Source organism: Methanolobus vulcani (assembly GCF_006546655.1).
GTDB classification, from domain to species: Archaea; Halobacteriota; Methanosarcinia; order Methanosarcinales; family Methanosarcinaceae; genus Methanolobus; species Methanolobus vulcani_A.
The window spans coordinates 173,015-288,357 of the sequence record NZ_VIAQ01000019.1 but is presented as its reverse complement, the minus strand read 5'-3'; the positions used below and the strand labels follow the sequence as shown (position 1 = coordinate 288,357).

Sequence of the window (115,343 nt, the reverse complement as noted above, 5' to 3'; positions counted from 1 at the left end):
ATCTCCAGTTTCTCTTCAAGATGATGTTCATTTTGAAGCTGAGCATAATGAATCCGAGGAGATATGTATTTATGAACCTGAAGTATGTGTGGAGCTCACTCCAAAGGACTATGTTCCTATTCTTAGCCATGATGAACTAGAGGAAGCGCTTGGGAACGAGTCAAGAGTTACTAAATCAGAACCAAGCAAATTGTTCGATGATCTGAAAGAGGACAAGACCGTTGGTAAGATCCTCAATGATTTCGCCCGCAATTCCCAGAAGAAGAGACTTGCAGCAGGCAGGCTGAAATCAGGAAGGCGAGCGGAAGTTCTCACAAAGAGCAAGCGCGGACGTTATGTAAGATACAGGATGCCAGGTGAGAAGATTACTGATATTGCCATTGCTCCGACTGTAAGGGCGGCTGCTCATCATGCCAAGGATGGCAAGATTGAGATTAAGAAAGGTGACATAAGGGAAAAGGTAAGAAGAAGACGTATTTCCAGCTTGATCAATATTGTTTTTGACACATCCGGTTCAATGGATGAGAGCGACAAGGTTCAGATCACCACAAGTGTCGTTCTCGCTTTGCTGAAGGATGCTTACCAGCGCAGGGACAGAGTATCACTTGTGACATACAGTGGTCGTTCAGGTGAGCTGGTACTGCCATTCACTTCGTCTGTTGAAGCTGCAAAAAGGTATCTTGAAAAGGTTCCGTTCGGAGGAACAACTCCAATGGCTTCCGGGATATTAAGAGGTCTTGATACTCTTGTCAGGGAAGTGAAAAAAGAACCGTCTGCTGTCCCGATTATGATCCTTGTAACAGATGGTACTGCAAACTCTCCATTGCATCTTGGTGGCAATATCAAGAGGGAGATCATGCAGGTCTGCAAGCAGATAGCTGACCACCGTGTCAATATTCTTGTTGTTGATATCAGTGCAACCGGTTCAATGCTTGCAAAGGAGGTTGCAATGAAAAGCAATGGAAGTTACTATCATCCAATGTCACTGAGCAAGGAAGCCCTTTATTCTGCTATCAAGCAGGAGCGGGATCAGATAACGGCTTTTGCTTGAAGGGGATATTTGGTTTATCCCCTACATTTTGTTTTTTCGGTAAAATCCTGATTACATGTGAATGAGCTTGGTATTTGATGTGTGATACTAGTATCGGATAATTCGTAATAAATCTAATACCGATACTTCTATATTTTCTCAAAGCATATCGGATAATTAGAAATATGTCCGATACCGATATAGATACATCATTTATTGACAGAACATTTCTTGAACGTATTGATGATAAACTTGAAAGGCTTGAATCCATGCGTCCTCTGCCGCCGGCAGTTCTAAGGCGGCTAAATGAGGAAATGAAGCTGATGCATACTTATCATTCAAATGCCATTGAAGGTAATACTCTGACTCTTCAGGAGACAAAGGTTATACTGGAGGATGGGATAACCATTGGTGGTAAATCCCTCAGGGAACACATTGAAGCTGGCAACACAGCAAAGGCTTTTGATCTTGTTGAGGAACTGGCAAAAGGCAAGGTTCCTATAAACCATGTCAATATTCAACGACTTCATGAAGTGGTTATGGCTGGTTTGGTTGAGGATTCCGGGCAATACCGTACCAGAAATGTCAGGATCACAGGAGCCGTAAAAAGTCCACCTGACTGGTCAAAGATCATTCTCATGATAGACGAAATGCTTGATAAACTAATTTCCGATAAAACTCATCCGATAGAAACAGCTTCATTCCTTCATCATAGATTTGTTGAGATTCATCCATTTACTGACGGTAATGGCAGAGTGGCTCGTTTACTTACAAACCTTTACCTCATGTCCCGGAGATATCCGCCTGTAGCTCTGAGAAAAGAAGACCGTAAAAAATACTACTCTGCACTTCGGTCTGCAGATAAGGGCAACCTGAAACCATTTGGACAGTTCATAGCAAGAGCAGTTGATGACAGCCTTACACTTTATTTATCCGCTTCCGGTGGAGCTGATGAACTAATCCCGCTAAAAGAACTGGCAGAAGATACGCCATATTCTCAGGAATATCTCAGCCTGCGGGCAAGACAGGGTATTCTGGATGCAGTAAAAATAGGCAGGATATGGTACTCTTCACGGAACGCAGTTGAAAGTTATCTCTCTGAACATGGGATTAAGGAAAGTGAACAGGAGGATTAATCCTGTCTTGATTTGTTTTGTTTCTTGACAAATCTCCGATTATGATTGGAGGTTTGCATCTTGCATAGGTATTCTCTTTATATAATGTCAGATATTAAGCCATAACTATGCTAAAGATACTACGTGAATCCCTGCTGAATGCGCCAATCGTTCACAGGGGAGATTATCATTATTTTATTCATCCGATATCAGATGGGGTCCCAAGACTTGAGCCGGAACTCCTTGAAGAGGTCACTGATCATATTCTTAGGATGGTCAGCAGGGATTTTGACAAGATTATTGCAATAGAGGCTATGGGAATCCCTCTTGCAACTGCCATTTCAATGAAGACCGGAGTTCCTTTTTGTATTATAAGAAAGAGAGCATATGGTCTTGAAGGCGAGATCAAGCTGTCACAGGAAACAGGTTATTCTAAAGGCGAACTTTACATTAATGATATATCAGAAGGTGACAGGGTTCTTATTGTGGATGATGTCATCAGCACCGGAGGAACTCTTGTAGCACTGACGGAAGCTCTTAAAGGAGTTGGTGCCACCGTGGCTGATATTATTGTAGTTATTGAACGTGGTGATGGTGTTTCCAGATTGAAGAAAATGGGTATCGATGTGAAAACACTTGTTTGCATTGATGTGACAGAGAAAGGCGTTTCCATCGAGGATATACATGAGTGATGGCGAAGCTTTTGATTTCAGGATTGATTACATAATTTCTGTAATTGAAGATACTGATGCAAAAGTAGTGGGATTGCAGTTTCCCGAGGGTTTTAAGAGACGTTCTCCGGGGATAGCTTCACGTATTGAGGATGAAACAGGTGTAACTGTATTTATTTCCGGGAACCCATGTTTTGGAGCATGCGACCTTGACGTTGCTTTGCTCAATGACGTTGATATTCTCTTCCACTTCGGGCATGCTCATCTGGATGATAACAAAATTTCACAGAAAGTTTATTTCATAGAAACAAGGTCTGCTGTTGATGTAAATGATGTTGTTGAACTGGCAGCGTCTAAACTTGAAGGCAGGCGCATTGGTCTTATCACAACGGTACAGCATGTGCACAAACTTGATGATGCTGTAAAGGTTCTGGAGCAGCATGGCAAGCAATGTGTGATATGTCCGGGTGATAGCAAAATAGCATATCCCGGTCAGGTTCTTGGTTGTAATTTCTCTGCTGCCCGTAACGCGGATTGTGATGAGTATCTTTTCATTGGAAGCGGACAATTCCATCCACTTGGTGTTTCACTTGCCATGAAGAAACGTGTCCTTATAGCTGATCCTTTTGTCAATGAGCTCAGGGAAGCAGATTACTCTAAAGTTCTGAGGCAGAGAAGTGCTGTCATTGCAAAGTCACTCGATGCAGAGGTTTTTGGTATTGTAGTATCATCTAAACCGGGGCAGGAGCGCATGGAACTTGCCATGGAACTTAAAAGGATGGCAAAAGCTCATGGCAAGGATGCACATATTCTCACAATGGATCTTGTAACTCCGGATCAGTTATTGCAGTTCAAGGTGGATGCATTTGTTAACACTGCATGTCCTCGTCTTGCTATCGATGAGGTTGGAAGGTTCCATGCTCCAATGCTTACTCCGCTGGAATTTGAGATCGTGCTTGGAGAAAGGGAATGGGAAGACCTCTATTTTGATGAGATCACAGGTGAATAAGATTGAAGCAGCGTAAGCTTGAGATGTTGCTGGAGCAGGTTGAGGGTTTTGATTCTCCTAATGTGAACCTGGAACAATATGCCACTCCTGCATTACTTGCGGCTGAAATGCTTCATTTTGCATATATGCAGGGCGATCTGGAAGGAACTGTTTTTGATCTTGGATGCGGGACTGGAATGCTTGCCATTGGTGCGAAACTCCTTGGAGCAGAAAAGGTTGTTGGGTTCGATATAGATAACAAGGCTCTGGAAGTAGCCCGCAGGAATGCTGAGAAACTTGGTGTGGATGTTGAGTTTGTCCATGCCGATATTTTTGAGGTTGAAGGGCATGCTGATACCGTTGTCATGAACCCTCCGTTCGGTGCTCAGGCCAAGGGTAATGACCGACCGTTTCTTTTAAGTGCGTTGAAAACCAGTGATGTGATATATTCCATTCATAATTGCGGGAGCCATGATTTTATAAGTAAGTTCATAGGTGATGCCAGAATAACAGACTGGTACTCAACGGCATTTCCAATGAAACGAACATTTAAATTCCATAAAAAAGAAGTAGAAATGGTAAAAGTAGAGATTTATCGTATAGTACGATAATATTTTAAGAAATGCGGTTCTTACTTGAAGGGATTCATGGATTTGTGCATTTTTATATAATTTCAGATTATAAGAAGGGATTCTAATTAGGATAAGAAATAGACGTAAGACTTCACGCAGGAAGATCAAATCATCTGATTCTGAAGACCAGCAGGTAAGTGAAGAAGAGGTTCTTTCATCAGAAACAGAAGTAATCGAGGAGGCAGCAGAAGCTGTTAAAGGGAAAGAACAGGGCCGTAAAAGAAGGTCAGCAAAGAAGGACAATAAGCCCGATGAAGGCGCAACAGAAGATGATGATATGGATGATGAAGAGGAACTTAGTACAGAAGAATCTGTATTTGTAATGCCTGGTGATTTTGTAGGAACTACGGAAGAGTTCAGGGCAGGCGCAGGAACTTATGTCAACGTTGCAGATATCCACTCACTTAACACTGGATATGTAAAAGTTGACCGAAAATCTAGAACAATCTCGATAGTACCTCAGACAAGCATTCCGCCTGAGATCAAGGAAGGCGACATTATTATCGGAAGCGTTGTCAATATGCGTGACTCAGTGGCTCTTGTTGAGATCGGTGCAATCAAAGGAAAGGGAGAGCGTGAGTTCCAGACAAATGGCGCAGCAGCAATTCATGTATCCAACGTGAAAGATTCTTATGTCAAGAATCTTGGCTACGAGTTTTCACTTTCTGATGTTGTCAAGGCAAAGGTCATCAACACTCAGAACATGCGTCTGAGTACCGACGAAAAGTCCCTTGGAGTTATGAAGGCATATTGTTCAAGGTGTCACAGTTCACTTATAATGGACAACAAGAAACTGAAATGTCCTGAATGTGGTCGCACAGAGACAAGGAAAATATCTGCAGACTACGGAACCGGAATCGTTTAATCGATTATCGTTTAAAATTTTAGTTTAAACTTATAGTTTAATAATTACACATTACTTATGGTGAGATAAAGATGGAATTGAAGATCATTGACAAAACAGAAGACGAGATGCATCTTGAGATCATTGGTGAGAACCACACTCTTCTCAATATGCTCAAGTCCGCTCTGCTCGATGACAAGAGAGTTCAGATAGCAACATACGATATGAAACACGTATCAATTAGTGATCCTATACTTTTTGTTAAGACAGATGGTGCAGATCCTATTGAAGTTGTCAAGGACGCTGCTAACAATATCGTAAATGATTGTGATGAGTTCCTTGGCGTTTTCAAAACAGCTATTGATATTTAATTTGGTTTAAAGTTGCACTTCGGTGCTCCTTTTTTTATTATACTTTTCTTCTGAGCTGGAGCTTTCCGGCTTCTGAGCAGTAAGGTATGAAGTATTTTACAATGAACATTTTTAACTAGTATTGGAAAGTTCAATATCAGTATAATTCACAGATTTACGGGGTAATATTATGGAACTTGATGATTCAATTCTTAATAAATTCGGATTTATCGCACGTGGTCCGAAAGATGCGATAAATATTGATCCGCTTCAGACAGGCGGTAAACTTACGGAAGATGCCCGCAGGGCACTTGTTGAATGGGGAGACGGATACTCGGTCTGTGATTTCTGTGGTGGTATTCTTGATCTAATCAAAAAGCCTCCAATAGAGGAGTTTGTTCACAATGCATTGCCTGCATTTCTGGATACAGATGCTGTAAGGATCACCCACGGTGCAAGAGAATCCAAGTTTGCAGTTATGCATTCCATGGGTCAGGAGGGGGACTATGTGGTGCTTGACGAGCTTGCTCACTATTCATCATTCGTTGCTGCACAGCGTGCAAGGCTGAATGTAAAGACTGTACCACACAGCGGAAGTCCTGAATACAAAACTGACGTTGAAGCTTATGCTACAGCTATTGAAGAGGTTATCAGTGAGACTGGAAAAGCTCCTGCTCTGGCACAGGTAACTTATCCTGATGGAAGTTACGGTAACCTTGCAGATGTGAAGAGAATTTCTGATATTTGCCACAGCTATGATGTTCCTCTAATGCTGAATGGTGCTTATTCAGTGGGCAGGATGCCTATCCATGCTAAGAAGATGGGTGTTGATTTTGTTGTTGGAAGTGGTCACAAGTCAATGGCTTCATCGGGTCCGATCGGTGTACTTGGTGTGAAGGAAGACTATGCAGACATAGTTTTCAGAAAGTCTCCAACTCATAAGGTAAAAGAAATCGAGCTTCTCGGATGTACTGCAAGAGGTGCAACCGTTATGACAATGATTGCATCATTCCCGGAGGTTGTACGCAGGACACAGAACTGGGATAATGAGGTTGCAGATGCACGCTGGTTCTCAGCCAAGCTGGAAGACATGGGTCTCATTCAGATGGGTGACAAACCACACAACCACGACCTGATGTTCTTCGAGGCTCCTGTGTTCTATGAGATATCGCAGACTGCAAAGAAAGGCAGATATTTCCTGTACAAGGAGCTGAAGCAGCGTAATATCCACGGTATCAAATCAGGGCTTACCAAGTACTTCAAGCTCAGTACGTTCCAGGTTGGCAGGGAGAATCTTTCCTATGTAGCTGATTCTTTCCAGGAAATTATCGATAAGTACCAGAAATAAACGAATTGGTACTTTATTTTCTCTTTTTATTTCTAGATATAATTCCTTTTTCCTGCTTTTTTCCTAGTAAACTATATTGATATGATTGTCTATATGGAGCTAGTTAGATAATTATTTTGAAAAATCTATGATCGGAGCAAGCTATACATGGCTAAAAAGACACCACGAAGTGGACTGATTTATGTGAAATCAAAACTGGTTCACAAATCATTGAACACGTTTTTTATGTTCTTTGTGTTTCTCACAGCCGTTGCTCTGGGAATAATTGCTGTGGATGAACATCAGATATTTGATATTCCTGATGTGGTGACAGGAACTTTGAAGGTATTGATAGGTATTTTTGTATCCTATGCAGTTGCAACCCTTTTTACAAAACTTACCGTGAATCGTTTTCTTAATTACTTTGAAGAATTAGGAGAGATCGAAGAGAGAATACTCATGGGCAAGATGTACCTGTGGTTTGTATATCTCATTGCAACACTGGTAGCTTTTTCACTTCTTGGTGGTACGGTAAGCAATATCGCTCTCTTTCTTGGTTTGATTACCACGGGTTTTGCTTTTGCGATCAGGGATGTAATTCTCTCCTATTTCATCTGGTTCATACTGCTAACCAAAAAGCCATTCAAGATAGGCGATTATATCAGGGTGGGTGAGGATGATTACCTTGAAGGCCAGGTGAAGCACATAGGGCTTTTCTATGTGGTTGTAACTCCTATGCCGGAAATGTCTGAAGATTATTTCAAAATACCAAACAAGACTTTCCTTGAAAAACCTATTATGAATTATGGCAGGGGTAAGTTCAGGAACGAATTTGATATGTATTTTGGTATGGATGAAATTCCGGAAAACCTGCCTGCAAAGATAGAGGCTCTAAAAGAAAAAGTCTGGAACAATCTTGATGTGAGTGCAAGCTTTTTCCTTGGCGCAGACCGTGACGGTGTGAAGATAACTGTCTACTATAAATCCACTTATGACCGCAAGGAGCAGATCAGGCACCAGATTACGGGCATGATGCTTAATGAGCTGATACCTGCCGGGAATTGATTTCATAAGCTGCTAAGATGCTCTGCTAACCATTTTCTGTAATAGTTGAGTTGGTCCGGTGTGTGAAAATAATGTTCACCGTTTTCCATTATTTCCAGATCACAATTAAATTTCTTTGAAAAGGAGCTTACAATATCATATTCGCAAATGTTATCCTCTTTTCCATAAAGGATGGCTGTAGGACTATCCCAGCGAAGAATCGGATTTTCTTTTACATAGCAGTAGTAATCCCAGTACAATGTTTGCCCTGCCGGTGTGGGGATTTCTTGCTCAGCCTTTAATTGTTCCTTGCTTATGTTGAACCATGTCATCATATTGTCAATGATACGTTCCATGTTAACAACCGGAGAAAGGAAGAGGCACTGTTGTAGGGGAATTTCCTTATAGGCAAGAAGACTGAAATATGCTCCCATGCTGCAGGCAAATAGTGAAATATCGGTAGCATTTGTTTGTGCATAGTTTATGATCTTACTGAGGTCGCTGACACAGTTCTGAACTTTACAAAGCGTAGATTCATCTTTTCTGTCCCCATGCTGCGGGAGATCAAAACTAAGCACCTGATAGCCCAAAGGAACTGCTTCTTCAGCAAGAATTGAAATAGGGCTATCTTTTTTGTGTGACATGTTTCCATGAACTGCAACAAACAGCTTAGAGCTGTCTTTCCCCCATAGAATCGCCGGGATGTTATCGATGAGTAAGTCCTGTTTTTCCATTGTTTTCTCCAACTATTATGATAGATCTCTCTGTAAATAACCCTTGTATTTATCAAATTCTATAATTTTATTCTACAGTTTCATATAGGCTGTAAGCATTACCATTAATTCCCCGGCAAAGCCTGAGAACACAGGAATCGCAAGGTTATCATCTATTTTCTCAAATCCAGTTTCCACAGCAGTGGCAACAAGTGCCATAATAAATGCGATTTCCGGGTTTGAGAGCAATGCGTAGCCAATAACAAGGTCAACAGTGAATTCTGCAACACATCCTTCAAAGGATTTTCCATTTCTGAATATTCTTCTTTTTCCAAAGCTTTTGCCAATTAGTGCTGCACTCATATCTCCGAAGGTTGCCATGAGCAGGGCTGCATAGGCAATATTTTCACTATATACGGAGACGGCAACGATAGCTCCAAGAGTGAAATAAATGTGCCCTGCAAGTGATGTTTCTTCTTCCTTTCGCAACAAGTAATGTATAACAGGTAACCTGTAACCTCTGTCAAGTCTCAGGTGTTCGATGATAAGAACAAGGACGAGATAGGATGTCATGAAGTAGAGTACTATTGTTTTTCCAAAAAAGAAGTAGACCAGAACTATGGCAACTGATGCCAGGTGAAGACCTTTACGCAGCATCTCATCCATGAAGGTTTTGGGTGCCATATTTATTATTTTATTTTTTCAACTATAAATAAGGTTCAATTTCATGAATATTTACGGATTGTGTTCAATATCCTAAGATTGTCATTCCATTGTACAAGTATATTATCTTGTAAATTCTAGTGTCTGTTAGATATATGTCAGTGTATTTCTAAGATGGATTAATCAATTAAAGTGTCTAGGCTGATGCAGAGGGCAAATCTCTAAAAGGAGTTAAAATGAAGTAACTAGAAATATCGGAGTCACCAATTTCTGACAGTAATACTAACAGGGCACTTAAGGACGCACCGGATGCAGCCGATCAGTAAAAGGATTTTATTAAACTCAGTAATCATAATATCAAACAAGTATTTTTTTAAGTTAATATTTGCATCTGTAAAACTAACGCAATCATCATGTAAATAATAAAACAAAGCTTATGTAGTTATAATGTAATTTATGTATGGGGAATATAATAAAAATTATTTTTTTGTAAAAGTTCTTCAAGAAAAATGTATTATTCTTTAATGGTTGAATAGGACAATGTTTCATGAAACTTGATATAATATCAGAAGAATGTATTTTGGCATATGATAATCATTTATGGGATATTATTAAAGAAATTGATATTTCCAAGTATTTGAATCCGATAAATTCGGAAGAAGAAAAGAAAAAGTTTCTTAAAGAATATGAGTCCGGAAATTGTTATAATCCTCAATTCAAGTATGAAGTATTTGATGAAAATCTTGAATTATTGTACAATGAACTATTACTGATTAGAGATCAATTTCATGAATGCAAAAATTCTTTATTTGCACCTTATTACATAAAAATAATTGATGATTTAGTATTAAGGATAAATCTTTTTAAGGACAGGAACCAGCCAAATTTTGGAGGGAATGTAACAAATTTGTATGGTAGTCCAAGTAATCTATTAGTAAAACAAGCAGAATCAAATTTGTTAAAATATCAAAATATCAAAGAAAAACAACTAGAAAGTTTAACTCCTGAAGCGGTTCTTAAAATTTTTAAAACAGAAATGGAAAAGTTCGGATTAAATTGGGATTTCGAGATACTCACAAGAGCTAGTGCTAAACTATCTGTAAATGCTTCTCAGAATACAATAAAAATCAATGCTTCTGAAAAATTTTCAGAAAATAATATGAAAAGATATATTTTTCATGAAATTAGGACTCATGTATTTAGAGCTGAAAACGGTAAATTGCAGCGATTTTTAATATTTAGGAATGGATTTCCCAATTATATAAATACTGAAGAGGGTTTAGCACTATATGTTGAAGATAAAAATGGATTAATAACCCCTGCAGATATTAAAAGATATAGTGCAAGGGTGATTGCTGCAAACGACAGTATTAATTCGTCTTTTTTTGATGTTTTTAGTAAATTAGTGAATTATTTCTCCCCATCGGAAGCTTATTCGATAGTCCAACGAGTAAAAAGAAGTTTCATGGATACTAGTATGGCAGGAGGATACACTAAAGATTTTGTATATATGGATGGTTTTCAAAAAGTGAGTTCATTTTTGAATGCAGGTAATTCTATTGAAGACCTTTTCGTTGGAAAAATTGGTCTAAATGATGTTGATATTATTCAAGAATTAATCAATCAAGGTGTTGTAGTTAAGCCGAAATATCTACCATTTAACAAAACCTAACAAAATATTATTGATGACATTAAATAAAGGCTGATATCATGGTAAGTAGCATAAGCGATTCACTTCTAAATTCTATACTTGACCTTAATAGTTTAGTAACTGGAATTACCATAGCTATCATTGGATTTGTATTAAAATATTACTCAATCGATAAAAAAAATGAAAAGAAAAGTGAAAAGGAGTTCCTAGCTAAAACCAAATCTTCTTTAATAAACGCAGACAGTTTGGTAAAAAAAGATATGCTTTTGGAAGCATTATCAGAGTATAAAGCCATATCAAAGAAGGTTTCAGCTGAGAAATATCCAAAAGAATATGCTCATGCAAAAAATGGAGAGGGGATTTGTAGTCTTAATCTCAGTAAGATTGACAATAGAGAAAGGAATGTTGCTATAGCAATCCGTGCTTTTGAAGAAGCTTTAGGAGTTAGAACAGTTGATAAATATCCAGTTGATTTTGCTGAATCGCAGAAATATCTTGGAGATTCTTATAGACAACTTGCTAGGGTGAGGGATAAAGAAGAGAATCTCAATCTTTCAATTCAAAGTTTAAATGAGTCATTGAAAATTAGAACGTGCGATAAATTTCCACTTGATTATGCGATTACTATGAGTAGTTTAGGATTAACTTATAGACTTTTATCAGATGTTCGAAATAAAGAACAAAATCTAGATACATCTATACGTGCTTGCAAAGAAACTTTAAATTATCTGTCAATTAATGAGAAGGCTTTTTATTATGCTGAAGCACAAAATTGTCTTGGAGCTGCGTACAGGAATTTGTCTGATGTTCGAAATAAAGAACAAAATCTAGATAAATCTATTCATGCATATACCGAAGCATTAAAAGTTAGAACTGTTGAAAAATACCCTATTGACTATGCAAACACTCAAAATAATCTTGGGATTGCATATGGAAAACTTGCAGATATAAAGGATAAGGAAGAAAATCTTGTAAAAGCAATATGTGCTTATGAGGCAACATTAAGTATTAGAACTGTTGATGCTTATCCATTAAGCTATGCATTAACTCAGAGCAATCTTTCAATTGCATATAGAAAATTAGCTAATCTTCGTGACAAAGAAAAAAATCTTAATAAAGCAATTCATGCGATAGAAGAATCACTGAAAATCAGAACTATTGATAGATATCCAATTGCGTATTCAGCAACCCAATCTGAAGTGGGAATTATCTATACAAAGTTAGCAGATGTTCAAGACAAAGAAAAAAATCTTAATAAAGCAATTCATGCGATAGAAGAAGGACTGAAAATCAGAACTATGGATAAATATCCAATTAACTATGCAAAAAGTAAAAATGATTTAGGAGTAGCTTTTATCAAACTTGCTGAAGTTAGGGACAAAGAAAAGAATCTATCTATGGCGATACGACTTTTTGAAGAATCACTGAAAATCAGAACAGCTGAAAAATTTCCAATTGATTATGCTGAAACCCAGAATAATCTTGGAGATGCCTATAGAAATCTAGCTGCTGTTCGCGATAAAGAAGACAATCTCAATTTAGCGATTTTTGCATTTGAGCAGGCTCAAAAACATTATGGGTTAAATGAATGTTCATCTCTTCAAAATGAAATTATATTAAAAATCGAAAATGTTAAAAAAATGATGGATGACGATTGAATTTATTTTCATCCTAAATGCTCTAACTTAACATTCGATAGCAATTATCAACGGCGTTTAATTATCGTCACTTTCGGTGGTATAAAAAGAAGATTTTTACAGATTCATGGTGTCATAAATAATTAATATGCATAAATTCAATAGCTAATTGTATATTTTTAACGTGCGGCTGTGGTCTAGCGGTCATGACCGGAGCTTCCCAAGCTCTGAACCCGAGTTCGAATCCCGGCAGCCGCATCTTATTGAAGAGATATATACAACGGGAATAAATGTACTTTAGAAAATCTCACAATCCCCTATTAAAAATCGGTGTAGAAACAGTATCTTTATCATATGTTCTCTCTTTATACAGCAGTTAAAGGTGAGTGAAAACAGTGAAAGTTGCCTGCATCCAGATGAATGTCTCTGTCTGTTCAAAACATGATAATCTTCAGCATGCTCTTCAGATGGCAGAAGAAGCAGTTTCCAGAGAAGCTGAATTGCTTGTTTTACCTGAAGTTTTCTCCACCGGTTTTTGCTATGATCGGATAGAAGAGATTGCAGAAGATGTTCCCGGACCAACAATTGAAGCTCTCTGTGACTTTTCACAGGAACATGGCTGCATTCTGGCAGGTTCAATGATAGAACGAAGAGAGAAGGATGCATCAGATAAAGAAGATCAGGCTCCATCTCAATATAATCTTGGTTTTTGTATCGAATCAGGAAAACTGGCAGGTTCACACCGCAAGGTTCAGCTATATGGTCCTGAAAAAGAATACTTTGCATCTGGAACCAGCATAGCTCCTATAAAACTGAAAAAGCACGACATTTCAGTCGGACTTATCGTATGTAATGAACTTCGCTACCCGGAAGTTGCACGAAAACTGGCTGTTGAAGGAGCAGATATATTTGTATCATCTGCCGAGATCCCGGATTTTTACGCTCATCCCTGGCGCATCATGTCAATTTCAAGGGCAATTGAAAACCAACTTCTTCATGTAGCCTGCAACCGGGTTGGAAAAGGAAAGCGTACAATTTATCCCGGCGGTTCTTTGATTACTGATGGTTGGGGTCGTATTCTTGAAGAAGCCGGAAACGAGGAAACCGTTCTCATCGGGGAAATTGATCTTGACAAAGCAAAAGAGATCAAACAAAAAGGGTCTATTCTGCAGGATCTCAGGACTGATCTTTATTGAGTTGATTGATTGTTTATTATTTGTTTCTATTTTAATGCTAAATAATCACATTCCGTAGTGAATTAACTTCTGTTTTTATGCAATCAACATGCATTTAAAAGGATTAGTTCTTTTTGGTTCCTCTGCTACTAATAACACAAAAGTAATTATTATGTTTGTTCTATGTTATCATAATTAAACACATTTGGTTTGTAATTTATGATTTTTGAAATCATGTCTTATTGGTGGTACTGCTAATATCATAAGTTTCAAACAATCGGTTCTTAACTATAAATTTATACGAAGGCATTGGGAATATTTTAGAAAGCTATAACTAATATCACGTACAAAATATTTTCATGCGATGCAAGATCACCATTCGAAAAACATCGTCCAATCCCATTCATTATGATTACCAGTACGGTTTAGCTTCTATGCTATATCACCGTCTTGCCAATGCCAATATTACTCTTGCAAATGAGCTGCACAGCCATCAGGGATTCAAGTTCTATACGTTTTCCAACCTTGTTATCGAGGACTGGATTCCGAACAAATACGGCCTGAATTTTACGAAAGCACATTTTTTCATCTCTTCACCGGACCCGGAGTTTATTCGCAGTTTCACCGAAGGTTTGCTTATGGAGCCGGAATTTTTCCTCGGAAAAGGACAAAAAGCAAATCTCATTATTGAAAGTGCAGAGATCCTGCCCCAGCCGGAGTTCTCGGATACCTGCAAGTTCACAACCCTCTCTCCTCTGTATGTGAAGACCATGAGGAAAAAAGGTGAAAAGCTTGCTGAGTTCGACCTCTACCCAAAGGATGCCAAGTTCTATGAGAATCTCCACACAAATCTCTGCTCCAGATACGAGGAATACTACGGCCACAAAGTAGAACAGGATTTTTTCGATATCCTTGATGTGATGGATGTCAAAGCAAAACGCGTGTCCATAGATAACAGTTTCAGACGATGCAGCATGCTAAAGATGAAACTCGAAGCCAGCCCCGAACTTGTGAAGTTCGCCTACGATGCGGGGCTTGGGGAGAAAAATGCGATGGGATTTGGGTGTCTGGGGGTGGTGGGATGAATAGTTTCACCACGCTTAATAAATGTTTATGTAGTAATAACCATTATTCTTTAATTGTTAAATTTATTTCAGCATGTACGGGGAGAAAAAATGTATAATTTTATTGTGAATCTGTTTTCTGAAGATGACTACGATGCTTTGCTGAATGACGAAACATCAGATCAAAAAATCGGTAAAACAAAAGCATTGATCGTCCCTCCAAATATATCTGATGAACCATTTGTAATTGATCCTGCTAACCTTGAAGACGAATTTGATCAAAGACCTTGGCTAAAGGTTTATGGTTCTAAGTACTTTAAATCCGAGAACTTCATTCGTCCAACCCATAATTCAAGTAATAACATTGGTGGGAATAATGCATTATTGAGTCATTCATTAACTCATTACAAAATAACAGATGCTTTTATTGATAAAGATGAGAATAATAAAGCTGTAAAATATTCAAATGATAATATTGTCATAACAATCCCACATGAAAAAATTAATAATTATAAAAAATCGTCTGCTGAAATTAAATTATATGCTCCATTTTTATATATATGCGATAATGTGTTCAATTTTTTCATTAATTTCAATAATATAAACCCTGATAATAATTTTGATTTAGCGCAAAATGATTATGTCATTTTTTTGAGTAATGAAGAAGATGTGAATTCATATCTTGATGCTGTGTCATCTTATACTGTGGATAAGCTTTTGAAATACAAAACATTTGAAGATGAATGTGATTGCTGTGGCTTACATGATCAACTTTATATGTTATCTCAAGGAAATTTATTTGACCTTCAAAAAGATAGAAAGTATTTGCTAAGACACCCTACCAGATATAAAACGAATTTGAAATCAAAAAACCCTGAAAATTTTAATGTATGTGGCAAATGTGCCAAACAAACATACAATTTTTTTGAATATATCAAAGCCTACAAGTTTTATAGGTATGTTTTCCCCACTTCTATAGGTGTTACAAGCAATGACTACAAAGATTATTCATCAAAGCCACTTAGTATTTTGAAAATGCTAAATCATTTATATAATTCAAATCGTTTCCAAGCGTTTGACTATGTGATGATGCTTACCGACCCTAAAATAGAGAATATCGAGTTTATCTATGTAAGCAATTTTGATTATGAGCTCCATAATGAATATTCTTATAATGTAGAGGATTTACTTATATATTCTGCACTAAAAGAACTGCCTTCAAAAGATAAAGATGGAGAAATCACACGTATTGGGAATCTGAGAAACAAGTCCATCTTTTTAAGAGAACTTAATTTGCTGTTTAATAACACTCTTGTTGGTTCACTTTTTGAAACGGATCCGTCAAAATTGATTAAGAGTCTTCATCCATTTTTGAAATTAAAGCTAATTGAATATAACTCAGTTATTTGCAATTATATTTATTATCAAAATAATTCTTTGTTTGAAGACAAAATTTTCACCAAACTGTTTAGAGAGATTCTATCAGAAACAATAAGAAATTCCAAATTCCGTGATGAACTAAAGATCAGTTCTAACAAAATTCGCTTTTTCCTTATAATTTATTATAAATACTTATCAATGGAACAAAATGGAGGAGATATTATTACAGAATATATGTCATTGAAAGAAAAAATGGATGAAAATGATTCTTTTAAGATAGAAAATGATTTTGAAGCAAGTTACTGCATGGGACAAATATTCTATTATTTGCTTCAAGTTTCAAAAGGACAAAATACATTGGAACTTTTTACAAAATATACTATGAATGTACATGATATGGAAATGCTTAAAAGTAAATTGATTACAGTTCTTGAAAAGTATTCCCATAATGAATATCTTGATGGGAATCGCAAGTTCCACAATATGATGAGTGGTGTCCTTGCATTTGAATTCAGTAAATCCTATGATAACAACAAAATTCCCCTATATACAGGCTACTTTGATAATAATTATTTGTACTATTCAAAAAAGGAAGGAAATGAAACTGAATTACAGGAGGAATCTGAATGAATTATAATGGGTTAGTAGTTGTAAACGCAAAAAATGCAAGTTTTAACGCAGGTTTTGATGGTTTGCCAAGAAGACTACCAAATGGTAGAATATTTGCTACGGATAAAGCATTAAAATATTGCATCAGAGAATATCTATCTGATAATGAAGCTGTTTTTGTTCAGAGAACACAGAAGGCACATGAAACAAAAGACGGAGTTGTCCAAAGATATCTTACTCTTAAAGAAAACTACCTACTAAAATGCAATAAGACTTCCATCCCAAAAAGCGAAATAGAGATTATAGAAGACTTAAAATCATTTATTGATGTTCGTCTTTTTGGTGTTGTTTTTGCAGTTGATAGCAATATTTCTATCACAGGACCATGTCAAATAAACTACGGTGTAAACCGTTTCGAAAATTCAAGTATCTACTCATCTGATATTCTTTCTCCATATAGAAATCCAAATGAAAAAAGCAAAGATAGTCAGCAGACAACCATAGGTTCAGAATCCAGGGCAGATGATGTCTATTATGTGTATGATGTTTGCCTTAATATGAACTCTGCACAAAAACAAGGAATTGATATCTCTGATACAGACATTGAAAAATTAAAAAATGCTCTGAAATATTCAGTGGGAAAAGTAACTTCAACAACTATGTTTGGTTGTGAAACGGTAAGTATGGTTTGGTTTGAAAACAAAGATAATCATATCTTTAATAATCTGAATTCGCAGGTCAACGTGTATGAATCTGATGGAAATATTATTGTGGATTATTCCAAAGTTAATGATATAATTAAAGATAGAATCAACAAAGACTCACTTGAGCAATACAGCAATAAAGTTGAGAACATTGGCATTTCCAATGCGCAATAAATATAAAAGGTATTCAGGTGATACTATTGAATACAACACTTGAATCTTTTTCATCAACAAATGGTAAAGCTTCTGGGCAGCCAAATAAAGTACTTATATTCAGACTGCATGGGATATTTGCCCATTTTAATCAGCCAATTAGTAATCGTTTTAGAAATACGTATTCGATAATTCCAAAACCTCAATTATTAGGAATTATTGGTTCACTCATAGGTCTTAGCGGTTATAAAAATTCAGATACATGCCCAGAATTCTATTCAAAATTGCATGATTTAAAAGTATTCATCAAACCTAATGGATCAGCTAATAAGAAATTTGTAGTCACATACAACAGTCTCAATAGCTTTCTAAATAATAGAGTAGACACAGGCTCTCCTAATGTGATGATAAATGAACAAATCCTTCAAGACCCAGATTATGAAATTGGATTGCTTTTAAATGACAATGATTCGCTTCACTCTCTGATTATTGAAAACATCACTCAGAATAAAAGCGTATTTCCAATATATCTGGGCAAAAATGAGTTCTTTGCCAGTATAGAGTATATTTCATTAAATGACTATGAAGTGAACTCTGAGAAAGAAGTAAGTTGCTCCAGTATATTTCCTTTTGATGAATTATCAAAGGAAACAACTCGCAATTTAAAACTGGAGTTGCTTCCTATAGATTTTGATGATATGTTTAAGTATGTGTATTGTTTGATGGCAATTCCACAAAATGAAACTAAGATTGAACTAAAAAACCCAGACAATTGTATTGTGTCAGAAGGTAGTGCATATTATGTGTTCTAACACCTTCAAAGCACTTTTTGACACAATTGACAAAAGTCTATTTCCATTCAATACTTATCATTCTGCACATCGAAAAGACAATGATTTTGAATTATTAGAAGAACATTCCCAGTTATGCGGGGAATATTTTCTACATTTAGTTGATAAATTAGGACTTGAACCAATTTTTGATGATTTTATAGATGGACTGTTTGGTGAAAAAAACAAGATAAGTGTTAAACAAATTTTGCTCTATATGGTCTATTATCATGACATCGGAAAGTTAAATCCTAATTTCCAACAGGTTAAAGTGCATAATAAGAAAAAGTCAGCTAACAGCAAACATAGTTTTTTTTCAGATAGAGTACTAAGCTCGTATCTCTTAGACAAATATCCAGATTTAGAAGGACCAGTTTACTTAGCTGTTAATATTGTCTCAAAGCATCATACAAGACTTGGTGATTTTTCTACAAAGAACTATGCTGAAAGCTTAGATGAAAGAGAGATTATAGAAGAAATTATTCAAGAAGTGGGAATAAACGAAATTACAATCTCTAAACAATCAAAAGATGATTTTTTCTGGGAAGAATATAATTGGCAGAAAATGTTTCTTTTTGTAAAGCTATCCTACTCCCTTCTGGTGCTTAGCGATTCCTATTCTACTTTGCATTACTCTCAATCATTGGATTCCATGTACGAATTAAATGTCATAAGCAAAGATATTCATGAAAAAATGGCAAAGTCGTATTCGATGATCTCATATAATAGAAATATCGATGCCATATCTCCTGTTAATATTGAGTCTTGTAATGACATCAATGAAATACGAAAAGAAATTCTTGTTGAATGCAGTGTGAATATAGAACGTTTGTTGCAAGAAGAACATAAAATCTTCATGATGACAGTTCCTACAGGTGGCGGAAAAACAAATATTTCAATGAATCTGGCTTTAAAGATACTCAAATATGATGAAACTATAAGGCGAATTTTCTATGTCTTTCCATTTATCAATATAATTGAGCAAAATTATAAAGTAATTGAGCGATCATTATTTGATGAATCATTTTTTTCAGAGAGAGTAGGTATAATCTCTGATATTTATTCCAGATCATATGTTGATAAATTTAATGAAAATGAAGATACCAATATATCTTATTTTAAGAAAATGAAAGTAATTCAGGATGACAATTTCTTAAATAATTGTGTGAATGTGATTACCAATGTTAATTTCTTCAATTGTTTTATAAAAACACATGGGAACAATCGCTATAAGATTGCAAGTTTATGTAATAGTATTGTAATTATTGATGAAATTCAGACCTTAAGTGATAGGAATATACGCACTTTTTATAATTTCATAAAAGAAACAAGTGAATCTTTGAATATATATTACATTATAATGAGTGCAACTCTTCCTGATATTAATTATTTTATAGATAATTCTAACGCTGTACAACTTATAGATGATGCGCAGAAATACTATAATCATCCTGTATTCAAAAGAAATGAAGTTATTTTTAGAAAAGATATCAATGACATTGATGGTATTAAAAACCTCTTAATTGAAGAAATCGAAAAAAATTATGTCACTGGACCTGTAAAAATACTAATTACACTCAATTTGGTTGCAACTTCAGCAAGAATATATGAAGAACTGAAATATGATGAATATTTTGATGATTTTTCATTTTATCTTCTAAACAGCACTACTTCAAATCTCCGACGAAGAAAGATGATTGAAGAAATTAAAGATAAAAATAATGATGAGCGAATTATAATTGTGTCAACTCAATCAATTGAGGCTGGCGTGGACATTGATTGTGATTTTGGAATTCGGGATTATTCTATATTGGATAGTATAGAACAAGTCTCAGGCAGGATTAATAGGGAATGCAATAATAACAAGTCTAAAATATCAAAACTTTTTATTATCAAATATAAAGAGAATCGAATTGCTGATTCAAAAAGAATATATGGCAATCAAAAACGCTACACTATTTTGCAAGATAACTCATCAATAAATGAAGAAGAAATAATAGCATTGAAGAGGTTTGACACTTACTATTCCACTCTTTCAAACGAAGTAAAAAAAATAGCCAATGATAGTTTATCTTCAGTAAATAGAGAGATAGCTAACCTTCATTACCAGTCTTTAAGTAGTGAATTAGATGTCATTGACACTAAAGTTGAAAAAATAGATATATTTATTTTTGATCTGATTTCACTCGATGACTTGTCTGAATCTGACATTGGTAATATCAAGTCTTTAATATCTGATTCTGATATCCAAAAATTTACAGCAAATCGAAGCATCATTTCTGATGGGATGATAATTACAGAAAATGTATACTGGGCATGGAAAGATATAGTCACAACTACTAATAAGTTTGAAAATATTTATGTTATACGAAAAATCACAAGTTTGTTAAATCAATTCATAATTTCAATAAACAATATTAAAAGTGACTATGGAAGCTTGCGCGATTATCTGGAAACTGAGGGGTTTATTGAAGTCGATGATAAATTTGATATCATTGTATCCACTCCCAAATTTTCAGAATTCTACTCTTTTGATAATGGATTGAATGTACTTGAAATTAAAGAAGCAATGAAAAAATCATCATGTGGTGTAATAATCTAACTGATTATTTAAATCATTGACTAAGGCAATTAAGAAATAGTTCAAGTGGTAAAATGGCAGATTCAAAAGGTCATCAAAATTTAGAATCAAATTCTGACAACCGCCCTCTCACTCCCCACATGAAAATAACCGGTGTGAAAATCAACTACTACCACATCTGTCACACCAAGCTATGGCTTTTCTCTCACAACATCGCCCTTGAGCATGAACATGAGAACGTCAATATTGGCAAACAACTACACGAAGAGCGGTACACCAGAAACAAAAAGGAAGTCACAATAGACAACACCATCAGTATCGACTTTGTGAAGCAGCACAATGGTGTCATGGAGCTTCATGAGATAAAGAAGACAAAAAAGATGGAAGATGCTCACCTGCGCCAGATGTTGTACTATCTCTACTACCTCCGAAAAAGAGGAATTGAAGCCAGAGGTGTTATGAATTATCCACTGCTGAACCAGACAAAAGATGTAGAACTGACACCGGAAGAAGAAAAGAACATCGAGGATGACATCAGGGGAATTGAACAGATCGTCACCGGCAGGATGCCGCATCCCAAACGCATACGCATCTGTCCTAAGTGTGCGTATTTTGAGTTCTGCTTCTGCGGAGAAGGGAGTGAGGATTGATTTTGTTTAATTTCAATCACTGATGAGGAGAAGGAACAAGATGAGAACAGATTATTATATCCTTCAGGATGGAATCTTAAAGCGAAAAGAAAACACAGTCTATTTTGAAAACAAGGAAGAAAAGCGCGCTTTACCTGTAAACAAAATATATTCTATCTACGCATACGGAAGATTATCATTCTCATCAGGTGTCGTGTCATACCTTTCAAAAAACGGAATTCCAATACACTTCTTCAATTACTATGGTTTCTACGAAGGCAGCATGTATCCACGGGAGACCTTAATAAGCGGCGACCTTGTGATACAGCAGGCTTCTTATTATCTTGATAATGAAAAGCGCATGGAACTTGCGGGCAAATTCATAGAAGGCGCCTGCGGTAATATCCTCAAGAACCTGGGGTACTATTCAAGGAACAAAGAGGACATTCAGGAAAAACTGAATGAACATATATCTTCGATAGAATCAGAGATACTCCGCCTTCCTGAATCCGTATCCATACCTCAGATGATGAATGTGGAAGGGCGAATGCGTAATATCTACTACAGTGCCCTTGATGAAATATTTCCCGAAGAATACCGGATAGTTACACGAACACGCCGCCCCCCGGGAAACAAAATGAACACGCTTATCAGCTTTGGGAATTCCCTCATGTACACAACTGTGCTTTCTGAGATCTATAACACTCAGCTAAACCCTACAATATCCTACCTGCACGAACCTTTTGAGCGCCGTTTTTCTCTTGCTCTGGATGTCAGCGAGATCTTCAAGCCCATAATTATTGACAGGATCATACTCAAACTCGTTAACAAGAATATGCTTGATGACAACTGCTTCAGGGGCGAGATCGGGGATATGCTGCTGAGCGAGAAAGGCAAGAAGATATTTTTGCAGGAATACAATGATAAACTGGGTACCACTATCAAACACAAAGGTTTGAAGCGCAATGTATCATATAAACGGCTTATCAGGCTGGAACTTTACAAATTGTCAAAGCATGTGCTTGATGATGAGGAATACAAACCTCTGATTATGTGGTGGTAATATGTACGTGATCATTGTCTACGACGCGGGAACGGAAAGGCTAAACAAGATACGCATCTTCCTGAAACAATATCTTAACTGGGTTCAGAACAGTGTTTTTGAAGGGGAGCTCACTAAAGCTGAATACATGAAGGTACTTTCAAGATTGAAGGAACTGATTGATGATGATCTTGATTGCATATTTATTTATCATGTAAGGGACAAAAAATACCTTGGCATTGAAGAATTGGGCACCAGAAAAGCTGAAATTGATTCAATAATCTGATTTTTCGTGGATCTTTATATACCTTCCACCTAATCAACGTTCCACGAAATCCTTTATTTTTATTTCCGTTAAAGAGTCGATTTAAAATAGTATTAATATCTTCTTTTTAATCGATAAATCAGCGCCAAGCTAAGTTCTCATCGGTTTTGCCGCTTTAATTGTTGCAAGCTAAAAGACGCTAAAATAAGCCAAAATTCGCTTGGTTAAAATCAGACCTTAGAGGGATTGAGTATGAGAACTCTCCTTGCTTCACCGGTTGAAAGGTGTTAAAAGGTTAAAATCAGACCTTAGAGGGATTGAGTTGATTTATACACAGGTCTGTATAACATGTCTGTTGTCGTTAAAATCAGACCTTAGAGGGATTGAGTTAAAATCAGACCTTAGAGGGATTGAAACCTACGACTACAATCAGATAGGTCAAGAGGTTCTGGAGTTAAAATCAGACCTTAGAGGGATTGAAACGAATATATCATAGGGAAATATGGCAAGAAATATTCGTTAAAATCAGACCTTAGAGGGATTGAAACGAAAGATCCTAAGTTTTGTCTGGGTCAGCGTTACAGAGTTAAAATCAGACCTTAGAGGGATTGAAACGCCGTCAGGTTGGGTTGTCATGCTGCTCTTAATGAGTTAAAATCAGACCTTAGAGGGATTGAAACGCCGTCAGGTTGGGTTGTCATGCTGCTCTTAATGATCGTTAAAATCAGACCTTAGAGGGATTGAAACGTTAGTACAAATCTTTCGCTTACCATTTTCTTAACCGTTAAAATCAGACCTTAGAGGGATTGAAACGAGGATGCTGTTAAGCTCATAGATAAGAGAAATGCACGTTAAAATCAGACCTTAGAGGGATTGAAACGTTGCATTATTATGAAGCTCAACAAGTGCATTTCTCTTGTTAAAATCAGACCTTAGAGGGATTGAAACGAGTTTTTGAAGCTATACTCTGAAAAGCTCGCTGAAGTTAAAATCAGACCTTAGAGGGATTGAAACACAAAAATAGTTACTCCGGAATATATCATAGGGAAATAGTTAAAATCAGACCTTAGAGGGATTGAAACTTTAATCATCGCTCCTTATCTTATTATAATAATACAGTTAAAATCAGACCTTAGAGGGATTGAAACTCATGGTAGTAACCCAAGTAGTTATCGCAGTCATGATGTTAAAATCAGACCTTAGAGGGATTGAAACTACAAAGATCGATCATTTTCTTAAAGGACATGTACGGTTAAAATCAGACCTTAGAGGGATTGAAACTTGCAAGCAAGCAACATCATGCTTATCATAACGGGATGTTAAAATCAGACCTTAGAGGGATTGAAACCAAATATGCAATTATCGCAAGCAATACCATAATACCGTTAAAATCAGACCTTAGAGGGATTGAAACGATAATCAAGTGTATCGTTAATACCCTCTTCAATGTGTTAAAATCAGACCTTAGAGGGATTGAAACAGAGGACCGTTAGAGCGAAGATTAACGACACATTGGTTAAAATCAGACCTTAGAGGGATTGAAACAGTGTTAGTGCTCGCTACTTCTGACAACAATATCAAGGTTAAAATCAGACCTTAGAGGGATTGAAACTTAATCAGCAACGTTTCTCCGAGCAAATACACGCCTGTTAAAATCAGACCTTAGAGGGATTGAAACTAGGTAAAATCTCAAGCATTGTTTTCATTTATACGCGTTAAAATCAGACCTTAGAGGGATTGAAACTGCAGTATTTGGGGATCACTCTTTGGGGTCTCTTTCAGGTTAAAATCAGACCTTAGAGGGATTGAAACGCTGCTGTGTATGGTTCCCTTTATGGCGTCCTGTTTATGTTAAAATCAGACCTTAGAGGGATTGAAACCAAGCATAACAACAACATATTCGGAGTCATTAACAGGGTTAAAATCAGACCTTAGAGGGATTGAAACTTATAGGGCTCGAAATACTCAATAGGAATAATAGAGTTAAAATCAGACCTTAGAGGGATTGAAACCCAACTGCGGGCATCTTTAATACGAAAACAAGAAAAGGGTTAAAATCAGACCTTAGAGGGATTGAAACATTGAATATTCGGGAGATTCAAGGACATTTTCAGTGTTAAAATCAGACCTTAGAGGGATTGAAACTTAAACCAGTCTCCGCGACTGTAGTAATCGATTACATGTTAAAATCAGACCTTAGAGGGATTGAAACTATGATAAAGCAACATCATGATACTCTTGCAATTCGTTAAAATCAGACCTTAGAGGGATTGAAACGTTGGAATATCAACTGGATTGGGAGAAGAACCTGGGTTAAAATCAGACCTTAGAGGGATTGAAACTATGATAAAGCAACATCATGATACTCTTGCAATTCGTGTTAAAATCAGACCTTAGAGGGATTGAAACAAGTTTCTGTTTCCACGATGGTAAACTTTGGTATTTGTTAAAATCAGACCTTAGAGGGATTGAAACGAGGAAGATGTCTCCAGGCTGTGGCCTGTTGATTTCGTTAAAATCAGACCTTAGAGGGATTGAAACCCGGAATAGTTCAAATACAATGCAGTTATGAAACCACCGTTAAAATCAGACCTTAGAGGGATTGAAACCAAACCCAACCACAATACTGAACGAGTCGCAAACATTGTTAAAATCAGACCTTAGAGGGATTGAAACAGCATTGAGTCATTAGGATCATCCAGGAGCTTAAGGGTTAAAATCAGACCTTAGAGGGATTGAAACATTATAAATGAACAAGTGTGGGAAGGAACTTGCAGAGTTAAAATCAGACCTTAGAGGGATTGAAACGAACTTATCCTATGACCATTAGTAGACGTAACACCAGTTAAAATCAGACCTTAGAGGGATTGAAACGTTTGCAGACCTCTACTCTGAAAACTCTGAGGACGAGGTTAAAATCAGACCTTAGAGGGATTGAAACAAAGAGAAACCTGTATCAGAAAACGAACCAGCACCAGTTAAAATCAGACCTTAGAGGGATTGAAACTCTTTTAAGTTTGTCATTTAGAAGCCCCCTAAAAAGTTAAAATCAGACCTTAGAGGGATTGAAACCATAAAACCGGATACCTTCACTATCATGTATTATTCTATTAAAATCAGACCTTAAAGGGATTGAGTTATAATATCTTATAACCTAATTATCTTAGGAGGAGAATTAACATGCCAAGATATTGTAAGATATGTGGAGCAAAAAGTGGAAGATGTAATCACCTGATAGTTGATTTTGGAGAAAGGGAAGAGGAAAACAGCAAGAATGAGGAAGATTCTCAAAGCTCTGATACCAAAAAATGATTTTTGAAATCATTTATGAAAATCTCTTTTGTAAAACGTGATTTATATGATCCTTAAATTCAAATCTTTGAGTCCTGAAATATCAGATTCTGCTTTCGTGGCTGATAATGCAATTGTGATTGGTGATGTCGTTCTGGGCGAAGAGTCCAGTGTGTGGTTTGGCGCTGTTATTCGTGGTGACGAAAATCCAATTTGCATAGGCAAACGGACAAACATCCAGGACAACGTAGTGATACACATTTCTGACACGTCTCGTGTAGACATAGGTGACGATGTGACAATTGGTCACTGTGCTGTGGTTCATGGTTGTAAGATTGCCAATAATGTTCTCATAGGAATGAACTCAACAGTACTGGATGGTGTGGAGATTGGCGAGAACTGCATCATAGGGGCAAATGCACTTGTCCCTCCGGGGAAGAAGATTCCTGCCGGAAGCATGGTCATGGGAGTTCCTGCAAAAGTTGTCAGGGGGCTTACAGAAGATGAAATTGCCGGCATAAAAGAGAATGCAGCTGTTTACGTAAAACTGCTGCATGAATACAAGGAAACCGATTGAGTAAAACGAAAAAAAGTATTTGGTGCAATGTCACTTTAGAAACCAAAGCGTACCATTGCCACAAACATAATAATTCCAAATATACAAAGTGCTCCGAAAATAAGAACCATTTTCTTTCTGAGCTCTCTTTCCTTTGGTGTAAGGGGTCTTAACTCATTTTCGTGTTTCTGCTCATTGCGTGATCCCAGAAAGGTTCCAATTATAAGACCTACTATATATCCGTAGAATATATTGTGTATAATTAACGCGATTGGGATGCCTATTGCAATACCTATTGCAAGCCCCTGGCCCATATAATGGCCTCTGGGATATTTTCCTGTACGGTTGTATTCTTCTTTCTTGAGCTTGAAAGCAAAATACGACATTACAAGTCCTGCAAGGAGTATTACAAGGATTATGACCATCATAATTGTATAATTCATAACCCTGCTTTGTTTCCTTTCACTTAATAGTTAACGGATAGCAGTGATTTTTCTCTCATACATATGGTGTTGTAGTTGGTGTTGTAGTCTTTAGTTTCAAATACTTGTGAATCATATTATATAATGGAGTGAATGGCTGTCTGTGCACAGGGGATGTCACAGTTCAGCATAAAATATGTTTGCTTTCAGGGAGTGAATAAATGAAAGTAGGAGATATAATGACCACAGATCCGGTCTGTGTGAAAGAAAGCGATCTTATGACACATGCCAGGCATGTATTGCGTGAAAATCATCTTCATGGACTTCCAGTACTGGATAATAAAGGCTATGTGTTGGGAATGCTTGATGATCAGGATATTCTGAGAATGCGCTCGAACAAATCAGAAGTAACGGTTGGAGGCTACATACGTGAAACACCTCTGATCACACCTGATACTGATGTTCGTGAAGCTGCAAAACTTCTTCTTCAGGCAAGACAACACCGTTGTGCAGTTGTAAAGTCATCAACTGACAGAACGATTGTGGGTATTCTAAGTGATAAGAATATACTCAGGAATGCCCATGTATCAAAAATGGAACCTAAGGCAGTGTCTAATGTAATGAATTCCCGGATTCAGACCGCTTATCCGGATGATAGCATTGCAAAGATCTGGGGAAACATGCTTGAATGGGATTTCTCTGGAATACCGGTAATCTCTCATGAGAATGAAGCAATGGGAATGATAACCCGCAGTGATATCATAAAATCAGGTTTTGCCAGGATAAGGGATCACTCCGGTGATATGCACAACAACGGTTCGGGAGATTCTCCAAAAGTAGAGCGTGTAATGTCCACTCCGCTTTATTCTATCAGTTCTGATACTACTATCTCAAAAGCCATTGAATCATTGAATCGCCACAATGTGAGCCGTATCTGTGTAACGAACGATAATAAAATCATAGGTATGGTCGATCGCTTTACAATGCTAAAGGAATGTGTGGATGGCCTTGGTTATTTGTAATCTCAACAAATATGGTTAGAGTTTAGACATGCCACCAGCAAGGAAAGTGAATACAGGATGTTTTTGTATCACTTTTCTTTTATCCTGCAATCGCCTTTGCACATATTTCTTACATACTGTTCCACTGAATCGTAATTTTGCGGTGTGCAGAAGATAATGCTCTTTTCTGCAAATCCTGCTTTAAGTGCAATTGTCTTAAATTTAGGGTAAAATGTGGCTTTATTTACATTCTTCCATTTAATATTCTGGTTCTGGTGGGAAGCCGCCAGGAGTCCGGTACCGGCAGCAGTTGGATTTCCTGTAAGCAGTCCGGCGAATATAAGCAAAAAGTTAATTTTACTGTTCTTTGCATTCTGGTTCTCTCTGGTAATGGTACTTACACCTTTGCCGTCAAGGTTGTAAGTAAGCATGTATTTGTTGCCGTAATATGCAATAATAAACAGTGCTGTAAACAGGAACAGTATTCCAATCAACATGAGTGCGTATTTTGCATCCCTGGCGTTGCTACTTGTGGAATACGCATTTCCACTTAAAATTGAAGGAAGTGTAATAAACGCTACGATAGCAGCTGTTATTAACGTAGCAATTCCAAAAACTCTCAGCAACTCATTAAGTATGAACCTGTTAGTTAGTATCGAAACATCGATGTCCCATTCAATATTTTTTTCGGAACTCATTTTCCACCCAGCCTTTTCTATTATAATTATCCACTGCAATTTAATATAATCCAATGTATTTTATATAATACGATGGTCAATTTTGTTTCCAGCACCCGGAATCCTGAAATCCCTGCCTGAGGCGTTCTATCTGGAGTCTTTTTGCTTCCCGGTAGTGTCTCCATAAAATATAGAATCCAACAGTTGCGATGGATACCTGACCGGTGAACACATTGAATACTGTTACGGGGAACATTGATAGGACGTCAGGCAGTCCGTTCCATAATCCATGCAGGACGGCCACTGTTATGTATGCTCCGATGACCTTGGGGTTAATGTGGAAATTTTGCGGACCACTTTCCCTGAACATTGTGCTCACAAGTATTGCTGTCCATGTACCATGTCCGATTGGTGCGATAACTCCTCGTACCAGTGTTATAATCACTGTTTGTGAGAGGCTTCCTCCACTACTGAGGTACGCTGTGAATGCGTATCCTGTACTTTCCAGAGCTGCAAAACCCATTCCCGAAGCTGCTCCCAGGATAAGTCCATCCATTTCAGAATCGTGGAAACAGCGTTTGGCAATTATAATCACCCCTATTATTTTTGCAAACTCCTCGATAAGGCCCACTTCAAAAGAGTAAAATAACGATTTTTGTGACAGAAATATTGGTTCAAGGGTTGCTGCTGCTAAAACTCCCAGAAGTCCTCCGTAGAAAAATGCCCATGCAGTTGTTGGCATATCCAGTTTGCTAAGGTGTCTTCTTTGGTAGAAGAAAGCAACATAGGTGATCGGTACCAGGAAATTTCCGAGCATAACAACTGTAGGGAAGATGTTGGTGTTGCGGGTTGCAGCAAGTGCAAAAACCCCGAATATATAGAGGACAAGTCCACCGGTGAAAACTTTAAGCCATGAAAGTTTCCTGTTATTTTGTATCTCTTCAAAATGGGTTTGCTGTTTATCAATGATGTTTTCCGGTAGCTCATCAGGAGTCGTTATATCCATTTTATCCCGTTACCTAAGTTCTCCACAATTCTACAGTATATCAAAGCTTATTTTTATTTAAAGATACTTTGGTGTATATCTGCAAGGGGGTTGCAGATTATGTGGCTCAAAGTCAGTAGTTTATTCAGTACAAATCTATGGAGATATCAATATGTCAGTAAAGGACGATACATTATCAGAATGGGAAAGGAACCAACTTCTTGCAGCCTTACATGCCAGACTTTTCTGGGTAGGAGAAGAAATTCCGTATTCTATCGAAGTTAATGGTAATAAATGCAAGTTGCATGAACTTGTATGGCAACTGATAAACAAGGAAAATCTCACCGATGAAGACAGAGAGCATATTTCTAAATACATAGCGTATCTCAGGGAAAGAGAGCAGAAAGATGAAACAAAACTCAAAACTGCAAAACTCACAAAAAAAGAAGCAAAAGATCTATTCAACGAGACCGGTGGCATTTTAAGAGCTCTTATGGACCTCAGGGAAATAGAGGATGGGACGGTCAAGGAAAAAGAAAAAGAGTTTCATGATATTTTTTCTAAGGAACGTGTGGCTGAAGCTCGCAGATGGCTCCAGTTCCTGCATGATTCCGGCGGTCTGGAATAGTTCTTCTTTATATTTTATGTGTAATGTTTGCACGCCACGCATTATCTCATAATGATGATAATCATTAGATACAATTGTATAGATATATTTATATAGTTTGTTATATTTGTAGAGTATGCAGTCACAGCCAAAACGCAGGCATGTGACAAAGAAATGTCCCAAAATGGTACGATATGGACATCATTAAACCCGCCAAAAAACAAATTGGATTGCATAGGAATGTGGGATGAAGATATCCCCCTCAATATCTTCATGTTGCACACGCCCACATTCCATCTGTCAATCAGGAGTATGAGCAAAGGCAGGGAGTAAAATAGCATTCAAAAGAATGCGGGGTTATTGTCATTCATTTACTCAATGCCTTAGTTACCTTCTTCTATTCTTTTTGCACTTTCATACATCCAGTTTGCATCATCCTTTCTTCCCATAAGCTCAAGAACATATCCCAGGTTCTCAAGTGTAATTCTCACATAGGATCTGTATGTCACGTTTTCAGGATTCTGGTCCATTATTGCTGCATATGAGCGCAGTGCATTTTCATAGCTCTTCTTTGCTTCACCATACATTCCTGCATTCAGGAAAAAGGCGCCCATGCCATCAAGCACACCTGCGTGGTCAAGTTCATATTCAACATTGGAAGGGTCAGCTTTCATAAGGTTCCTGTAGGTTTCAAGAGAAGTGAGGAACCTCTTTTCAGCTTCATTTGCAATTCCAGCTCCGACTGCCAGTTCAGCAAGCCTTGAATTAAGTGCTGCTATTCTTTCTACAGAGAACAGGTTTTCAGGTTCCAATGCAGCAAGTTCTGAATATGTTTCAAGTGCATAATTACACATATAACCGGATTCTTCGGTTTCACCCTTCTCTGAAAGTGTATATGCAATGCCATCAATGACAGATGCTTTGTTAACAAGTATCTGAATATTGTCAGGGTATTTTTCTGCAAGAGCGTTGTATTTTAAGAGCAAGAATTCCAGGACTTCAAGCTTTTTATCGATCGGCTGGTTTGAGGCAGACATTTCCATCTTCTCAAGCAGTTTTATGATTTTAGGAATATACCTGCCTGAATCTTCCTTCATCTGGAGTTGCTCATAAAGGTTCAGTGCTTCTGTTAACTGTCCCATTGCAACCATAATGTCTGCTTTCTTTCCCTGTATCTCTCTAATTCTTCCTGCATTCTTTCCTTCCAGATCAGGGAGAATTCCAAGAAGTTCTGCTCTGATCCCAAGAATGCGGTCATATTCCTTTGCAATGAAATCAACATCGCCGGTATGATCTGCTTTCTTTTCAAGCTCTAAAAGAATGATGTCTATCCTGTCTGAAAATTCCCTGTCAGTCTCTCCACTCTTAATAAGTTGCATATAGCTTATCAAAGCCTCATCATAGCGCCCAAGATCAAATTGTGCCTTTGCTGTGTTCTTCAGAACCTCATTCATCTTAGAATCATCTCCAGTTGCATGCTTTACGGTTTCATATATGGATAAGGCCTTCTTGAAATTCTCAAGGGCTTCAGAATAACGTTTTTCTTCAGCAAGGATAAGTCCTGTTTCTTTGCAGATATCTGCACTGATAAGTCCGAGTTCAAGGTTATCCTGGCCAGGTTTTCCTATTTTGTTTCCAAGTTGTTTGTATAATTCAAGTTTCGATTCGTTTTCATCTTTAAGTTCTATAAGAGCTAGCATGTCTTCAATAATAGCTACTGCAGCATGGATTGCATTATTATCATCGACTTCGTTTTGAAGGATATTTACAACAATATCTACTGATTCTTTTATGTTTCTAATTGCATCTTCAATATCACCTGAATCTTTCAGGAGATTGCCGATGATATCAAGTGAAAATGCTACATTAAGCTTGTATGATATGTTTTCAGGCTCTGAAGCCAGTATATATCTTGATGCATCAAGTATGATTCCGTATTTATCCATCAGCTTCTGAGTATCTTCCTCAGCTTCCAGAAGCCTGTTCATATCCCGAAGTATTCCGATACTTAGCTTACGGCCTGAATCTGCATTTTTATCATTGTCAATGAATGTAGAAGCAATTCCCAGTGCTTCTTCAAGTTTAGAGAATGCAGCATCTTTCTGACCTTCGTTCTCAAGTACGTGAGCACTGTTTTGCAGTATGGAAGCAACTTTCAGGGTTTTCTCTCCCTCAGCTTCTGCCTCTTTCATATACAACTGCAGCAGTTTTTCGTATTTCTCTTTCTCCATTTCGGATGCATCTTCCAGAGGAATGTTCAGCAGGTTCTCACGAATGGTTTTTTTCTTCCGTAAAGTGCCGTTTTCATCATGTGTTTCTACGTCAAGTTCTTCCTGGAGTTTAAGAGCCTCTTCAAAAGCATCAAATGCCTTTTCATATTTTCCGGTTTCAGCAAACAGGGCACCCATATTATTCAGAGTGGATACCATATTGGCGATATGTGAATGGTTGGATGGGTCTTTCTGTACAAGGTCCCTATAATTCTGCGCAGCTATGGCATACCTGTCGCCAGCTTCTATTTTCCTTCCTGTATTCTCAAGAGCAAGCGCCATATTACTGAACATATTTGCTCTCTGCTCCGGCAGCAGGTAATCAGGCTCATTTTCAACAATATCTGCAGCTTTAATGTATCTCTCCAGAGCTTCCTCTTTTTTTCCCTGTAAGAATAGCAGGTCTGCATATGTCTGTAACACTGCAACCTCTATCTGCGGTGAATCTGCATCTTTTACCTGTTCGGCAGCTTGTTTTAAAATCTTCAGTGCATTTTCATGCTGTCCTTTCTCAATAAGGCTTACTCCTTTGTTGAAGTGCCTGTATGCCATATCTCTTGCTTTTTTGGACATGTTGCTCTCGGTTTATTTGGTGATGATAACGTAAACAATGACTCATCCTATTTATTATTCCAGGATAAATAATATTAAATGATTTAATTGACCCTGCTTTTTAGGTGGAAGTATCTATATAATAGTAACCCTGTTCCGGGTTACGTTAATAAGTTTTTCCTGAAAAGCATCTTTGGAATCCAGGTCCACTTCCACTGTGAAAAAAACAACTTCGGTGTAATCAGTTTTTAGTATAGCTCCGTACTGTTCTGCAAGTCGGGAAACAGTATCCATGTCAGAATAATCAGATTCGATTTTCACAATTGACTTATCACTAACTTCAATAACGCCTGCATTTTCAATAGCTTCAATAGCAGCTTCCCTATAAGCTCTGGCAAGCCCGCCGAATCCGAGCTTAATTCCCCCGAAATACCGGGTGACAACAACTGCAACATTGCTTAGTTCTTTCATCTCAAGGATCTTGAACACAGGTTTACCTGAACTTCCGGCAGGTTCCCCGTCATCATCATATTTCATTGCAAGGACGTTGTCTCTATTTATTAGATAGGCTGAAACATTGTGGTTTGCATCGTGGTGCCGCTCTTTGATGGTAGAAACAAATAATTTAGCTTCATCCTCGTTCTCTACCGGAATAGCATAGGCAATAAATATGGAGTTCTTTATCTCTTTCTGCGCTTGTCCTGAATCTCTTAAAGTTTTAATACTTCCCAATGTCTGATCTCCATTTATTTATCCCTGTTAATATATTCTTCAGTCCATAGTATTCAGTCACAAGCGACAATTTAAATTAGATATATGCCAATACTTTTGATTACTATTTCGGATTATAATCATTAGTAAAAATATCTCATTCATCAGGTTATCTTATGATCTCTAAAAACCGTGTCCTTGGCATAATACTCCTGTTGGCCCTGATTCATTTATGCCCTTTAGCTGATAGTCTGGGTCAGGAAGCCAGGGATTTTAATTCAATTGCAGTTTCTATGGCTAAAAACGGATCTTATGATGATGCTCTTACTTATTATAACAATGCACTTGAGGCAGATCCTGATTACATTCAGGCCCTTGATAATAAAGGTTCGACTCTTTACCTGATGGGAGATTACAGTGAAGCTTCCAAAGTATTTGATAGCATACTTTTCATTTATCCTGATTCACCTGCAGCTCTTTTCAAAAAAGGTATGGTTCTTTCCAGTATGGGCCAAAATGAAGAAGCCATTGAATATTACAACAGGTCACTTGTGCAGGTTGCAAATGAAAGTAAATCCGACTATGAAAGTGTATTTGATATAGGTTTTTTTTCACTCATTGATGTTTCCGATAACAGCGAAACTCCTGAAATAACATATGACTTAAGACTTCCAAGCATATGGTATCAAAAAGCAGTTTCTCTTGAAGCCCTGGGGAGATATAATGAATCCACGCAGTATTATGATAAGATAATTGATCTTGCAGGTTCTCAATCGTCTGAATTCTCAATGACTGCAGCCGGTCTTTATGAACTGAACAAGTATAATGATTCAATTGAATATTATAACAGGGCACTTGAGATCGAACCTGACAATACAATGTATTGGTATGGAAAAGGAATGGCATATGATGGACTTGGTGACTATCAGGCCGCAATATCTGCTTATGACGAGGCAATCTATTATGATTCAGAAAACATCAATGCGATCAATAACAAAGCAATAGACCTCGAAAAACTCGGTCAGCCAGACCTTGCAGTACAGCAATACAATGCTTACCTGATACTTGATCCGTATGCTGTTGATATATGGTACAAGATGGGAACTACCTATGAAGAACTTGCTAATTATGAATCTGCCCTCAAAGCTTACAATCAGGTGTTAGTATACGAGCCTGAAAATGGGGAGGTATGGACACGTAAAGGTGACGTTCTTGATATGCTTGGTAGGTATCAGGAAGCAATTGAGGCATATGATAAAGCGCTTCTGGTAGGGACTGATAACAAAGCCTCCGGTTCCTATGGCTTAGGAGCCGGACTTTTCGGAATGCCTGTAGAAGTATCTGATTGCTATGTAGAAACACCGGAGTTTGATTCAGATTCCGCACTTCTATGGTACAATAAGGGTCTTGCTTTCTATAAGATGTCTAATTATGAAAGTGCTATTGAGGCATTTGAGAACTCAGCTGCAACCGAATCAGATCATCCTCTATTGTGGTATTATATGGCAGTTTCATATGAAAGTCTTGGAATGTATGAGGAAGCTGTAAGATCATATGAAAAAGCGGTGAAGGTAGACAATTCATGTCCAAGAATGTACTATAATCTTGCAATGGATTATGATCGTCTTGGAGAATTCAGTTCTGCACAAAAGGCTTACACTAAGGCAGTGCAACTGGAAGCTAATTTCACAGCAGCCCATTATAACAAAGCTCTTGACCTTGATAATCTGGAAAAGTACGATGAATCAGTAGAAGTATATTCAAAGGTTCTTGAACTACAGCCAGCTTCCATTGATGCATTGCTTAGGAAAGGCAATGCATTGAATGAGATTGGCGAATATGAAGAAGCAATTGCCTGTTATGAACAGATACTACAAATCAATCCAGCTCACGCTGTGGCAAAATTCCAGCTCGATGTTAACAGGAATATTCTTGAAAATGCAAATCACAGTTCTTCCAGTTATTCAATTCCTTCAACAGTTTTCGGTGTTATGGATGATGATATTTTCAGTTCAGACATTTTTATATGGTATTCCTCAAATCCATTTGAAAGCCCTTATTCTGCCAGCTTAAAAGATGCTGAGATTTTGGGTGATGTGGTCACGTATGATAAAGTGTGGGTTTCCAAAGGTTCAGTTCTTGAAAGTGTGTCCATGACCGACCAGGCAGTAGAATCATACACCACAGCTTTACTTTTGAATCCGTCTTCTGCTGAAGCATGGGTCAGCCTTGCATCTTCTTACGATAAACTTGGTGACTATTCAAATGCGGTTACCTGCTATGAGCAGGCAGTACTGCTTAATCCATCTGATCAGGATGCTTGGTACAGCAAAGGTCTCTCTCACTTTAACAATGGTGACTACCGGTTAGCTGTGGAATCATTCTCAAAGGTGCTTCAGCAGGACCCTGATGACATTTCTTCCCTTTATTATGAGGCAATGGCTTATGATAGTCTGAATATGTACACAGAATCTCTCAAATCCTATGAGACTATCCTCAAAAATGATGCTCAAAACACGGATGTCTGGTACAGGGCAGGTTCAGCAGCGTACAAACTTGGACTCTATGATAAATCCATAGATTCTTTCAACCATGTGCTGATGTATGATCCTACCAATGTGACGGTGCTAAGGATGCAGAGTAATGCTGCTGTTGGTCTTGGTGATGGAGAGGATGCACTGGGATATTATGACAGAATACTCGAGGTAAATCCAGCCGATTCAATTTCACTCTTTGGAAAGGCTTCAGTATATACCAGCCTCAAAAGATATGATGAAGCAATTGCAACTTACGATGCGATACTGGATCTTGAGTCTACTAATGTGAAGGCATTAAACAGCAAAGGTTTCACTTATTACCTGATGGATGACCTGGATGCTGCTACAGCATCCTTTACAGCAGCCGCAGCCGCAGATCCGACAAGTGCTTCAGCATGGTATTATCTGGGTACGGTATCATATATGAGAAGCAGCTACAAGGGTTCTCTCTATTACTATGGGAAAGCCCTGGAACTTGACCCAACATGCATCACTGCATGGTATAATAAGGGCTTTATCCTGAATGTAATGGGCGATGTATCTGATGCAGTTGAATGCTATGACAAGATACTGGCAATTGATCCTGAATGTGAATCCGCTCTGTATAATAAGCAATTTGCTCTTTATCGTATCGGTAAATCCGTATCCGCCGATGATGCCAAGACGAAACTTGATGCAATTGATCCTGGTTTTGCAGCAGCCCTTGATGGCAGGGGTACAAAGTTCTTCCTGCCAACATCCTATAGTGATACTCTGGACTATGAACTGCCAACCCGCTGGTATTCTGATATAGCAGATACTACAGCTAATACAGGAGACAGCACTTCAGAAGATGGTCCGGTCCTGACAGAATATAGGGCATGACTAATTATATCACACAAACTTTATTGTGGATGAGGTTAATTACAGGCCATGCTCAGTTCTCTTATTTTTGATATGGATGGCGTGCTTGTTGATTCTATGCCCTATCATGCCGAGGCATGGATGCAGGTCTCCCGGGAGATAGGTGCTAATGTTACCTCGGAAGATATATACGAAATAGAAGGTGCCAATCACAGACTGGGTCTACAATGGCTTTTTGAGAAAGCCGGTGGAAATATTGATTCTGATCAATATGACAGAATTTTGCAGAGAAAAGTAGACATATTCACCAGTATTGCCGACGTCAAACCATTCAATGGAATGGCAGATTGCCTGAAGGCAATGAAAAATAATTTCAGGCTTGCGGTGGTTACAGGTTCTGAGCGTGTGACAGTTGAATCTTTTATGGATCAGTTCTTCCCTGGCATTTTTGATGTGATTGTTTCCGGTGAGGATGTCCATTATGGAAAACCGTATCCGGAGCCATACTTGAAGGCGGTTGAGCTGCTTGGGATTGAAAAAGAAGAATGCCTTGTAGTAGAAAATGCACCTATGGGTGTTGAATCTGCAAAGCGTGCAGGTCTTTATTGTGTGGGTGTTCCAACATACGTGTCTCCAGATAAGCTTTCACAGGCAGATATTGTGTTGAAGGATCATGCATCTCTTACGGATTATCTCTATACTCATCTCAATAATTGTTCTCATAATTCCTGATTGTTGTTTTTCGTACTGGTCTTAGCCTATTTGAAAACACTAAGATTGGCAGTTGTTCGTAAGTTTTTAAAATAGATTGTTCTATATTATCTAGCATGGAATATAAAAGCGAACCTGACATGAAAGATGTATTAATGGATAATCTTCAAAGCCTGAAAGAAAGTTTCCGTGAAACTCCCAGCATGGAGTTCCTTCTCCAGATAGTTGCCACTTATCATGGGCTTGATATGACCGAGCGAGGCATAGGTTTTGCAGAAGCGTTCCTTATGCAGATTGAGGATGAAAAGGAAAAACTGCTTCAGACATCCATGATCTTTGAGATGGTGGATCTGAATGAAGAAGCTCTTTCTTACCTTACCGAAGCTATGGATAAATATCCAGAAGATACACAGATAAAGAACCATCATGGCATGCTCTTAAATAAGAGTTCAAAGTTTGAGGACGCTCTTTCAATCTATGATGGATTACTGGAAAGTAGTCCCAAATCCCTTGAATCACTTTCCGGGAAGTTGATAGCTCTTATAGGGCTTGGAAGGCATGGTGAAGTGCTTAAGATCTATAAAACTTCAATTTCCATAACACCATCATCACCGCAGGACTGGCACTTCAAAGGGGTCATCGATGGCCTTCTTAAGGATTATTTTGACCATGAGAAGGGAGAATCAATTACTGAGGGTCAGGCAGAGAAATTATCAAAAAGCTTTGATTCAATTACACATATAATGGACGGTCTTGGGCCTGAAGTTTGTAATTTCTATATGATGGGCAATTTTGCAGGTAAAGAGATTTACCATGAAATACTGGAAAATAAGTCATGAATTAAAACTTGAGGTTTTCCTCAAGTTTTTGTAAGGAACTGTAATATTAATGGCCGTTTTGTACGTTTATTCTCATCAAATAATCCATTTTAGGAAAACCCCTGTCTTTTTAGGGTAACTTTTATAACAGCTTTTTCCTCATTCTTTATATGGACAAGTATAGTGTAAAATGCCTGCTGTGTGGCGAAGTTCACGATCCTTACTCATTGAATTGTAAGAACGGGGATCAGTCTCTTCTTCGTGCGTATTACACAGCAAAACAGTTAATTCCTACTGACATGCCAGGTATCTGGAAATATTACAACTGGCTTCCTGTTGACGGTATTATTGAAGAAGGCTCCGGCAGAACTGTAACTTACAAAAGCGAGGCTTTAGCTTCTGAACTGGGACTTGATGACCTGTGGATTGCCTTCAACGGCTACTGGCCGGAAAAAGGTGCCAATCTGATGACCTGCACTTTCAAGGATCTTGAGTCATTCCCGACAATGCAGAGAATCAGGGAGCAGGAAGAAAAGAGGATAATGGTGGTGGCATCCGCAGGAAATACTGCAAGGGCATTTGCCAATGTTTGCAGTATAACTGGACAGCCACTTCTCCTTGTAGTTCCAAAAGAAAGTGTCCACAGATTATGGAGCATACATGATGACAATCATTCAGTTTGCCTTGTAACAGTTGAAGGCGATTATTTCGATGCGATATCCCTTGCAGGCAAGATTGCTGCCAGGGATGGATTTGTTAATGAAGGCGGTGCCAAGAACGTAGCAAGACGTGATGGTATGGGCACTGTTATGCTTGATGCTGTACTGACGTCAGGTAAGATTCCTGACCACTACTTCCAGGCTGTAGGAAGCGGAACCGGTGGAATCTCCGCATGGGAAGCATCCCTAAAATTACTTGATGACGGCAGGTTTGGAGAAACTCTGCCAAAACTCCATTTAGGCCAGAGTCTGCCATGTGCACCTTTGTATTCACTATGGAAAGGCGAGGATGCGGTAGATGCTGCATGTCCGGACGGTATTTATGATGATGTTCTCTTCAACAGGAAGCCACCGTATGCCCTAAAAGGCGGCGTAAAGGATGTTATTGAAGCAAGCGGAGGCGACATTTACGCTGTAACTAACGAAGAAGCATCCGCTGCTCAGGAACTCTTTGAGAAGTCCGAGGGAATTGATCTCAATCCGGCTGCTGCGGTTGCAGTTGCAACACTTGTGCAGGCTATCGAAGCTGGGGCAGTAAAACCAGATGAAAAAATAGTCCTGAATATCACCGGCGGCGGAAAAAAACGCCTGATGCAGGATTATGAATTAAAACAATTACCTGTTTCACTCGAGTTATCGGCAGAAGATGAAGATGCTGAAGACAGGGTAGTAAAAAAGGTAGCAGAAGTATTTGGAATTTGATGATTGGTGTTCAATATGAGTGAAATAATCAACCTTACTATACTGGGTGGCGTCAACAAAGAAGGAGCTGACGAGCCAATAAGGTCAGTAGAAATTTGCAGTGGTGAGATCGTGGGCATTGTAGGTCCCACAGGTTCAGGAAAAAGTACTCTTATCGATGATATTGAACAACTTGCCCAGGGTGACACTCCAACCGGCAGGACTATTCTTGTTAACGGACAAAAACCGGATGCAAACATACGTGTGGACCCACGCAAGAAACTTGTTGCTCAGCTTTCTCAGAACATGCATTTCCTTGCAGATATGACCGTTGAGGAATTCCTGCAAATGCACGCCCGCAGCAGGGGTAAGGATGAGGGTCTTGTCTCAAGGGTCATCGAACTTGCAAACACCCTCACAGGTGAGCCTATTGCTCCCCACCACCACCTCACAGCTCTTAGCGGTGGCCAGTCCAGGTCACTTATGACAGCGGATATTGCAGTAATAAGCGATTCACCTGTGGTTCTTATTGACGAAGTTGAGAATGCGGGTATCAAGAAACAGGAAGCTCTCCAGTTACTTGCAGGTGAGGGAAAGATCGTTGTTGTCGTCACACACGACCCTGTACTTGCACTCATGTCCTCACGCAGGATAGTTATCAGGAACGGTGGTATGGTTGACATTATCACTACAAGCCAGGAAGAGCAGGATGTCTGCTGCAAGATAAGTGAAGTTGACAACTGGCTCATGTCCCTGAGGGAAACCATCAGGCGGGGCGATATTGTGGAGCAGGTTGCATGAAACTGGTAGTACTTGCAGGCACACCGGGTTCAGGAAAGACCTCTGTTCTCTTACACACCATAAAAGCTCTCATGAGAAATGAGAAACGTCCTTCTGTGGTCAAGGTAGACTGTCTCTGGACTGACGATGACCAGCGTTTCAAGAGGCTGGACATCCCTGTGCATGTAGGGCTTGCCAAGGACATGTGTCCTGATCATTTTACTATTTACAACACTGAGGAAATGCTCAGGTGGGCAGAAGCAGAAGGTGCCGATGTCCTGTTGAGTGAAACAGCCGGTCTTTGCCTGCGCTGTGCTCCATATCCTGACGAATGCCTTGCTGTATGTGTTATTGATGTTACAACAGGTCCGAACACTCCGTTGAAGGTTGGACCGCTACTCACAACCGCTGACGTAGTTGTCATGACAAAAGGCGACCTTGTTTCACAGGCAGAGCGTGAGGTTTTCAGGGAACGTGTACTTGAAGTCAATCCTGAATGTAACATTGTTGAAGCCAACGGACTGACCGGTAAAGGTGCATTCGAACTTGCAGAACTTATTCGCTCCGGGCCAGATGCTGTTGACGATATGCTCCTGCGTTACAATCCGCCGCTTGCAATATGCTCTCTCTGTACCGGTGAGACCAGAGTTGCAAGAAAGCATCACATGGGAGTTCTGAGAAACCTTGATGGTTTCATGGAATACAAGGGGGAATAACCCTTGAGTGAAATTGAAAAATTGCTTCCGGGATACAACTGTGGAAGCTGTGGCTTCCGCCAGTGCAGGGACTTTGCAGCGGAACTTTCAGAGACGAAAAATGCTGAAGACCTGCATAAATGTCCATTCCTAGCCCGTGATAATTTCAAGGATAATGTGGATAAGATCCTCGTTCTTCTTGGAAAAGATGTTCCAATGGCTGAAATGATCGTCGGCATAATTGATGGTCTTGAAGCTGATTTCACACTTGCACCTCTGAAGGATGAATGCTCATGCAGGGAGGATATCCACCCATTTGACGGTTCCATTGAAATAGAAGTTGGTGACATACTTCGTTACAGGCCACTGGGATGCCCTGTAACTCACTTTGCAAAGGTCATTGACAAAGTACCTGGAATATACACGGTACACATGGTTGGCCCGCTTCACAGACTCGGTAATGATGATTTCAAGTTCAAAGATGTTGGTCTCTGTATGATTCTGGCCTTTGACGGTAAAGTGGCAAAGGGAAAGATCCCTAAAGTAGGCCAAACAGTGCGTTTTGTACCTGAGTACTGCATGATGCAGAAAGTCCACTCCGGCATGGTTGTTGGAGTTGAAGGTAAAAATGTGCGTATTGAAGCTATTGATCTTAAAGTATGGTAAAGAAGGTGATTTCATGACAGATTCGTTGAAAATCTTCACTCCATCCGAGGCTGTATTCAAAGGAATAAAGGATGCAGGAATTGATTTTATTGTAAGTGTTCCCTGTGCCAATCTCAAGGAACTCATTCCAATGGTTGATGAAGCTCCTGAAATGCTCCATCTTCCGGTAACCCGAGAGGAAGAAGGCGTTGGAATCTGTGCCGGAGCCTATATGGGCGGAAAAAAGACTGCTATGCTCATGCAGAATTCCGGCCTTGGAAATTCTATCAACGCTCTTGCATCTCTTAATCAGCTTTATAATATCCCGCTTTTGATGATAGTAAGCCACAGGGGTGTGGAAGGCGAACCAATTGTAGCTCAGGTTCCAATGGGTGAGCTAACTTCAAAGTTACTTGATACGATGGAGATTCCTTATTTCATGCCGGAGAAAGACGTCGATCCCGCAGACCTTATTGTTAAAGCATGGAATACTGCAGCAGAGCAGAAAAAACCAGTTGCAGTGCTTTTACCAATTCCATTCTGGAGGAAGCAGGCATGAAACGCATAGATGCTATCAATGAGATTGCGGCAAAGGTTAAGGAAAGCGGAGCCCTGCTCATAGGCAATATCGGTATTCCATGTAAAGAGATTCATCATGTCTGTGATGTTCCGACAAATTTCTACATGCTTGGTTCCATGGGACTTGCATCTTCAATCGGGCTTGGTCTTGCACTGGCACGACCTGACAAAAAGGTTGTCGCAATAGATGGCGACGGTTCCATTCTCATGAATATGGGAACCCTTGCAACCATAGCTACACAGAGTCCTGAAAATTACCTGCTGGTAATAGTTGATAACGGTGCTTACGGTTCAACAGGAAACCAGCCCACCGCCACGTCTGTAGTTACTGACCTTGCAGCAGTTGCAAGAGGCGCTGGCAATAAGGATGTTTTTGAAGTATCCACTCCTGAAGAACTCAGGGATGTGCTGAAAAGCACGGACAAAGGTATCATTGTTGCAAAAGCAGAGCCGGGTAATACTGATGCTCCGGTAATTGAAATGACACCTGAGAGAATAATTAAGAGGTTTATGGAGAAATCAGCTCTGTAACAAATCTCTTAATTAAAGTAATTATTCAAGTCAATAAGCCATCTTTATGTTGACATAAATAATATTTATTTTTGTAGAATTCTAGCTATTGATTTTGATATTTATCCAGAGTCATGAACGTTAATTTTGGACAACTATAATCTATAATTCTACTTTTAGTACATAGTTTAATTAATGGCCATACTTTTTAAATACAATTGCAAATATTTTTGTAATGATGCATTGAAATAATGTGGATGAGGAGTCCAAACTATTTTTTATTTTGTAGATTTTTAGGAAGGATGAAATGAATCAAGGATGGAATAAATACGTGTATGTTTCATTATTCAGCGTTGTACTTGTCTTATGTGTAGGCTGCATATCCTCTCAAGACAATAGCACAGAACAAATTGAGTTAAATGGGACTGAAATAAGCTCAAGCACTATTATAGAAAATAGACTTACAAACAGTTCAGATGATTATGATATTGCGTCTGCAAATAATGCATTTGCATTTGACATGTATAACACCATTGAAACAAAAGATAAAAATGTCTTTTTTTCACCATATAGTATTTCCACTGCAATGGCTATTTGTTATGAAGGGGCTCAAGATTCCACAAAAGAACAAATAAAGAACGTTTTTAACTATCCATTCAATGACTCGGTTCTTGAAACGAGTTCAAAAGAATTAATGGACACAATAAACTCCGATGAAAGTAACGTGAACACTGCAAATGCTCTCTGGGTACAGAAAGAATTCCCTTTTAATACGCAATTCGTTCTCAATTCAAAGACCTACTATAACGCTAATGTAACAAATCTTGATTTTGGTGAATCTGAGAAATCTGCAAACATCATAAATGAATGGATTAAAGAAAAAACAAATGGTAAAATAGACAATATGATTGACTCTATAAACGAAAATACAACAATGATTGTCACAAATACGATTTACTTTAAAGGAGAATGGGTCGATGAATTTGACGAACAGGATAATCAGAAAGAGCCATTTTATTCTTCAAATAGAAATACTTTTTCAGTAGAAACAATGTACAATGTGCGGTTCTACAACTATGCTGAAAATGAAAAAGATCAAATAATAGAGTTGCCATATATAGGAAATTTGTCAATGTATATCATTCTTCCAAAAGAAAATAATAATTCTGATTACAGTAATAATTTTTCATATGTAGATTACAACAATCTCAAATCTGCAATGAATTCAGAAAATCTGGTAAAGTTGTGGTTGCCAAAGTTTACATTTGATACCAAATATGAATTGTCAGGCTCACTATCTAATATGGGGATGGTGGATGCATTTGGACCTTCAGCAAATTTCTCGGGTATGTATGATATCAATATGTCATCTGAGAATTACTCTCTGTCTTTGGAAAAAATAATTCACCAGACTTCTATTGATGTACAAGAAAAAGGCACAGAAGCGGCCGCAGCAACCGGTATTGATGCAACCACAAGCAGGGCCCCCGGACAATCTGAAATAATAGAATTCAAGGCTAATCATCCTTTCATGTTCTTAATTGAAGACAATAGAAACGGTTGTATTGTATTCATGGGTAAACTGGAAAAGCCGGTTGAACAATAAGCTTTTTGAAGCTGTGATAGTGCAACATTCATGGGCGAGACCTTAAATCTCTCCCTTATTATTTCAAAATATGGTAGCTATTTGGATACATTACATGAAATTGATAGTGATGTATGGGGTGTTGCTATGGTAAGTCGTAGTAAATACGTACCCAATTTAATCTTATAAATTTTGAAAATAAGTTGGCTAAACGCCAAAACATTCAATATATCCTCTCAACCATCTCATTGAGCGTAAATTCTCCGCTCAATATCTTTTCTTTTAATTTTTCTGCCAGTTCTTCTGCTCTCTTGCGGTCTGACTGCCGCAGGACAATAGGCACATCCTGGTGTTTTCCTTCCATTTCAAAGTGAAGGGTTCCAAGTTCAGCAGTGAAAACTCCTCCCGGACAGACAGTTAAGCAGAATCCGCAATTGAAGCACTGGTATCTGTTCAGCATCATCCTGTCGTCTTTGCGTTGAATTGCTTCCATGGGACAATCCCTGATTGGTTTGCAAACTTCACAATCAAGGCAAGCATCAGGATTGAAGTTTATTGCACGGTCGGTATTCTTCCATGCGTCTGCATAGGTACTGCTGCCGATCATCACTCTTTTATCGACATCATTCACAACCATTGGGATGTCGTTGTCAGTCTGCAGGATAGCATCAAGCACAGACTGGCTTGTTACAGGTATTGCAACAGCCCACGAGGCTATGCATTCAGGTCCGGCGGATGTCTTAAATCCACCCATGAGGGCTGCGTCCATCTTGTGCATATCGGCAACTCCTGTAAGATTTGGTTTTGCAGGGCTGCTGCGTGTTCCTTCTCCGATTACGAAACCTTCGGCTCCGTTCATGAGTACACGTGTGCCGATTCCGATAGTCTCCATCTGTGGGTCGTTCTGAACCGGATTTATCTCTCCGCAACCGGAAAGTGTTGCACCGTGCATATCTGGGCTGAATTGTGTTGCGTGGAATATTGTGTTTACCGCTTTATCGGAAACATTGACAAAGGCAGCATAATTCTTGAATGAATGTCTTGTGGCGTAGAGTTTTGCATAAGGCATTTCTTCCAGTTTAACCTGACTTTCGATTGTCTCTTCCTCATTTGTTACAACAGAAACATCAACTTCTTTTCCTTCAACAAGTTCCCTGAAAAGATGACCTGCACCATAATTGTGTTTGAGTACTGAATGTGCGGTTCCAAAAACGATCACATCAAGAATTCCAAGGCTTTCGTTCGGGCAGGGTCCCACATGAGCAGGAACGCCGTTCAGAAGCACTTTTGAAGCTCGTTTGAAACTAACAGGGGAGTTGACAGGAAAGGACAGGACAGCATAAGTTCCGCTCATAATAGCTCTTGTTGCGGTTGTGACAACATCCACATCCATGTTGCAGACATCTTCTCCTTTGTCCACAAGTTCGGATATCTCCTGCGCTGTCATTACAACAGCTTCTTTCTTCTCTAATTTCTCCCTAATCTCAGCTACTGAACGTTCCACAAGTATCCCTCGTAAATAATTATATGGTCTGCTTCAATTTGATCTCTGGAACATGGCTTAGCCTAAGTGCCAGAAAATCTCAATTCAAGCGTAAGTAAATATGATCTTCAAAGTAAAAAAAGGTTGCAGCGATTGCTGCATTAATCTACACCAAGAATGCTGGCAAGCTCCAGACCTTCGCTTCCAAGTTCTGCAAGCTGGTCGAATGCCTCTTCCTTGGTGATGTATTTCTCAGTTCTGGTTCCGTCTTCAGCTTCGATCTTGATTGTGATCTCATTCTTGACGTAACCTTTGTCCAGAGATTCACTTACAATTTCACCGTATTGCTCGGCAATGAGCTTCAGACAGTCGAAAACCTCATTGTTGCGAACTGCATCCTCACCATCAAGAAGAATATGGTTTAGTTTCTGGAACTTTACATTGTGTTCCAAGTACTTTTTAACCTCATCCACAACACCGGCAATGTTGTCGATGTTCAGTGACTGCAAGAGTTTCTCATCACCGGTTATCTCAAATTCGCCCTGGTATATCTGGTAAGTGTCATTATCAGAAACGATCTTGAATTTCTGGTCACCTTTCTTGTTAACAAAGCTTAAATCAACGTGCTTGTCACCATCAAAGTTCATTGAAGTAATGGTGTACTCAGAAACCTCAATCATTTTCACTTTGTTCTCTTTGGAAAAAATACCAGCTTTTGTCCAGGTTGGCAGGGACAATTCTCCAGAAAGCACCCTTACAGGAAGAACATCATGGGCATAAGCAAGGTCGCAGGAATATTCCATTCCAGAGAACGATGCCTTTAGAGTACCTTTCAGAGTTCCGTCTTTTGATGATACGGAGTATGCTTTGTTTGCACCGTAGATGCCTGATTCAAAAAGAGGATTCAGATTGTTCAGCAGGTCCATTTCTATTTTATAAATGCCGCTTTCGGATTGTCTTTTGATCTGTTCCAACTTCAGATTTAGTTCCTTGAGTCCTTTGTCAGCGGTTTCAACACATGCATCGATAACTGAGTTCCTGCATTCAAGTATTTCCTTGTCCTCTGCACCCTTTGAACGTTCATCAACATATTGCTGGACATCCTTGCTGAATGCTTCAATTTCCCTGATCCTTGCTTCAAGAGAGGATATCTCTTCAGTTTCCTCTTCGCTAAGCTCAATAGCAGAGTTCTCAAGTGGCAGGACCTTCTTTGCCATTTCTATGAAATTGTTAAGGTCCTGGATAAAATCTCTTTGTAAAGGTAGTTCGGTAGAGTCCTGAAATGTATATTTCATCCTAATCCCCGTCTTGTTTTTAATCTTATATTCTTGCAGATGTAATATATAAATTACCACTCAGGGGATGAAGCGTATTTTAGATTACGCTTCTAACCACTTCAAGTATCATGTTCATGTACTTTGTAGCACCGTTCTTCAGATCCATTGGATGAAGTTCCTCGGCTGCGAATACTTTCTCCAGTTCCTCATACCCCTTGCACACAAGGTTGCCACCGAACTTTTCAGGTCTTTCAAAGACTATCTTTTCATATCTTGGGCAGATGTGGTATTTGAAAAGCTCCATTACAGGATTATCTTCAACCTGTCCGGCAGGGCAGAATGCTTTCTTCATCTTCTTCTTTAGATCTGCTTCAGTGTCGTCCACTGATATAAAGTTGTTATTTGATGAGGACATCTTCTCCCCGTCAAGTCCAAGAAGTATTGGTGTGTGGATACAGAGAGGTGCCTTAAAACCAAGTCCGGGAAGTCCTTCTCTTCCAAGCATGTGAATCTTCCTCTGGTCAATTCCACCTACAGCAACATCAACACCAAGCATTGCAATGTCGATTGCCTGCATGATAGGATAGACCATCTGGGATACTGCAGGATCATCCATTTTCCTTCCGACTTCATCCATACTCCTTGTTGCCCTGTTCAGGGTTGTGCTGCGGGTAAGTTTCAGCACATTAAGGATGTATTCCTGCCCAAGCTGGTAATCGGAACCATAGACGAATCTGGTTTCTTCTTCATCAAGTCCCAGCGCAATGAAGCATCTTTTGTTGTAATCTGCAATCACACGTACCTCTTCAAGTGTTCCTTTCTTGTTGAGGTATGCGTGTACGTCAGCGAGAAGTACAGTAATCTTAAAACCAGCTTTCTGAAGGTCGAGAAGCTTGTTCACAGTAAGGACGTGTCCCATATGGATCTTACCGCTTGGCTCATATCCGACATAGGCTGTAGGATGCTCCTTTGTTTCCAGAAGCTGTTTAAGTTCGTCCTCAGTCACTATTTCCTGCACATTTCTTTTTATAAGCTCAAGTTTATCCATAGGTTCACCTTATAAATCGTGGAATCTATAAACACATCTGTCTTTAAATGCTTTTTCTTCTTTCACGCTTTTCTGAAAAATTGGATACTTTTCAGTCGAGGATTGTTATTGCGGGAGAGCGATAAAATGAAAAAACAAAGTAAATGTCAATGACATTTACTCATCATACTCAGGACTTTCCACTTTACCCATAAACAGAATACATCCAGTTCTCTTATCTTCAATCAGGAATATAAACGGATGGTCAGCCTTGAAAGTTACAATTTCCGGTTGTTCAGTTCCAGGCGCCGGACTTCCAGTAAAATACATAACTGTTGTTGCCGCAGCTTCAGTTCCTTCTTCCTGGACATCAACAAAAGCCTGATGAACTATATTGGATATTGTTAACTTTTCATCAGAGATTCCACTAAAGGTTGATTTAGTATCATCAAAAGCATCTATCATGCCCATTTTTATCAGTGAGTTGGATAGATCGGTCTTTGTTTCAAATTTGAATTTTGGAAGCCATGTCCTGACCTCGTACTTAGAATCCATATTTGATTTTAACGTATTGTAATCATTAAGTGAAAAAGATGTTTCAAAATCTCCAATTTCATTCTCGTTTGGAAGAACAATATACATGTAAAGATCGTTTCCCTTGTACGGTAATTCCAGTATTTTTGCATTTGAGCTTTCACCATAGCTAAAATACTTTTTTGCATACATGGTTTCTACACTTATTTCTTCATCTTTTGATGGATAAAACGGCTGATTTTGTGTATTTTCTATGTCAAACTCTTTTTTCCATATTCCATTAAAATAAATAGTATTTGTGAGGATTAATCGAGTTTCAGAGTTGATTACACCATTTGGAATAGGATCTTTTATTTTATCATTTGTCTTGTTTTCAATCCAATCATTTATCAGAACTCTTGAATTTTCAGGTTGATTCACAAAGTTAAGTTTTGTCACTTTTCCAGAATAGTAATTTCCAACGTTAGAAATGTATTGATTTTTTATTGGATAGTCCGTCTGTATCCATAGTGCATTTGCAGTTTCAAGTTCATATTCTCCATTTCCAGAGTTTATTTCACTAATCATTGATTTAGAGCTTATTTCTAGTATGGTCTTGTTAAGAGGAAAATTGAACACATTTGCGATTTGCTCTTCCGTAGAGTTTTCAGCACCATCATAGCACATTGCTATTGCAGTGAAAATGCTGTACGGAGAAAAGAAAACGTTTTGTTCATTTTCAACTATGATCTTTGAATACATATCAAAGGCAAAAGCATTATTTGCAGTTGCAATATCATAGTTCTCAACTGAGTCTGCATTTATTGTAGAGTTAATATCAATTGTATTTTCATTAGTTACTGATTCGTTAATTTCTACAGAATCTATATTTGTCAGATTAGTTGAATTAGATGAAACATTTGACTCTAAAGAAATATTCGCAGAAGAATTATTTGTATTTGTGTTTTCAACACATCCTGCACAAAGAAATGCAAATAAACATAGTAAAGGTATTAAAATAAATTTACGCATCCTCATATATTATAGTAAATGTAGCAATTATTTAAAAATTTTTAATCACACATGTAATTTAAATTTGTAAATATTATTTGATTTTTAAAATAATACATGCGTATTTATCATGCTGAATTAAGAAAAATCAGACAAAGCACTTATTTTATTCGTCTGCGTTTTTAGCAAGGAGTTTATCAAGAAAAGCCTCTCCTTCTTCAGAAGAGAATAAAGGAACGTCGTATTCTGTGAATACTTTTGTCCTTATACTGGTGGTTTTGACATTAAGGTGAGGGTTGAATCCTTCTATCTCAGTCTCTTTTTTCATTATCATAATTCCACGCCTTTGCCACGTGGGAACTTTAGAGATGTTTATTCCTCTTTCAAAAAGCAACTCATGCATATCCGATGCTCCTTTGTTCTTAAGCATCTTTGCAGCTTCTTGCTCCTCCATGCCCTCTGAGATAAGGGAGTAGTATGCGTGGGAGTTAATGCAATTGCGCCATGCTTCATCCTGTCTCCAGATGAGATATTCACGAATATCTTCCTCATGGATTGGAATAATTCTTGAATCAAAGGACACCGGCTCTTCAGGATTTAGTGCCAGCGTAAAAGCGCTGCTAATATAAGATGGAATTATAGAATCCAGTTTCTCAATCCTGCCATCAAAGGCATTGTCTCTGAAAAAGAAACTGATCTCGTCGGAAAAAGTATAAGCAAAAACAGGGCTCAATCCGCTTTTCTTAAAAAAGGCCTCAATAGCCTCTACAATTGCGGATGTGAACCTTTCGTCATAAGGTTTCTCAAAACCCATGCGTGACAGCGCATTCTTAAAATTCCTGCCATCAATGCGCACGACCACAGGCGGTATACAACGCAGATCTGAATAGATCTCTCGCCTTTTCATGGCTCAGTCTTCTTCTACCACTTTATTGGCTTTTCTGAACTTGTTAACAACGTTTCTCACAAGTACGATATCTCCTGCGGTGATAACCCACCTGTAAGGAAGTATAACTCCTCTTGAAGTAACGTCAAAAATATCTTTGTTGATGTCAGAAACAGCAAGCCCTCTTACTTTTCTCTCGTCAACATCTAACACAAGGTCAGCGACCTTACCTACATATGTACCTGTTTCGGTATAAATGTTCAATCCAAAAAGTGAAGTTATGTCTGCACGCATGATATCCCTACCCTCTTTTATTTTACTTATATATGAATATTTGTATGTAAGTCGGAAATTTCGTATCTTATATCCTGTTTTCAGGACATTCTCCTTATATATTCTATCTTACTTATGTCCTGATTGTTTCAATTCCCTTCTTAACTGCTTCAGCTGACCTTTGCAGAGCACTTGCTTCCTCATCAGTGAGTTCCAGTTCTATAATTTCCTCAACTCCTGATCTTCCAAGTTTTACAGGTACTCCGAGGCAGATATCATGCTGGCCGTATTCACCATTAAGGAATGCGGATGCAGGGACTATTTTCTTTGTATCTTTGAGTATGGCTTCAACCATTATTGTGATAGCTGCAGAAGGTGCATAGAAAGCACTTCCGTTCTTCAGGTGTCCCACTATCTCAGCACCGGCATTTACGGTCCTGTCGACTATTCTGTTGATAGTTTCATCGTCCATGAGTTTGCTCAGAGGTATTCCTGATACAGTTGAATATTCAGGAAGCGGTACCATTGAGTCTCCATGTCCTCCGAGTACCATGGCATTAACATCCCTCACAGAACAGTTCATTTCCTTTGCAATAAATGATGCAAAGCGGCTTGAATCAAGAAGACCGCTCATTCCAAATACTCTGTTCCTGTCAAACTGTGTGCAACGAAGTGCTGCGTAGGTGATAATATCAAGAGGATTTGTTACGGTCATTATTATGGAATTCGGTGCATATTTCTGTATATTCTCACAAACCTGTTGTGTGATCTTGATGTTAGTTGCCAGCAGGTCACTTCTGTCCATTCCTGGCTTGCGTGCAATTCCTGCGGTTACCACGACTATATTTGAGTCTGCAATGTCTGCATAGTCATTAGTCCCTGTTACATCAACATCGTAACCCATAAGCGGAGCCGCCTGGAGTATGTCAAGCGCTTTTCCCTGTGGCAGTCCTTCAACAATGTCAACCATGACGACATCTGCTATGTTAAGTTCTGCAAGTCTCTGGACTGTGGTGGCACCTACATTACCTGAACCGATAACTGCAACTTTATTCATGTTAATCTCCTGATGGGTTTGATTTAATATATGATTTAGTACGTAATTACAGTATAGTTACTTCATCAAATAGTGGGAATTGAATCCAATATGTATATATCGGAGCTTATTTTATTTAGCACTTGCAGCTAGTAAACATAGTTATCAATATCCTCCATTATAACTGAAAAAGGAAATACATCATGCTTACAAGTACTTACATTCACATGCCGCGGATCGGTGCAGCCGTGGAAAAAAAGATCTGGTCAAATGGGATCAGAACCTGGGACGAGTTCATGGAGAATCATGATTGTCTCCTGATACCGCCTTCCAAAAAAGACATGATAATGACAGGAATCCGGGATTCTGTAGAACCTCTTGAGGCTCGAGATTTCGAGTTCTTTGCAAAATCACTGCCATCATCCGAACACTGGAGAGCTTTCAGGGAATTCTCAGATAAAGTAGCTTATGTGGATATAGAAACCACAGGCCTTTCTCCAGGCAGTTCATTCATCACTGTTGTCGGGATATATGACGGAAAAGAAGCCAGGACATTTGTAAAAGGTATTGATCTTGATGATATTGTGGACATATTCCCAAAATACGAATATCTTGTTACATTCAATGGAGCAAGATTCGATCTGCCTTTTATAAAGCGTGAATTCCCTGAGATCGAGTTCAACCAGCTCCATGCAGACCTGATGTATCCACTGCGCCGCATAAAACTCACAGGCGGCCTGAAAAAGATAGAATGTGACCTTGGTATCTCAAGGGCAGAGGAAACTGTGGGTATCAGTGGTTTTGATGCTGTACGTCTGTGGCACCAGTATGAACGCGGTGATGAAGAAGCTCTTGACCTGCTCTTGAAGTACAACCGTGAGGATATTGTCAATCTTAAGACTATAATCGATCTCACACTTCCGCGTTTTATCGAAAACAAGTTCTCTCAATAATTATCTCAATAATCTCAGCATGAAGTTCGACCTGAAAACACTTCCTGCACTTCCCGGTGTGTATCTGATGAAGGATGATTCCGGTGATGTGATCTATGTAGGCAAGGCCAAATCCTTGGATAAAAGGGTACGCCAGTATTTCCAGTCAAAGAGGAATCTTTCTCCTAAAACTGTTACTCTCGTAAAACACATAGATGATATTGAGTATATTATTACTGATTCTGAGGTGGATGCCCTTGTACTTGAAGCAAACCTTATTAAAAAGTACAAGCCGCGTTACAATGTCCGCCTGAAAGATGACAAACGCTATCCGTATGTCAAGGTCACTATTAATTCAGAATTCCCTCGCATATTCCTGACCAGAAGGCGGCTAATGGATGGAGCTATCTACTTTGGTCCTTACACAAACGCAAAAGCCATCCGCACTACTCTTGATATAATTTCCCGCATCTTCATGCTCAGGCAGTGCAAAAAGAAGATCGAACCCGGAAAAACAAGACCATGTCTCAATTACCATATCAAACGTTGCATGGCTCCGTGTAAAGAAGGTCTGGATAAAGAAGAGTATCGCAGAAGAGTCATGGAAGCCGTCCGGCTCCTGAAAGGTGAGACTTCAGGTCTTCTGAAGGAACTGGACAAAAAGATGCGTTCCTTTGCAGAACAGCAGGATTATGAGTCTGCAGCAATTATCAGGGACCAGATCGAATCTGTAAAATCCGTCTCCGAGCAGCAGATAGCAACATCAGGAACTGATGACCGTGATGTTATTGCAGCAGTTGCAGATGAGAAATCCATTTACATCCAGGTATTCTATGTTCGCCAGGGAAATATGGTTGGTAAGGCCGATTTCACACTATTGGGTGCCAATACTTCAGAAAGTATTGAGGAATCCATGGCTCAGTTTGTCAAGCAATATTATCAGGATTCTCCAATCCCGCCTGAGATCCTTGTGCAGTACGAGCTTCCTGACAGTGAACTAATAGTAAAATGGCTCTGCCAGCGTTCCGGAAGGGATGTTCGTGTTCATGTTCCACAGAAAGGGGACAAGAAAAAACTGGTGGAAATGGCTGCAAGGAATGCTGAGATGTCAAAGAGGATGGCTGGATTGAAATCAACACCATCGGAATCTGCCATTAAAGCGCTGGAAGCATTGAAGGATGTTCTCTCTCTTGAAACGCTTCCTCTGCATATTGAAGGATTTGATATTTCCAATATTTCCGGAACAAATCCTGTAGGTTCAATGGTCTATTTTGAGAATGGAAGACCTGCAAACAGCAAATACAGGCAGCACAACATCAAAACCGTAAAGGGAATTGATGATTTTGCCATGATGGCTGAAGTTGTTCACAGAAGGTATTCGCGTTTACTGAAGAATAAAGAACAACTGCCGGACTTGATTCTTATAGACGGAGGTCCGGGACAGGTTGGTGCTGCAAAATCGTCTCTTGATGCTCTGGGACTTGCCATCCCCATGATCGGTCTGGCTAAGAGGTTCGAGCATATAATTACTACAAAGAAAGGACCTGATGAGGTTATAATTCTCCCTCACAGCTCACCTGCACTAAAACTGCTGATGCAAATTCGTGATGAAGCCCACAGGTTTGCTGTGAGTTCTCATCGCAGGAGGCGTTCTGCAAGTCTTACGCATTCTGAGCTGGATTCTATTCCTGGTGTAGGTTCTTCACGAAAGAAGACCTTGCTTGAGAATTTCGACTCCATCGATAAGATAAGAATGGCATCAGTGGAGGATATTTCATCTCTTGATGGAATTAGCGAAAATCTTGCCCGGAAGATACTGGCTCATCTAAACAAATAATCAAATCTACTTAATCTATTTGCGGCAAAAATAAATACTGTAGGCTCCAATATTGATTTGGATAAATTTTGGTAAACTTAATAGTGTGATTAAATGGGAAATGAACTGGAGTTTTACGGGAAAACGCATAGTCCTGATATCAGGATGTTACACGATATGGATGAGGTAGTACATGATCAGGCGTGGCTTCGCTCACAGGACAATATTGAACTCTATTATATGTATCGCGATCTCTCCGCAAATGGGGATGATCACAAAAAAATAGTAGATAACAGGCTTAGATATGACATTACAATAATTCCACCTGCAATGCTTAGCGATGAGTATGTCAAGACAGCCGGTCACTATCATCCGGCTGTGGAAGGTCATAACCTTTCATACGCTGAACTTTATCAGGTGCTTGAAGGCAAAGCAACCTATCTTCTTCAGAAAGCTGAACATGGGAAGATTGTTGATGTGATCGTCTACGAGGCAACCGCAGGAGATCTTGTTCTTGTGCCGCCGGGTTACGGACATATAACTATCAATAAAACGCAGGAAACATTGAAAATGGCTAATTGGGTGTGTCGTGATTTCTCATCACTTTATGACCCTATCAAGAAACTGTCTGGTGGAGCTTACTATCTGTTAAAAGATGGCTTTGTAAAGAATCCGGAGTATCTATCAGTACCTGGGATAAGGTATGAGGAACCACATGATTATCCTGAGGCAGGGCTTTTCTGCGGAACAGACATGTACGTAATGGTAAAGGAGATTGAAAAACTTGATTTCCTTGTTCATCCACAGGACCATCCTGAAATATTCGGACAGGTTATATCTGTCTGAATCCCTGTTCTTTTTTAAACTTATGCGAAACTATAAATGTCTGGCAGTTACTTACTTTAGAAATAAAGCAATTACAAAATGGTAGAGGTATGTCTTTGCAGAGCAACCAGCGTATTCAGTTCACATCGTCTAAAATAGAAGATCTGATGTTCAGGACCACCTTCAATCCTAAAACAATGGAAGGTGACGTTATCGTGAACCTTTCACTTATTGATAAGCAGGACTTTGATGATGTTCTCAAGATCTTTAGTATGGCCATCAACAGCGGACTTGCTGTAAGTCCGTTGCTTAAAATCCTTCACGAAGGGGATTCAATAAGTGGCAGGAAGGTCGGTGAAGGTGAGGTTGGTTTTGCGACGGTGTGCAGTATAACCATCGATGGTCTTCTCCTCAAAGCCGGTGTCATGGTAAAACCACGCTTTGGAGGCCTTGTTGAGATTCGTGATGGCGAACCTGTACGTTTCACAAATGTGCTGACATATCATAGTACTACAATCGATCCTCTTGAGGTTCTCATGTCACAGGAGCTGACCTCTGTGATGAGTATGCTCAAAACAGGTTCCGGTAAGATCCTTGCGAACCTGCGTGAGGCTCCAATGGTTGCCAGAGATGTCATTGACAGCACGCTGGCTGACATGGTTGATGCCGGAATAAACGGAATTCTTGAGGTAGGAGAACCAAATACCAGAATACTTGATGTTCCGGTTGAGCGTGATCACCTTGGTATCGTGGTAATAGGCGGTACAAATCCAATGGCTATTGTTCAGGAACATGGAATTCCTATCAGGACAAATGCAATGTCCACTCTGATCGATATAAACAAGTTGTCTCACATCAATGATCTTGTTTGATATGCTTAAAAAACTGAAAACCTTATTTTCAGATTTCAGCTTAACTGGGCGGCTATAGCCGAGTTGAGTTTCTGGATGAATTCTTCTTTTTTGCCAAATGGTACTGTGGCTCCGGCAGCGATATCATGTCCACCGCCTGCTCCTCCAAGTTCCTGGCAAACAACACTCAGTGCTTCTGCAAGGTTAAGTCCTCTGTTTACCAGTTCCTGTGTTCCTCTTGCTGAAACCTTATAACCATCATCCTTGTCCGCAAAGGCAATGATCGGTAGTTTTCGATTGCCAGCAGAAGAATGACTCATTCCGGCAACAATTCCTACAATAGTTTCTGGAATTGCGCTTCCTGCATCGAAGTACTGGAGGTGTGAGAGTTCTGTTATTCCGTTATCTTTTACAAAATTAAGTCCATCAACAAGGTTCTTACGGTGGTTATGCAGCAGGTCCTGGGCTTCTCCGTAAGCTTCTGCCCTGTCTCCCATGCAAACCTGCATTCCAACCTCCGCCTGCATGTATCTTCCGGTTGCATTCAGAAGCGTCGAATACTCGGTTGCATCTCTCATTTCGGTACCTTCCTGCTCCGAAAGCAGAATATATCCTTCTGATACAAGTCGGCCAATATTGTAAGAAGACATGCCGCTCTGTATTGCATGCTGCAGGATGGATGATGTGACTTTTTTCTTTTCATCTTCGGAAAGGTCTATCCACCTTCTCCACTTTTCATCGTTTGAGAACTGAAGCCCCACCCTTGCCAGAAAATCAATACATGCATCTTCATTACCTGTAAGTCCTGGAATGAAAGGGTCAGATGAGAATTGCAGCATCTTATATACTGGTCTTGTCTGTTTTCCGAAAAGTGAAATATCTGTAACTGATGAAATAACTCCGGGATTTGCATCCAGTATCATTCTGTTAAGACTGACGAGTTTGCCATATTTCCTGTATTGCATGTCCCCGACACATCCTACAATTGCAAGGTCTGCAAGGTCACGGTTATTTCCAAGTTGGGTCGCAAGTATGAATGTAGTGCCTGAACCACTTATTTCGTATGAACCATTGGCTCCGAAAAGATGGGGATTAAGGTGGAATTTTGTATCTCCCTGTGGTCTATGGTGGTCTGAAACAACGGCATGTACTCCGTAATTTGTGATATGTTCCAGTTGGCCGCTTCCAAGGTCAGTGAATATTGTAAGTTCGGGATTGATGTCTGCAATTTCCTTTACAATAGTTTCATCAAGTTGCTTGACAAACATCATATCATATCCGATGCCTGCTCTTTCGAGGGCTTTTGCAATGATGGCTCCTGAAGTGATACCGTCTGCATCAATATGTGATACTAACTGTACCTCGTCATATTTTTTTATCTCTTCAGCACATTCCCTGGCTCTTTCTGCCATCATTACCATGGTTTCAGACATTTTCATCCCCTTATTGTATCAACCTGAGTTTCTTCCATCCTTTTGGATCTATCAGGTATTTATTCCTCTCTCTCTCTATCCGGGGATATCCCTGTATCTCTTCAACTGTGATCTTTGCAGTTCCTTCATCGTGATATCTTCGACACAGTTCGGTCCATGGGACCATGTATGCTTCTCGTGTACGTCCTACTCCCATTCTAAGTTCAACTGCAAGGAATCCTGTTCTCCCGGATTTTAGCAGGAAATCAGATATTCTCTCTATCTGATGCACACCGTTCTTATCTATTGTGAAGTGCTGCGTGAAATAAAGTGCTTTTGCACCTTTATCCACTGATATGCTTTTACATTCAATTCCCATGTAATGATCAGGGTCAAGCGAATCTACAAGAACATCCAGAAATTGTGAGGTGAACCTGTGTTGTTTCAGGCGGTAGGCCACACCTTTCATTTTATTCTCTTCAAAAAATGCGTTGAATGATTTAACAAGTTCCCTTTCAAATTCTGTCATTGGTTAATCACGTTTTTTGATTTATATTATTTTTGATGTTATATTTAATATTGCACTGTAGGGTGAAAGTATTCATGTTGTATTATTTCATGTAAACTGAAACTTTCCGCTGTTCGATAGATTCATGTATATCTTTACTCAATTAGCAGTGATGACTAAGAAAAACCTGGAAATCATATCTTCAGTAGGTTCAGTAGTTCTATTGATCATAATGTTTGCTCTTTCACACATGATGAGAGATTCCATTTCACAGGAATATGGATTTATTGTATCACTTGTGGTGTTCATACTTGTCATGTCTGTTATTGGCTTGAAGCTCAACGAAATGCAGTGAGGCCTGATAATTGGCAGTTTACAGCGGAAGCTTTGGTATAGATACAAAAGGAAATGCAGATATAATTGACATAACGCCTGAGGTTTCAGACCTTGTGACGTCATCAGGTCTGAGCAATGGTATTGTTCTTGTTTCTGTTCCTGGTTCTACTTCTGCTATAACTACTATTGAATATGAACCTGGGTTAATACATGATCTGAAGGCAGCTCTTGAAAGACTTGCTCCTGAAGGATTGGTTTATCAGCATAATGGGAAATGGCATGATGGAAATGGTCATTCTCACATACGTGCTTCTTTTATCGGCCAAAGTGAGTCATTTCCACTGATGGATGGGAAATTACTTCTTGGGACCTGGCAACAGATAATTTTGGTGGATATGGACAACAGACCACGTTCCAGAAAAATCTTTGTTCAGGTATATGGAGAATAAGGTACAGCTAACAGTTTACTACTGTACTATATGTGTATAAGAATAAATAAAGAAAAGAGTTTTCCGGCTTTTGCCGGAAGTGAGTGAGTTTTATCCCTGTTTCACGAGGAACTTGACAAAGTCAGGGCTAAGTCTTGTTTCCCTTGTCATCTTGTCTTCGACATCTTCGTCTGTAAGTCCTTCCTGCTTGTACTGTGCAATACGGTCATATACACTCTGTGATACTTCAGAGTATTCGTTGATGTCCTTTCTGTGGCCCCATACGTCTCCTTCAAGGAGTTCTATTCCCTGCATTTCAAGGTACATCTTTGCGGAGTTTGAGATGGTTCTCTTGTATGAGCTTGGGATGTGGAGTGCTTTTACGTTTGGACATTTCATTATAAGTGAAAAGATATCCGTGTTTGATGGTCTGAATGCAAGGTGGATAATCTCTTCGTTTGGACCAAGTGAATTGATCTCTTCTTTTGAACTTACAACTCTGATTTTCATGTTTTACCTTCCTTTTGTGTTTTTTCGCATTTTTTTATTGGAAATGTTTGAGAATTTTACTCTCTAAAAATTAGTGTATATACAAACTTTTATTTAAAGGTTGCCAGTATAACGTTATATTGATGTTATAAAAAAGTTCCATCGTATAATTCTTTAATTAATTTATATTGTTGTTCGACTTAAAAAACAGCCTCTTACGGTTCTTATCTATTTTTTAATTATTGTTATTTGTTGCTTTTTTAACATGACTTCTATATTTTTTTATAAAACAATATTAAATGATTCATTTATATTTTACAATCGATATTACTATTATTCACTTGCCCGTTAAAAAATTCTTTTTGTTCATGAACAATTCATGATATGCGTATTTGTATTATACAAATACATTCTCTGTTATAGTTCCAATGTATATACAACTGGTATTTCTGCTAATTTAATCATATGTCAAAAAGAAATGCTAAAAGGACGATTTTTTATTATCCTATTTATTCGGATGTAAAACTTTATATAAACAAGCTTCTAATTTAAGATACGTGTATTCAAAACTGTTGCCAAAATTAAGGGTAAAAAATGATGTAAAAGTAGTTTACATTGTATTTGGCATAGTTTTAACCTATTTTTCGGTATACATGCCCGACTTTATGGAAGTGGCTGGTATTGATAATGTTCAGATAAGTTCAACTGTATCATTTAGTGCGCTGAATGGTATGTTATTCGGGCCATTTTGGGGTGCTTTGGTAACTTTATCTGGTATCTCTTTATACAAAATAACCGCAGGAACATTTTTCACAATGAGTGCTTTTTCGTTACTCTCATTAATCTTCAATGCTATGGCTTCAATAGTTTCAGGTCTGGTTGTTAATAGGGAGTATAAAGCTGCAAAGACAATTTTCTTTTCTTTTATTTGTATCTGGTATTTGTTAGATGTGGGCAGGACTGCCTATTTATATCCATGGTATCACTTGCTGGTTCTGGGGGCTTTTGTGTATTTCCACAATACGATCATTAAAAAAAGCATCACATCGAAACTATTCGTATTTATTTCATTGTTTTTTGCATCATTATTAGGCGTTCTAACCGATCATATGGCTGGAAGTATAGCATATTATCTATTGTATGATCTTCCTGCAAGTGCATATAACTCTGTAATATTGGTGTATCCTGTAGAACGAACTATACTTGCATTCTTCCCGGCTTTTCTGATGTATGTATTGGTAGTTGTTTTCAAAGACATAGTTCTTTCATCAGAGAGTATTGAACAGGATATTAGTAATCGTAAGTCTCACGATCTGGATGAATATATCAAAAATGATGTTCTTGATATTCTGAAAAAAGAAGAAAAATAAAGATATTAAGTGAACAATTATTTCATTGATTCTATTTTATCTTTGATCGAGAGTATGCTTTTTGAGAACAGGTGGTCAGGGTCAGTGTGGACAAGGATTTCGTCCTTACCTCTGGTTGCTATCTCGCACATACATGGGATTGTTGCAAGAACGGGTACTCCGTATCTTTCCCTATCAACAATGTCAACATAATTTTGATGGGACATATTGTCAATAATACCACATTTTTTGTCAAGAAGGGAATAAACACCGCTGATAAGTTGTTCCGTACAGCTGGTACAGGCATTTGTTTCATTGTGTACTATGAGTACCATGTCAGATGCTGCCACTGCATTGACAGATTCATATTCAACTCCCGGACTGGTGTCAAATATTATTACGTCCAGATCCTTTTCAACAAGCTCTCTCTTTCCGTTAATCAGGGCCTTAAGGGCACTGGCCTGCCAGTCACGATCTTTGCTTACCAGATCTCTTATCTCTTTGATATCCGGATTTGAAAAACTCAGGTATAAATGAGCATTTGTATTCATTTCTTCACTGACATCGGTAAGTGTATCCTTCATACTGCATTTACCTGAAAGAAAGTCATTAATCCAGAAATGTTTTTTTGGCTCAAACATGGAGCAGAGTGACGGTCCTCTGAGATCAAGGTCTATAAGACACGTATCTTTTCCGGCAGATGCAAAAGCGACTGCCAGGTTCATCGCAATACTGGTTTTCCCTGTACCGCCTTTGGAAGAATGGATTGCTAATGTAAGTGTCATGTTAAATCATCGATTAGTCCGATTGTTGTATCTCTATATCTCAAATATTCAGAATGTAGCATATATATTATCATATATTATTTTTTCTTTAAGCTGTCGTTAATACGGAAATATACTTTCCTTCCTTCCCTGTATTTTCGAACATGATTCATCCTGACAAGCTGATTAAGATAGTTACTTTCAACTGCTCTTTCCTTATTTGTGATTTTTGATATCTCATCTGCCGTTGCAGGCCCAATCTCAAATAGTGTTGTTGCAGTTGTTCTTAAGTGGTCAGGGAGAGACAATAATGTAATTACGTCCAGGGATTCAGCCATGATTCTTTCTTTCTCACTGATCTGTTCATCCCTGTTCTCGACCTGTACTATCAGTTTGTCAAGTTTAGAGTTTATTTCTTTTAAATTGGTGACAATTTGTTCAAGGAGTTCAGAGTCCAATATTTTGTCTCCTGTATTTCATCATCAGAATTTTACAACATATCTATGTATGATTGTATATACAATTATCCGTATAGTTACTAATAAAACTTTCTGGTCAAGTCCTGTTACAATCTTTTTACCATATATGTTTTTTCCAGTTCGTACCCTATTTTTCTATAGTAGCCGCGAACTCCGATACCACTTATTATGGCCAATTTATTGTAACCTGCATTTCTTGAAAGTTCTTCGGCACGTGTAATTAATTCTCTTCCGTAGCCCCTGTGCTGCCAGTCATTCATGCCAGCTTCCTTTCCGACAGCTACAGTTGAACCGTATATGTGTAGCTCTCTGACAAGAGCTGCACCAGAAAGTTCTTCACGGTGGGGTCTTGCCGGGAATCTTAACCTCAAAAATCCTATAAGAATATCTTTTTCTGTATCCTCAAAGCTAATAAAGTGTTCCTTTCCGCCGCAACACTCATACGACTCCACAGTTAGCTCTATGTTGTCTATGTCAGGCTCGTTCCCCTTTAATATATTGTGTCCAACCTCACGACATCTGATGCAACGGCATTTTCCACCATGTTCTTCCAGATGTTCGTGTGCAAGCTGTCGTATATTGCTTTTGCGAACTCCTGCAAGTATCTGGGGTGAGGGGATATCTCTTTGTATGCGTTGTAAACGAACCCACTTAGGGATGAATGATTTTATCTCTGAAAGCAGCAGTGTTGCTTCATCATCTCTGATTGCCTGATATTTTCCCTCTTTCCACATCCGATGAAGTTCAGTACCTTCAGTTACCAGAGTTGGATATATCTTCAGGTAATCCGGCCTGAATCCCGTTTCCTCAAAAAGGCGCTTAAAGTTCCTTATCTCCATTTCCATGTCAGTCCCGGGAAGTCCTGGCATCATGTGGAACCCGACCTTCAGGGCGCTGTCTCTCAGTATCCTGTTAGCCTCGATGCTTTCAGCAACAGTATGGCCACGTTTCATTCTTTCAAGTATGAAATCGTAGGTGCTCTGGACGCCGATTTCAACCTTGGTGGCACCAAGTTCAAGCATCTTATCAATATGATGTGTTTTTGCCCAGTCCGGACGCGTTTCAAAGGTAATTCCGGTGTTTCTTACCTCAGCTGTCTCATTTGCTTTCTGGACGTCCTCAATGGTGTAGTATGGAATTGTCTTTCCAATTGGGTGTGCGTCCTGTCTCCATGAATCTCCGTAAAAGTCGTTCATGGCTTCAAGACAACGTTTTGTATACCACTCCTGATAATCTATCGACCTGGCGGAAAATGTTCCTCCCATAACTATCAGTTCGGCTTTTTTAACCTCATGGCCTATTTGCTTTAGCTGGGTCAGTCGGTTTGTTACAATCTTATAAGGGTCGTATTCGAATTGAATGGCTCTCATGGTGGAAGGTTCTCTTCCCATGTAGCTCTGTGGTGAATGGAATTCAGAATTAGGTCCTCCGGGACATGGGACACATATTCCGTGAGGGCATGGTGCAGGTGATGTCATTGCAGCAATAACCGCTACTCCTGAAATCGTCCTGACAGGTTTGCGCTGAAGGACAGCCCTGACAGTCTCCTGCTCTTTATCATTTCCTGATATGATGATGTCAGCATTCTTTGGAAGGGTGGAAAGGCGAAAATCCTTTGCAATTTTCTTCTTGGCATTATTGAGCTCTTTCTCATCCTTAATGCTGCCATCCAGCACCATGTCCAGTATCTTTCGACATGCTGCTTCAAAATTAGTCTTATCGTTATCAGTCATGAGCCATCAAATCAGGTTATCAATTGGCATCCTGCTGACAAAATCCTGCAACAAGGGCTTCGATCTGTATTCTTTCGTTTGCACTCTCTGTAAGATAGAGGTCAGTGTCAGCTATCTTTGTGACCCATCTGGCAATAATGTCATCAGGTTCGTTAGAATTAACGGTAGCCTGATGTAACTGAAGCAGGATCTCCTGTCCGGATAATCCTTCTCCCAGGATAAGTTCATCAATATACTTCCTGGCTTCAAGAATATTCTTTCCAATCATGGACTCAAAGAGTTTGTTAACATTTTCGGATTGTTCTCCCAGAGCTGCATCATATATTTGTTGTGTATCTATGCTTTCATTTCCAGGCTGGATTGAAGCAACCTGTAAAGTGTTTAGAGCCCTGGCAACATTGCCCTTTGCATGGTATACAAGTGCAGCAATACCATCTGTGCTGACATTAAGTCCCTCATTTTCCACAACATCTGAAATGAACTTTGTAATTTTATCATCAGATATGTGTGTAAAGAACAATTGAAGTCCTCTGGATCTTAAAGGGGTGATAAGTTTTGAAGGCTGTGTGGTGGAGAGGATGAAACGGCAGGTAGTCGTGTATTTCTCCATAATTCTCCTTAAGGCATGCTGGGAATCAGAATTCAGTGATTCCGCATTGTCAATGAATATTATCTTATAGTCAGCATCCACAGGTGCCATGCTGGCGTATTCATTGATTACCTCTTTGAAGATGTGGATTACACTGCTGGAGATCTTTTTAGGATCATCAGTCCCTATAATGCGAAGGAATCTCTTGTCACGTACAAGGTAACTTTTCCCCTGTTCAAAGAAATCAGACGCATTAAAGTATGCCAGGTTCCGTTCGTAATCATCTCCGTACAGTTCAAAGGCAAGCGCAAAGGCTGTGCTTGACTTGCCTGTGTTTTCCGGGCCGTGGAACACAAGATGAGGAAGGTTGTTGGACATGGCCAGCTTCCTGATCATGTCCAGGGATTGCTCGTTTCCTATAATCTCATCAAAGGTTTTAGGTCGGTATTTTACAGTCCACAGGTCCTTCATTATTCATCTCCTTAAGCAGATTCTGCTTCAGCTTCTGCACCTGATGCTAGTACTTCATGGATAACTTTTCCGTACACTGGTCTTGCGATCAGTATTCCGATAAGCACACCAACAATTGTTGTAATTGCGAATCCTTTCAGGCTTCCAAATCCCATGATCACCAGTGGTGACATTGCAATAATGGTTGTTGCAGATGCTGCAAATATAATTCCGAATGCTTTTGTTATCCTTGAAAGATAAACTTTCCTTGGGGGTAGCTTTCCTTCGTAGAGTACTTCGTCAGTAATGATCACAAGGTGGTCAATACCTGTTCCTATGGCTGCGATGATACCAGCAATACTTGCAAGGTCGAGTTGCCATCCGATTGCTGCTGCAAAACCAAGGATCATTATTACTTCACTGATGGATGTGCTGACCATTGGTATGAGTATAGCAGGTTTGTTGTATTTCCTGAATACCACGAATGCGACTGCAAGAAGTGCAATCAGTCCTGCAATGACTGCCTGTGTCTTGAATTGCTGTCCAAGAGCTGCATCAACGTGTCCTGAACCCATAAGTTCAACATTCACAGGTAATGCACCTGCACGCAGGTGGATCTGTAATTCATCTGCCCTTACCTTGCTTTCTTCATCAGCACCAGTTGATGCCTGCCATGAGTATATTGGGGCCTGTTCCAGTTTTGCTGCTGCAGAGTAACTAAGCGGTGCGCTGTAAACTTCGTTATCATCCAGATACATTACAAGGTTATGTGACATCGGATCCTGTATTGCGCCAGTCTCGATGGCAATTTCCTGAAGTGCCTGGGCACCTTCATCTGTCAATGTGAAAGGTACATACCATTGTCCCTGGTCTTCATGATATCCTACAATGCTTACAGATTCAATTTCATCGCCGTAAAGAACATGCTTTGATTCATTACCCTGAGTTACAATTCTTATCTCAAATTTACCCGGTTTCTCTGCAATGTTCTTGGCTGTTGCAAGATCAATTCCTGCAAAGTCAATAAGGATATAGTCATCTCCAACTGTTTTTACAGGGATGTCCTTAAGTCCGAGAGAATTAAGCTTATCACTGAGGATCTGTTTTGTAAGGTCTCTTGTTTCGGTTGTAACTCCTTCCTTGTAGGCTGGATCTCCATTGATGTCAGTTACTATGGAACCTCCAACTTTCTCCATCAGAGTTTCAAGTTCTTCCTGTGTGATTGCTGTTCTTATTTCATATTCCACACCATCGGAAACAAGTGTCGGAAGTACTTCTGTTTTCAGTGAATCAGCAAGGTATGTGCTGATAAGTGTTTGCTTTGTGGAATGAAGTACTATTTGGGTTACGTTATTACTTCGTGAGATGGTCGTTTCACCAACACCAAGTTGGTCCATCTGGTTGCTGTTGAGCACCGAAGATGTTGTGAAAGTTACTGAAACATCATCTTCTCCTTCATTCACAGATGCAATTGTAACATCTTCATCAAGGTTCAAATTAACAATTTCTTTTACAAGAAGTCCGCTGTCAGCGTCAAGCTGTGCAACAGCACCCTGAAGTTTGAGCTGAAGCCAGGAACCGCCTTCAAGGTCAAGTCCATAGTTGAGATTGGTTGTGAATCCCTCATCAGAAGAGTACCCGGGATGTATGAATATTATGGAACCGAGTATTGCAATAATGAATACGATCACTCTTGCATCTTTTAACAGGCTCTGCTGTTTTTCATCGTCTCTCATGCTTTTCTCCTCCTTGTGCCAACACTTGTGACATGCCACCTGAGGATTGATGTGTTAAGCATCCAGGTGTTCATCATATCTGCCACCAGTCCGAAGATAAGGACGATAGAAATGTTTGAAAGAAGAGTAATTTGTGAAAATGTTGGGCTGAGGACGTAGGAGAATGTTGAAATAATGTACATTGCAACAAGCGCTGCAAGGGTTGTTGTTGTCATTGTGACACCAGTGTGCATTGCGTTGCTAATGTTCTCCTGCGGGGTTCCGCGTCGTTTCAACACCCTTGTTGTAAGCAAAATATCACTGTCTACCGAATAACCGATAAGCATCAGAAGAGCTGCAACTGTACCAAGTGACAGTTCAATCCCTACAATATTCATGAATGCTGCTGCGATAACAATATCAGACAATGCAGAAATAACAACAGCTACAGAAGGGACAAATGTCTTGAAAATCAAAAAGACTACAATAGCCATTCCTATAAATGATACTATAACTGCCTTAACTGCCTGTTTCTGCAGGCTTGCACCATATACCGGTCCCACCTGATTTATCTCAACATTTTCATAGGACTCAATCACATCGCTTACAAGTTGTTCTTGCAGTTCATCGCTCATTGGCCCAAACTGCATAATAATACGTGATCCGGCCTGTCTGACGTCTGTAATTGGGTAATCTGCATACTTCTGCTGAATGGTTGCCACACTTTCCTGGCTAGCCATCGAGATCATAGTTCCGCCTTCAAAATCCATTCCAAGCTTTACAGGTGCTCCGCTGCTTGCAAAAGTAATTGCAAGTATAATTAATGAAATAACAAGTACAATAAGCGGTAATGCTGCAAGCTGACGATCGTTATGTTTTCTAACAAAAGAATCTAAACGTTCAGTCAAACCGACTTTCATGTTTCTATGCTCCGGGAATATAAATTCTCAATTCCGATATTTAAGTAATTAAAATTGGTGAATACATTCTTACACTACAACTTATATATACCTCTTACTGCTTCATTTAAAGGATGACTGAAAGACCAAGTATAGATGAGTATTTTCTTGAGATTGCTACGGTTGTGGCCAAACGCTCCACTTGCTTGCGAAATAGGGTTGGAGCTGTGATTGCCCGGGATAAACGTATACTTTCCACGGGTTATAATGGCGCACCGAGAAATATGGAGCATTGTCTCGATATAGGCTGTATCAGGCAGCAAAATAATATTGCTTCAGGGACCCGTCACGAAAAATGCCGTGCGGTACATGCCGAGCAGAATGCTATTATCCAGGCTGCCCTGCATGGTGTCAGCACAGATGGTGCAACACTTTACTGTACACACCAGCCATGCATACTCTGCGCAAAAATGATAATTAATTCAAATATCAAAAAGGTTGTTTATATCCAGCCTTACCCGGATGCAGACTCACTTGTTTTCTTCGAGGAATCCGGGGTGGAAGTGGTAAACATCCCGATATCAGACTTTGCTTAAACAGCGAAGTCCTTTTTTAATTATATCTTCTCGGTCACTGCGGTACATTTCCTGAATGGATGACTCTTCAGATCGAAGTTCCAGTCCTCTTATGATAACTACCGGGTATCCGCCATCACCTTCTCCCATAAGCAGGTTTGCAGCTCCTGCAATCTCATCTGCAATTGCTTCTTCTGTAATCTCAAGTATGTTCCCGAAAAGGTCTTTCTGTCCTTTCCAGTTCTTTACAGGATGAATGTTATAAACTCCAATGGCAATGCCTGTTTGTCCTATCTTAAATGCCCTGCCGTTTGTATCTGTAAGTATGGCACTGATATTCTTTCCTGTTATCTGCTCGATAGCCGAACCAATTCTGGCTGTGCTCTCATCCGGATCAGAGGGCAGGTCAGCCAGATGGCCTGTATCAACATTTGATTCATCGATCCCTGCTTTGATGCAGACATGTCCGTTATGTGTTTCCACCAGGAATATCGGATAGTCTACCAGCACTTCTTTACTGCGATCAAGCACAGCCTGTACAAATCTTGCATCAAGGTCGTGCTTTGAGGCAATAGTTAATGCTTTCTCTCCGGGGATTATGTCTTCCAGTCTGAACATCCTGCCTTCTGCCTTGGCAACGATGGTGGAGGCTATTACAACAATGTCATTGTCTTCTATGGTAGTATTTTCACAGATGATCGATGCAATATCGTCCCCTTCTTTTATCAGGGGTATGTTTTCTACAGTAAATACCTGCATTTTCAATTTGGGATTCTCCAATATGTATGGTAATGATATTGTGAATAATGCTCTAGTATTAATTAACAATGCTATGTTAAATTCATACAAGTTTAGTTTATATGTGAATCATCTAATAGTATATATTGGGAGTGACTTACTGAAGTAAGTACAAGTTTTAATCTATAAATTATCAACCAACCAGTTATATTGAAGCAAAGTCATAACAACCCTTGTACTTACTTCCTTACCATCACAAAGTTTCAATGTCTGATTTCTGCGTATATGTTCATGTTCCTATTGTTGTTTAAATGTCTGGCATTGAGGTTCTTGAATTAATTCTCTATATTCTTTGTCAGCGAAAAGTAATATACTATATTTGCATTGTACATTTTTGCGGTGATGATGACAGTTACCCCGACTGAGCAAAGGATGATGATATTTCTAACTGATGCCGCAATTAAAATCAATCAAATAAAAAAGGGGTAATCAAAAAAGGAAGTCCGAATGGTCGGACATTAATTAAAATTTTATTCGATCATTATCCTGTGCTTTTCTTCTATCTCTGCCTTTGGCATTGTAATAGTAAGCACACCATCCTCAAGCTTTGCACTTGCTGCATCTTCTTTTACTGCAGATGGAAGGTTAAATGCTCTTGCAAACCTGCTGTATGTCCTCTCACGCATAAGGTAGCCTTCTTTTTCCTCTTTTGACTCCTTGTGCGTGTTTGCCTTGATCCAGACCCTATCATTCTTGATGTCTATGTCAACATCCTCTTTGCTGACGCCAGGAAGATCTGTTGTGACAATAATGTTGTTATCCTCCTCCTTAATGTCGACAAGGGGGGAAAGGGTGTCAATATCCATCATTTCTGAGCTGCTCTCACTTTCTCCAAACAAACGGTTAAGACGTTCCTGTATCTGCCTCATCTCATCAAATGGATCCCATCTTGAGGCTGTAGATGGTGACCATGGTGTTAGTCCAAACTTCATTTTACCACTCTCTTTTTTATATAGAGATGGAACTATCCGCAAAAACAGATACTCCCACTATAAAACAATATCTCAGTGGTTCTATATATAAATAATGAGCCAATTAGCTTTGTAAAAAACGAATTCAAGAGGTTGTGTAGTGGGTTATTGAGCCCACTCGCCATCTATCAGTTTTCTCACAAGATCTGCTGCATAAACCGTTCCAAGAGTGCCTTTCTTTACAGAGTCCTCATTAAATGCATCCGCATCGTCGGATGCCTTTTCAGAAGTGCAATAGATTGCTACCGGAATCGGGTTGGATGTGTGAGTTCTCAGTACAATGGGTGTTGGATGGTCAGGAAGCACCATAATAGTTACATCTTCATCCATTTCCTTTGCTGCATTCAGGACAGTGCCTACTACTTTCTCATCAAAATCCTCAATAGCCTGAATCTTTGCATTCATATTGCCCATGTGTCCTGCCTCATCAGGAGCTTCAACATGCACGAAAACAAAATCATGGTCTTTGAGTGCGTCAATTGCGTATTCTGCCTTGCCAAGATAATTGGTGTCAAGGTATCCTGTAGCACCAGGTACTTCGATAACATCGAGCCCTGCATAGATTCCTATTCCTTTAACAAGGTCCACTGCTGATATTATAGCTCCCTTGAGTCCGTATAAGTCTCCAAAAGGTGTGAATGCAGGTGCATATCCCTGTCCCCAGAGCCAGATGGAGTTTCCAGGGTTCTTTCCTTCCTCCATTCTTTTGAGGTTGACAGGATGGTCTTTCAGAATCTCCATGGATTTTTCGGTCAGCTCACAGATGAGTTCACTGTCTTCGCCTTTTGGCATATGCTCGAATCTGCTTTCATCAATAACATCGTGAGGCGGTACACATTCTGTGTTTGCTCCAAGTCCTTTCTTACCTACCATGAGGTGACGGTAGCTAATTCCGGGATAAAAACGGACTTTGTTATCTCCAAGCTCTGCATCAATGCTTTCTATCAGTTCCTTTGCTTCCTCATTGGTAATATGTCCGGAACTGTAGTCAGCTATCATGTCATCTTTGATAGTTATCAGGTTGCAGCGAAAGGCGACATCGTCTTTTTCAAGTTCCACACCCATGCTTGCTGCTTCAAGTGGTGACCTGCCTGTATAGTACTTTTTCGGATCGTACCCTACAATTGACATATTGGCCACATCACTTCCGGGGTGCATACCTTCAGGAACTGTTTGTACAAGTCCTGCCCTGCCGTATTTGGCAAGATAATCCATGTTGGATGTGTTTGCTTTCTGAAGAACTGTCATGTTACCAAGTTCTTCAAGAGGCTCATCTGCCATGCCATCTCCGATGAGTACTACATATTTCATATTTTCACCTATATTAATAGAAATCAATAAAAACAATAAGACAGTAATAATGCCATGGAAATGGTAGAAGTCCTGTCATTTTGTTGGTTCTAAGAGTGAGGTTTCGATGAAATATATACATTTTGTAATTATCTCTGTATGTATCCTTTTGCTATGTGTGTCTCCTGCATCCGGTGTGACTACGAAGACGATGATCCATTATTCTGAACCTCAGGTAACAGTACAGGATGAGATATTTCTTGAGCAGGGTTACTCGTTCAAAGTGCTGGACATGAATAGCAAAAGTGGTGATATCTGGATCGAACTCTATCTTAACGGGGATGAAGTGGAGCTTGATGACAATTTTGCCAGGGAGGACGAACCACTCGAATATGTTCGCTCGGTTGTTGAAGATGAGGATGATGACGAAGAAGAAGTTGATTATTTTATACTGAGAATTACTACTGACGGTGATGTGGATAAAGAAGATGGAGTTGTATATTCCACTATCTATGTTGAGCAGTATATGGATCCCGTCGAAGATATAGGGGATTATCTTCTGCTTGACAAAAGTTATTCACTGAAAACTGACTCTGAACTGGAATTGTCAGGTATCTACACATTAGAAGCCACAGATGTGGATGATGATGAAGTTACTCTTGAGCTGAGGCTTGATGGGAAACTGCTGAAAGAGGATGAGGTAGAGGCGGATGACTACTTCTATTACACAGTTTATTCAGATGGAAATCCTGAAACTCTTTTCCTTGCTAACGTAAAAGCATTTTTTGAGTCTGGCGATGAAGTAACTGTATTCCTAAATCATGTATCATTGAAACAAAGTCAGTCTTCTTCAGATGAACTTCCCAACGGCCTGGATATTGATGTTTCTTCACCGGTAGATGGAGGACTTAAAGCCGGAAGGATTGCAATTGTCAGTTATTCTCTGGACGAGTCATTTTCAGAGGTACGTATTCTGGTAGACGGTGAAGTTCTGGATTCTAGGCATAATGTAAGTTCGGGTGTATATAAGGCCGTAACCGATGAAATGGATGCTGGTATCCATAAGGCAACCCTGATAACTATAAACGAGGATGATGAGTCTTCTTATTATTCTGAGGAATTCTCTGTGTCCGTGAATATTAAAGACAACATTACAGAATCTATCGTCAAGATTGCAAATACGGCAGCAAGTGAAATATCAAACACTTATAATCTAACAACGAATTCATCAGCAGACACAGAAGAATCTTCTGAATCACAGGATTCAGATGTATCTCTATCTTCATGGACTTCATCTACAGGAGTTTCAAATGCGTTTTCCCTCATAGTCACAGCAGGTGTTTTCCTGTTATTCTTTAAGTTCTTTAATAAGTTCAGGTAAGCCTATATTCTTCTATTGATACTTTTTTGGAACATAGGTTTACACATAATCTTTATATTACTCTTTATTGTTTATAGACGCAATTAGCTGACAAACTAAACGTGGTTGTATCATGAGAATCGTAATGAAGTTCGGCGGGACTTCCGTGGAAAACGGCGAAAAGATCCGACATGTGGCAGAACTGTTAAGACAGTTCCGCATGGATGGCAATGAACTTGTAGCAGTGACATCTGCACTCGGTGGAGTTACAGATGGTTTACTTAGCACAGCAAAAGATGTATCCGAAAATGGGAAAGTTAGCCAGGTAAAAGAATTCATTGCGGACCTTAGTAAGAAACATTACGATGCTATTAATGTTGCAATTGATGATGAAAATATCAGGTCAGAATGTGTAGAGGTAATAGATAGCAGGGTCGATGAGCTGGAAAAGGCTTTGATAGGAATTTGTTATTTAGGGGAGCTCAGCACTCGTTCAATTGATTATATTTCCTCATATGGTGAACGTCTTGCCGCTCCTATTGTAAGTGGTTCTCTCCGTTCACTCGGTATTTTATCCAAAGCATTTACAGGAGGAGAGGCAGGTATTCTCACAAATTCCAATTATGGTGATGCCAAGCCTCTGGAGGACAGCTATACCAGAGTTCATGAAAGATTGTGTCCTCTGCTTGCAGACCACATTCCTGTTGTGACCGGTTTCATTGCCCAGAACGAACAGGATATCATTACAACTCTTGGAAGGGGTGGTTCTGATTTCTCCGCATCTATAATCGGTGCTTCAGTTGATGCTGATGAGATCTGGTTGTGGAAAGAGGTCCACGGAATTCTGACAACAGATCCTAAGATCGTACCGGATGCAAGTCCGATTCCTCAGATATCTTATATTGAGGCTATGGAGCTTTCATTTTTCGGAGCAAAGGTGCTTCATCCAAGGACCATCGAACCTGCTATCAGGCATAAGATCCCGGTACGTGTGAAGAATACATTTGATCCGGATTTCCCGGGTACTCTTATTGTTGCAGAGCAGCAAAAGGTACATGATGTAGTCAAGGCTGTAACTCTCATTAACAAAGTTGCACTCATCAATATAAGTGGTGCAGGCATGGTTGGCACCATAGGAACTGCTGCAAGAGTATTTTCCGCACTCGCAAAGGCCGGTGTAAATATTATTATGATCAGTCAGGGTTCATCAGAAGCTAACATGTCACTGGTGGTCAATGAGGATCACCTTGAAGCAGCAGTTGGAGCGGTCAGGTCTGAATTTACAACAAATGTTGTAGGCGATGTTGCCTATGACCGTGACGTATGTGTCGTGGCTGTTGTAGGTGCTGGCATGGATGGCATTCCGGGAGTTGCAGGAAAAGTATTCAATTCACTTGGCGTGTCCGGTATAAATATTATTATGATCAGTCAGGGTTCATCACAGCACAATATTTCTTTTGTGGTAAGTTCCGAGCAGGCATTGGAAGCTGTTAAGACCTTACACTGCGAATTTGAATTAGACAAACAATGCAGGGGATATCAATGAAAGATAAGCACCTTACGTATGCAGAATCTGGGGTAGACATCGAAAAGGAAGAAGTGACCATTAAGGCACTCACAAAGGGTATGGACTATAAGCGTGAGGGTCTGGGTGCACCTTTGACCGGTATAGGTCACTATGCCGGACTAATCGACTTTGGAGAATACGCCCTTGCACTTGCTACGGACGGTGTTGGTTCAAAGGTTCTTATTGCAAATGAGATGAAACGCTGGAACACAGTGGGTATTGATTGTATTGCAATGAATGTAAATGACCTGCTGGCAATAGGTGCAGAGCCAATATCATTTGTGGATTATCTTGCACTTGAGAAACACGATAAGGATTTCGCTGCCCAGATCGGTGAAGGTCTAAGAAAAGGCGCAGAGATATCCCGCATGTCCATAGTTGGAGGCGAAACCGCAACACTTCCTGATATTATAAACGGCTTTGACCTTGCAGGAACCTGTCTTGGAATGGTCAGGAAAGAAAACATCATTACAGGAGAAAAAGTTCAGCTTGGGGATGCGATTGTAGGTATTCCTGCTGACAGTGTTCACAGTAACGGGTATACTCTTGTGAGAAATATCATGGAACAGTCATCATACTCTTATCATGACAAATTCCCATATAATGAATCCACCACAATTGGTGATGAGCTTCTGATTCCAACAAGGATCTATATGGAAGTTCTTGATGTCATTAAAGAATGTGATGTCCATGGACTTGCTCACATAACAGGCAGTGGTCTGTTAAAGCTGAAGAGGGTTACAAGTCTTGGATTTGATTTCTACGATCCGATAGAGCCAAATGATATTTTCAAGTTCCTTCAGGAAGAGGGTAATGTCGATGACTTTGAGATGTATAAGACCTTCAACATGGGAATGGGCTTTGTTGTTATTTTGCCTCAGGATCAGGCAGAGAAAGCTGCCAGCATGACCGGTGGTAAAATAGTTGGTCGTATCACAGAAAAAGGAATTAAAGTTAGCGATCTTGTAATGGTGGAATAAAGTAGGTATTATCATGGCTTGTATCAATGACATTCCTTTCGAGATTCTTATTAAAGGCGCTACTCCTGCACAGGCAGAGAAGTTGATCCAGGAAAAGTCAGATACAGTTTACCATGTTCCTGGTGGTTATAGATTGCGTGGTGTGGCACTGATGGGTGATAATGTTCCGGTAGGTGTAAAGGGAGATGAGGTTTTCTTCCAGTTTATCAAGCCATGCTTTGGTATTTTTGTTCTTAAGGTTGTAGATGCTGCAGATATTGCAGAGCAATTAAAGAAGGATTTCAAAAAGTAAATTGTAATCTATGTATATTTTTGAATTACAATTTGCTCATTTTTGCAGTTTCAATTATCCATTTAAGGAATTTTCCGGTGGGGAATTCATGAATTGTTGTGGCAATTATCTTGCCTTCTCCCAGTTCTTTTACCACCATTAGGGGATTTCCTTCATCGCTTCTGAATATAACTTCCCCGTCTGTTTTTGTGAAATAGCCGTCAAACTCGATTTCAGGACATGTGTCTTCAACAATACATTGGGCTTCATGCTCTTTTTCTTTGCAGATATGGGTAACCTGATATTGTTGTTTGTATTCAAGTTCCATTGGCAGCCACTTATATTCATATTCGAAGACAACAGGACTGAATATTACTAGATTTCCTCCTCCTCTCACGAATTTCTCAAAGCTTTTGGCATTTCTCTCAATGCCTGGTAAGATGTGGGTATATGTTTTATTTGCAAATCCTGTGGGAATTACAACACATTTGCATGGAGGGGTGAAGGGTGTGCCTATGGAATCGGACACTATTCTCTGGCATTTGATGCCATGTTCAGTGAATAGTTTTTCAAACAACAAAGGATTGTCCCATACAAGCATTGCCTCGGTCATGTTTGTTGATAGTATTTGTTTCTTTAATTATTTTCTGCTATCGAAAACGTATCTCATCAATACTTCTGTTATCTTGAAGTACTCGTAATCATTATATTATATACTCTGTATTTTTGCTGTACTCATCTACTTTGTGAGAATGGCTGATACAGGTTGTGGGGTGGGATTCCAATTATGCCTGCGGCTCTTTACTTTTTATTTTTGAAGAAAAAAGAAAGAATAAAGCTGGTTTAAACCAGCTTGTTGATTGGGTGGTTCTCGTCCATGATCTCAAGGCCGAGTTCCTTTGCAGTCTCTGCAAGCATAATGTCAACCATTGCTGTTGCAGGGAATACCTTGTCAGTGTTCTCGATAGGGCCAAAGAGCTGGAAGTTTGAACCGAGCACCTGTGGTACAAGGTTTGTTCCGATATCAGCTGGCATGTAGATTGCCTGCTTCTGTTCTCTGGTTTCGAACTGCTTTTTGTATGCCTTCATCCAGTCCCATGCGGAAGCCATGTTGTGGTATCCACCACCAACAGGAAGTCCGAGGTGTCCCTTGATTGCAATAACTGCTCTCATGGATGCACCGGAACCTGCTCCGAGTGGGGTTGCTGCTACATCGATAAGTGGCTTTGTGATTCCACATTCTTTTGCGATTTCGAGCATACCCTTCTCCTGACCGGTACCACCGGATTCAAGGATCTCAAGCTTACCCTTTACGCTTGGGTCTGTTGCGTTGAATGCAAGGACAATGGATGCAGTGATGTCGCTGTCTCTGATTGCCTCGATCTCGTCAGCGTGAACACTGGCGTTGATTGAGTTGTAGATTGCTCTGTCAGCTACGCCAATTTCTGTTACATACTCTGCTGCTGCTGCACGAACATCACCAGCGGATGAGTCGATAAGGAATGGTGTCTTATCATCAACCTCTACGAACCAGTCGATGTACTTCTTGATTGCTTCTGGTGTTTCTCCGACAATCTGGTTTACTATTGGGTTACCTGTAACTTCGCCCATGTCAACCATTCCCTGCCAGAGTTTGTTTGCAGCATCTACATCGAAGACACCCTTGTCTTCATCAGTCACGATCTTGTGCCTGTTGTAGAACATTGTTCCTACAAGCACTGTAGGGTATTGTCCAGGCTGGCCACCGAACTTGACACCGCCTACATCGTATACCTCTTGTTTCTTGTCAAATTTGAACATATGAATAACCTCTTTATTAAATACCGAGCATAGGTGCAAGGAACAGTACGTAAAGCAGGAACATGATTATTCCGACAACAGCTCCGTAAAGTATTCCTATGTCTCTTCCAACTTTCTTACCAATACGCTGTGCAACTTCACTGTTTACGAACTCGATCTTCTCATCAATCATGTTGAGTTTCTCAAGTACTTCCTGGAAGTCCTCCGGGTTAGTGACTACACTTGGTACCCTGTCGCTTCTATCTTCGGTCATCTTACATCACCTTCCAAGCGAACATAGGGATGATAACTACCATTACGATTGCAAATACGAATCCTGCAATAAATCCAGCTACTCCTGTTGCGGAAACACCAGAGTCAAGTTTCTGGTTCCTTGCAATGAGCTGGGCTCTGTAACGGATATCTTCGACTACAGCTTCAATGGGTCCCATCTGGGGGGTAATGACCATTGGTACGCCTTTTCCATATTCTTCATCTGCCATCTCAGTTACCTCCGAACAGTAGCATACCTAGAAGTGACAATGTGATTGCTAGACCAATCATTATTCCTTCTACCTTTCCTGCGTGTACACCGGAGTGGAATTTATTGAGGTTACCAATTGCCATCATTTCCTTGTTGATGCTCAGTATCCTGCTTCTGACGGTTGCCAGTTCAGCTGCCATTGGTTTAAGTCCGCCAGCTTCTCCTTCGTCTTCTCCGCCACCTTCTCCGACTTCAAGTACCAGTGGGTCAGCGTCGAAAGCTCCGGGGTCCTTTGCTGCATATTCCTTGATCTTTGCAGTAATGGCATTCATGTCTTCGGTACCGATGAAATCGATACATTCGACCTGTTCCTGGAATCTTGCGATTGCTTCCTCCGAAAGGTTCTCTACGTAAGGGATAGCACCTGTTGCACCGACGATCCTGTTGTCTTTGATACCATTCTTGTGGATCATGACAATTGCTTCACCGGTAATGTGACCCTTTACTTCAGAACCTGTTACCAGGAGGTATCTGATGTTTGGGTTTGATATTACGTGTGCAACCACTTTTTCAAGACCAAGGTTCTCAGTCTTACATGGACCTGTCAGACATGCACCTGCATCGAGCTGTGGGCCTGCTGCAAGGTGTGAACCACATGTTACGACTGCGACACAGTTATTGACGTCGCCAACATCGTACTCTCCTTTAAGTATTGGCCATCCTGGGGCTGGTTCTCTTTTATCTGCCATTTCACATCACTCCTAATGCGCTCATGACCAGGAGCATAAGTCCTGCAACGGCCAGACCTACTACTACTCCGTAGAATGAGTTACCATAGAAACCTGCACTGTATGAGGTGTTTTCACGACCTGGATATGAGTTCATGAGTGGTTTGGTTGGTGACAGGGAGTTGATGAGGTCATCAGCTATTTTGTCAAGTTCGTCGAGCTGTTCCATTATAGGATCCATTGAATACTGGATTATGTCTTCTCTCTCTTCTGCAAGAAGTGAGGTGAGTGGGTCCAGTACAAGGTGTGCCTCTGGGGCTGCGTGTACCATACTCATTCCAATTCCTCCTTAGAAGGCAACATGCCAGCTCCTACAACATCGTATGCGTCTCTCTTTGTACGGTCATAGAATCCGCTGAATGCTACATACCAGAGTGCGATTCCTATGAGGATTGTGAGAGCACCTGATGCATTTGGATTAGTGGTTGCAACAATTCCTGCAACGATCATTGCGATTGAACCTTTCTCTACTGCACACATAAGTGTCCTGTCCTGTTTCTCGTCTGGACCAAGGCATGCGTTGAATGGGTGAAGGATTGCAAGACCACCTGCAATGAAGATCACTGCAATGTATCCTGTGGAAATTACCTGGCTGAGTACGACTGGGAAGTCAAATGTTCCTGTCATTGCAACTGAAAGTCCAAGAATAGTGATTGTGCCTGCTGTTGCGATCTCTGTCATGGATACTTCCATTATAGGGATTCCCATCTTAAGGATTTTGTTTGCCAGGACACCGATCATAAGACCAATGATTGCTGCTACTACCAGTGCAACTACTGGTCCTGCAACACCGCCTACTGCAAGGCCGAATGTTGCTGCAATAACTCCCATACCAAGTGCAAGCATACCAATTGAAGGTACACCGGTACCAAGACCGTAACTTGCTACTCTTCTAACTGCTGCTGCACCCCATACCATGCCGCATATTGCGCCAAGGGCACCGATGAAGGACATATACTGTCCGACCATACCTACAAGGAAGTATGCTCCGTATACTCCTATAAGTCCGCCTAATACTCCGAAGGCCATTATATTGTTCTGTGGAATTGCCTCTGCGGCTGCTCCACTTCCACCTGCTGACATTTACAGACCTCCTATTGATAGTACACTGATAAGTGCACAGAAGAAAGTTGCTATAAGTGATGCGAGAACTGCCTTTGGGAATCTCTTGAACTTAGGGTCATGGAAACCTTCGATAGTTCCTCCAATATTATAGGATGGAATTACTGCGTTCACAAAGAAGATACCTACTGCGAAAACACTGGCAATACCTACAAGGTCTGCGAGTGGAAGTCCGTTCTCAATGCTCATAAGTGCGTAGTATACAAGTGAACCACCGACACCACCAAGAGCACCACCGATTACACCACTTACGTATGATACGGTTGGAAGTCCGTGTCCCTCAGTACCCTGTGATACATAAAGGTCCTGCCTGTCCTTTGTAATTGGGTCGTACTTTACCTTTGCTGATGCTGGAGGACATCCGACACCATATGCGTAAACCCATGTTCCTACGATCATTGTTACAGACATCATGATCATTGCACCGACTGCACCGGATGCAATTACAAGTGCTGCATTGTTTGTTATCTGCATCATTGCACCAGCTGTAACCAGACCTGTAAGACCTGCACCAGCTGCGAGCTGTACGGTACCTGTACCGATACCTGTAGCCTGTGCCATAGCTGCTGGAGCACCACCTACTGGTACGAAGTGAACACTCCATGAAATTAATACTCCACCTAATGTGATCAAAATCACGTAGAGTATATTCTGCATTAAAATTCCTGCTACATCAATCATGCAGCCACCTCTGCTTCTGCTTCGTCTTCTTTGTATGTTCCATATGCAGCGCGGGCAGCAACTTCAATGTTTCTGTTCCATAATATAAGAATAAGTACAATAATTACACCTGCAAGGACTGAAACCCAGCCGATTGCATCTCCTCTGCTTGCATCAAAAACTGCTGTGACCCAACCACTGAGGAATACGGTCATTCCAAAAGCAAGACCAGTTACTGGTCCACCGAACTTTGCACAGAACCATGAGTTGTCGATACCATTTCTAAGACCGGATTCTGCTTTCCTCACGATGTTACCGGAGTTTGCAGCGTTAAGGCCGGATCCGAACTCGACAGCCTGGAATTCACGTTCTGCACCGTAGTGTACATCACCAGTTGATGAACCGATTGCACCAACGGTAATTCCCCAAATGAATGCCAGAAGTGGCAGTGAGAATGGGTGTGCCATTGCAGTTACCATAAGATATGATACCACAAGGATACAGAATGTTGTGATAAATGCATATCCCATGATGACGGGTGTGTGACTTCTAATTATATCTAAATAAATTGGTTGTTTAAAACGTTTCTGACTTGCTGATCTGCCGAAATATGATGTTACTGAGTATGTACCGTGTATTGCTGCAGCGACAATTGCTCCAATGACCAATGCCAGGGCAGCAGATGCACCAGTGTTCATCAATACGGTTGCGGTTGTTCCACCGATTGCACACATAAGTGCGTTTGATGGTGGTTCACCAGAAACAGCTTTGTTATAGATCCTGTGTGGATACATCATCTGAGGCGCAAGTTGCACTTGAGAGTTTGGGTTACTCTGTGACCCTACATCTGATTCAAGGTCTTCAGAGGCACCTGCAATAGTTGCGGCTGCTCCCATAAGTGCCAGTACGCCCATACCTGTGAGCGGTTCCATTCACATTTCCTCCTTTTTGTATTGTATAAATTAAGCGTAAATCGTGCCAAAAGTAAAATATTCTTACTTCGAATATTTTATCATAATTAGTATGGCGTAGACTAACGTCAGGTGGTTTGCATTATATTAAATACTTCTTAAACCTTTCGAATGGAACAAGCCAAAATACGGGTCTTTTTATATTGGCAGTTAAAATAACACCAATAGCAACCAACGGTAAAAATATATATTTCAAAAAATACGGAAAGCAGGATTTCATTCCCTGCGTGAGAAGTTAAGTATATATATGTCTGGTCTGGGTTGTTTGCCGGTTCCTCGCGCAAAGTCCATGTAACACCTATTGCAAAGTACTCTACTATTTAATGATGCTACTTCTGCCGTACCAGGCACAAGTCTTGCAAAGAGAAATGATGGTTCAACTTCAAGATCCTCAGATGTTTTTTTCATATATTCATTAATATGTTCCTCAAATATCTCCAGATCATCTAATTGCAACCCTCTGGTATTGATGGTTAAACCTTTGCATCCACATGGAAGAGCAAAGGCATCCATCTCAATAAGGAAGACTGGCTTTGCAAGCAGATTCCTTAGTTTATTCTCAAGCTCACCACGGTTTTTTGCCAGTGTATCTATAATTGTCATTATTGCCCACCTTCGCTCTTCAGGGGTTTTAGTACATTCCCGCATCCATCTGCAGTGTATACCTTAATTATCTTCTCTGCAAGTCTTTTACAGTATCCGCATTTGTTGCAGACTTTACTGCACTGCTTCCACTGGTTAATGGCACCGTCCAGTTCCTTGTTAGGTATGTAGAACAGGTCACGGATATCTCTTGGACAATCAAGCAGGTCCATGAGGTTACCATCATAAGATTCGTTTGCATAAGCCTGCACATTGTTAAGTATCCAGTTAGGGAAGTGTGTTCTTCCTCCAATCTTGAAGATATCTGTAATATGTTTGTACTCTTTCAGGTCTTCAGGTCGTATCCACGGAGATTTGATAAGTTGCTGGGGATCACTGATTCTGAGTGAAAGGCACTTGTAGTAATAATAGTCATCCAGAACATTCAGTTTTGGTCCCGGGCCGTTGGCATGGGAAAAGAAATTGAAGTGCGCATACCTGAAAGGACACTGGTAAAGACATCCTTCGTTAACGAGAAGTTTCAGGTCACAGGATACTGCGTCTCTTATTGCTTCAAGTTTTTCAAAATCCCTGTTTATTACAGGGTCTATTACTATAGTATCAGCACCAAGTTGTTCATAGAATTCAGCCTTTTGCGGTGAATCTACAAAGGACAGTACTGAAACAACGACTTCCATATCGAAATCCTTTGACAGCATCTCTATAAAATAAGGCTCAGCAACAGTTACTGCATCAACACCAATGTTATGGAGTTGTGTAAAATACCAGTTTACCCTGTTATATCCTTCAGGGGTAAGGTGCTGGCCACCCATACATGAACTGTTCAGAACCACTTCCATCTTCACATCTTCCTCGTGGGCACGCGCTGTCTGCTCAGCGATCTCTTCAAGTCCCGGCGAACTTAGGTTAGTTCTCCCGGTGCCTACATAGTCAGGTGTGCCTGCCATGTAGATGCCATAGATGTCTTTGGAACCAGCAAGCAGCTCCTCAAGTGCTTCAAGGTGTCCTACGTGTGGCGCATACAGTTTCATTGCTTTGCTGGTGCTCTTTAATTTAGATAAGTATTTTGGTTCCCTCTGAAAAGCAAAAGTCTTATCAATTACTACAATGACCAATAATTCATGATTCTTGGTGCCTCATCATTTGCAGGAAGTTTTTATGATATTGCTTCTGAATTACAATCCGTTGAACTTTACATGCCCAAACTTGGCGTGTATAAGGATTCCATATTGCAGAAAGATATTCTTGAATCATTACTCGATGACCTTTCAACGGTTGATTTAAAAACCTCACTTCATGCACCTTATTTTGCAGATGTTCCAACTTATCCAAAAGATGTAGTGGTTGATATGGCTTCAATGGGTGAAAGGGAGTTTCGCCTGATACGTGAATCTATTGAACTGGCATCCCGGCTGGAATCCAATGCAATAGTTTTGCATCCCGGCAGATTTGGGACTGAGGATGGTCACGAATCATGTTTTAACAAAATGGTAGCTAATCTGAAAATTCTGGCATCAGATGCGCAGGATTCAGGAGTGATGCTTGGTCTTGAGAACAAGGAAGGCACTTCTACTGGCAATCTGTGTTGTGACGCCGCAGAACTTGCGCGTGCAGTTGAAGATGTAAATTCTGATAGCCTTGGTGCAACATTCGATATTGGCCACGCAAATCTTACCTGTGGCGGCGACAAAAACAAGCTCTTGCAGTTTGTAAAAACCATTGCACCACATGTAATTCATGTCCATGTTCACGACAATGGCGGAGTCTGGACTGATGAATATGATGGTGACCAGCACCTCGCCCCTGGAGTAGGTACTATAGATTATACTGTCCTGAGGGAATTGAAGAATGAGAATTATAAAGGAATATTTAATATGGAGGTTTTCTCCATGGATGATGTGCGCACTGGAAAGGCAACTCTGAAAAAAGCCCTTAATGCTTAAGGTCAATTTACAGTAAATCGTATTATTATTTGTAGTTGGGCGGTACCACAAGTACAAGCACATCAGATATTTGAAGTACTTTTTCGGTAACGGATCCAATTAGTTTTTTAAAGCCGTTTTTTCCATGTGTGCCAATGACTATACGGTCTACTCTTTCTTTTCTGGCAATTTCAACTATTTTTTCAGGTGCACTACCATCCTCTATTATAGTATCAATCCTTTCTTCATCACATCCTGCCTCTAAAAGGATATCTTTGATGGTGGAAATAGCACTGTTTGCTCCTTCATCCTGCCAGGTCTTTCTGGTAAAACCCTTATCAGGAACCACATGAAGGACAATAAGTCTGTAATCATGCTTCTGGACTATCTTTGCAGCTACTTTTGCAGCATTTGATGAATATATCGAGCCGTCGGTTGGTATGAGTAATTTCATTCAAAAAATGAATTGTACAGGTTATTATTAAATATGTTGGAACCATTGTGTAATGCAGTGGCTGCAATACATATCATTTGTATGCTGCAAATAAATTCTTACATGGGTGAATGGTGATGAATAAGTATCAGAAATTCAAAAAAATGGATAACAAAAGTTACTCCGATGTAACTCGTTTTCTGAAAGAAACTACTCATCTCACTGCACGTGAGTGGGTAATCTCCCGGATGTGTGCAGACTTCAAGAATCTCTCCAACCACTCAGAAATGACCTGGATAGGTGAGAACCTCCCGGAACTTGTTCCTTTCATGGATGAACAATATTCCCGGCAGGAAGTATCAAACGCACGTGCTTCATTCAAGAAAAAAATCCAGCGTAGCGGCACAACATTCTTTTACGCATATTATGCAGGTCTTATCACACAGGAAGAAATGCTGCAAATGATCCATCAGATGGTGAAAGATATCAAAAAACTCATGGACACTGAAGGAAGTGAAGTGCCGGAAGAGCATGCAACCGAGGTTCAGATGCTTGTTGCCGAGGTCTTGAGAAATATCAACGAATCTCTGGATGAAGATTATTACTGAAAATAATCAAAAATAAGTAAAATCAGAATTATGCACTCTCAGGGTTCAATCTCATTTCTGTCGCAGTAGTTGAGATATCCAAGAAGCATTCTCATCTCTATTTGTCTGATGTACCTTGCCTGTACTTTAGATACATGCAGGGTATTATCTCCGATTTTGATCTTTATGTCTGAATCCTTCGGCATACTCATGTCAGTAGGAACAATTGCAGGTCCTCCGCAGGTTGTGCAGAGTCTGTAATCTTTCTTTGCTTTACGGATAAAATCCTCAACTTCTGTTTCTACCTTTATTTCTCTTGGTGCGTCTATCATGGGTAGAAGGCAGTAATATAATGGTACTTAAGTTTTATCCATCCGTTATATTCAATATTGCAATTTTAAGCTCGGGATTAGTCGCTTAATATTTTATCTGGCAGTAGCATATTTAGTTTTTAATCTTATCCAAAAACTCTCTATACTCTATTATCAAATCAAAGTTAAGTTTCTTAAAAAAGGTGATAAATTGGCTGAATTTACTGTAAATTCCACAGTTTGTGATTTTGTTCATAAGGTACGTGGTGTTAAAGACGGAAAAACAATCATTGTTGATATCGAAACCCCTTGCGAAAAGATAAAAAATATCTCTCATATGGAGGTTCCGATGATGGAAATTCTGGACATAAAGAACAATTATGTTATTGACAGGGCACATGAAGCAGGATGTTCTGCAAATTGTCTGGTTCCATGTGCGGTAATCAATCTCTGCAGGATGGAGGCAGGTTTCCTTGCAAAATCTCTGGTTAAAAAATCAGGTGGAATTAATATTGAATTCAATGAGGTTTAAAAAAGTCAATCATCTCTTTTTTCCAGGCGATTTAGGACAAGTTTAAGGCAAATTTAAATCGAATGAGTTGTATTCTAAAACCCATGATGATGAAAGACAGGGGTAAACTGGTCATCTGGCCGGCATACATCGATAAGACCAAATCCAGAAAGGATGGTCGTATTGTTTCCAGAAAGACCTCTGTAGAATCCCCTACAATTACTGAGATTAATCAGGCAGCAACAAAGCTTGGGCTGAATCCTGAAGTAGAAGCAGATAAAGCCTATCCTAAAAGTTGGTGGGATACAAAAGGCAGAGTACTTATTGATAATACTGCACCAAAGACTCATCACTGCAGAAGGATATGTTCAGCTATTAAGGAAATGCGTTCCTAATAGCATCCACTATATTTTTTATTTTTATTTCTATTAAAAAAGAATGTAAATGTGGCTGTTGCGCTAGCAACATGCAGTTTTGACCTTATACTACTGGCCACATTCCAAAGTTTGCATCAAGTACAAGAATAGCAAGACCAATAACAACACCGACAGCGACCACTGTTTTAGGATCTACATGTATTGCTTTTTTGTCGGCTTCGTAATATCTCATAAGACCGGCAGATGACATCAAGCCATTACCACTGGATTTCTTTTGTGCCATAATATCTCCATTTAGTATTAATGATTGTTTAATGAGTAATATATAAACTTTATATTAACCATTTATGGTGGTTATTATTAATTTACCTGACCCTTTCATGTCTTTAATGATTTAAAAGATTGTGCATTCATGCCAGGATTTCATCCAGCAGGAACGGTGGGTAAAATACGCCTTTCTCTGTAATCACTGCAGTGACATTTTCCATTGGTGTAGCATCGAATGCAGGGTTGTAAACCTTGACATCCGCAGGTGCAATCTGTGCATCCTTGAAGAAGCGAAGCTCATTTGCATCTCTTTGTTCGATGGTGACAGTATCTTCCCAATTGTTCGGATCAAAAGTTGATATTGGTGCAGCAACGAAGAATGGAATCTCATGTTCTCTTGCAAGGACTGAGTGTGTGTAGGTTCCTATCTTGTTGAACACTGCATCTCCTGTAATCCTGTCAGCTCCGACAATCACTTTGTCCACCATGCCTTTGCTCATGACATGCCCGGACATAGAGTCAGAAATGAGTGTCACGTCGATATTGTCCTGCATGAGTTCCCATGTTGTTATTCTGCCACCCTGGTTAAGTGGTCTTGTCTCACAGGCAATGACCTTGATATCTTTACCTGCCTCAACAGCAGAGCGGATAACTCCAAGTGCGGTTCCCCAGTCAACACATGCCATCTTTCCGGCATTGCAGTGTGTCATAACAGTGTCACCATCTTCAAGCAATTTAGCTCCATATTTGCCAAGCTTTTTGTTAGTCTCCACGTCCTCATCAGCGATGTTCTTAGCTTCAGCCAGCACTACATCCTTGATACCGCTGAGGTCGTATGCATCTGAGATTGCACCTATTGTCCTGTCAACTCCCCATGCAAGGTTAACTGCTGTAGGCCTTGTTGCCTTGATGGTTTTTGCAGCTACATTCAGATCTCTTATGAGTGCTTCCATATCACTTGCACTGCTCAGGGTTGCGGCAAGTGCGATACCATAGGCACCGGCAGCTCCAAGGGCTGGAGCACCCCTCACGCGCAGGGATTTTATTGCCTCACAAAGGGAAGCAAGCGTTTTACATTCAATGACCTTGTACTCCATCGGAAGGAGTGTCTGGTCTATCATTACGATTGAATTAGAGTCATCATTCCAGTCTATGGTTCTCATGCTATCTGCCTCTCTAAATGTCAGAACCGGGATAAAAATGTAAAGGTTGAAGTTAAATCCTCCATTTTATTCAGGACAAATGGTTCATTTGCCTTTCATTTATATACTCTCTATTCGTATTATCAGCCAATGCAAAAACCCCTGATAATTCACGACCCGGTACATAAGACTATCATACTCGACGAGTTCGAGCAGATGATTCTAAATACAAAACATGTCCAGAGGCTAAGAAATATTCAGCAACTTGGACTTGTGGATCATGTCTATCCGGGTGCCAATCATACTCGTTTTGAGCACAGTATCGGTACTATGCATATGGCATCCATCATAGGTCGTTCACTCTCACTTGAAGAAGAAGAAGATATTCGCAAAATAAGGCTTGCAGGACTTCTTCACGATGTAGGTCATTCAGCATTCTCGCATGCAGTGGAGAATGTGCTCAAACGTAATCCTCAGTTGCAGCCGGTAATCGAGGGGAAGAAGTTCATAAAGCACGAGGCTTTTTCTAGAGATATCATTTCAAGGATACTGCCTCAGGATAATTACATTGCAGGCTATGTGGAATCTGAATTTGCTACAGATGCATTCGACTTTTTTGATGAAATATCAAAGATAGCAACCGGTGATTCACATTCCATTTCAAAACCGTATCTTGCACAGGTTATTGCAGGTGATGTGGATGCTGACAGAATAGATTTCCTGCTGCGTGATTCATATCATACTGGTGTGTCCTTCGGACTTATCGATGTGGATCAAATAATCAGCAGTCTAATCATAAAGGATGAAAATATCGTTCTTGGAAGTACGGATGGTTCCACCTATGGAAATGATATGGCATTAACTGCTGCAGAATCCATGCTTATATCCCGTGCCCATCACTATACTGCAATAATTCATAATCCAAAGACACAGGCCGCCAGGGTCATGCTGCTCTACGCACTTGAAGATGCTCTTGAGCAATTCAAAAACAAATCAGGAACGGATGCAGCAAAAGATGAGATTGTCCGCTTTTTCACGGAATATAATGATAACGACCTGCTCAATTTCATAAGGTCAAATGCATCTGAAAAATCACTTTCTTTACTTGATAATCTCCGTGAAGGCAGGTTGTATGGACCCGTTGCAAGGCTCAGTCAGAAGATACTCAGGCCATCAACCCGGATGTCGCTTTCAACAATTGCCCGGCATGGCGTGGCTACAAAAAGACTTGAAACAAGGCTTGCAAAGGAACTTGGTGATGTGCTTGTGGATTTGACAGTTGCTTCGGGTGTTCCAAAAAGCATGCGTGTTGCAATGGATGATGAGGATGGCTTCTTCTATGATGAATCTGCACTTGCCAATGGTCTGGTCCGTGCAATATCGCGCCAGCTCTCACTTACAGCATTTTCACATCCTGATGTTGTCATCAATAAAGATTCATCTGCTGTACTCTCAGAACTTCGCAGGATTGTCGATGATCTTTCTCCAAGACTTCTGCATTATACAAGGGAGGATCAGTATCTTCCTATCGAGGGTATAATCCTGCTGTTCTATGCAGTTCACAGTATTTTCGTGGACGAAAAACCGGGATTTGTTTCAATTCCAAGGCTAAGGCACATAACATGGCTCTACCGCACTATTCAAAAACTCGGTACTTTCCCAAGACTCAAGAATCTCTTTGATTACTCTTTCCATGATAGGTATGGTTTCCCGTATTCTGAAAAGGTCTTTGAGGATATCCAGGTTCTTGTTGCTATGGGTATCGTTGACGAGGATCTTCGTTATTATGAAAAAGATGGAAGGTTCCGGCAGAGTTATGAATATGTGCTTACATGGGAAGGGGTTGAATATGCAGGCACACTTGCAGATGCATATCGTCCTGAATTTGAGGAAATGATGTCTCATCTTTCAATGGTCAAACATTCTATCAAAAGGGATATAGTTACTATCCCTTCAAACAGGTATGTAGCTAAAAAACGGTCCATAGGTGTAAAATAATGTTAACAGGCGAGTTGGTTTTGCTGAAGACCTCCCACAGGGACAGGGTCAAGGAGTTCATTGCGAAAGTTTCCGATGACCAGTTGCACACGAATTTTGGAATAATTGAGCTGTCATCTCTTGTGGATAAGGAGCCAGGGGACACAGTTGTATCTCACATGGGTCAGGAATTCACAATTCAGCGTCCCAAAATGCCGGATTTCTTCCGTCATGCAAAAAGAACCGGGGCTCCTATGATGCCAAAGGACATTGGCATGATCATTGCTTATACCGGTCTTAACAAGAATGATGTTGTGCTCGATGCAGGCACCGGTTCCGGAATACTCACAATGTACCTTGGTTCTATTGCAAAAAGAGTTGTCACATACGAGGTGAATGAGGAATTCATGAAGGTCGCAGCTAAAAACGTGCAGAGCGCTGGTCTTGATAATGTGGAACTCCGCTGTGGTAATATTGTTGATGAGATAAAGAACATCGATGAAAAGTTTGATGTTATAACTCTTGATACACAGAATACCAAGGACGTTATTCCTAATGTAAAACGTGTACTTTATCCAGGTGGTTTCATTGCAACGTATTCTCCTTTCTTTGAGCAGACAAAGGAAATACGTGATGCACTTGATGCTGAAGGTTTCGATGAAGTTACAACAATGGAATTCTCTGAACGGGAAATTTCATTTTCGTCAAGAGGAACTCGTCCTTCTACGTCAAAAGTAGGGCATACAGGCTTTATAACAATAGCAAGAGCCTGAATGATTTTTATTTTTTAATTTGATCCAATTTTGAACTTACCTTACACCTTCATTGGTGATGGTAAACTCACAGGTGCCGCCTTCGGGAAGTGAGCGGTGTTTCCAGAGTTTTGCACGTCTCTTGCTATCTCCTGTCTTTTCAAGCTGGATAATAGTTTTTGAGATGTGCTCTATTCCACTGCCGCCTATGGGTCTTACGCCACCTGCCATATCGCTGTAGACCTGGTTTGTCATGACAGCAACTATTCTGTGTTTGCGTGCAATGGCATGTATAAGTCCTATCTGGTTTGCAAGCTCTCTTCTTGTCCTTATTCCTGATTCTTCCTGGTCAAGCTCGAACCTGTAAAAAGCAGTTGCGGAGTCTATGAGTATCAGTCCCACTTTGTCTGATATGAGCTTCTCGATCTCTTTTACTGCTGCATATTGTTCTTCAAAATTATGAGGTTCAAAGATAATTATCTGCTGGGCTATCTCTTTAGCATTCTCTCCGGCAATCTGCCTGAACCTATCCGGTGAGATTGCTTCAGTATCTATATAGATAGCTTTTTTTCCTTTTTTGACACATTCCACTGCAAGCTGGAGGCACAGATTTGTTTTTCCGCTTCCTGGTTCTCCAAATATCTGTGTGACTACGCCTGCCTCAAATCCTCCGCCTAAAAGATCATCAATAGGCTTGCAGCCGGAACTTAGTTGTTTAGTTATCTTTACACCTCTTGCTAGGATTATCTGCTATAATAGGGTTTATAATATACATCTTTTGGCACCGTTGGTGCATTTTTTCTTTTATGCGTTTTTCTTTTTAGGCTCCGTAGAACACTGTATAATAATCCAATGCTTATTGAAGTCATGCTGCTGATTCTACAAAATTTCTGCGAAGAAAATATTCTGGGGTATTATGTAAATTATTTTGCTATATCTTGTGGGAAAACGTCGGTTTTGCCGGACCCTTTAGGATTACTTAAGTTATTTATGAACTTTTAGTTTGTTTTTTATTTCTGTGTTTTTTCTCAAAATGGCTTCTTTCTGTTTGGGCCAACTTGGTAGTAATCATGTATGTTTCATCCACTTGATCATATTTGTTTATTGTGTGTTTCACATTTGATAACAATGCTGGTGTGATATACTCGATTATATATTCAAATGCAGTTTGAAAAACCATTATTAAGCTAAAACCCATTTGTATAATTTACCTTCTGGAAACAGGAGTTTCGATAACTGTAATGTCGGATGTGTGCGTTTTTCAATCTGGCATTGCTGTTCCTCTCCAGAATGGGACTAATATAATAGTTTATTTATATACAATCGAGGGACGCGAGAAAATGGTTGAAGTGGTTATATATACAACACAGACTTGCCCGAAATGCGAGCAATTAAAAAAGGTACTTAAATCGAAGGGAGTTGCATTTGCAACAGCAGATATGTCTACTCCTGAAGCTTTGACCGAACTAAAATTCAATGGTGTTTTCACCATGACTGCCCCTGTACTCCAGATCGGCGATGAGTTTTTAACTCATAAGGAACTGTTCAAGGGTCCTGACGTGAACCTGGAAGCATTGGGTAGCATACTTTAAGTGCAATTTAATTAAGGTGGGAATAATGGACGTATGTGCTACTAATATTAAGGAAAAGGTCGAACTTGAAAATGCAGAGTTGGGAACTGACATGCAGGTTTGCGCAGAGGAAGACGAAAGGACAGATACCAGTATGACAACACTCACAAAACAGCATGCTATACAGAAGACACTCGATGGTCATGATATTTCTATAATGCCTAAGGTGCGTACCACTGCAGGGCATATGGTGGACTGGGATCGCAGTATCATTGTGGACCAGTTGTTAAAGGAAACAAAACTTGCTGAGAGATTCCACGGCAAGCCTGGAATCGAAAAGGACGCAGCACTTGACATTGCAAAAGATGTAGAGCGCCGTATCAGAAGCCTTGATCTCAAATTCCTTTCAGGTCCGCTTATCAGGGAAATCGTCAATATGGAGCTCTTGCAGAGAGGTCATGTTGAATGGAGGAATATTTCTACCAGAATAGGTACTCCTGTATATGATGCATGTGAGATTGATCTTGGAAGCGGCTTTGAGGCAAATGACAATGCAAACCTTCAGGAAAATGCAGAAACATCTCACAAGAAGAAGGCAGATAAGATCTCAAAGGAACAGTATCTTCTTCTGTTGCCACCAAAGCTTGCAGATCTCCACCTTAATGGTGACCTTCACATTCACGATCTTGAATATCTTGGAACCCGTGCATTCTGTCAGGACTGGGATCTCAGGTATTTCTTCTACTATGGTCTCATGCCAGACGGTTCAGGTGCCAAGGCAAGTGTAGCTGGCCCTGCAATGAAGGCAGAAGTTGCAATCCTCCACGCAGTGAAGGCTCTGGGAAGCGCCCAGACAAACTTTGCAGGTGGTCAGGGATTCTATAATTTCCTTACATTCCTTGCTCCATATCTTGAGGGTAAGACTTACAGTGATGTAAAACAGCTCATGCAGATGTTCGTGTATGAGATGACCCAGATGATGGTAGCCCGCGGCGGACAGGTAGTATTCTCCTCAGTCCAGCTTTCTCCAGGTGTGCCAAAGCTCTGGAAGGACAAGCCAGCTGTTTACAAGGGACGTGTCCACAATGGCGAGAACGGTACTCAGGAACGCACATATGGTGAGTTTGAGCGTGAGGTCCGTCTTGCATTCAAGGCACTCATGGATGTAATGATTGAGGGTGACAACTGGGGTAAGCCTTTCAATTTCCCAAAGCCTGAGATTTCCATTGAACCTGACTTCATGCAGGAGGATGAGTTCTTCAACAAGGCACATCCTGATCTGCCAGGTTATGAGGAACTCTATGACATGACCTTCGAACTTGCAGCAAAGTTCGGTACTCCATATTTCGATAATCAGTTACCAGAATACAGAGGTGCAGGAGAGGGCATATCCTGCTATCAGTGCTGTGCATACCAGTTCTCAGCAAATGCTGATGCAGATGACAGTTTTGATGATAAACTCCTGTTCAAGGATGGAAAACATTTCTCAATGGGTTCCTGGCAGGTAGTATCTCTTAACTGCCCACGAGCAGCATACAGGGCGAATGGGGATGATTCTGCTCTGTTTGCTGATCTCAAACAACTGATGGATCAGTGTATAACTCTGTTCAAGACAAAGCGCAACTGGATGGAGAATATCATTGAGAACAACAGGATGCCATTTGCAACACAGAGGCCAAAGGACCCTGTAACAGGTGAGAAGGGATGTGTTGCAGTGGATATTGATTCACTTGTATGCACCATCGGTGTTGTAGGTATCAATGAAATGGTCCAGTACCACACTGGTTCAGAGTTGCATGAATCAAGAGATGCATTCAAGTTTGCAATCAGGGTAATGACTGAGATGGAAATGTACGCACATGAGCTCAGTCAGAAGTACGGCCTTGAGATCGCTCTTGCACGTACGCCTGCTGAAACTACAGGTCAGAGATTCTCAGTATCCGACATGCTCCATGATGAGTACAGGGACTGTGTACTTGAAGTTGTCAAGGGTGACAAGGAAGCTGCTCTTGCAAATCTAAGGAAGACTACTGATCTTCCGGTATACTACACCAACGGTACTCATGTACCACCTGGAGCTAATGTCTCACTTATTGACAGGATAAACATCGAGCATGTGTTCTTCCCGATCGTTGACGGAGGAAACATCTGTCACATCTGGATGGGTGAAGGTTCACCTGATGCAAAGGGACTTAAGGAATTTGCAATGAACATTGCAAGGAACACTCAGATTGGTTACTTTGCTTTCACCAAGGATATGACTGTGTGTCTCAATGACTTCCACATGATGTCAGGTCTTAAGTGCACATGTGAGAACTGTGGTTCCACCAATGTCGAGCAGATGTCCAGGGTAACCGGATATGTGCAGGCAGTAAGTGGCTGGAACAATGGTAAGAAGCAGGAACTTGCGGACAGGATGCGCTATGGTTCTTCAGACATGATCTAAATCTGGGAATATGAAAGTAAATTATGGGAACACTGTTCCCATATCAACAGTAGATTGGCACGGAAAGGTGTCAATCGTCTTCTTTTTACGAGGATGTCCTTACAGGTGTCCTTATTGCCAGAACCATGAGCTTCTTTTTGAAAGCAACATGGTGGAAGCTTCCGTACTTGAAGCAGAGATGAAGGAGTCCCGGCCTTTTGTCAGCAGCGTGGTTTTCTCAGGCGGAGAGCCTCTGATGCAAAAGGATGCTGTGATCCATCTTGCAAAATACGTCAAAAAGATAGGTCTGCTCGTCGGCATCCATACCAACGGCTATTATCCTCATGTAATGGCCGAACTGATCAAAGAAGGGCTTGTGGACAAATTCTTCATCGATGTGAAAGCTCCGCTAAGTGATGCTGAAAAGTATGCAAAGGCAATCGGGTGTATGGATTATAGTGACATTCATATTGATCCACAAAACGTGGTTGAAAGAGTTTGTGAATCCATTAATCTTGCTCTGGAAAAGAATCTTGAACTCGAACTGAGAACAACAATCATAAGGGATTTCATGGGAAGTTCCGATGAAGTCTCGGAAATTGCAAAATCAATTTATGAACTTACCGGTAGTCGTGAACCTGTTTATGTCCTCCAGCAGGGTTTTGGAGAAAATGCAATGATGGAATCGCTCCGGGATATAAAGCCGTTAAGCAGGGATGAACTTATTGAGCTTGCGGATGTTGCCCATGAATTCCTTGACAATATATATGTCAGAACAAAAGAGAAAGGCAACGAACGGCTTAACTTCGAATCAGATTGAAGTTTAAACAATTTTTTAATACTTTCCTGTCAATCATTTAATTATACTTTAAAAAGGTGTGATTAAATGAATGCAAAATTCAGTAGCATTGCAGTACTAATTATTTTACTTGCAGCTACTTTTGTATCTGGCTGTGCGAGCAGCTATAAAGAATCCTCTGTGCAGTCTGCTGATTACATGGCTGTTGAAGATTATGATGATTCATATGCAAGAAACGCTGTTATGGATGAGTCCGGATATACTGACTATGGAGATGCTTCAACTGATTCAGTTGATCGTAAGACAATAACCACTGTGGACATGACAATACAGGTTAGTGATGCGGCTAAAGGTGTTGATGAAATCTCTAAAATGGCGGTAGCTTCAGGTGGATATGTATCCAGTTCCTCTATCTACGATTCATATTATGATTCATACGAAGGCAAAAACGGATACATCACTGTCAGGATTCCTGAGTCCGAATACTCATCTTTCCTTGAGGATGTAGCTGAACTGGGTGAAGTGACAGGTAAGAGTGTAAGTGCACAGGATGTTACAGAAGAGTATATTGATGTGAGTGCACGTCTGGATAATCTTGAAAGACAGGAGACTCGTCTTCAGGAAATCCTTAATATGACTGAAACCGTTGAGGATGTCCTGGCAGTTGAAAAGGAACTTGAAAGGGTTCGTGGTGAGATAGAGAGTCTTACAGGAAGGCTCAATTATCTTGATGATAGGATTGAGTTTTCAACAATTAATATCTATGTGACCGAACCAAGGCCAATAACCCGTTCATGGGGTATAAGGGATGCAGTATCTGAATCGGTAAATGGTTTCATATCAATGGTCAATGCCTTGATAATATTAGTTGGCTATTTGCTGCCACTGGTGATTGTTTTGATATTCTTTGGTGGAGCTGGTCTGTTTATCAAAAGGAGGATTAGAAGATAGATTTTTTAGTCGGACTTTTGTTTTAAGCTGGTATTCAACTGCCAGCAAAACTAATTTTTCAGTTTTGAGTATTAAGTTTTAAACAACTCATCTTAGTCAAGTAGTTATATATAGCACGTTAAAATAGCAGATACTATGAATGATCCTATTTCCGTATCCGAACTTGGTGAACGTCCTCTGATAAGTCGTTTATCCGGTGTTTTCGGTTCAGTTTATAATCCTGATGTTCCTTTGGGTGCAGGGCCTGATGACTGCGCCGTTGTCGATATTTCTGAAAATGAGTATATGGTGATAACAACGGACATGTTGCACCGCAAAACAGATTTTCCTCTTTGCATGACTCCGTGGCAGATTGGATGGATGTCTGCTGCTGTTAATTTCAGTGATGTTGCATCAATGGGTGCCAGGCCGATAGGTTTTCTCTCAGCTATGGGTTTTTCTAAAGATACTGATCTTTCATTTGTTGATGAGATTTCAAGAGGAATGAATGATTGTGCAAAATTTTGTGGAACTTCTGTTATAGGTGGTGATATTGACACCCATGATGAACTTACCATCACCGGCACAGCTCTTGGAAAAGTAAGCAAATCGGAACTTTTGACACGAAGGGGTGCAAAGCCTGGTGATTTTATCTGTGTGACTGGTTTTGCAGGTTCTGCCGGAGCTGCACTGCATGCCCTTGAAAATAATATAGATATTCCTGATAGTCTAATGAATAGGCTTCTTGAACCGATTCCCCGGGTGAATGAAGCTCAGGAACTTGCCCGTACAGGTGCCGTGACTAGCATGATGGACACAAGTGATGGGCTGGCAATGTCACTTCACGACCTTGCTAACCTTAATACTGTAGGTTTCACAATTAATGAGGATTCTCTCCCTATGCAGCAGGAAATCGCAGATTTTGTAACGACTGAACGCTCAGAGCTTACTGATTTTGCACTTTATACAGGTGGTGATTTTGAGCTACTTTGCACAGTTTCTCCTGATATGCTGGAGGTGGCCCAAAGCGTATGTTATTTAAATGTTATAGGAAATGTAGTTGACCGGGAAGTTGGTACTGTCCTTAGGTGCTATAGCGGAGAAAACCTGACGATAAATCGAAAAGGTTATCTGCAATTGGGGAATTAGATTAGGCAGGATTAGTTTACGATATTTAATCATACAGTTTAATTTAAGATTTAAGGAAGGTTTAGAATGCGAAATAAGCTTAAATTTATTATATCTAGTTCACTAATTTTCATACTGCTTACTGGTCTGGCATTAGGTTTGCCCGGTCCGGTAACAGGTCTTGGTGCAAGTTCTACTGGTTCTAGTTGGATTTATTGGGAATGGAATAACCCTGGTGACGCTGATTTCAACGAAATAGACATTTACATTGATGATTCATATGTAATTACTCTGGATAATTCTACAGAATTCTACAATGCTACTGGATTTTCAGAGTCAACTTCTCATAAAATAAGTACTATTACAACAAATTTAACAGGAGAGAGTGACCCTGCTTCATGGGCCAATGATACAGCTGAGACTGCTGCAGCAGGAGATACAACTGCTCCCGATTCTGTAACAGTGACAGGTACTTCAAAAGGTGACACTTGGATTGAGTGGAGCTGGACCAATCCTATTGATTCTGATTTTGATGGTACCATGATTTATTTAGATGGTGTCTTCCAAATAAATCTTTCCAGCAGTGATGATTCTTACAATGCCACTGGGCTCAGTGAATCCACTTCTTATAAAATAAGTATTAGGACATTTGATACCTCTGATAATATCGGTGACTGGATAAATAATACCGTGGAAACAAATGCGTCAAGTGGATCAGATACAACTGCTCCCGATTCTGTAACAGTGACGGGTAATTCAAAAGGTGACAGTTGGATTGAGTGGAGCTGGACCAATCCTGGAGATTCTGATTTTGATGGTACTATGATCTATCTTGATGGTGTCTTCCAAATAAATCTTTCCAGCAGTGATGATTCTTACAATGCCACTGGGCTCAGTGAATCCACTTCTTATAAAATAAGTATTAGGACATTTGATACCTCTAATAATATCGGTGACTGGATAAATAATACCGTGGAAACAAATGCAGCTTCTTCCTCATCCAATCCACCAGTTGCATCTTTTGACACAAATGTAACTGAAGGTACCGTTTCGTTAACTGTAATGTTTAACGATACCTCTACCAATAGTCCAGATGAATGGTACTGGGATTTTGGTGACAGTGAGACTTCAACAGAGCAACATCCAATACACACATTCGATACAGTTGGAACTTACAATGTGACTCTGAAGGCTACAAATGGTGACGGAGACGACACAACTGATGCAACAACCATCACAGTGTATTCAAAGACCTATTACACCGGTGACAGGATTTGGGACGAGAATGCAAACCAGTCAGAGGATAAATATATCTGGGATGCAAAGTCTTTCTCAGGATTCTTCTACGATCTTGAATCCGGTTTAAGTTCCGAGAACATGACAATCTATAATATCGACCGTTCACTTGGTGAAGGTGACATTGTTTATCAGACACGTCCTGTTGAGACTGATTTCGAGTACTCGGATTGGGGATCATATCAGGTAATTGGATTTATGGCAGAGAAATACTTTGCAGGCTATACAGATGATACAGACATCGACGATGCTGACGAAGTAAGTATGATGTCTTCCGGTCAATTATCAAAGGTTCTCATTGATAGTGATGATGAAGAGAGAATATATTCGGGTTCCTCACTTGAACTCGAAGAAGGATATGAACTCAATATTGTTGAAGTCGATGTTAATGGGGACAGTGTATACGTAACTCTCACAAAAGATGGTGATGATCTGGACTCTGGAGTCGTAGAAAGTGGTGATGATTATATCTACAAAGACGACCTTGGAGATGCAGATGATGTTGTTATAGTCGCTGTGCATGTAAACAGGGTATTCTCCGGTATAGAATCCAATGCTGTTTTCTTAGATGGTATATTCCAGATTTCAGAGGACTATGAAGATCTCGATGATGGAGAGAGTTTTGGTGAAATGGAAATCACTTCTATCAGTGATGACCTGATTGAAATGGAGAACGATGGTACCGTTTCTCTTTCTAAAGGAAATGACATCAATCTGATGGGCAGTATTAACCTGATAGTTGCTGATAATAGTGATCTCAGATTTGCTCCATACGTGGATATGTCAGAGCCTGGAACATACGAGCTCCGTGGTACTGTTGCCGAAGAAAGTGATCTTCTTACATGGACTCCTCTGAACTTTGAAGGATTCTATTATGATATCGATGAAGGTATACAGACAGAAACACTTGAGCTGACTAAAATTTCCGGAAGGACAATCGATGATGGTGACCTCGTATATACAAGCACAGCTGATTCGGTTGATTTCGAATATTCCAGTTGGGGAACATTCAATGTAATTGGATTTATGGCTGAAAAGTACTTTGCAGGTTACGAAGACGATACTGTTGTTGATGAAGTAAGTCTGCTATCAAACGGTATGCTTTCTAAGGTTCTGATTGACGATGATGATGAAGTTTCAATATTCTCTGGTAATTCACTTGAACTTGAAGAGGGCTATGCTCTTGAGATAGACGAAGTAGATATCAATGGTGATAGTGTTCTTATCGTACTGACTAAGGATGGTGATGAGGTTGATACTGATGTCATCGATGCAAATTCCGATTACGTCTATAAAGAAGATCTTGGCGATGCTGACGATGTTCCTATCATAATAGTTCACTTCAACAATGTCTTCTCTGGTAGAGAATCCAATGCTGTTTTCATAGAGGGTATATTCCAGATATCTGATGACTATCTTGAACTTGAAGATGGAGATAGTTACGATGAAATGGAAATTACAAGTTTCAGTGACACTTCAATTGTAATGGAGAACGAGGATTCTATCTCTCTTAGCAAAGACAAGGATATCACACTGATGGGTGAAGTAGGAATAATGGTTGCAGATTCAAGTACACTCAGGTATTATCCCTACGTTGAAGAAACAAGTTCAACATCCTACACTTTAAATATTGAGCTTAGTGATTCTACAGTTGCCATGGGAGATGACGTTACGATAACTGTAACTGCACGTGGTGCAACCATTGCCGATGCAACCATTAAACTGGATGGTACAACTCTTGGAACCACAGATGATGACGGTACTTATGAATATTCACCTTCAGAGGCAGGAGAATTTGAAATAACTGCTGTAAAGTCAGGTTATACAACAGGTTCAGAGGACATCGAGGTCATCGACGAGGATGATGAGACCCGTGCCATGAGCATTGAAGTATCTCCAGATGATGTGTACGAGGGTTCATCAATGACGATCTATGTCTTGGCTTCAATAGGTGGCGATGCTATATCAGGTGCATCAGTGACATTTGATGGTAGTTCAATAGGTACTACTGATAGTGATGGAAGTGTCACTTATACTTCAACTGAAGCAGGAACTCACACAATTGGGGCTACAAAGTCTGGCATGAATGATGCAGAGATTGATTTCAAAGTAAATGAACTGGCTGCAGAATTCGACTTCAGCAACCTGGAAATACTCCCCGAAGAGATAAAACAGGGACAGGAAGCAACAATCACTGCTGATGTTACTAACACAGGTACTGCCGAAGGTTCCTACAATGTTACACTTGCTGTAAATGACGTAGTTGTAGATTCTCAGACAATAACACTTTCCATTGGTGATTCTACAACTGTTGAGTTCACTCACGAAGAAGAAGAACCTGGCACCTATGAGGTTCAGGTGGGAGATCTTACAACAACCTATGAGGTTTTTGAGAAATCCGGTACTATCTGGTATGTACTTGGAGCAATTGGTCTTGCAGCTGTAGGTGGAGCCGCATATTTGTTCACAGCAGGTGGATGGACAGTAGAAATAGCACAGGCAAAGGCTGCTGAAGCAATAGAAGCAGTTAAAGAGTTGATCGGGAAATAACCGATAACTCTTTTTACCTTTTTTATTTTTAGTTTTAAATCTTGTTATGCTCTGAGTTAGCTAATTTTCTTAGCTACAAGTTCGATAGCATCAAAGAGACTGTTCTTTGGCATAATGGTTGCAACAGGTATCCTCAGTATTTTTTCTACTGTAGGGCTTACTATAGGTGCACATACAAGGGCTTTTGCTCCATCTCTTTCGGCACGCACAGCTGCAATAATAGCTTCTTCCATGGAAGTCGCAGAATACTCTCTAATAGTGCAAAGGTTTCCGCATATTTTTCTTTTAGTTTCACTTATGTTGTCAAGTACCGGTCTTGCAGCGATTACCGCAATGAATTCTCCCTTTTCCGAACCTTCCAGTCTTTTTACTGTTTTGATAATTTGTCTCAATGTCTTGACATTAGGTTCTCTTTTTCCTGACATGATTTTATAGAGTGTACTGGCAGGAACGCCAGCTTGCTCAGCGAATTCCGCCATATTCAAATTCAAGTCTTCTTTTATAGTAGTAGAAAGGATTCTCCTAAAATCGTCATCAGATTCAAAAACAGCATCTATTATCTTATCTACAGTGCTTATTCTTTATCCCCCTGCATATCAGCTGCCCAGTTGGGCAAATATAATCTCATCATTATCCTCATTAGGGTATATATCTTGCGGATTGTAGAAATATATATAATATATAGGCTCATGCAAACAAATTATCTAACATTATTATAGGTGGTAATGTGAATCACACAAAGACAATTAAATTAGCTTCTACTTTATTTCTTGTGATTGCACTTGTCCTTGCTGTATTCGTATCAGGATGCACAGAGGACACTGCTGATCAGGAAGAAGAGCAGGCAGATGCCATTACTGAATTAACTTTTGGTTATCAGCCAAGTACACATCAGATTGCATATATGACTGCCAGGGAAAAAGGCTGGTGGCTTGAAGACCTTGAACCTTATGGAATAGTATCTATCGATGACAAGGAATTTGCCACAGGCGCACCTGAGATGCAGGCTATGCTTGCAGATGAGATCGATGTGGCATATGTTGGTGCAGCTCCTGTTATCGCTGCTCTTGCAAATGGTCTTGATGCAAAGATTGTAGCTGCTGTTCAAATTCAGGGTTCAGACCTTGTACTCAAAACCGATCTTTCTTATGAGGGTCCGGAAAGCCTCAGAGGACTTACCATAGCAACTTTCCCTGCAGGAACCATTCAGGATACTCTGTTAAGGAACTGGCTGAAAGAGAATGGAATCGACCCTGATAATGATGTGGAAATCAAAGGAATGGGCTCTGGACCTGCAATAACCTCTCTTACAGCAGGTGAGGTAGATGCAGTATTCCTTCCTCATCCAGCACCAACAATTATCGAGAGTGAAGGCACTGGCAGATCAGTTGTATCTTCAGGAGAAATGCTTCAGAATCATGCATGCTGTGTGGTTGCTGTAAGCGGAGATCTCATAAGAGAGCACCCGGACATTGTACAGCAGATAGTTGAAACCCATGTTCGTGCAACTGAATATAACTCAGAGAACCTTGGTGAAGCAGCACAGATTTATGCTGATGCTTATCCAGACCTGGGTCTTGAACTGGTAAACAAATCACTTACAGATTGGGATGGTTCATGGATATCAGATCCAAGCCTCATAGTCAACTCAACAGTGGACTATGCACAGGTTCAGTATGAACTTGGATACATAAGTGAGCCTCTCACGCAGGACGATATATTTGATCTGAGCTTCTATGAGGCTCTGGATCAATAATCTTTTTTTTTGATACTAACTTATATAATAAGTAGACATTTCTATCTCTGTTCGGAGTCTAATTATCTCTAACTATCGGAGGATACATGGTAAAAACACACATCCAGATACTAAAAGAGAAAAGCGTAGAAATCATATCTATATTTTCTACAATAGTTCTCTGGCAGATAATATCAGTTTATGTTGTAGGAAACAAGTTCTATCTGCCAAGTTTTACGGATGTGGCCGGTGCATTGGTTGAGATTCTATCCAGGGATTCAAGTCTGGCTATAATGGGTGCGAAATTGCAACTTCCGATGTTGGTGGTTGATTTCCTTTACAGTATGATGCATTTTAGTATAGGTCTTATTGCAGCTCTTATTATCGGGATTCCTATAGGTATGATTATGGGGTGGTTCCGTACAATTGACCGTATCGTGGACCCTATTATAGAAATAATACGTCCTATTCCCCCCGCTTGCATGGATTCCTTTTGCGATCATATGGATAGGTCTGAATCCATTTGCAGCAGGTTTTCTGATATTCATCGGTGCAGTTTTCCCTATAATGATCAATACTTTTACAGGTTTTAAAAGTGTATCAAAAGTGTATGTGGAAGCGGCAAAAGTACTGGGTTGTAACACCAATTTTGAACTCATACGTTATGTAGCTCTTCCTTCAGCTCTTCCTTCTATTGCTGCAGGTATAAGGATAGCAATGGGTGTTGGATGGATGTGTCTTGTTGCTGCTGAGATGTTTGGAGTTAGCAGAAACGGCCTTGGTTATCAGATGTGGCATTTTTATGATCTTCACAGAATGGAATTTGTGCTTGTGTATATGCTGATCCTTGGTTTCCTTGGACTTCTCATTGACCGGCTGCTGAGATATTACATTGACGGCAAGCTTCTTAAATGGCGCAAAGGTGTGGTGATCTGAATGGGCAGTGTTAAAGTAACAAATGTTTCACGCAAGTTCACAAAGGATGAAGATAAAACAACACTGGCGCTGGATAATGTAAGCCTTGAAGTTGATGACAAGGATTTTGTCTGTTTTATCGGTCCGTCCGGATGTGGTAAGACTACACTTTTGAGGATAATCTCAGGTCTTGATAAACCAGATAGCGGTGAAGTTTATCTGGATGGCACCAAGATTGATTCGCCAGGCCCCGATAGGGGTATGGTTTTTCAGGAATACTCACTTTTCCCGTGGAAAACGGTTATTGATAACGTCATATTCGGTCCTCAGATGAGTGGCGAAAAAAAGAAGGATGCTATCGTTAAAGGAGAAAAATACCTTGAGCTTGTTGGCCTTCAGCAATTCAGGGATAGTTATCCATATGAGCTTTCAGGTGGTATGAAACAGAGGGTTGCTATTGCAAGAGCACTTGCAAACGAACCTGCAGTGCTTTTAATGGACGAACCTTTTGGTGCGCTGGATGCCCAGACACGTAACATACTCCAGCAGGAATTGCTTGATATTTGGCAAAAAAAGAATATTACGATTCTTTTTGTAACACACAGTGTTGACGAAGCAGTTTTCCTTGCAGATAAAATTGTGATGATGAGTGCCCGTCCTGGAAAGATCAAGGAAATAATCAATGTTGACCTTCCAAGACCCAGGGACAGGACAAGCCCCGAAGCAAATCAGCTTCGTGACCATATATTGAAATCTCTATTAAAAGAACAGGGTCATTGATTAAGCGTTCATTCCGAACGCACAATTACTTTTGTTCCGGACTCTATCTCTTTAATGCTGACTTTACCAACGAGTTCCATTATGCTGCTGGCTTTTGCAAAGCCAATTTTCGATCCGGGACGTACGTGCATATCATCTCCGGCAATTGCTGATCCCTCTATTTTTACAGAGTCAAATATCTTAAGATCGCCAGCAACTTCAACGTCTCCATTAATCTCAGATCTGGCACCTATAATAGCTTCATCTGCTCTGACATTGCCTTTTACAAAAGTACCTTTTCCAAGTTCCAGTACTCCTTTAACATTTATGTCTTTCCAGAAATTGGAACCTTGCCCGACTATGAGGTTCCCGTCTATATTGATTTCCTTTTCAAAATAGCTGTTTTTTCGGGTAATGTAAGTGTTAGAGTCCTCATGATATTTTATTGGATTTTCACTCATCTAAGGTCACCATGTGTACTTCAATAGTTTTTTTTTGATTATAAATGCTACTCTGAATACAGTTCATTTTGCCTATTTCTGGATTCTATCTTATCATTTAATTTTGCTCGAAATGGGATGGCAATAATAAGGCGTTTGTAGATTCAAATATGTGTATGGCAAGTTCCTATATTTTATTACAGTTTATATACTATAATTAACAAACACTAACTATTATATATTATACTCCCAATATAATTAGTTGGTATCTAAGATATGTTAATGAAGTTTTCACAGTTTGTTTGTCGGATACAAAGGTGTATGGATGGTCGTGAACAAAGAAATGCTTGATTTTGAGAATGACAACAATAGTCACTCATCCGACATAGAGGAATCATTGCCTTTATTAGTAAGTGAAATCTCCTTTTCGGATATTGGGAATTCACAGGTATTCTATGATATGCTCGATCAGTTTATACTGATAGTTGATGAGGACAACTGCATTCTCATGGCCAACAAAAAGGCACAGAAACACTTCGGCTTTGGAAACGGCACACCAAATGAAGATTTCATCCAACTTTGTGTTCCCGAAGAAGAAACGGACTATGCAACATCTTTCATCTCATCTTTTTTTCAGGAAAATTCAGATGAAGCAAACTTATCATCTTCTACTGAGCTTCAGTTCAAAGATTCAGGCGGCTCAATATCAACTTTTCTTATCAACACCAGTCTTTTAACTGACCGTGGTTCTTCTAAAAAAGCAGTCCTTCTTTCATGTGCAAATATCCAGAATAAAAATGATTTTGAAAATGAAATGTTAAGGGATATTGAAAAATTATTCAAACACCTTGATTCAATTCCTTATGCTCTTGTTTTTTCTGATTATCGCGGGAATATCACATTCTGGAATCACAAGGCAACCACACTTTTTGGTTTCACAAGAGATGAAATTATAGGGGAGAACATTACTACGATTATGCCAAAACGCTACCGTAAAGCGCATGAAGGCTGGGAAGAAATTATTTCCATTGGCAAATCTCCTGTTGTTGGCAATATTATTGAAGTTACTGGCTTGCGCAAGGATGATACGGAATTCCCTATAGAAATGGCTATTACAACTACCAGGTATAAAGGCGATATTTTCCACGGAGCTATCATTAACGATATTTCACAGAGGAAAATGAAAGAGAGACTCACAAGCATTGCAAAGAACAAATATCGCATGATGTTCGAGAAATCACCTCTTGGTATTTTCCACTTTGATGAGAATGGAGTGATCACTCAGTGTAATGATATCCTTGTTAGTATCCTGGGTGTTCCTGAAGGCCAGGTTATCTCTCAGGTCATAGGATTCAATCTGATAGAGTCTTTCAGTAACGATCATAGTATGAAAAGAGCGATAAAGCAGGTTCTTGCAGGTATTCCTGCAAAATATGAAGATGACTTCAAATCACCCTTCTCTGATAAGGTAATCCCCATCAAAGCAGAGTTCAGTCCGGTGGTATCCGAGGAAGGAAAATTCATGGGTGGTGTTTGCGTTGTTGAAGATTTCACTGAGCGCAAGGCAGCGGAAAGGGAACTGAATCATTATGCCGAAGATCTTGCAAAGGCAAATGAGGAATTAAAATCTCTTGATCGCATGAAGGATGAGTTTATTTCCAATCTCCGTCATGAGTTAAAGACTCCACTTATACCAATCAAGGGTTACAGCGAGTTGATGTATGAAGGTGCTCTTGGGGAACTGAGCCAGAAGCAGAAAGATGCAGTTGAAAAGATGATGTTCAGTTCCGAAAGACTCAGAAGACTGATCGATTCTTTATTATATGTTAGTATTACCGAGGGTGGCAGTGTAGAATACACATTTTTACCTCTGAGGATATCGGAAGTCATTGATTCTGCATTATATAATCGGGATTCTGAGATTAAACGTAAGAAGCATTTTGTGGAAAAGTCCGTCTCATCTGACATTCCATTGATAAAGGGCGACCTGAATTATCTGGAGGAAGTTTTTATAAATCTCATCGATAATTCCATCAAGTTCATGCATGATGGCGGTAAGATCACAATAACAGGTGTACTTCAGGGTGATAACACGATACACGTCATGATAGCTGACGAAGGAATAGGTGTTTCCGAAGAGAATCTGCCTAATATCTTCAACAGATTCTATCAGGTTGACGGTTCATCAACTCGTAAATACGGTGGCAATGGTCTTGGTCTGTATATATGTAAAAAGATCATAGAAGCTCACAACGGTTCAATATGGGCAGAGAGCAAGGAAGGCTCAGGCACCACGATCCATGTACTTCTCCCGGCCAAGTGATTACTGGCTGTTCATGTATTCATGTAGTGTGATTAGTGACAGGGAAGTCGTATTGACGTCTCCGCCATCTTTTCCCCACGAACCTTTATCATTCATCTGGTCAAGAATCCATTTCATTGATTCACTGACTTCATCCTTATGGCCTGCAAGCATCAGTGACTGGATAACAAGGTTGCTGGTTGCAGGTGTTTTCCATGAATTGTTCTGTTCTTTTCGTGAGATTATCCATCTGGCTTTCTCTTCAATGAATTCTTCATACTCGTCCGTGTTTCCGAGTTTTCCCTGTTTGATCAGGGCTGTGATTATCAGGGCTGTTGTTCCGGGATGTTCCCATTTCTCCCCGTAATTATCAATAAGCCATCTGCATCCTTCAGGGTTAAAGAACCCAAGGTCCGCAAGTGCTGCAAGAGCGTATGTGCTGTCATAGACATCTTCATTCCAGGAACCATCATTTTGCTTTTCAAGAATCCATTTTCCAGTTTCAGAAAATACATTTCCTGTCATTGCAAGAACGGATGCAGCACGTGAAGTATCTCTCAGGTTATTATTCCATGAATCTCCTGTACGCAGGGCGACAAGCTTCTCCTTGAAATTATTTTCCTCGTTCCAGAGATAACTTGCCTGTACAACACGTGCAAGGTCTTTTACTTTCGTAATTTCCCGGGAATAAAGCCATTTGAACGATGCTGCACTCTTAAAAATCATAATATTTCAGACGGTCTGCGGATTTATTTATCTTTCTGCTTGCAATGCATCCTGTATCTGCGGCGTTCTTTATATTCCATGACCTTTCCGGGATTCCAGTTATTCACATGACCATAGTAACCGGTGACTCTGGATATATGGTCAACAATCTCTGCCTGGCAATGTGGGCATTTTTCCTGAATTCCTCTGGAGTTGTGTCCATTTTCGCATATCGAGAAATCCGGTGAGAAACAGAAGTATGCAAGTTCTGTCTGTGTTAGCCTGTCAATAAAATCTGAAAGTCCTCCTGGGTCAGGGAAACTTTCTCCCATCCATATATGGCAGATAGTACCACCTGTAAAATATGGATGAAATTCTGCTTCCGTTGCTATACGATTGACAAGTGAAGTCTCAGTTTTGTAAGGTACATGAGTAGAATTGGTGTAATATGGAACCTCATCGGTTCCCTGTACGTTTGCCTTTTTTCCATACTGCTCTTTATCCAGTAACGCAAAACGATGGGCTGTACTTTCTGCGGGTGTTTGTTCTAAAGTGTACTCGATGTTGTCATCAATAGCAAATTCCCGTATCCTGTCTGCAATGTAGCGAATTATTTCGATGCCTTCTTTCTTTTTCTCCAGAATTCCCTCTCTGGTACGATTCATAAGACACTCATTCAGTCCAACGACACCAAATGTCAGATGTCTTTTCTCAAATTCGTAATATGGCATTCCATCATCAGTTGATTTCAGAAGCCATGGCAGTATTTTCCATTCGTAAAGGGATTTTTTGATTATCTCATTACCTTCAACAAGTGCCTGTCTGCTGATTTCCAGAGCTCTGTCAAGCTCTGAGAAAAAGTCATTATGATCTTTAGCTCTGAGGGCAACACCGGGAAGGTTTATTGAAACGACTTTATTGGAACCGTTGCCCATTCCTCCGGCACTCCATATTCCTCCTGTATGTTTTGCAAAGAGCCGGCAGCACATTGCATGTACTGTTTCATCAGAAAGGTAATCTGCTTTCAGATTCAGGAAATAAGGTGCTCCGGTTGAGGCTGTTGCCTGCATTGTAAGTTTCCAGAGAGGATCATCTAAATCAAGGTCTTTGGTTATTGCAGTTGTAAGCAATGGGAACGTGAATGGTAATCCCTGGCCGTCACCTTCTGCGGCAACCTCCATAAATGCTCTATAGATTGTTCTTGCTTCTTCCTCGAATGAGGAATATGTATCATCTAGTTTCTTTCCATCGAAAATTACTTTCTGTTCAGCAATGAGTGGTGGACATGTTATTCTCAGTCCAATGTTTGTGAATGCACTCTGGGCTCCGGGGCGGTTAGACTGGTTCATCTGGAACATGAATCCCTGTATCATTTGCCTGAGCTGTTCTTCCGTGATATTATCGTAATGTAGATGCGGTGCAAGCATCCAGTTCAGCATGTCTATTGCCTGTGCTCCGGCAAAGAATTGCTGTGAGTGAAGCATAAAGGACATTGAGTGGTAGAGCGCAGACTGGAAACGCTTTGCAGGAAGGCTGGTGGTGTCCGGGAATCTCAGTCCGTCCTTCAGGAATATCCTTGCATCGATTCCGTTACAATACGGTTTGAAAGGATTCTGCAGGTCATGAATGTGGATGAGTCCTTCTCTGTGTGCTTGGGCACTTTCCTTTGAATAGAGTTTCTCCAGAGCGTATTGTTTCTTAATCTGGGATGCAATGTGCAGGTCTACAACAGACGGACTCAGGCGCGTGTTTGAGTTTTCTTTTAGCAGCCAGCTTCTGTCCAGCAGGACATCTTCTACCAGTTCTGTTGGGTTTATGAAATCAAGCCTGTCAATATTCCCATGGCTCCCCGTTCCCATAGAGAAGAGTCTGTGCTTTTAGTATAAATATTGAATGAAATGTCAATATTAGGATCAATTACCAAATAAAAAAAGAATCAGTGGAAGAATAAATCTTCCAGTAAATTTATTTCTTGAGATTCTCGACAGAATCAACGATAGCGGCGAATTCCTTGCCCCAGGGTATTTCTTCGTTGATATCGGTGTGGACTTTTCCGCTGTCCTCGATCTCTGCGATCTTAGGGTCCATTGGGAGTTCACCAAGAATAGGCACATTGAAATCGGCTGCTGCCTTCTCAACTCCACCTCTGCTGAAGATGTCTATCTTTTTATCGCAGTGTGGGCAGATAATTCCTGCCATGTTCTCTACGATGCCGATTACAGGGACTTTCAGGATCTCAGCGAATTTGATGGATTTCCTGACACTGATAAGGGCAACATCCTGTGGTGTTGTTACAACAACTGCACCTTCCATCTTTTCGATGAGCTGTGCGATGCTTAGTGGCTCGTCACCGGTTCCTGGTGGCAGGTCAACGATAAGGTAGTCGAGTTTTCCCCATGATACGTCCTCAAGGAACTGTTTGATAGCTGCCATCTTTGCAGGCCCTCTCCATATGACAGGTGCATCCTTATCCTCAAGAAGAAGTGCCACAGACATTACGACAAGGTTTTCTGTAACGCTGATCGGGACGATGCCGTTCTCATCAACTTCAGGTCTTGTATCCTCAATACCGAACATCTTTGGGATGCTTGGTCCGTGTATGTCTGCGTCAAGAAGTCCGACCTTGTTTCCGCGTTCAGCAAGCCTGGCAGCCAGGTTTGCAGCAACAGTACTTTTTCCTACTCCGCCTTTGCCGCTCATGACCATTATTTTCTTGTTAATGGCTCTCATGTTCCTGACAAGCTTTGACACTTCAGGCTTCTTTAAAAGATCCTCTGTACTCTGGATATTCTGTGTCATGTGATCTCCTTTATGATTTTAATACGATATTATGTGGACAACAAATAACTATCTGGCAATTATTCCGTGTCTAGGGAATCATTGCCTGTAATTTCAATGGCCTTGCCCTCAATAAGTGCCAAAGCCACTTTTCTCCTTGCGTTCTGAAGATCCTGCCAGAAAGCTCTCCTTGAAATGCCCATGCTGATAGCTGCTTCTTCCTGTTGTAGTCCTTCAAGATCTGCAAGGCGCAGGGCTTCCAACTCTTCAATAGCAAGAGCTACGGTTTCAAGTTCCTTTAACGGCACCCCGCGTGGTTTAAAATATAATACATCCGGGGAACATTCTATTCTTCTGGGTGCTTTGGGTCTTCCTCTGCAAGTCATTGTTATGAACTCAATAAATGATGTTTTATTTATATGTTACCCAACATGTTTATATATTTACTCTCTTTTGTGCGAAATTAGGTCTGTGGCTGTATCATCCGACAAAATATGCCAGGATGCTGAGAATACCAAGGGCAATGCAGAATTTAGAGAAATCTATCTTTCTTGCTGCTTTTATGAAAAGGTCAATGGTCAGTATACCCGAAAGGAATGCACAGATAAGTGCCAGTATTGAATTTGCACTGACATCCAACAGCCCCATGGCTCCCATTCCAACGTCTGCAGCCATAACTGCCGGTATGCTCATAATGAAACTAAGTCTCAATGCCTGTGCCGGTTCGATGTTTCTCAAAAGCAATGTGGAAACTGTAATTCCTGACCTGCTTACTCCAGGCAGGGCTGCAAATCCTTGTGTAGTGCCAACAATTATTGAATCCTTGATTCCGGCTTTTTCCCTGTGGACTGTTTTCTTTGAGGCAGATATCTGAAGGAGGCCTGTAAATATTAGCAATCCACCGATGATTGCAGTTGCCAGCCTTCCGGAAAAGTTGTTCATCTCAGTTGCAAAGAGAATTAATGGGAGTCCGATAATGCCGGTTATTGCAGTTGCAATTAATAAGAATGTTATCAGGCTGTCTTTTTTCTCCTGCATATCCCTGCTTTTAACATATTGCGGAATATCTGTGACTATCTCTTTGATATCCTTCCTGAAAAACACAACTGCTGAAAGTAATGTTCCTGTGTGTAACCATATTGCTATGGGAAGTGCGTCTGCAAGAGTTTTATCAAAAAAGTTTAACATAACAAGTGTGGTCATACCCTCACTGCTGATGGGTAGCCACTCAGCCAGTCCCTGAACGATTCCAAGCACTATTGCCTCAAAAACTGTTAACATTCAGTGCCATGTTAGCTTTATTTGTATATATATGGGGTGGTTATATGGTGTTTTTAATCTACTTCCTTTTACATTCTTTTTTCTACATTCTTTTCTGGTATTTCTCTCATTTTTTCGCTCATTTGTGAGTAAATATATAAGGGCTACCCATAAAGCTTTTATATTTTATCTCTTATGTGTGTATTGATCATTTATTTGTTTTCAGGAGTTCATCAATGAAAATATGTGTTACAACAAAAGGTTCTGATCTGAATGCCACTGTTGATCCTCATTTTGGCAGATGCAATAACTTTCTGGTAGTAGACTCTGGGACTATGGATTTTGAATCCATCGGTAATAATCAGGGCTCTGCATCAGGGGGTGCAGGTGTTCAGGCAGCCCAGCAAGTTATCGGTAAAGGAATAAACGTACTGATAACAGGTAGTGTAGGTCCGAACGCATTCTCATTGCTGGAATCTGAAGGCATTGAAATGAAAATATTCTCCGGGGGTTCTGTGAAAGAAGCAATTGAAGCTTACAACTCAGGATCACTGGAGAGTATCGCCGCACCAAATTCTCCTGGTAAATCCAGAAGATAGGTCCGAAAATTTGTATTTTAAAATTTACTATTATCATATCAGAGGTGTGAATGATGAAATTATGTATACCTTCAATGGGACAAAACGGAATGGAAGACACAGTCGGTCAGCACTTTGGAAAAGTACCTTACTACACATTGTATGACACAGAGACAAAGGAAGCTTCAGTAATCTCAAACACAAGCGAGCACAATGGTGGCACAGGACTTCCACCTGAGATCATGGCAAAAGAAAATGTGGACATAATGCTCTGTGGTGGTCTTGGAAAGAAGGCTGTAGATATGTTTGAGCAGTATGGCATCGCTGTATTTATTGGTGCAACAGGTACTATTCAGGATGCTGTTGCTGCATGGGACGCAAACAAGCTTTCAAAGGCAACCAGGGACAATTCCTGTGCAGGTCACGGTCATGACGGCGACCATGAGCACTGCCATTAATATTATTTTTGGAGTAAAGTAATGAAAATAGCTATCGCAAGCGGCAAAGGTGGTACAGGGAAGACTACAGTTGCTGTGAACTTTGCCCTTGCGATTGGCAATGCCCAGCTTTTTGACTGTGATGTCGAAGAGCCGAATTGCAATCTTTTTTTAGGCGTTGATCTTGAAAAACAGGAAGATGTCACAATCTCCGTTCCTGAAATTGATGCTGAAAAGTGCAGTCTCTGTGGAAGCTGCGCAGAATTCTGCCGTTACAATGCAATAGCAAAACTTCCTCAACGTGTCATGATCTTTCCAAAACTTTGCCACGGTTGCGGAGGATGTCAGATAGTGTGTCCTGAAAATGCTATCTCTGAGATCAAAAGGCCAATCGGGATAATTGAAAAAGGAGTAGATCTGGGTTCTGGAATAAGTCTTTTCCAGGGAACTCTTGCAATTGGTGAACCTATGGCTACTCCTGTTATCAGGCAGTTGCAGGCACACATAAATGAAAACCGGGTTGCTGTCGTCGACTCTCCTCCGGGGACTGCATGTCCTGTAATAGCAACCGTGAGTGATATGGATTACTGTGTGCTTGTAACCGAGCCTACGCCTTTTGGACTCAACGACCTTATCCTTGCCGTGGAAGTTGTAAGGCAACTGGAAGTTCCTTTTGGTGTAATTATCAATCGCCATGGCTCAGGGGATGATCGTGTAGAGGAATATTGTAATTCAGAGGATATTCCAATCCTGATGAAAATTCCATATGACAGGGAAATGGCAGTTCTCTATTCAGAAGGAATTCCTTTTGTGCAGCGTATGCCACAGTGGGAAAAAAATTTCAGGGCACTGTATCGTGAGATATGTTCTATGTCATCAAATACCTCCTCAGGTGAATCTTGTTCGGAGATGAGTATCTAATGGTGAAGCAGTTAACGGTTATTAGCGGAAAAGGTGGTACTGGCAAGACAACTTTTACCTCTTCATTTGCTGCACTTGCAAAAAATGCAGTAATCGCAGATTGTGATGTTGACGCCGCTGACATGCATTTGATATTACAACCTGAAATCTCTGAGACTCAGGATTTCTATGGTCTGGATGTTGCCAGCATTGATAAGGAATTGTGTACAGATTGCGGAATTTGTGTTTCTTCCTGCAGGTTTGATGCAATATGCTCTGACAATGTGGTTGACACATACAAGTGCGAAGGCTGCGGTGTGTGCGAACATGTCTGCCCTGAAGATGCTGTCCGCATGATCGCAAAGAAGGCCGGTGAGTACTACTGTTCTAATACAAGATTAGGTCCGCTTGTACATGCCAAGCTCGGGGTTGGTGAAGAAGCCAGCGGAAAACTTGTCTCTGATGTACGCCGCCGCGCTTCAGAGCTCGCAGAACAAAGCGGTAAGGATTTAATTATAGTCGATGGTCCACCCGGAACGGGCTGTGCTGTCATAGCTGCCATCACTGGTACTGATCAGGTGCTTGTGGTAACGGAACCTACAAAATCCGGCGTACACGACCTTGAAAGAGTTGTGCAGGTGGCAAGGCATTTCAGAATACCTGTTGCAGTATGTATAAACAAATGCGATATCAACGACAGGCTTTCAGCTTCTATCGCTGAATATTGTAAAAACAATGATATTCCTGTTTTAGGACTGCTTCCATATGATAATGTTGTCATTGAATCTATGGTGGCTGGAAGATCTGTGGTGGAATATTCAAACGGGGAATTCTCAGAAGGTATCAGGTCAGTCTGGAATGCAGTTGTTAATCTCCTGTCTGTGGGACAAAAAACAGATATGATCCCCTTTTTGAAATAAAACGATTACTTACAATTCGTGTTTTTCTTGGATTTTTGTTATTTAGTGCAACTGTTCGATTTAT

At 40.1% G+C, this 115,343-nt stretch carries 114 protein-coding genes, 1 tRNA gene, 1 pseudogene and 1 CRISPR repeat array (1 of these 117 cut by a window edge); of the genes and pseudogenes, 67 read left to right on the top strand and 49 right to left on the bottom strand.

Features of this window, described 5'->3' with window-relative positions:
• The 9 genes from FKV42_RS12730 to FKV42_RS12690 all read left to right on the top strand — a co-directional run.
• Positions 1-1,051, top strand: the 3' portion of a protein-coding gene (locus tag FKV42_RS12730) for a VWA domain-containing protein (RefSeq protein ID WP_154810654.1). It extends 605 nt beyond the left edge of the window; 1,051 of the gene's 1,656 nt are visible here — the last part of the coding sequence; its start codon lies off the left edge, out of view; its stop codon occupies positions 1,049-1,051.
• 164 nt (positions 1,052-1,215) lie between these two features.
• Entirely contained in the window at positions 1,216-2,166 is a 951-nt protein-coding gene (locus FKV42_RS12725) for a Fic family protein (RefSeq protein WP_154810653.1), read from the top strand.
• Between the two features lie 107 nt (positions 2,167-2,273).
• A complete protein-coding gene (gene hpt, locus FKV42_RS12720; protein WP_154810652.1) occupies positions 2,274-2,837 on the top strand; it encodes a hypoxanthine/guanine phosphoribosyltransferase in 564 nt (187 codons plus the stop codon).
• Entirely contained in the window at positions 2,830-3,825 is a 996-nt protein-coding gene (gene dph2, locus FKV42_RS12715) for a diphthamide biosynthesis enzyme Dph2 (protein ID WP_154810651.1), read from the top strand. Before hpt ends, dph2 begins: the two co-directional genes overlap by 8 nt.
• A 2-nt stretch (positions 3,826-3,827) precedes the next feature.
• On the top strand, positions 3,828-4,415 hold the full coding sequence (locus FKV42_RS12710) for an METTL5 family protein (RefSeq protein ID WP_154810650.1): 588 nt from the start codon (positions 3,828-3,830) through the stop codon (positions 4,413-4,415).
• A 298-nt stretch (positions 4,416-4,713) separates the two neighbouring features.
• Positions 4,714-5,301 (top strand): exosome complex RNA-binding protein Csl4, encoded by a 588-nt coding sequence (locus tag FKV42_RS12705; RefSeq protein ID WP_154810649.1) that lies wholly within the window; start codon positions 4,714-4,716, stop codon positions 5,299-5,301.
• Between the two features lie 71 nt (positions 5,302-5,372).
• Positions 5,373-5,651: a DNA-directed RNA polymerase subunit L gene (locus FKV42_RS12700; protein ID WP_154810648.1), complete on the top strand. Its 279-nt coding sequence runs from the start codon at positions 5,373-5,375 to the stop codon at positions 5,649-5,651.
• A gap of 169 nt (positions 5,652-5,820) precedes the next feature.
• Positions 5,821-6,978: an O-phospho-L-seryl-tRNA:Cys-tRNA synthase gene (gene pscS / locus FKV42_RS12695; RefSeq protein WP_154810647.1), complete on the top strand. Its 1,158-nt coding sequence runs from the start codon at positions 5,821-5,823 to the stop codon at positions 6,976-6,978.
• 147 nt (positions 6,979-7,125) lie between these two features.
• Entirely contained in the window at positions 7,126-8,022 is an 897-nt protein-coding gene (locus FKV42_RS12690) for a mechanosensitive ion channel family protein (protein ID WP_154810646.1), read from the top strand.
• Positions 8,023-8,024: 2 nt separating this feature from the next.
• Here FKV42_RS12690 and FKV42_RS12685 read toward each other — a convergent pair whose 3' ends face one another.
• A complete protein-coding gene (locus FKV42_RS12685) occupies positions 8,025-8,735 on the bottom strand; it encodes an alpha/beta hydrolase (RefSeq protein ID WP_154810645.1) in 711 nt (236 codons plus the stop codon).
• A 72-nt stretch (positions 8,736-8,807) separates the two neighbouring features.
• Positions 8,808-9,398: a diacylglycerol/polyprenol kinase family protein gene (locus FKV42_RS12680; RefSeq protein ID WP_154810644.1), complete on the bottom strand. Its 591-nt coding sequence runs from the start codon at positions 9,396-9,398 to the stop codon at positions 8,808-8,810.
• A gap of 526 nt (positions 9,399-9,924) precedes the next feature.
• On the opposite strand from FKV42_RS12680, the gene FKV42_RS12675 reads away from it, so the two are divergent.
• The 14 genes from FKV42_RS12675 (at position 9,925) to FKV42_RS12615 (ending at position 26,965) form a co-directional block, all read left to right on the top strand.
• Positions 9,925-11,049 (top strand): tyrosine/phenylalanine carboxypeptidase domain-containing protein, encoded by a 1,125-nt coding sequence (locus FKV42_RS12675; protein WP_154810643.1) that lies wholly within the window; start codon positions 9,925-9,927, stop codon positions 11,047-11,049.
• A 38-nt stretch (positions 11,050-11,087) separates the two neighbouring features.
• Positions 11,088-12,686, top strand: coding sequence for a tetratricopeptide repeat protein (locus tag FKV42_RS12670; RefSeq protein WP_154810642.1), 1,599 nt, complete (start codon positions 11,088-11,090; stop codon positions 12,684-12,686).
• Positions 12,687-12,851: 165 nt separating this feature from the next.
• Positions 12,852-12,923: transfer RNA gene (locus FKV42_RS12665), tRNA-Gly, on the top strand.
• 128 nt (positions 12,924-13,051) lie between these two features.
• Positions 13,052-13,861 carry a nitrilase-related carbon-nitrogen hydrolase gene (locus tag FKV42_RS12660; RefSeq protein WP_196214137.1) on the top strand — a complete coding sequence of 270 codons (810 nt, stop codon included), beginning with the start codon at positions 13,052-13,054 and terminating at the stop codon, positions 13,859-13,861.
• Between the two features lie 338 nt (positions 13,862-14,199).
• Entirely contained in the window at positions 14,200-14,925 is a 726-nt protein-coding gene (gene cas6 / locus FKV42_RS12655; protein WP_154810641.1) for a CRISPR-associated endoribonuclease Cas6, read from the top strand.
• A gap of 90 nt (positions 14,926-15,015) precedes the next feature.
• Positions 15,016-16,914, top strand: coding sequence for a hypothetical protein (locus FKV42_RS12650; protein ID WP_154810640.1), 1,899 nt, complete (start codon positions 15,016-15,018; stop codon positions 16,912-16,914).
• The gene (locus FKV42_RS12645) at positions 16,911-17,771 is read left to right on the top strand and encodes a type I CRISPR-associated protein Cas7 (RefSeq protein ID WP_154810639.1); all 861 of its coding nucleotides are present in this window, start codon (positions 16,911-16,913) and stop codon (positions 17,769-17,771) included. The genes FKV42_RS12650 and FKV42_RS12645 overlap by 4 nt, the downstream gene beginning before the upstream one ends.
• Positions 17,772-17,797: 26 nt before the next feature.
• Positions 17,798-18,562, top strand: a complete 765-nt coding sequence (gene cas5 / locus FKV42_RS12640) for a CRISPR-associated protein Cas5 (protein WP_196214136.1) — start codon at positions 17,798-17,800, stop codon at positions 18,560-18,562.
• The gene (cas3, locus tag FKV42_RS12635; protein WP_154810637.1) at positions 18,552-21,182 is read left to right on the top strand and encodes a CRISPR-associated helicase Cas3'; all 2,631 of its coding nucleotides are present in this window, start codon (positions 18,552-18,554) and stop codon (positions 21,180-21,182) included. Before cas5 ends, cas3 begins: the two co-directional genes overlap by 11 nt.
• A 53-nt stretch (positions 21,183-21,235) precedes the next feature.
• Complete coding sequence (cas4, locus tag FKV42_RS12630) at positions 21,236-21,811, top strand: CRISPR-associated protein Cas4 (RefSeq protein ID WP_154810636.1); 576 nt, start codon at positions 21,236-21,238, stop codon at positions 21,809-21,811.
• Positions 21,812-21,851: 40 nt separating this feature from the next.
• Positions 21,852-22,853, top strand: a complete 1,002-nt coding sequence (cas1b, locus tag FKV42_RS12625) for a type I-B CRISPR-associated endonuclease Cas1b (RefSeq protein WP_154810635.1) — start codon at positions 21,852-21,854, stop codon at positions 22,851-22,853.
• 1 nt (position 22,854) lies between these two features.
• Positions 22,855-23,118, top strand: coding sequence for a CRISPR-associated endonuclease Cas2 (gene cas2 / locus FKV42_RS12620; RefSeq protein WP_154810634.1), 264 nt, complete (start codon positions 22,855-22,857; stop codon positions 23,116-23,118).
• A gap of 202 nt (positions 23,119-23,320) precedes the next feature.
• Positions 23,321-26,236: direct repeats of the CRISPR family, unit length 30 nt; unit sequence GTTAAAATCAGACCTTAGAGGGATTGAAAC.
• A gap of 41 nt (positions 26,237-26,277) precedes the next feature.
• Positions 26,278-26,409 (top strand): hypothetical protein, encoded by a 132-nt coding sequence (locus tag FKV42_RS14265; protein WP_268865991.1) that lies wholly within the window; start codon positions 26,278-26,280, stop codon positions 26,407-26,409.
• 46 nt (positions 26,410-26,455) lie between these two features.
• Positions 26,456-26,965, top strand: coding sequence for a gamma carbonic anhydrase family protein (locus tag FKV42_RS12615; RefSeq protein WP_154810633.1), 510 nt, complete (start codon positions 26,456-26,458; stop codon positions 26,963-26,965).
• Positions 26,966-27,000: 35 nt separating this feature from the next.
• Here the strand turns inward: FKV42_RS12615 and FKV42_RS12610 are convergent, their stop codons facing one another.
• Positions 27,001-27,372 (bottom strand): hypothetical protein, encoded by a 372-nt coding sequence (locus FKV42_RS12610; RefSeq protein WP_196214135.1) that lies wholly within the window; start codon positions 27,370-27,372, stop codon positions 27,001-27,003.
• A gap of 215 nt (positions 27,373-27,587) precedes the next feature.
• On the opposite strand from FKV42_RS12610, the gene FKV42_RS12605 reads away from it, so the two are divergent.
• Positions 27,588-28,388: a CBS domain-containing protein gene (locus FKV42_RS12605; RefSeq protein WP_230375698.1), complete on the top strand. Its 801-nt coding sequence runs from the start codon at positions 27,588-27,590 to the stop codon at positions 28,386-28,388.
• A 68-nt stretch (positions 28,389-28,456) separates the two neighbouring features.
• Here the strand turns inward: FKV42_RS12605 and FKV42_RS12600 are convergent, their stop codons facing one another.
• Both FKV42_RS12600 and FKV42_RS12595 read right to left on the bottom strand, forming a co-directional pair.
• Positions 28,457-29,065 (bottom strand): hypothetical protein, encoded by a 609-nt coding sequence (locus tag FKV42_RS12600; RefSeq protein ID WP_154810631.1) that lies wholly within the window; start codon positions 29,063-29,065, stop codon positions 28,457-28,459.
• Between the two features lie 76 nt (positions 29,066-29,141).
• Positions 29,142-30,050 carry a PrsW family intramembrane metalloprotease gene (locus FKV42_RS12595; RefSeq protein WP_154810630.1) on the bottom strand — a complete coding sequence of 303 codons (909 nt, stop codon included), beginning with the start codon at positions 30,048-30,050 and terminating at the stop codon, positions 29,142-29,144.
• A 151-nt stretch (positions 30,051-30,201) separates the two neighbouring features.
• Between FKV42_RS12595 and FKV42_RS12590 the strand changes: the two genes are divergently transcribed.
• A complete protein-coding gene (locus FKV42_RS12590; RefSeq protein WP_154810629.1) occupies positions 30,202-30,657 on the top strand; it encodes a DUF5788 family protein in 456 nt (151 codons plus the stop codon).
• 362 nt (positions 30,658-31,019) lie between these two features.
• Here FKV42_RS12590 and FKV42_RS12585 read toward each other — a convergent pair whose 3' ends face one another.
• Both FKV42_RS12585 and FKV42_RS12580 read right to left on the bottom strand, forming a co-directional pair.
• Positions 31,020-33,479, bottom strand: coding sequence for a tetratricopeptide repeat protein (locus tag FKV42_RS12585; protein WP_154810628.1), 2,460 nt, complete (start codon positions 33,477-33,479; stop codon positions 31,020-31,022).
• A 114-nt stretch (positions 33,480-33,593) separates the two neighbouring features.
• Positions 33,594-34,190 carry an IMPACT family protein gene (locus tag FKV42_RS12580; protein WP_154810627.1) on the bottom strand — a complete coding sequence of 199 codons (597 nt, stop codon included), beginning with the start codon at positions 34,188-34,190 and terminating at the stop codon, positions 33,594-33,596.
• A 155-nt stretch (positions 34,191-34,345) separates the two neighbouring features.
• Here FKV42_RS12580 and FKV42_RS12575 point away from each other — a divergent pair, with 155 nt between their 5' ends.
• The 10 genes from FKV42_RS12575 (at position 34,346) to FKV42_RS12530 (ending at position 45,293) form a co-directional block, all read left to right on the top strand.
• The gene (locus FKV42_RS12575) at positions 34,346-37,570 is read left to right on the top strand and encodes a tetratricopeptide repeat protein (protein WP_154810626.1); all 3,225 of its coding nucleotides are present in this window, start codon (positions 34,346-34,348) and stop codon (positions 37,568-37,570) included.
• A gap of 48 nt (positions 37,571-37,618) precedes the next feature.
• The gene (locus FKV42_RS12570) at positions 37,619-38,281 is read left to right on the top strand and encodes an HAD family hydrolase (protein ID WP_154810625.1); all 663 of its coding nucleotides are present in this window, start codon (positions 37,619-37,621) and stop codon (positions 38,279-38,281) included.
• 95 nt (positions 38,282-38,376) lie between these two features.
• Positions 38,377-39,099 carry a tetratricopeptide repeat protein gene (locus FKV42_RS12565; protein WP_154810624.1) on the top strand — a complete coding sequence of 241 codons (723 nt, stop codon included), beginning with the start codon at positions 38,377-38,379 and terminating at the stop codon, positions 39,097-39,099.
• 149 nt (positions 39,100-39,248) lie between these two features.
• A complete protein-coding gene (locus FKV42_RS12560; RefSeq protein WP_154810623.1) occupies positions 39,249-40,499 on the top strand; it encodes a cysteate synthase in 1,251 nt (416 codons plus the stop codon).
• Between the two features lie 15 nt (positions 40,500-40,514).
• Positions 40,515-41,279, top strand: a complete 765-nt coding sequence (locus tag FKV42_RS12555) for an ATP-binding cassette domain-containing protein (protein WP_154810622.1) — start codon at positions 40,515-40,517, stop codon at positions 41,277-41,279.
• Positions 41,276-41,974 (top strand): GTP-binding protein, encoded by a 699-nt coding sequence (locus tag FKV42_RS12550; RefSeq protein WP_154810621.1) that lies wholly within the window; start codon positions 41,276-41,278, stop codon positions 41,972-41,974. Before FKV42_RS12555 ends, FKV42_RS12550 begins: the two co-directional genes overlap by 4 nt.
• A 3-nt stretch (positions 41,975-41,977) precedes the next feature.
• Complete coding sequence (locus FKV42_RS12545) at positions 41,978-42,619, top strand: (Fe-S)-binding protein (RefSeq protein ID WP_154810620.1); 642 nt, start codon at positions 41,978-41,980, stop codon at positions 42,617-42,619.
• Between the two features lie 13 nt (positions 42,620-42,632).
• Positions 42,633-43,157 (top strand): sulfopyruvate decarboxylase subunit alpha, encoded by a 525-nt coding sequence (comD, locus tag FKV42_RS12540; RefSeq protein WP_154810619.1) that lies wholly within the window; start codon positions 42,633-42,635, stop codon positions 43,155-43,157.
• Positions 43,154-43,708, top strand: a complete 555-nt coding sequence (comE, locus tag FKV42_RS12535) for a sulfopyruvate decarboxylase subunit beta (protein ID WP_154810618.1) — start codon at positions 43,154-43,156, stop codon at positions 43,706-43,708. The genes comD and comE overlap by 4 nt, the downstream gene beginning before the upstream one ends.
• A gap of 286 nt (positions 43,709-43,994) precedes the next feature.
• The gene (locus tag FKV42_RS12530; RefSeq protein ID WP_154810617.1) at positions 43,995-45,293 is read left to right on the top strand and encodes a serpin family protein; all 1,299 of its coding nucleotides are present in this window, start codon (positions 43,995-43,997) and stop codon (positions 45,291-45,293) included.
• A gap of 202 nt (positions 45,294-45,495) precedes the next feature.
• Here the strand turns inward: FKV42_RS12530 and FKV42_RS12525 are convergent, their stop codons facing one another.
• From FKV42_RS12525 to mdh, 7 genes are all read right to left on the bottom strand, one after another.
• A complete protein-coding gene (locus tag FKV42_RS12525; protein ID WP_230375697.1) occupies positions 45,496-46,776 on the bottom strand; it encodes a methanogenesis marker 16 metalloprotein in 1,281 nt (426 codons plus the stop codon).
• Between the two features lie 140 nt (positions 46,777-46,916).
• Entirely contained in the window at positions 46,917-48,050 is a 1,134-nt protein-coding gene (locus FKV42_RS12520; RefSeq protein ID WP_154810616.1) for a hypothetical protein, read from the bottom strand.
• Between the two features lie 79 nt (positions 48,051-48,129).
• The gene (locus tag FKV42_RS12515) at positions 48,130-49,080 is read right to left on the bottom strand and encodes a tyrosine--tRNA ligase (RefSeq protein WP_154810615.1); all 951 of its coding nucleotides are present in this window, start codon (positions 49,078-49,080) and stop codon (positions 48,130-48,132) included.
• Between the two features lie 156 nt (positions 49,081-49,236).
• Positions 49,237-50,610: a serpin family protein gene (locus FKV42_RS12510; RefSeq protein ID WP_154810614.1), complete on the bottom strand. Its 1,374-nt coding sequence runs from the start codon at positions 50,608-50,610 to the stop codon at positions 49,237-49,239.
• A gap of 139 nt (positions 50,611-50,749) precedes the next feature.
• Entirely contained in the window at positions 50,750-51,490 is a 741-nt protein-coding gene (locus tag FKV42_RS12505; RefSeq protein ID WP_154810613.1) for a tRNA(His) guanylyltransferase Thg1 family protein, read from the bottom strand.
• Between the two features lie 3 nt (positions 51,491-51,493).
• Positions 51,494-51,763, bottom strand: a complete 270-nt coding sequence (locus FKV42_RS12500; protein ID WP_154810612.1) for a PRC-barrel domain-containing protein — start codon at positions 51,761-51,763, stop codon at positions 51,494-51,496.
• A gap of 112 nt (positions 51,764-51,875) precedes the next feature.
• Positions 51,876-52,799, bottom strand: a complete 924-nt coding sequence (mdh, locus tag FKV42_RS12495) for a malate dehydrogenase (RefSeq protein WP_154810611.1) — start codon at positions 52,797-52,799, stop codon at positions 51,876-51,878.
• Positions 52,800-52,981: 182 nt separating this feature from the next.
• Here mdh and FKV42_RS12490 point away from each other — a divergent pair, with 182 nt between their 5' ends.
• The 4 genes from FKV42_RS12490 to FKV42_RS12475 all read left to right on the top strand — a co-directional run bounded on the left by FKV42_RS12490 (position 52,982) and on the right by FKV42_RS12475 (position 57,223).
• Complete coding sequence (locus tag FKV42_RS12490; RefSeq protein ID WP_154810610.1) at positions 52,982-53,731, top strand: ribonuclease H-like domain-containing protein; 750 nt, start codon at positions 52,982-52,984, stop codon at positions 53,729-53,731.
• 19 nt (positions 53,732-53,750) lie between these two features.
• Entirely contained in the window at positions 53,751-55,547 is a 1,797-nt protein-coding gene (uvrC, locus tag FKV42_RS12485; RefSeq protein WP_154810609.1) for an excinuclease ABC subunit UvrC, read from the top strand.
• Between the two features lie 93 nt (positions 55,548-55,640).
• Positions 55,641-56,372: a glucose-6-phosphate isomerase family protein gene (locus FKV42_RS12480; RefSeq protein WP_154810608.1), complete on the top strand. Its 732-nt coding sequence runs from the start codon at positions 55,641-55,643 to the stop codon at positions 56,370-56,372.
• A gap of 89 nt (positions 56,373-56,461) precedes the next feature.
• The gene (locus FKV42_RS12475; RefSeq protein WP_328287529.1) at positions 56,462-57,223 is read left to right on the top strand and encodes a DUF128 domain-containing protein; all 762 of its coding nucleotides are present in this window, start codon (positions 56,462-56,464) and stop codon (positions 57,221-57,223) included.
• Positions 57,224-57,258: 35 nt separating this feature from the next.
• On the opposite strand, the gene FKV42_RS12470 is transcribed toward FKV42_RS12475, so the two are convergent.
• Together FKV42_RS12470 and FKV42_RS12465 are read right to left on the bottom strand one after the other, a co-directional pair.
• Positions 57,259-58,635, bottom strand: coding sequence for a single-stranded-DNA-specific exonuclease RecJ (locus FKV42_RS12470; protein WP_154810607.1), 1,377 nt, complete (start codon positions 58,633-58,635; stop codon positions 57,259-57,261).
• 10 nt (positions 58,636-58,645) lie between these two features.
• Positions 58,646-59,143 (bottom strand): hypothetical protein, encoded by a 498-nt coding sequence (locus FKV42_RS12465; protein ID WP_154810606.1) that lies wholly within the window; start codon positions 59,141-59,143, stop codon positions 58,646-58,648.
• 151 nt (positions 59,144-59,294) lie between these two features.
• On the opposite strand from FKV42_RS12465, the gene FKV42_RS12460 reads away from it, so the two are divergent.
• Positions 59,295-59,477, top strand: a complete 183-nt coding sequence (locus FKV42_RS12460; protein ID WP_154810605.1) for a hypothetical protein — start codon at positions 59,295-59,297, stop codon at positions 59,475-59,477.
• Between the two features lie 10 nt (positions 59,478-59,487).
• Positions 59,488-59,907 (top strand): secondary thiamine-phosphate synthase enzyme YjbQ, encoded by a 420-nt coding sequence (locus FKV42_RS12455; RefSeq protein WP_154810604.1) that lies wholly within the window; start codon positions 59,488-59,490, stop codon positions 59,905-59,907.
• 90 nt (positions 59,908-59,997) lie between these two features.
• Here the strand turns inward: FKV42_RS12455 and FKV42_RS12450 are convergent, their stop codons facing one another.
• Positions 59,998-60,396 carry a DUF1699 family protein gene (locus tag FKV42_RS12450; protein ID WP_154810603.1) on the bottom strand — a complete coding sequence of 133 codons (399 nt, stop codon included), beginning with the start codon at positions 60,394-60,396 and terminating at the stop codon, positions 59,998-60,000.
• Between the two features lie 536 nt (positions 60,397-60,932).
• Here FKV42_RS12450 and FKV42_RS12445 point away from each other — a divergent pair.
• Positions 60,933-61,745 carry a hypothetical protein gene (locus tag FKV42_RS12445; RefSeq protein WP_154810602.1) on the top strand — a complete coding sequence of 271 codons (813 nt, stop codon included), beginning with the start codon at positions 60,933-60,935 and terminating at the stop codon, positions 61,743-61,745.
• A gap of 17 nt (positions 61,746-61,762) precedes the next feature.
• Here the strand turns inward: FKV42_RS12445 and FKV42_RS12440 are convergent, their stop codons facing one another.
• From FKV42_RS12440 to FKV42_RS12415, 6 genes are all read right to left on the bottom strand, one after another.
• A complete protein-coding gene (locus FKV42_RS12440; RefSeq protein WP_154810601.1) occupies positions 61,763-62,509 on the bottom strand; it encodes a MinD/ParA family ATP-binding protein in 747 nt (248 codons plus the stop codon).
• 77 nt (positions 62,510-62,586) lie between these two features.
• Positions 62,587-62,946, bottom strand: a complete 360-nt coding sequence (locus tag FKV42_RS12435; protein WP_328287528.1) for a helix-turn-helix domain-containing protein — start codon at positions 62,944-62,946, stop codon at positions 62,587-62,589.
• Positions 62,947-63,053: 107 nt separating this feature from the next.
• On the bottom strand, positions 63,054-64,700 hold the full coding sequence (locus FKV42_RS12430; protein ID WP_154810599.1) for a tRNA uridine(34) 5-carboxymethylaminomethyl modification radical SAM/GNAT enzyme Elp3: 1,647 nt from the start codon (positions 64,698-64,700) through the stop codon (positions 63,054-63,056).
• Between the two features lie 19 nt (positions 64,701-64,719).
• Positions 64,720-65,760, bottom strand: a complete 1,041-nt coding sequence (locus FKV42_RS12425) for an AAA family ATPase (protein WP_154810598.1) — start codon at positions 65,758-65,760, stop codon at positions 64,720-64,722.
• Positions 65,761-65,771: 11 nt separating this feature from the next.
• A complete protein-coding gene (locus FKV42_RS12420) occupies positions 65,772-67,475 on the bottom strand; it encodes a preprotein translocase subunit SecD (protein ID WP_154810597.1) in 1,704 nt (567 codons plus the stop codon).
• A complete protein-coding gene (locus FKV42_RS12415) occupies positions 67,472-68,374 on the bottom strand; it encodes a protein translocase subunit SecF (protein WP_154810596.1) in 903 nt (300 codons plus the stop codon). The genes FKV42_RS12420 and FKV42_RS12415 overlap by 4 nt, the downstream gene beginning before the upstream one ends.
• Before the next feature lie 113 nt (positions 68,375-68,487).
• Between FKV42_RS12415 and FKV42_RS12410 the strand changes: the two genes are divergently transcribed.
• Positions 68,488-68,949 carry a deoxycytidylate deaminase gene (locus FKV42_RS12410; protein WP_154810595.1) on the top strand — a complete coding sequence of 154 codons (462 nt, stop codon included), beginning with the start codon at positions 68,488-68,490 and terminating at the stop codon, positions 68,947-68,949.
• Here FKV42_RS12410 and FKV42_RS12405 read toward each other — a convergent pair.
• The 3 genes from FKV42_RS12405 to FKV42_RS12395 all read right to left on the bottom strand — a co-directional run bounded on the left by FKV42_RS12405 (position 68,935) and on the right by FKV42_RS12395 (position 72,008).
• Positions 68,935-69,693 (bottom strand): coenzyme F420-0:L-glutamate ligase, encoded by a 759-nt coding sequence (locus FKV42_RS12405; RefSeq protein ID WP_394348070.1) that lies wholly within the window; start codon positions 69,691-69,693, stop codon positions 68,935-68,937. The genes FKV42_RS12410 and FKV42_RS12405 overlap by 15 nt on opposite strands.
• Positions 69,694-70,196: 503 nt before the next feature.
• The gene (locus FKV42_RS12400) at positions 70,197-70,658 is read right to left on the bottom strand and encodes an Hsp20/alpha crystallin family protein (RefSeq protein ID WP_154810594.1); all 462 of its coding nucleotides are present in this window, start codon (positions 70,656-70,658) and stop codon (positions 70,197-70,199) included.
• A gap of 144 nt (positions 70,659-70,802) precedes the next feature.
• Positions 70,803-72,008, bottom strand: coding sequence for a cofactor-independent phosphoglycerate mutase (locus FKV42_RS12395; RefSeq protein ID WP_154810593.1), 1,206 nt, complete (start codon positions 72,006-72,008; stop codon positions 70,803-70,805).
• A 106-nt stretch (positions 72,009-72,114) separates the two neighbouring features.
• Between FKV42_RS12395 and FKV42_RS12390 the strand changes: the two genes are divergently transcribed.
• From FKV42_RS12390 to FKV42_RS12375, 4 genes are all read left to right on the top strand, one after another.
• On the top strand, positions 72,115-73,368 hold the full coding sequence (locus tag FKV42_RS12390) for a hypothetical protein (RefSeq protein WP_154810592.1): 1,254 nt from the start codon (positions 72,115-72,117) through the stop codon (positions 73,366-73,368).
• A gap of 112 nt (positions 73,369-73,480) precedes the next feature.
• A complete protein-coding gene (locus FKV42_RS12385) occupies positions 73,481-74,893 on the top strand; it encodes an aspartate kinase (RefSeq protein ID WP_154810591.1) in 1,413 nt (470 codons plus the stop codon).
• A complete protein-coding gene (gene purM / locus FKV42_RS12380) occupies positions 74,890-75,894 on the top strand; it encodes a phosphoribosylformylglycinamidine cyclo-ligase (protein ID WP_154810590.1) in 1,005 nt (334 codons plus the stop codon). The genes FKV42_RS12385 and purM overlap by 4 nt, the downstream gene beginning before the upstream one ends.
• Before the next feature lie 13 nt (positions 75,895-75,907).
• Positions 75,908-76,186, top strand: a complete 279-nt coding sequence (locus tag FKV42_RS12375; protein WP_154810589.1) for a DUF1894 domain-containing protein — start codon at positions 75,908-75,910, stop codon at positions 76,184-76,186.
• A 25-nt stretch (positions 76,187-76,211) separates the two neighbouring features.
• Here the strand turns inward: FKV42_RS12375 and FKV42_RS12370 are convergent, their stop codons facing one another.
• The 11 genes from FKV42_RS12370 to FKV42_RS12320 form a co-directional block, all read right to left on the bottom strand.
• On the bottom strand, positions 76,212-76,778 hold the full coding sequence (locus FKV42_RS12370; protein WP_154810588.1) for a hypothetical protein: 567 nt from the start codon (positions 76,776-76,778) through the stop codon (positions 76,212-76,214).
• 230 nt (positions 76,779-77,008) lie between these two features.
• A complete protein-coding gene (mtrH, locus tag FKV42_RS12365) occupies positions 77,009-77,965 on the bottom strand; it encodes a tetrahydromethanopterin S-methyltransferase subunit H (protein ID WP_154810587.1) in 957 nt (318 codons plus the stop codon).
• A 16-nt stretch (positions 77,966-77,981) separates the two neighbouring features.
• Positions 77,982-78,218, bottom strand: coding sequence for a tetrahydromethanopterin S-methyltransferase subunit MtrG (mtrG, locus tag FKV42_RS12360; protein WP_154810586.1), 237 nt, complete (start codon positions 78,216-78,218; stop codon positions 77,982-77,984).
• 1 nt (position 78,219) lies between these two features.
• Complete coding sequence (locus tag FKV42_RS12355) at positions 78,220-78,447, bottom strand: tetrahydromethanopterin S-methyltransferase subunit F (RefSeq protein WP_154810585.1); 228 nt, start codon at positions 78,445-78,447, stop codon at positions 78,220-78,222.
• Between the two features lies 1 nt (position 78,448).
• Complete coding sequence (gene mtrA, locus FKV42_RS12350; protein ID WP_154810584.1) at positions 78,449-79,177, bottom strand: tetrahydromethanopterin S-methyltransferase subunit A; 729 nt, start codon at positions 79,175-79,177, stop codon at positions 78,449-78,451.
• A 1-nt stretch (position 79,178) separates the two neighbouring features.
• The gene (locus FKV42_RS12345; protein ID WP_154810583.1) at positions 79,179-79,493 is read right to left on the bottom strand and encodes a tetrahydromethanopterin S-methyltransferase subunit B; all 315 of its coding nucleotides are present in this window, start codon (positions 79,491-79,493) and stop codon (positions 79,179-79,181) included.
• On the bottom strand, positions 79,490-80,299 hold the full coding sequence (gene mtrC / locus FKV42_RS12340) for a tetrahydromethanopterin S-methyltransferase subunit MtrC (RefSeq protein WP_154810582.1): 810 nt from the start codon (positions 80,297-80,299) through the stop codon (positions 79,490-79,492). Before mtrC ends, FKV42_RS12345 begins: the two co-directional genes overlap by 4 nt.
• Positions 80,300-81,019 carry a tetrahydromethanopterin S-methyltransferase subunit D gene (gene mtrD / locus FKV42_RS12335; protein ID WP_154810581.1) on the bottom strand — a complete coding sequence of 240 codons (720 nt, stop codon included), beginning with the start codon at positions 81,017-81,019 and terminating at the stop codon, positions 80,300-80,302.
• Positions 81,016-81,930, bottom strand: a complete 915-nt coding sequence (mtrE, locus tag FKV42_RS12330) for a tetrahydromethanopterin S-methyltransferase subunit E (protein ID WP_154810580.1) — start codon at positions 81,928-81,930, stop codon at positions 81,016-81,018. The genes mtrD and mtrE overlap by 4 nt, the downstream gene beginning before the upstream one ends.
• Positions 81,931-82,185: 255 nt before the next feature.
• Entirely contained in the window at positions 82,186-82,572 is a 387-nt protein-coding gene (locus FKV42_RS12325) for a DUF5402 family protein (protein ID WP_154810579.1), read from the bottom strand.
• A complete protein-coding gene (locus tag FKV42_RS12320) occupies positions 82,572-83,603 on the bottom strand; it encodes a peptidase U32 family protein (RefSeq protein ID WP_154810578.1) in 1,032 nt (343 codons plus the stop codon). The genes FKV42_RS12325 and FKV42_RS12320 overlap by 1 nt, the downstream gene beginning before the upstream one ends.
• A 90-nt stretch (positions 83,604-83,693) precedes the next feature.
• On the opposite strand from FKV42_RS12320, the gene FKV42_RS12315 reads away from it, so the two are divergent.
• Positions 83,694-84,515, top strand: coding sequence for a sugar phosphate isomerase/epimerase family protein (locus FKV42_RS12315; protein ID WP_154810577.1), 822 nt, complete (start codon positions 83,694-83,696; stop codon positions 84,513-84,515).
• A gap of 25 nt (positions 84,516-84,540) precedes the next feature.
• Here FKV42_RS12315 and FKV42_RS12310 read toward each other — a convergent pair whose 3' ends face one another.
• Positions 84,541-84,948, bottom strand: coding sequence for a universal stress protein (locus FKV42_RS12310; protein WP_154810576.1), 408 nt, complete (start codon positions 84,946-84,948; stop codon positions 84,541-84,543).
• 116 nt (positions 84,949-85,064) lie between these two features.
• Between FKV42_RS12310 and FKV42_RS12305 the strand changes: the two genes are divergently transcribed.
• Positions 85,065-85,535 (top strand): DUF5806 family protein, encoded by a 471-nt coding sequence (locus tag FKV42_RS12305; protein WP_154810575.1) that lies wholly within the window; start codon positions 85,065-85,067, stop codon positions 85,533-85,535.
• A gap of 38 nt (positions 85,536-85,573) precedes the next feature.
• On the opposite strand, the gene FKV42_RS12300 is transcribed toward FKV42_RS12305, so the two are convergent.
• Positions 85,574-85,846 carry a hypothetical protein gene (locus tag FKV42_RS12300; protein WP_154810574.1) on the bottom strand — a complete coding sequence of 91 codons (273 nt, stop codon included), beginning with the start codon at positions 85,844-85,846 and terminating at the stop codon, positions 85,574-85,576.
• A gap of 190 nt (positions 85,847-86,036) precedes the next feature.
• On the opposite strand from FKV42_RS12300, the gene FKV42_RS12295 reads away from it, so the two are divergent.
• Positions 86,037-86,357: a DUF6951 family protein gene (locus FKV42_RS12295; RefSeq protein ID WP_154810573.1), complete on the top strand. Its 321-nt coding sequence runs from the start codon at positions 86,037-86,039 to the stop codon at positions 86,355-86,357.
• An 89-nt stretch (positions 86,358-86,446) separates the two neighbouring features.
• A complete protein-coding gene (locus FKV42_RS12290; RefSeq protein ID WP_154810694.1) occupies positions 86,447-86,731 on the top strand; it encodes a signal recognition particle protein Srp19 in 285 nt (94 codons plus the stop codon).
• Between the two features lie 85 nt (positions 86,732-86,816).
• On the opposite strand, the gene FKV42_RS12285 is transcribed toward FKV42_RS12290, so the two are convergent.
• The gene (locus FKV42_RS12285) at positions 86,817-86,996 is read right to left on the bottom strand and encodes a preprotein translocase subunit Sec61beta (RefSeq protein ID WP_154810572.1); all 180 of its coding nucleotides are present in this window, start codon (positions 86,994-86,996) and stop codon (positions 86,817-86,819) included.
• 127 nt (positions 86,997-87,123) lie between these two features.
• Positions 87,124-88,143: an S-methyl-5-thioribose-1-phosphate isomerase gene (locus FKV42_RS12280; RefSeq protein WP_154810571.1), complete on the bottom strand. Its 1,020-nt coding sequence runs from the start codon at positions 88,141-88,143 to the stop codon at positions 87,124-87,126.
• A 129-nt stretch (positions 88,144-88,272) separates the two neighbouring features.
• Between FKV42_RS12280 and FKV42_RS12275 the strand changes: the two genes are divergently transcribed.
• On the top strand, positions 88,273-90,120 hold the full coding sequence (locus tag FKV42_RS12275; protein ID WP_154810570.1) for an HD domain-containing protein: 1,848 nt from the start codon (positions 88,273-88,275) through the stop codon (positions 90,118-90,120).
• Positions 90,120-90,872, top strand: coding sequence for a tRNA (adenine-N1)-methyltransferase (locus FKV42_RS12270; RefSeq protein WP_154810569.1), 753 nt, complete (start codon positions 90,120-90,122; stop codon positions 90,870-90,872). The genes FKV42_RS12275 and FKV42_RS12270 overlap by 1 nt, the downstream gene beginning before the upstream one ends.
• A 36-nt stretch (positions 90,873-90,908) precedes the next feature.
• On the opposite strand, the gene radB is transcribed toward FKV42_RS12270, so the two are convergent.
• Complete coding sequence (gene radB / locus FKV42_RS12265) at positions 90,909-91,574, bottom strand: DNA repair and recombination protein RadB (protein ID WP_154810568.1); 666 nt, start codon at positions 91,572-91,574, stop codon at positions 90,909-90,911.
• Positions 91,575-92,191: 617 nt separating this feature from the next.
• Here radB and FKV42_RS12260 point away from each other — a divergent pair.
• The 6 genes from FKV42_RS12260 (at position 92,192) to FKV42_RS12235 (ending at position 101,550) form a co-directional block, all read left to right on the top strand.
• On the top strand, positions 92,192-92,443 hold the full coding sequence (locus FKV42_RS12260) for a glutaredoxin family protein (RefSeq protein ID WP_154810567.1): 252 nt from the start codon (positions 92,192-92,194) through the stop codon (positions 92,441-92,443).
• 133 nt (positions 92,444-92,576) lie between these two features.
• The gene (nrdD, locus tag FKV42_RS12255) at positions 92,577-94,868 is read left to right on the top strand and encodes an anaerobic ribonucleoside-triphosphate reductase (RefSeq protein ID WP_230375710.1); all 2,292 of its coding nucleotides are present in this window, start codon (positions 92,577-92,579) and stop codon (positions 94,866-94,868) included.
• Between the two features lie 10 nt (positions 94,869-94,878).
• Positions 94,879-95,667: an anaerobic ribonucleoside-triphosphate reductase activating protein gene (locus FKV42_RS12250; protein WP_154810565.1), complete on the top strand. Its 789-nt coding sequence runs from the start codon at positions 94,879-94,881 to the stop codon at positions 95,665-95,667.
• A gap of 66 nt (positions 95,668-95,733) precedes the next feature.
• Positions 95,734-96,597 carry a DUF4349 domain-containing protein gene (locus FKV42_RS12245; RefSeq protein ID WP_154810564.1) on the top strand — a complete coding sequence of 288 codons (864 nt, stop codon included), beginning with the start codon at positions 95,734-95,736 and terminating at the stop codon, positions 96,595-96,597.
• 135 nt (positions 96,598-96,732) lie between these two features.
• The gene (gene thiL, locus FKV42_RS12240) at positions 96,733-97,725 is read left to right on the top strand and encodes a thiamine-phosphate kinase (protein WP_154810563.1); all 993 of its coding nucleotides are present in this window, start codon (positions 96,733-96,735) and stop codon (positions 97,723-97,725) included.
• 66 nt (positions 97,726-97,791) lie between these two features.
• Entirely contained in the window at positions 97,792-101,550 is a 3,759-nt protein-coding gene (locus tag FKV42_RS12235) for an S-layer protein domain-containing protein (RefSeq protein ID WP_154810562.1), read from the top strand.
• Positions 101,551-101,606: 56 nt separating this feature from the next.
• On the opposite strand, the gene FKV42_RS12230 is transcribed toward FKV42_RS12235, so the two are convergent.
• Positions 101,607-102,128 (bottom strand): helix-turn-helix domain-containing protein, encoded by a 522-nt coding sequence (locus tag FKV42_RS12230; RefSeq protein ID WP_154810561.1) that lies wholly within the window; start codon positions 102,126-102,128, stop codon positions 101,607-101,609.
• Between the two features lie 149 nt (positions 102,129-102,277).
• Between FKV42_RS12230 and FKV42_RS12225 the strand changes: the two genes are divergently transcribed.
• The 3 genes and pseudogenes from FKV42_RS12225 (at position 102,278) to FKV42_RS12215 (ending at position 104,980) form a co-directional block, all read left to right on the top strand.
• Positions 102,278-103,306, top strand: a complete 1,029-nt coding sequence (locus FKV42_RS12225) for an ABC transporter substrate-binding protein (RefSeq protein ID WP_230375696.1) — start codon at positions 102,278-102,280, stop codon at positions 103,304-103,306.
• Between the two features lie 86 nt (positions 103,307-103,392).
• Positions 103,393-104,221 (top strand): annotated as a pseudogene (locus FKV42_RS14360) (ABC transporter permease).
• The gene (locus FKV42_RS12215; RefSeq protein WP_196214134.1) at positions 104,222-104,980 is read left to right on the top strand and encodes an ABC transporter ATP-binding protein; all 759 of its coding nucleotides are present in this window, start codon (positions 104,222-104,224) and stop codon (positions 104,978-104,980) included.
• Between the two features lie 8 nt (positions 104,981-104,988).
• On the opposite strand, the gene FKV42_RS12210 is transcribed toward FKV42_RS12215, so the two are convergent.
• The gene (locus FKV42_RS12210; RefSeq protein ID WP_154810559.1) at positions 104,989-105,420 is read right to left on the bottom strand and encodes a bactofilin family protein; all 432 of its coding nucleotides are present in this window, start codon (positions 105,418-105,420) and stop codon (positions 104,989-104,991) included.
• Positions 105,421-105,724: 304 nt separating this feature from the next.
• Here FKV42_RS12210 and FKV42_RS12205 point away from each other — a divergent pair, with 304 nt between their 5' ends.
• A complete protein-coding gene (locus tag FKV42_RS12205; RefSeq protein WP_154810558.1) occupies positions 105,725-107,722 on the top strand; it encodes a PAS domain-containing sensor histidine kinase in 1,998 nt (665 codons plus the stop codon).
• On the opposite strand, the gene FKV42_RS12200 is transcribed toward FKV42_RS12205, so the two are convergent.
• The 5 genes from FKV42_RS12200 to FKV42_RS12180 form a co-directional block, all read right to left on the bottom strand.
• The gene (locus FKV42_RS12200) at positions 107,723-108,427 is read right to left on the bottom strand and encodes a prenyltransferase/squalene oxidase repeat-containing protein (RefSeq protein WP_154810557.1); all 705 of its coding nucleotides are present in this window, start codon (positions 108,425-108,427) and stop codon (positions 107,723-107,725) included.
• A gap of 23 nt (positions 108,428-108,450) precedes the next feature.
• Positions 108,451-110,265, bottom strand: coding sequence for an anaerobic ribonucleoside-triphosphate reductase (gene nrdD / locus FKV42_RS12195; RefSeq protein WP_154810556.1), 1,815 nt, complete (start codon positions 110,263-110,265; stop codon positions 108,451-108,453).
• A gap of 106 nt (positions 110,266-110,371) precedes the next feature.
• Positions 110,372-111,205: an Mrp/NBP35 family ATP-binding protein gene (locus FKV42_RS12190; RefSeq protein ID WP_154810555.1), complete on the bottom strand. Its 834-nt coding sequence runs from the start codon at positions 111,203-111,205 to the stop codon at positions 110,372-110,374.
• Positions 111,206-111,264: 59 nt separating this feature from the next.
• Positions 111,265-111,570: a DUF134 domain-containing protein gene (locus FKV42_RS12185; protein ID WP_154810554.1), complete on the bottom strand. Its 306-nt coding sequence runs from the start codon at positions 111,568-111,570 to the stop codon at positions 111,265-111,267.
• Between the two features lie 94 nt (positions 111,571-111,664).
• The gene (locus tag FKV42_RS12180; protein ID WP_154810553.1) at positions 111,665-112,465 is read right to left on the bottom strand and encodes an undecaprenyl-diphosphate phosphatase; all 801 of its coding nucleotides are present in this window, start codon (positions 112,463-112,465) and stop codon (positions 111,665-111,667) included.
• 215 nt (positions 112,466-112,680) lie between these two features.
• Here FKV42_RS12180 and FKV42_RS12175 point away from each other — a divergent pair, with 215 nt between their 5' ends.
• The 4 genes from FKV42_RS12175 to FKV42_RS12160 are packed head-to-tail and all read left to right on the top strand — an operon-like array spanning position 112,681 to position 115,279.
• Positions 112,681-113,043, top strand: a complete 363-nt coding sequence (locus FKV42_RS12175) for a NifB/NifX family molybdenum-iron cluster-binding protein (RefSeq protein WP_154810552.1) — start codon at positions 112,681-112,683, stop codon at positions 113,041-113,043.
• A 50-nt stretch (positions 113,044-113,093) separates the two neighbouring features.
• Entirely contained in the window at positions 113,094-113,480 is a 387-nt protein-coding gene (locus FKV42_RS12170; protein WP_328287527.1) for a NifB/NifX family molybdenum-iron cluster-binding protein, read from the top strand.
• A gap of 21 nt (positions 113,481-113,501) precedes the next feature.
• The gene (locus FKV42_RS12165) at positions 113,502-114,380 is read left to right on the top strand and encodes an ATP-binding protein (protein WP_154810551.1); all 879 of its coding nucleotides are present in this window, start codon (positions 113,502-113,504) and stop codon (positions 114,378-114,380) included.
• Positions 114,380-115,279, top strand: a complete 900-nt coding sequence (locus FKV42_RS12160; protein WP_230375695.1) for an ATP-binding protein — start codon at positions 114,380-114,382, stop codon at positions 115,277-115,279. The genes FKV42_RS12165 and FKV42_RS12160 overlap by 1 nt, the downstream gene beginning before the upstream one ends.
• The last annotated feature ends 64 nt before the right edge of the window (positions 115,280-115,343 follow it).

Coding starts and splice junctions, on each gene's coding strand:
- hpt (WP_154810652.1), top strand. CDS start 2,274: ATGCTAAAGATACTACGTGAATCCCTGCTGAATGCGCCAATCGTTCAC.
- mtrD (WP_154810581.1), bottom strand. CDS start 81,019: ATGATTGATGTAGCAGGAATTTTAATGCAGAATATACTCTACGTGATT.
- FKV42_RS12190 (WP_154810555.1), bottom strand. CDS start 111,205: ATGACACAGAATATCCAGAGTACAGAGGATCTTTTAAAGAAGCCTGAA.
- FKV42_RS12605 (WP_230375698.1), top strand. CDS start 27,588: ATGAAAGTAGGAGATATAATGACCACAGATCCGGTCTGTGTGAAAGAA.
- FKV42_RS12170 (WP_328287527.1), top strand. CDS start 113,094: ATGATGAAATTATGTATACCTTCAATGGGACAAAACGGAATGGAAGAC.
- FKV42_RS12355 (WP_154810585.1), bottom strand. CDS start 78,447: ATGGCAGATGAAGAATATGGAAAAGGCGTACCAATGGTCATTACCCCC.
- FKV42_RS12475 (WP_328287529.1), top strand. CDS start 56,462: ATGTCTTTGCAGAGCAACCAGCGTATTCAGTTCACATCGTCTAAAATA.
- FKV42_RS12270 (WP_154810569.1), top strand. CDS start 90,120: ATGTTAACAGGCGAGTTGGTTTTGCTGAAGACCTCCCACAGGGACAGG.
- FKV42_RS12430 (WP_154810599.1), bottom strand. CDS start 64,700: ATGACTGATAACGATAAGACTAATTTTGAAGCAGCATGTCGAAAGATA.
- FKV42_RS12310 (WP_154810576.1), bottom strand. CDS start 84,948: ATGAAATTACTCATACCAACCGACGGCTCGATATATTCATCAAATGCT.
- mtrH (WP_154810587.1), bottom strand. CDS start 77,965: ATGTTCAAATTTGACAAGAAACAAGAGGTATACGATGTAGGCGGTGTC.
- FKV42_RS12390 (WP_154810592.1), top strand. CDS start 72,115: ATGAAATATATACATTTTGTAATTATCTCTGTATGTATCCTTTTGCTA.
- FKV42_RS12680 (WP_154810644.1), bottom strand. CDS start 9,398: ATGGCACCCAAAACCTTCATGGATGAGATGCTGCGTAAAGGTCTTCAC.
- FKV42_RS12570 (WP_154810625.1), top strand. CDS start 37,619: ATGCTCAGTTCTCTTATTTTTGATATGGATGGCGTGCTTGTTGATTCT.
- FKV42_RS12215 (WP_196214134.1), top strand. CDS start 104,222: ATGGGCAGTGTTAAAGTAACAAATGTTTCACGCAAGTTCACAAAGGAT.
- FKV42_RS12690 (WP_154810646.1), top strand. CDS start 7,126: ATGGCTAAAAAGACACCACGAAGTGGACTGATTTATGTGAAATCAAAA.
- thiL (WP_154810563.1), top strand. CDS start 96,733: ATGAATGATCCTATTTCCGTATCCGAACTTGGTGAACGTCCTCTGATA.
- FKV42_RS12555 (WP_154810622.1), top strand. CDS start 40,515: ATGAGTGAAATAATCAACCTTACTATACTGGGTGGCGTCAACAAAGAA.
- FKV42_RS12615 (WP_154810633.1), top strand. CDS start 26,456: ATGATCCTTAAATTCAAATCTTTGAGTCCTGAAATATCAGATTCTGCT.
- FKV42_RS12425 (WP_154810598.1), bottom strand. CDS start 65,760: ATGAAGGACCTGTGGACTGTAAAATACCGACCTAAAACCTTTGATGAG.
- FKV42_RS12520 (WP_154810616.1), bottom strand. CDS start 48,050: ATGAAATATACATTTCAGGACTCTACCGAACTACCTTTACAAAGAGAT.
- mtrA (WP_154810584.1), bottom strand. CDS start 79,177: ATGGCAGATAAAAGAGAACCAGCCCCAGGATGGCCAATACTTAAAGGA.
- FKV42_RS12165 (WP_154810551.1), top strand. CDS start 113,502: ATGAAAATAGCTATCGCAAGCGGCAAAGGTGGTACAGGGAAGACTACA.
- FKV42_RS12410 (WP_154810595.1), top strand. CDS start 68,488: ATGACTGAAAGACCAAGTATAGATGAGTATTTTCTTGAGATTGCTACG.
- cas1b (WP_154810635.1), top strand. CDS start 21,852: ATGAGAACAGATTATTATATCCTTCAGGATGGAATCTTAAAGCGAAAA.
- FKV42_RS12235 (WP_154810562.1), top strand. CDS start 97,792: ATGCGAAATAAGCTTAAATTTATTATATCTAGTTCACTAATTTTCATA.
- FKV42_RS12465 (WP_154810606.1), bottom strand. CDS start 59,143: ATGACAGAATTTGAAAGGGAACTTGTTAAATCATTCAACGCATTTTTT.
- FKV42_RS12705 (WP_154810649.1), top strand. CDS start 4,714: ATGGATGATGAAGAGGAACTTAGTACAGAAGAATCTGTATTTGTAATG.
- FKV42_RS12590 (WP_154810629.1), top strand. CDS start 30,202: ATGTCAGTAAAGGACGATACATTATCAGAATGGGAAAGGAACCAACTT.
- FKV42_RS12470 (WP_154810607.1), bottom strand. CDS start 58,635: ATGTCTGAAACCATGGTAATGATGGCAGAAAGAGCCAGGGAATGTGCT.
- cas3 (WP_154810637.1), top strand. CDS start 18,552: ATGTGTTCTAACACCTTCAAAGCACTTTTTGACACAATTGACAAAAGT.
- FKV42_RS12670 (WP_154810642.1), top strand. CDS start 11,088: ATGGTAAGTAGCATAAGCGATTCACTTCTAAATTCTATACTTGACCTT.
- FKV42_RS12440 (WP_154810601.1), bottom strand. CDS start 62,509: ATGACACTTACATTAGCAATCCATTCTTCCAAAGGCGGTACAGGGAAA.
- FKV42_RS12400 (WP_154810594.1), bottom strand. CDS start 70,658: ATGAAGTTTGGACTAACACCATGGTCACCATCTACAGCCTCAAGATGG.
- FKV42_RS14265 (WP_268865991.1), top strand. CDS start 26,278: ATGCCAAGATATTGTAAGATATGTGGAGCAAAAAGTGGAAGATGTAAT.
- FKV42_RS12395 (WP_154810593.1), bottom strand. CDS start 72,008: ATGAAATATGTAGTACTCATCGGAGATGGCATGGCAGATGAGCCTCTT.
- FKV42_RS12290 (WP_154810694.1), top strand. CDS start 86,447: ATGAAAGACAGGGGTAAACTGGTCATCTGGCCGGCATACATCGATAAG.
- FKV42_RS12490 (WP_154810610.1), top strand. CDS start 52,982: ATGCTTACAAGTACTTACATTCACATGCCGCGGATCGGTGCAGCCGTG.
- purM (WP_154810590.1), top strand. CDS start 74,890: ATGAAAGATAAGCACCTTACGTATGCAGAATCTGGGGTAGACATCGAA.
- FKV42_RS12510 (WP_154810614.1), bottom strand. CDS start 50,610: ATGAGGATGCGTAAATTTATTTTAATACCTTTACTATGTTTATTTGCA.
- FKV42_RS12320 (WP_154810578.1), bottom strand. CDS start 83,603: ATGAAACTGTATGCGCCACACGTAGGACACCTTGAAGCACTTGAGGAG.
- FKV42_RS12245 (WP_154810564.1), top strand. CDS start 95,734: ATGAATGCAAAATTCAGTAGCATTGCAGTACTAATTATTTTACTTGCA.
- FKV42_RS12575 (WP_154810626.1), top strand. CDS start 34,346: ATGATCTCTAAAAACCGTGTCCTTGGCATAATACTCCTGTTGGCCCTG.
- FKV42_RS12500 (WP_154810612.1), bottom strand. CDS start 51,763: ATGCGTGCAGACATAACTTCACTTTTTGGATTGAACATTTATACCGAA.
- FKV42_RS12345 (WP_154810583.1), bottom strand. CDS start 79,493: ATGAGTATGGTACACGCAGCCCCAGAGGCACACCTTGTACTGGACCCA.
- FKV42_RS12185 (WP_154810554.1), bottom strand. CDS start 111,570: ATGACTTGCAGAGGAAGACCCAAAGCACCCAGAAGAATAGAATGTTCC.
- FKV42_RS12375 (WP_154810589.1), top strand. CDS start 75,908: ATGGCTTGTATCAATGACATTCCTTTCGAGATTCTTATTAAAGGCGCT.
- FKV42_RS12200 (WP_154810557.1), bottom strand. CDS start 108,427: ATGATTTTTAAGAGTGCAGCATCGTTCAAATGGCTTTATTCCCGGGAA.
- FKV42_RS12675 (WP_154810643.1), top strand. CDS start 9,925: ATGAAACTTGATATAATATCAGAAGAATGTATTTTGGCATATGATAAT.
- mdh (WP_154810611.1), bottom strand. CDS start 52,799: ATGAATAAAGTTGCAGTTATCGGTTCAGGTAATGTAGGTGCCACCACA.
- FKV42_RS12260 (WP_154810567.1), top strand. CDS start 92,192: ATGGTTGAAGTGGTTATATATACAACACAGACTTGCCCGAAATGCGAG.
- FKV42_RS12560 (WP_154810623.1), top strand. CDS start 39,249: ATGGACAAGTATAGTGTAAAATGCCTGCTGTGTGGCGAAGTTCACGAT.
- FKV42_RS12600 (WP_154810631.1), bottom strand. CDS start 29,065: ATGAGTTCCGAAAAAAATATTGAATGGGACATCGATGTTTCGATACTA.
- FKV42_RS12420 (WP_154810597.1), bottom strand. CDS start 67,475: ATGAGAGACGATGAAAAACAGCAGAGCCTGTTAAAAGATGCAAGAGTG.
- FKV42_RS12275 (WP_154810570.1), top strand. CDS start 88,273: ATGCAAAAACCCCTGATAATTCACGACCCGGTACATAAGACTATCATA.
- FKV42_RS12180 (WP_154810553.1), bottom strand. CDS start 112,465: ATGTTAACAGTTTTTGAGGCAATAGTGCTTGGAATCGTTCAGGGACTG.
- mtrE (WP_154810580.1), bottom strand. CDS start 81,930: ATGGAACCGCTCACAGGTATGGGCGTACTGGCACTTATGGGAGCAGCC.
- FKV42_RS12480 (WP_154810608.1), top strand. CDS start 55,641: ATGGGAAATGAACTGGAGTTTTACGGGAAAACGCATAGTCCTGATATC.
- cas6 (WP_154810641.1), top strand. CDS start 14,200: ATGCGATGCAAGATCACCATTCGAAAAACATCGTCCAATCCCATTCAT.
- FKV42_RS12550 (WP_154810621.1), top strand. CDS start 41,276: ATGAAACTGGTAGTACTTGCAGGCACACCGGGTTCAGGAAAGACCTCT.
- FKV42_RS12385 (WP_154810591.1), top strand. CDS start 73,481: ATGAGAATCGTAATGAAGTTCGGCGGGACTTCCGTGGAAAACGGCGAA.
- FKV42_RS12460 (WP_154810605.1), top strand. CDS start 59,295: ATGACTAAGAAAAACCTGGAAATCATATCTTCAGTAGGTTCAGTAGTT.
- FKV42_RS12565 (WP_154810624.1), top strand. CDS start 38,377: ATGGAATATAAAAGCGAACCTGACATGAAAGATGTATTAATGGATAAT.
- FKV42_RS12205 (WP_154810558.1), top strand. CDS start 105,725: ATGGTCGTGAACAAAGAAATGCTTGATTTTGAGAATGACAACAATAGT.
- pscS (WP_154810647.1), top strand. CDS start 5,821: ATGGAACTTGATGATTCAATTCTTAATAAATTCGGATTTATCGCACGT.
- FKV42_RS12250 (WP_154810565.1), top strand. CDS start 94,879: ATGAAAGTAAATTATGGGAACACTGTTCCCATATCAACAGTAGATTGG.
- FKV42_RS12210 (WP_154810559.1), bottom strand. CDS start 105,420: ATGAGTGAAAATCCAATAAAATATCATGAGGACTCTAACACTTACATT.
- nrdD (WP_154810556.1), bottom strand. CDS start 110,265: ATGGGAACGGGGAGCCATGGGAATATTGACAGGCTTGATTTCATAAAC.
- FKV42_RS12650 (WP_154810640.1), top strand. CDS start 15,016: ATGTATAATTTTATTGTGAATCTGTTTTCTGAAGATGACTACGATGCT.
- FKV42_RS12585 (WP_154810628.1), bottom strand. CDS start 33,479: ATGTCCAAAAAAGCAAGAGATATGGCATACAGGCACTTCAACAAAGGA.
- FKV42_RS12415 (WP_154810596.1), bottom strand. CDS start 68,374: ATGAAAGTCGGTTTGACTGAACGTTTAGATTCTTTTGTTAGAAAACAT.
- comE (WP_154810618.1), top strand. CDS start 43,154: ATGAAACGCATAGATGCTATCAATGAGATTGCGGCAAAGGTTAAGGAA.
- FKV42_RS12305 (WP_154810575.1), top strand. CDS start 85,065: ATGAATAAGTATCAGAAATTCAAAAAAATGGATAACAAAAGTTACTCC.
- nrdD (WP_230375710.1), top strand. CDS start 92,577: ATGACAACACTCACAAAACAGCATGCTATACAGAAGACACTCGATGGT.
- FKV42_RS12515 (WP_154810615.1), bottom strand. CDS start 49,080: ATGGATAAACTTGAGCTTATAAAAAGAAATGTGCAGGAAATAGTGACT.
- FKV42_RS12450 (WP_154810603.1), bottom strand. CDS start 60,396: ATGAAAATCAGAGTTGTAAGTTCAAAAGAAGAGATCAATTCACTTGGT.
- FKV42_RS12160 (WP_230375695.1), top strand. CDS start 114,380: ATGGTGAAGCAGTTAACGGTTATTAGCGGAAAAGGTGGTACTGGCAAG.
- mtrC (WP_154810582.1), bottom strand. CDS start 80,299: ATGTCAGCAGGTGGAAGTGGAGCAGCCGCAGAGGCAATTCCACAGAAC.
- dph2 (WP_154810651.1), top strand. CDS start 2,830: ATGAGTGATGGCGAAGCTTTTGATTTCAGGATTGATTACATAATTTCT.
- cas4 (WP_154810636.1), top strand. CDS start 21,236: ATGGCAGATTCAAAAGGTCATCAAAATTTAGAATCAAATTCTGACAAC.
- FKV42_RS12610 (WP_196214135.1), bottom strand. CDS start 27,372: ATGATGGTCATAATCCTTGTAATACTCCTTGCAGGACTTGTAATGTCG.
- FKV42_RS12595 (WP_154810630.1), bottom strand. CDS start 30,050: ATGGATATAACGACTCCTGATGAGCTACCGGAAAACATCATTGATAAA.
- FKV42_RS12370 (WP_154810588.1), bottom strand. CDS start 76,778: ATGACCGAGGCAATGCTTGTATGGGACAATCCTTTGTTGTTTGAAAAA.
- FKV42_RS12300 (WP_154810574.1), bottom strand. CDS start 85,846: ATGATAGACGCACCAAGAGAAATAAAGGTAGAAACAGAAGTTGAGGAT.
- FKV42_RS12645 (WP_154810639.1), top strand. CDS start 16,911: ATGAATTATAATGGGTTAGTAGTTGTAAACGCAAAAAATGCAAGTTTT.
- FKV42_RS12325 (WP_154810579.1), bottom strand. CDS start 82,572: ATGACAATTATAGATACACTGGCAAAAAACCGTGGTGAGCTTGAGAAT.
- FKV42_RS12685 (WP_154810645.1), bottom strand. CDS start 8,735: ATGGAAAAACAGGACTTACTCATCGATAACATCCCGGCGATTCTATGG.
- FKV42_RS12175 (WP_154810552.1), top strand. CDS start 112,681: ATGAAAATATGTGTTACAACAAAAGGTTCTGATCTGAATGCCACTGTT.
- mtrG (WP_154810586.1), bottom strand. CDS start 78,218: ATGACCGAAGATAGAAGCGACAGGGTACCAAGTGTAGTCACTAACCCG.
- FKV42_RS12315 (WP_154810577.1), top strand. CDS start 83,694: ATGATTCTTGGTGCCTCATCATTTGCAGGAAGTTTTTATGATATTGCT.
- FKV42_RS12280 (WP_154810571.1), bottom strand. CDS start 88,143: ATGAGAACCATAGACTGGAATGATGACTCTAATTCAATCGTAATGATA.
- FKV42_RS12285 (WP_154810572.1), bottom strand. CDS start 86,996: ATGGCACAAAAGAAATCCAGTGGTAATGGCTTGATGTCATCTGCCGGT.
- FKV42_RS12700 (WP_154810648.1), top strand. CDS start 5,373: ATGGAATTGAAGATCATTGACAAAACAGAAGACGAGATGCATCTTGAG.
- uvrC (WP_154810609.1), top strand. CDS start 53,751: ATGAAGTTCGACCTGAAAACACTTCCTGCACTTCCCGGTGTGTATCTG.
- FKV42_RS12505 (WP_154810613.1), bottom strand. CDS start 51,490: ATGAAAAGGCGAGAGATCTATTCAGATCTGCGTTGTATACCGCCTGTG.
- FKV42_RS12530 (WP_154810617.1), top strand. CDS start 43,995: ATGAATCAAGGATGGAATAAATACGTGTATGTTTCATTATTCAGCGTT.
- cas2 (WP_154810634.1), top strand. CDS start 22,855: ATGTACGTGATCATTGTCTACGACGCGGGAACGGAAAGGCTAAACAAG.
- comD (WP_154810619.1), top strand. CDS start 42,633: ATGACAGATTCGTTGAAAATCTTCACTCCATCCGAGGCTGTATTCAAA.
- FKV42_RS12725 (WP_154810653.1), top strand. CDS start 1,216: ATGTCCGATACCGATATAGATACATCATTTATTGACAGAACATTTCTT.